The organism is Paenarthrobacter nicotinovorans (assembly GCF_021919345.1).
Classification (GTDB): Bacteria; Actinomycetota; Actinomycetes; order Actinomycetales; family Micrococcaceae; genus Arthrobacter; species Arthrobacter nicotinovorans.
The window spans coordinates 3,206,773-3,322,115 of record NZ_CP089293.1 but is presented as its reverse complement, the minus strand read 5'-3'; the positions used below and the strand labels follow the sequence as shown (position 1 = coordinate 3,322,115).

The window sequence follows — 115,343 nt, the reverse complement described above, 5'->3', positions numbered from 1 at the left end:
TTGGTGGTGGTCGAGTCTTCATTCGAGGTGGTGGGCTGGTTGTCGGGGTCGGTTCCAGTGGCCGTGGCCACGTTGTGGACCTTGCCCGCATCCACATCAGCCTGGGTGAGCACATAGGGTGCAGTTGCCCTGCAGTGAGTGGATGCACCCACAGCGAGATCGGCGGCTTCGCAGGTCACCGCACCGGCCAGGGGATCGTTGACCGTGATCCGGCGAACCGGCACATTGCCATCGTTGGTGACCACGAAGGTGTAGTCGATGGTGTCTCCGGCGTCGATGATGCCCGAGGCGTTGGCGTCCTTGATGGCCCCTGCTGATTTCTCAAGGGTCAGGGCCGGGGCCTGCTCGGTGACTGGAGTGTTGGTGGTATCCGGGTCGGAGACAACCTTGTCAGTGTCGGGGTCCATGCCCTCGGCGTGGGCGGTGTTACGCACTACGTGTGCTGCTTCATCGGCTGACGTCACAACGTACGGTGCATCGGCGGCACAGTTGGTTGTTGCGCCGGGAGCAAGCTCCGTGACTTTGCACGTGACGGCGCCCGCAAGCGGATCCACCACTTCAACGGCGGTTACCGGGACGTTGCCGGTGTTGGTGACCGTGAACGTGTACGCGATGGTGTCTCCGGCGTCAGTGATCCCGGAATTGTTCACATCCACCGGAGCGGCGGCGAACTTCTCCAAGGACAGGGACGGGGCGGGAACCGTGACCTTGGTGGTGGTGGTGTCCGGAGGGGATGTGACGGGGTCGCCGTCGGGATCCGTGCCGGTAGACGTGGCGGTGTTGTCCACCGAACCGTGAAGCTCATCCATGTCGGTTACAACGTACGGGGCATCGCCCGTGCAGCTGATGCTCTCGCCAGGTGAAAGAGCGTTCTTTTCGCAGGTGACGGAACCGATTTTTGCATCGTTGACCTTCACGTCATGCAACGGGATATTGCCGGTGTTGGTGACCACGAAGGTGTAGGCAATGGTGTCGCCGGCGTCCGTGATACCCGAGTTGTTCTTGTCCACCGGTGTGCCGGCAGTCTTCTCGATGGACAGCGACGGCGCGGGAGCGCTGACCGGGGTTTCGGTGCTGTCTTCGTTGGAAACTACAGGCTGGTTGCGGGGATCGGTGCCCTGGGCCGTGGCAGTATTGAGCACCTTGCCGGCTGTCTCGTCTGCTTCGGTGATGGTGTAGGGCTGATCAGCTTTGCAGTTCGTGGAGGCGCCAGGGGCAAGTGATGTGGCCTCGCAGCTTACTGCAATTGCCGGGTTCTGGCCGCTCAGCAGCTTGTCATTGATGACGACGCCGGAGACGGGCAAGTTGCCGCTGTTGGTCACCAGGAACGTGTACGCGATGGTGTCCCCGGCGTCGGTAAGACCCGAATTGTTGACATCAACCGGCGTTCCGGCGCTCTTCTTCAGGGTTAGCGCCGGTGAGGACGCAATCGGCGTCGTGGTGGAATCGTCGTCCGTAGCGTCAGGCAATCCGGCTACTGTCCCGGTGGCTGTGGCCTTGTTGATCACTTGGCCCGCAGTGACATCGTCCTGGGTGAGTTTGTAGGGCGGAGCCGTGCAGGTGACGGTCGCTCCGACGGCCAGGGGACCGGGAGGGCATGTGACTGCTCCCACCAGGGGATCGTTTACGCTGACTGTTTCCAGCGGGACGGTTCCGGTGTTGGTGACGTCAAAGGTGTAAGGGACAGTTGAGCCGGCTGTGTTCCCGCTGGGGGCACCGGCCTTCTTGTCGAGGACCAGATCCGTGATTCGTGCGGCGTTCGTGAACGTGCAGAGCACAGCAATTCCATCGGATCCAGCTGCCGGCATGGTGAAGCTGCCGCTGGTTCCTGTGCCGCTGGAGATCGGAGCACCGTTGTTTTCATTGATGCACGACCAGCTCGAGGCGTATCCCACGCCCGTGCTGCCGGACTCGGAAATGGCATACGTGGTGCCTGTGCGGCCGAAGACCGGGCCTACTACCTCGCCGGGCTGGTCCTGGAGTCCGTTCTCTGTGCCGGCGGTGGTGGCTTGAACGCCGGTTACCGGTAGACCGTCACCCTTCAGGGTGAGCGTGGCCTGGTCGGCAGGGGTGACGCGGCCGTGCGGGAAGTCCTTCTTGACCGTGATGGTGTTGGGGGTCGCACAGGAGCCCAGGTCCACGGAACCGGCCTGGGAGAAGGGCTTGGAACTCAGGACTTCGCCGGAGATGGGGTCCACTTGGCGGAGCGTGTCCGAGCTGCCCAGGTAGACCAGGCCGTCACCACCAAACGCGATGCCGTTGATGGGCTGCGGGGTGGCGATGGAGACCAGCTGGTTGGCCGTCACGGCAACGGGTGCGCCGGCGGCCGTGGGTATCTCCTGCTGGATGACAGAGAGGATGCTGTGGGTTGACCCACCGCCCATCACATACAAGCGGCCCTGTTTGTCGAAAGCCCAGTCGCCGTTGGCTCCGGCGTTGGGGATGTCACCGCTGGCCACCAGGCCGATTGAGACATTGTTGACGGTGTCGAACCCGTAAACGCGGATCGTATTTCCGGTGAATCCGCCGTAGTAGTAGAAGCCGTTGTCAGGATTGATGGCGCCGTGGGTGACGGGAGTTCCTGCTTCGCCCGCGCCCAGTACCGAGGTGGTGTTGGACGCCCGGTCGTGGCGGTAGATGGTCCGGCCGGTGTCGTTGCTGTTGGGCAGGACGCCGATGGCAGCACTGCCATCGGCTGCGATGCCCAGACCATTGAGGTTTTGGTTGGACCCGGCAATGGTGAAGTTCCCGACGCTGGTCTGCGTCCCTGTCGCGGTGTTGACGAGCCACAAGTTGCGGTTGCCGCTGCCCTGGACCGAGTACACGGCCCCACAGCTCAAAGCATCTGCCGCTGTGGCCGGGCCTGCCGACAATGTCAGCGCACCTCCGGTAAACAAACCGGCGACGACGGCGCTGCTCGCCAGGAGCGCCAAAGCCTGCCTGCCGCCGCGCCTGCCTTTACCGGTCCGTGGCCGGCGTTGGGCGGGAAGCCCGGCCGGCCTGTGTATATGTCGTTGATCTGCACCGACGGCGGGACCTGTCGTCCCGCCGCTGAGTCGGTTAGTGCCGTCAGCCAATTACTGCACCCCTTTTAAGGTGTCCGGTGGGAGCAGAGCCTTCCGCTCCCAGAGATTCGGGCGCTCCGTAGCCGTTAGATCCTGCACGCAAGAGCCACCCCCCATGACCCGGCGATGGGCATCACCGGGCCGTAAACTTCTACTTCCGTAGCCCGCGTCTGGGCGCGCGCCATCAACAATTCGGTCTGGTTTGCCTCCCAAAGCCTCTTTGATGCCGTTTCGGCACAACTGTGATGCGTCCGGCTAACCGGCAGGCACACAGGAGTCAGCGCCGTTACGATGAACGGTTCGCCGATGAAACGGAGTCAGGGCACAAGCCCTTCAAGATGTATACGGCTGTCACTTAAAAACGTGACGCGGGAATTCGAAAGTTTTTTTATTCAGTCCTTGTCCGGGGACCACGGGCAGTTTCGGAGTGGAAGCTACGGAGTGCAGAACCACCACCACCAGGGGCAGGGTTCCCCTGGTGTGACGGTAGGAGTGGGCGTGGGTGTTGGCACACTTGTGCTGGTCGGCGTGGGGGTGGGTGCCACAGTGGGTGTTTGCGTTGGCGTTGCCGTGGGGCTTGGCTGGTGCGTTTCGCTGGGGCTCGGCCCAGGAGTGGCGTTTGTAGGCAGGGGTGTGCTCGTCGGCAGGGATGTCGGGGAGAAGCCCGGCGTGGGACCGGCGATGGTCGGCGCTGCCGTGGTGCCTTGTTGTGGGAACCTGGGTTCCTCCCTGGGGGTGGTCTCCGGCGTCGAACCGGCGGGGGAGTCCGTTGGAATCGGGCGGATGGATACAGGCAGCGGGACTTGGAGTGCTTCGGCACGTGGCTGGTCCAGTGAGATCACGGCGTAATCCGGACTGACCCCTGCCGGCGGCACCCCGGCGCTGCCCGGACCCGGGCCGCCGTCCGCTGGGGTGCCTCCTGCCGGCGGCGCGCCAAGGGGTCCCGCTTCGGCCGGAGAATTCGCCGCATCCGTAGCTGACGGGGTTGAACCCAAGCCTGTCGCGACGGCGATAGCGCCGGTTGCCACGCAGGCAACCACGGCGATGGCGGCGGCCCACGCTCCGATTCCCATTCCAGCGGAGTGCGCTGCGGAACCGGTGGTGGCTTGGGCTCCGGGAAGTTGTGTGCCTGTCGTGGCGGGCAAGGCTACGGCTCCGGAACCAATCATCACGGGCACGGCGGCCGGTCCCACCAGCCAGGGCGCGACAGCCCGCCGCATCGTGGACCGAACATCCATCAGGGCCGTGGCAGCTGAGGTGCAGGCGAGGCATTTTGCGAGGTGCTTCTGCAGCCGCACGTCTTCAAACGGAGACAATCCGTCGACTACCGACTTGGCCAGCAGCGGCACATACGGCTTGCACGTCTCATCGAGGGAGGAATCCACGTAGGCCTCCAGATAAGCCAACCGGAGTCCCTTTCGGGCCCGGGCTGCAATGGCTGAAACGGCGTTGGGTTCGAGGCCCAGCAGCGGCCCTACCTGGCGGGGCCGTTCGCCTTCGACGTCCACATGCCACAACACGGTCTGCCAACGGGCCGGCAAGGACGCGAAAGCAGCGCCGGCCAGTTCCCGGTCCTTCTCGTGCAGGATGTCCTCGTAGCCGTCCTCGTCGTGGGGCAACTCCATCGGCTCCTCCACGAGTTCGTGGCGTGAGCGTGCTGTCCAATGATCCGCAGCTGAGGTCTTGATGGCCCGCAGGAGATAGGGACGGAAGGGGCCATCCGGTCCGTTTCCCCGCTGGATGGCATGAATGACCTTGAGGAAGGCCTCGGAGCTGACGTCATCGGCGTCGAAGCCGTTGCCCAATAGCTTCTTGGCGTAGGAAAGCCCGGCAGCGGCATGGCGCCGGTAAAGCTCTTCGATGGCCGCGGCGTCCTGGCCCTGGACGGAAGAGATCAGTTCTTCGTCCGATGGGTTCTCCGGTGTTTTCCCGGTATGCCCGGTCATGGCTTTTTACCGGTGAAAGCCTGGCTGGGCCTGCCCGAAGGCACTAAAAGGTGCTTGCGTGTGTTTTTCATCGTTCTGTATCGCCCCCATAGCGTTTTCAAAACCGGCTTTAGCGGAAACGGCAATTGCGCCTGTTTCCGGACACGACAGCGCGTTTCCCATCAATGGGATTCCTGGCATGGTTATTGGCGAGCCGTTTGGACCCCTCCAGGCTCTTCTGCCCGCTGACGCGTAGCCGTTCTTCCTGCATCCTATACGAGAAGCATGAATGCGAAATTGGGCCGAATTACGCAACGGACCGGACTCCGGGGAGATGGTGATGTCCGGACGGTCGGCGTGGTGACCCGCACCACATCCGGGGCTTGCCCGGTCTACACTGGGAAGGCGGCGCACGCTCCTGGAACGTGGTCCGGGCAATTCGATGGTGAATTGGAGGAAACTGCATGCCAAGTGTCACTGCCGCTGCAGCGCGCATGGATGGTCTGAGGCTTTCCGCGCCGTCGGAGTACGCCCGCATCCTTCGCAAAGCCCACGAAGCCACGATTTCCGGGCGTCCTGATCCCCGCATCCCGCAGTCCCTCCTGGAGTCCTGGCAGCGCTCCTTGGCGTTGGGGATCAATCCTGAGCGGCACAGTCCGCTCCGTCGCCACGAGGTGGAGGATGCCCGCAAGCTCGGCGCCGGCCATCCCTTGGCCCCTGTCATGCCGGCGCTCACGCAACTTCTTGCGGACGAATCCGCTGACGGCCGGCACCTCCTGATCGTCACGGACCAGCTGGGTGAGGTGCTGTGGCGGGTGGGCAGCAGCCATGCGCTTCGACAGGCCGATTCATTGGAGTTCGTTGAAGGGGCGGACTGGTCAGAGTCCGGGATCGGCACCAATGCCATCAGTGAGGCCCTGATTACAGGGGCACCGGCCCAGCTCCTTTCAGCCGAGCACCTCGTGCGTTCCCATCACGAGTGGGCCTGCACCGCGTCTCCCATCCGTGACCCGCACAGCAACCGGATCCTCGGAATCCTGGATGTATCCGGGCCCATCGACTCGGTAACTCCGGACAGCCTGCGCATGGTGCGTTGCGCCGTCCGGCTGGCCGAGGAGCTTTTGCGTACCGCCGGTCCGCGCACACCTCATGCGGCTCCCACCCGTGCAGACAAAAGAACACCCGCAACGCTGAAACTGAACTTGTTGGGGGACGCCCCGACAGCAGAGGTCGACGGCGGTGTGCGGCTGCCGCTGACGCTCCGGCGTGCTGAAATCCTGGCTTTGCTTGCCTCACGTTCGGGTGGTTGGAGCGCTGACGAGTTGGCCTACCAGGTGCATGGCGAGGATGGTGCCGCAGCTTCCGTCCGCACCGAGATGCACCGGATCCGCGCCGTCCTGGGAAAGGTCCTGGAGGCCAACCCCTATCGCTTTGCGGCCGGACTGACGGTGATAACCGACGTCTCCACCGTGACCGAACATCTGCGGAAGGCCCGCATCGCCGAAGCTCTCCAGGCTTACAACGCTCCGCTCCTTGCCCGCTCAGGAAACCTCGCCATCGAGCTCCTCCGCGACGAACTCAACGCAGCGATCAGCGCATCGGTGCGGGCCACCGGCGACCAGGACCTCATCCTGCAATGGGGCTCCAGCGACATGGGGGCCGATGATTTCGAAGCGTTGGCGGCCGCGCAGGCAGCGGCCGGCAATGATCCCCGCCTTGGAATGCTGCAGGCGAGGATGGCCAGGCGCGACCGCGAATTCCGGGCGTAGCGGGACCCTGAAAATGCACGACGACGCCGCCCGCCGGGTGAGGCGGGCAGCGCCGTCGTCGATGTGTTCCTGTCAGCGGCGCCTGCGCGCCCGGGGTGTGAGTTCGTGCGCGCCGTAGCTGTTGTCGTCCGGGTTGACCGTGACGCCGGGTTCCACGATCTCGTCGATGCGGTCCAGGACGTCTGCGGTGAGAGCGACTGAGGCCGCCGGAAGATAGGACTCCAGCTGTGCCATGGTCCGCGGGCCAACAATCGCGGAGGTGATGCCGGGATGATTGATGACAAAGGCAATGGCGAGCTCTATGAGGCTAAGCCCGGACTCTTCGGCCAGTTGCGCCAGGTCTTCAACGAGATCGAGTTTGCGCTGGTTCGCGAACCTCGTCATGTCGAACCTGGCGCTCGGACGCGCACTTGATGTGGGCGAAGATGCTGAATCTTTCCGCCATCGACCCGAAAGCCAACCGCCGGCAAGGGGACTGTAGCTGAGGGTGCCCATCCCATGGCGCTGGACGGTGGGAAGGACGTCTTCTTCTATCCCGCGCGCAAGAATCGAGTAAGGCGGTTGCTCGGTGACGAAGCGCTCCAGGTTCCGTTCCCGCGCCGCCCATTGTGCCTCCACGATTTGGGATCCTGAGTAGGACGAGGAGCCGATGTAACGGACCTTGCCCTGGCGGACCAGGTCCGTGAGGGCACCCAGCGTTTCCTCCACATCGGTGTCGGGACTGGGGCGATGGACCTGGTACAGGTCGATGTAATCGGTGTTGAGGCGGCGCAGGGAGTTCTCCACCTCACGGATGATCCACCGGCGGGAACCGCCACTCTGGTTGGGATCGTCAGGGTTCATGGGCATGAAGAACTTGGTGGCGAGAAAAACGTCGTCCCGCCTGCCCTCGATTGCCTTCCCCACGATTTCTTCAGAGGTGCCACCGGAATAGACGTCAGCGGTGTCGATGAAGTTGATGCCGGCGTCCAAGGCCCGGTGAATGATGCGGGTGGCGTCGGCGTGGTCATTGTTGCCCCAGGGACCGAACATCATGGCACCCAGGCACAGGGGGCTGACCCTGACGCCGGTGCGTCCCAGAAGACGGTATTCCATAGCGGTTCCTTTGCTCGGTTCTAGGCTTCGGGGATGACCATGGCGAAGCGCTCTTCGCGGGCTACGTCAGGGTCCGGTCCATTGCGGACGCCCGTGTCCAGGGCATCGATGGCGGCAAGTTCTTCCGGGCTGAGTTCGAAGTCGAAGACGTCGAAGTTCTCGGCGATGCGTGCAGGGTTGGTCGATTTCGGAATGGCTGACCGGCCCTGCTGCAGGTGCCAGCGAAGCATGACCTGGGCAGGACTCTTGCCATGCTTGCGGGCAACATCGGCAATGGTGGGGTCTTCCATGACGTTCCGGCGGGCTTCGCCCCAGCCGGGGTAGAACGTGATCCCACCGATCGGTGACCAGGCCTGGGTGAGTATGCCGTGCTCCGCGTCCGCTTCCTGGACGTCCCTTTGGATGAAGTACGGGTGCAGCTCCACCTGGTTGAGTGCGGGGACGATGTCCGTTGCGGCCAGGAGCTGCTTCAGGTGGTGGGGCATGAAGTTGCTGACGCCGATGGCACGCACCTTTCCTTCGGCGAGCAGGCTCTCCAGTGCTTTGTAGGCGGCGATGACCTTGTCGAAGCGGTCCGGAGCGGGCTGGTGCAGGATCAGCAGGTCCAGGTGATCAACGCCCAGTTTGGCCGCAGCCTTCTCCCAGGCGTGCCGTGTCTGCTCGTAGCCGTAGTCGCTGACCCAGACCTTGGTTTCGATGAACACCTCGGACCGGTCCAGGCCGCTGTTGCGGATGCCTTCGCCGACTTCCCGCTCGTTGCCGTAGGCAGCGGCCGTGTCGATGTGCCGGTAGCCGGTGGCCAGTGCAGCTTCCACCGCCGCTGTTGTCTGCTCAGGGGGACTTTGGAAGACACCCAGGCCCAGGGCGGGCATCGTGACGCCGTTGTTGAGAGTAAGTTCGGTATTCATGTTTCCCATGGAACAGCACTTCCAAGCACTCCGGGAGTAACTCTTGTTCAGGGTAATGTCAGTGCCTCCCACCCCGGGCTGGCCCCGCGTAGCGTAGAGCCATGACACTCAGCGACGACGTTCGCAAATTCCTGACCTCCCGCCGTGCACGGATCACGCCGGAAGAGGCCGGCCTGCCCGCATACGGAGGCAAGCGCCGGGTGACCGGACTGCGCCGCGAAGAGGTGGCGATGCTCGCCGGCATGAGCGTTGACTACTACATCAGGCTTGAGCGCGGTAATCTCTCGGGCGCCTCGGACAACGTCCTGGAGGCGCTCGCCCGGGCCTTGAAGCTTGACGACGCCGAGACGGCCCACCTTTTTGACCTGGCCCGCTCCACCGCGGCGTCGCCGCGGGTTCGCCGCAAGAGCAGTCCCCGGACGGTGCGTCCCAGCGTGCAGCGCGTCATTGATGCCATCAGTTCGGCACCGGCTTGGGTCCGCAATGATCGCGGTGATGTCCTTGCGTCCAACGAACTGGGCCGCGCTCTCTACATGGACATGATGGCTGAGCGTCCCGGTCCGCCGAACAGTGCCCGGTTTACGTTCCTCAATCCGAAGGCCCGTGAGTTCTTCATCGATTGGGAGCGCAGTGCTGACGACATCGTCGCGGCACTGCGCTCGGCCGCGGGCAGGAACCCCTACGACAAAGACCTCAGCGATCTCGTCGGTGAGCTTTCGACCCGCAGTGAGGAGTTCGGCACGCGGTGGGCCCGGCACGATGTGAAGTACCACCGGACCGGACGCAAGCGTCTTCACCATCCCATCGTGGGCGATCTGGACCTCAGCTACGAGGCCCTGGAACTGGCGGCAGATCCAGGGCTGCGGATCAATGTCTACACCGCCGAGGAAGACACGCCCTCCGCCGATGCGCTGAAAGTACTTGCCAGCTGGGTCGCCACCCAGCGTGAAACGACCAAGGCGGCTGTCAACGAGGAGCAGTAATCCGCCGGCGCTCCTGGCGCCGGCGGATATGCCCAAGGATGGAGGTTCCTAGGGATGGACCTACCTAGGGGTGGACCTACCTAGGGATGGACGAGGATCTTCACCGCGGTGTCATTGTGGTGGATGAGCGTATTGAAGCCTTGCTCCACCAGGTCTTCCAACGCAATCCTCGCCGTGATGAAGGGCTCCAGATTTACCTTTCCCTCCTGGACCAGCTTGATGGCCTCGGCATGGTCCCGGACGTAGGCTATGGTGCCGCGCAGATCGATCTCCTTCAGCACGATCTTCTGCATGTCCACTGTCGCCGGCCGGCCCCAAATGGAAACGTTCACCACCACACCTGCGGGTTTCACCGCCGTCAGGAGCGTATCCAGCACCGCGTTGACTCCGGCGCACTCGAAAGCCACGTCCGCGCCCACGCCGTCTGTCAGCTCCAACAGCCGTGCCTGCAGATCCTCCTGGCCGGGGTCGATGACATAGTCGGCCACCCCGCTGGAGATGGCTTTGTCTTTCCGGGCCGCACTGAGTTCGCTGATCACCGTGGTGACCCCCTGGCTCTTCAATACAGCGGCCGTCAGCAGCCCGATGGGTCCTGAGCCACCCACCAAGGCAACGTCTCCGGGCTTGGCACCGCTGCGGGCGACCGCATGGTGGGCCACGGACAGGGGCTCGATCAAGGCGGCTTGATCCAGCGGGATGTTGCCGACTTTGTGGACCCACCTGGTGTCCACAACCACCATGCCGCCCAGGCCTCCACCTCCGCCGGAGAGCCCAATGAAGCCCATTTTGGTGCAGAGGTGATAGTTCCCCGCCTTGCAGGGCGGACACTCGTCGCACACGAAATAGGGTTCCACGACTACGTTGTCGCCCACCGAGAGCGCCTGGACACCCTCGCCAACGTCCACGATTGTTCCGGAGAATTCGTGGCCCATGGTCACCGGGGCTTCTTCCCCCGAGAGGGGATGAGGGTGTCCGGGGGCCGGGACAAAGATGGGCCCTTCCAAGTACTCGTGGAGATCGGTTCCGCAGATGCCGCACCACGCCACCTGGATCTTGACGGTGCCGGGTCGTACCTCCGGCTCCGGGACGTCGTCGATCCTGATGTCGTTGCGTCCGTGGAATCTTGCTGCTTTCACAATCGGCTCCTTCAGCGGGTGTGGTGGGATGGCTGCAGGCTGTACACGGGGGTGGGGAGCCCTTCCATCCGGGCCTTGAGCTGCAGGGCGAGGTACTTGGAGTAGTGCCGGCTTTGGTGCAGGTTTCCGCCGTGGATCCAGAGGTTCTCCACGTTGGTGGGTTTCCACATATTGCGCAGTTCTCCTTCCCAGGGCCCGGGGTCTTTGGGGGTGTCGGAGCCGTACCCCCAGCACTTGCCCACTTGGTCTGCCACTTCGGGTGAGACGAGGTCGGCGAGCCAGCCGTTCATGGAGCCGTAACCGGTTGCGTAGATGATCACGTCGGCTTCGAGTTCGTCGCCGTTGTCCATGATCACGGCGTTGCCGGTAATTTTGCTGACCTGGCCGTTGGCGAGCTTCACGCGGCCGTCGATGATCAGCTGCGATGCGCCGACGTCGATGTAGTAGCCGGAGCCGCGCCTGAGGTACTTGAGGAACAGGCCGGAACCGTCCACTCCGAAGTCCAGCTCAAATCCGGCGGCTTCGAGCTGGGAGTAGAACCCGGCGTCGCGCTTTGCCATCTTCTGGTACACCGGCACCTGGGCCTCCGGAAGGATGCGGTAGGGCAGGGAAGCGAAGAGGAGGTCGGCCTTTTCGGTGGTCACTCCGTTGGCCAGTGCCTTTTCGGAATAGAGATCGCCGAGGGCCAGGTCCATCAGGGATTCGCTCCGGGCGATGTGGGTGGATGAACGTTGGACCATGGTCACGTCCGCTCCGTGCTCCCAGAGGTCCGCGCAGATATCGTGGGCGGAATTGTTGGAGCCGATCACTACTGCTTTCTTGCCGGTCCAGTCCCCACCGCCGGGGTGCTTGGAGGAGTGGTATTGCTCCCCAAGGAAGGAGTCGGCGCCGTCAAAGACCGGGATGTTGGGGTAGCCGGAAACGCCCAAGGCGAAGACAAGCTGCCGGGGACGCAAGGTGACCCGTTCGCCGTCGCGGATGACGGTGACCTCCCACGTACCGCTTTCCTCATCCCACCGAGCTTTGGTGCATTCGGTATTGGACCAGTAGTTGAGCTCCATGATGCTGGTGTAGTGCTCGAGCCAGTCGCCGATCTTGTCCTTGGCTGCGAAGACCGGCCAGTCGTCGGGGAAGTTCAGATACGGCAGGTGGTCGTACCAGACGGGGTCGTGCAGGTGGAGGGACTTGTACCGGTTGCGCCAGGCGTCACCGGGACGGGCGTTCTTGTCCACAATGATGGTGGGCACGCCCAGTCTCCGGAGCCGTGCACCGAGGCCGATGCCGCCCTGCCCGCCGCCAATGACCAGGGCGTAGGGCTGGTCCTCATAGCCGAGCCTGGCAGCTTCTTCCTCTTTGCGTTCCAGCCAGGACTTCCGGCCTTTTTCGATACTGTGGGCCACTCCTTGTTCGCGGTGGGGACCCTTCCTTTCTTCGTATCCTTTGAGCTCCTGCATGGTTGTCAGCAGTGTCCAGCACTTTCCGTTGCGGAGCCGCAGGTGTGCGTAGCCCTTTCCTTGCAGGGTCTCGAAATTGACCCAGGATTCGGGGTTCATGGCGTCGCCCGCGGCGTCCTCGGCCAAGGCCCAGTTGGATGGCTGGACATCGCCGAGCACGGCCTCCAGCATGTCCTTGATCCCGGCCTTGCCCTCAAGGGTCTTGAGGTTCCAGGTGAAGGAGACGAAGTCGCGCCAATACGATTCGTCATCAAACAGCGCCAGTGCTGCTTCGATGTCCCGGCTGCGCAGGGCTGCGTCGAACTGCGCCAGCCAGGTTTCCATAGCACCGTTGGGTGTGTCAGGCATGATTCCTCTTTCCGTTGCTTGCGAGTGGACACCATCCGGCACATCATTCGTTGGAAAGTGGCCCACGTCACAAGTAAAGGGCGGAGGGGGTTACAAGAGGGTTACACGGGACGTTGGGGGTGAAAACTACCCTCCAACAACGGAGTATTCGCTCTTCAGCTTCGTGGTCAGGCGCTCGACGTTCCAGGGGACTGGCGGGGGAGCGATCGATGGTGGCGATGTACGACGGCGGACGCGTCACCGTCCGCTGGTGCCCGCCCAGGGTTAGGCTGGGGTTTCATAAGTTTTGGGGGGAATGAATGAGACGTGGCTGGACGCTTTGCTGCGCAATGGTCATCCTGTTGGCCTTGTCCTCATGTGCCCGGCCCGGCATCGAGGAACTGGGACGAAGCGCCATCCGGGACCGCGCTGCAGAGGGTATGGACTGGTTCATCGGGTTTACCGCGGCCACGGATACGTCCGACAGGGACGCCGTGCGCTCAAAGTTGCAGGGAACCAGCGTCACTTACTCGTTCGGTTGGGAGGCCGACGGCAACTTCCATGCCGACCGGTACTTCCGCGAACACCTAACCACCAGTGGGGGTTGGTGGGCTGAACAGCGAACCGTCAGCGCGTGTGTGCGATACACAGCAAAACCCGGAGGGCCGGTGATGGCATCCGTGGTCTGTCCGGACAGGCTCCCGTTCACGGAGCGGGTCGACGAGCATGTCACCATTCCTTGAGCCGGACCTGGCGGGTGTTAATCCCTGTTGGCTAGCTCTTTCAGCCGTAAAGGCCGGAAAAGAGGGGAATGCGCCCCGCCTAAATGTTGAACGGCTTGAGCACTACCATGACCACGATCGCCAGGACGATATCAAGGACAGCCAGCACGATCCCAGCAGTGGCCTTGACGCCTTGGGTCTCGGCTTTGCGGGCAAAGATAAAGGCCGCGATGCCCAAGGGAATTCCCAGGATGAACATGCCGATGACGCCCAGGATGATTGAGGTCTTCTTATACGACTGGCCGAGCCTTCGTTGAATCTCGGTCTCGGTGGTGTCGGTTGTAGTAGTCACGGTTTGAAGGATAACCTGCGGACACCCTGAGTCTTGCAGTCCGCGTCCCTCAGCATCCTTACCACCCCCGCCCAAAACCGCCCTATCCTTAATTGATGAGCCACTCCGCCGAATCGACCATTGCCTTCGAGGGCCACTTCGCCCGCGACTTCCCCGAGCTGGCTGTTCCGTGGCGGGCGGAGGAGGCCCCGGATCCGCAGCTTCTGCTGGTCAATGAACCACTCGCCGTCGAACTTGGCTTTGACCCTGGTTTCCTGCGGAGCCCGGAGGGCGTGCGGCTGCTGATCGGCAACGCCCTGCCGGAGGATGCAACCCCGGTGGCACAGGGCTATTCCGGGCACCAGTTCGGTTTTTATTCGCCGCGGTTGGGGGACGGGCGCGCGCTGCTTTTGGGTGAGGTCGCCGACGCTGACGGGAAGCTACGCGACATCCATTTGAAGGGTTCCGGCCGGACGCCATTCGCGCGGAACGGCGATGGCCGGGCCGTCGTCGGACCCATGCTGCGCGAGTACATCGTCAGCGAAGCGATGCACGCCCTGAATATTCCGACCACCAGGTCCTTGGCGGTCGTCGCCACGGGCCTATCGGTCCAGCGCGAGACGGTCCTCCCGGGCGCGGTCCTCACCCGCGTGGCGAGCAGCCACATCCGGGTGGGCAGCTTCCAGTACGCGAGGGCCGGCAACGACATCGAACTGTTGCGCCGCCTGGCCGACCATGCAATCGAACGCCACCACCCGTCGTCGAGCACTGAAGACAATCCGTACCTCGCCCTGCTCAAGGGCGTCATAGCGGTCCAGGCGCGGCTTGTAGCCCAGTGGATGCTGGTGGGCTTCGTCCACGGCGTCATGAACACGGACAACATGACGGTGTCCGGCGAAACCATCGACTACGGTCCATGCGCCTTCATGGACGGGTTCGATCCCGGTGCGGTGTACAGCTCCATCGATGAGCAGGGCCGGTACGCCTACCGCAACCAGCCGGTGGTGGCCGAGTGGAACCTGGCCCGGTTCGCGGAATCGCTGGCGCCCTTGATCCATGATGACGAGGAGCAGGCGGTGGCGCTCGCCGTCGAAGCACTGGGCGGTTTCCGGCAGCAGTACAGCGCTGCCTGGTTCAGTGGCCTGCAAGCCAAGCTGGGGCTTCCGGAGGGAATCGACGACGCCGTTGCCTCGCCTTTGGTGGATGACCTCCTTGGGCTGGTCCAGGAGGCGCGCGCCGATTACACCTCGTTCTTCCGCAACCTCGGCGAAGCTGCCCGCGGGAATGCCGAACTCGTCCGCGGCGTGCTTCTCGACCTCCCGGCGTTTGACGACTGGCTGGAGCGGTGGCGGGCCCAGAAGCCCGACGCTGATGCCATGGACAGGGTCAACCCGATCTACATCCCGCGGAACCATCTTGTGGAAGAGGCACTCGCGGCTGCGACGAACGGGGACACCGGCCCGACGGCGGAACTGCTGGAGGCGCTCGGTTCGCCTTATTCGGAACGCCCCGGGCTGGAGAAGTTCGCGGTTCCGGCGCCTGAGAGTTTCGGCCCGTACCGGACTTTCTGCGGCACGTAGGTTAAATGCCAAGGGGAAGCGACCCGGCTGGGTCGCTTCCCCTTGGCATTGTCCTTTGCCTTTAGCTCCAGACGGCCCTGACTACCATGTCTGCACCGGCAGCCAGGTGGTTGCCGGTGTGCCCTGCATCCAGAACACAGACATCCTCTGATTCAGGCGCGCCTGTTGATACAAGGCATTCTGCTGCCCTGAAGCTAAGAAGGTCTACGGGGAGGCTGTCGCCTATTCGAAGTTCACTCATGATGCCCTTTTGCTTGGTCCGGGCATCGCAGTACGTCACGCTGGCCCGGGGTGTGGAGATACGACTTTTGGAGCGCCGGACTTCATCAGCGGTACCTCCATACTGCCTTGCCGCGGAGGGTTCCGTCTACGCAGGCCCCTGAGAGCTAGTGGAAGGGGGTGTCCCGCACGATGGCCATGAGTTCGTCGCGCAGGCCCTCGGAGTCCAGATTGATGGTGGAGAGCACCGAGTTTTCCTGGCCGTGGGACTGTTCCAACAGGTCAAGGCCCAATGGGGTGATCGACACCAGTTGGCTGCGTCGGTCAAAGCGGTTGGGTTCTTTGAGGATGTATCCGCGGGCTTCGAGTCTGTTGAGGAGCGGGCCCATGGTCTGCGCCTGCACACGGACGTTCTGGGCCAGTTTTCCAGGGGTGATGGGCCCACCCGTTGCCACGGCATCGAGGGTGAGCACTGCCGGATAGGTGAGGCCAAGTGGGCGCAGTTTTTCGTTCCATGCCAGCTCCACCAGTCTCGCTGCCGTAGACAGCAACCGGCTGGTTGGCCAACGGTCCATATCAGGCATTCAGGCACCCCCGGCCTATCGCAAATAGTCAGCTTGCTTACTATGCTACATCAGCCGTTGGACGTAAGGGCGGTGGTCAACCGGCGACCCTGAATTGTTCAAGTACAACAAGTGATGAGTCGGTGATGGTGAAATCCTCGCCAAGCTCCGCCTTCATTGGCTCTGATGACCAGAATTCGGTGTGGCCGACCAGCCAATCTGTGACCGTAACGTACCCCTCTCCTTCGGCCAGCACGTGATCCAACGGAACATCGCGGAGTGGGACGATCCGGACCGCGGTAGTGTGAATCACCGCCACCCTCTGTCCATCCGAATCGATGACCGCACCCCTGTTTCCGACAACGGGCAGCGGTTCGTTGCCGACCTCGTATTCGTGGAGAAGGGAAGTTGTAGCAGTCTTGCGGCCAGCCAGGATCGCACTGACCAAGCGATCGCGAAGTGGCCCGGGGAAGGCGAATTCAACGATGGGGAGCTGTTCATGCATACGAACAGCTAATCACTAAGTCAGGAGAGCTCGAACGCCGGACGTCCGCCGCTTCGCTCGTCGCTGTGCACTTGCAAGGCCCGGCGCATGGCCTGGCGGTTTTCTTCCACCGCTTCGAGGTTGCCGGCCACCCGGTAGAGGTCCGCGGCCCACTGGAACTCGTCTGCAGCGGCACGGAAACGGGCTTCGTCGAACAGGCGGCGGCCAATGTGGTGGCGGACGTAGGCTTCCTCGTCGGGTGTCCGAACGGTCCGGAGCGCCTTTTCGTGAAGAACTGCGGCATCGTGCCAGCGGTATTGCCGTTGGTAGACCTGGGCGAGAATCAGCAGCAACTCGCGGCGGTCGGGGGAGTCGGGTAGAAGCTTGAAGCCTTCGTCCAGGGCTTCAGTGTCCCGGCGGAGCAAGCCCAGGTACCTTACGCGCTCCGTGGGCGGACAATCGCCGGCCAGTGCAGCTTCCACCACTGCGGCGCGGTCGATCACCACGTCGCGGAATGTCGAAGGGTCAGTACGCCAAAGACTTGCAGTATCTTCCACCGTGATGTGCCCCCCATAGGACTGTTACGGAGCCGACTGTGTTGCAGCCGCCGTCGATGGCAAGCTGCGGAAGTCTCCATAATCTCATGAAGTGACCACCCCGCAAGCCAATCGTCAGTGGAGCTGGCTGTCAGGGGGAGTAACCCGCCAGGAGTGGAACGGAACGGTGAGTCCGGCGCGGGTGGGGGCGCAGGTGAATGGGCCGGCGAAGGCGGCAAGCTCCGGGGAGAAAGGAACCACGCGCACCAGCTGCAGCGGGCCGGTCCCTGCCGCGGCCCGGATGGTCAGTGCGTCGCCCGAGCGGCTGATGCGCACACGGACCCGGCCGCCGTTCCATTCCGGGACCGGTGCCAAAGACCAGTCCGAGAAACGGTCGGTGACCACTGCGCCCAGTTGAGCGGCGCCGTCGGCGAATTCGACGCCCGCCTTGACCCAATGCCCGGCGCTGACGCGGACGAAAATCCCCGCCTGGTCGAACTGCTGCGAGAACGCGGCGGTGAACTCAACCTCCATGGCGCTGTCCAGCGGAAACGGGGCAAGCAGCGCGTGTTCGGTGTCGTGCACGAAACCGTAGGAGGTGACGCGCCAGGCGTCGCTGCCTTCGGCTGCGGTGACCAGCAGGTCGGTTCCATGCTCGACGACGGCGGCCGGCTGGTTGGTCCACTCGCCGCGGCTCCACGCTAGTTCCGTACTCACAGTGCTCCTTGTTTCCCGCGATCAGTGACTCCACTCTGACACATGGCACGACAGTGCCAATTGCGCGCGTACGGGTAGGTATCTCCTAGTGTCGACGGAGGCAAAAGGCAAGTACCGATTACTCGGGCGCAGGGCAGATAATTGTTCTTTACTAAGTCCAGCGGATCACCGCAGGGGCAGGAGACGGTTACGTAGGAGGTGCAGGATGGAACAGATTGAGTTGGACGACAGCGTCCTCCGTCTGGAAAAGGGTGTCCTGCATCTGGTGTGGAACCACGGCGTGCGCATCGAAGCGGGGAACGCCCGTGCGGCCGTGGATGCCGTCAATAGACTTGCGGACGGTCGGAAACTCCCGCTGCTGGTGGACATGGCTGCCACTGGGTTCCTGAGCCGTCGGGCGCGGGAAGTCTTCGAGGAACCGTGCGCCGCGTCCAGGATCGCGTTACTGGGAGAGAGCCCGGTGGACCGCACCGTGGTCCAGTACCAGCTTCACACCAGCAAGGTTCCATGCCCCACGATGTTTTTCACGTCGCGACTGGAGGCGTTGGGATGGCTGGCTGAAGCTTCCACTGCTGAGGGTGCGTCTGTTTCTGCCGGGCGGCCTACCGGCTTTCGATAGAGATCCCCGGGAGCGGGGTTGCCGAAGGTGCACACCCGGCACAGCAGGAATCTGTTGCTTCCGTTTCCTTGGTGCCGATAGTGACCGATTCACCCGTGCCTTTCGGGCGCTGCACCACAGGTGCGCAACAGCTGTCCCCCTGCCAGGCGTTGATGCCTTCCCTGACGGCGATACCGGCTATGACCAGTGCGGCGCCGGCGTCCGCCCACCACCACCCCAGGGTGCTGTTGAGCACCAGTCCGATCAGCAGGACAGCAGAAAGGTACGTGCACAGGAGCGTCTGTTTCGAATCGGCGACGGCGGTCCTTGAGCCGAGCTCCCGGCCCGCGGTGCGCTGTGCCCAGGACAGTACCGGCATGATGGCCAGGCTAAGGGCGGCAATGATGATGCCTGCGGTGGAGTGCCGGGCTTCTCCGGCCCCTGTCAGCGAGCGGACGGCGTCGAGGGCCACGAACGCGGCCAAGGCAAAGAAGGAAAGCGCGATCACCCGGAGGGTGAGATGTTCACGCCGTTCCGGATCCTTGCTGGAGAACTGCCAGGACAATGCCAAGGCGGACGTGACTTCGATGATTGAGTCGAGACCGAAGCCGACCAGCGCCGAGGAATCCGCTACGCCGCCGGCCCACAGCGCCACGGCGGCCTCGATGACGTTGTAGCTGATGGTGGCTGCAGCGAAAATCCGAATGCGGCGCATCAAGGTGAGCCGGCGCGCGGGGTGCATTGTTCCTTGGAATGTGCTCATGCGATGCAGCTCCCGTCGGGTGCGCAGCAGGCGGGATCGACGGAGAGGACGACGCTCATCAGGTCCTTGATGGCATGGCCCAGCCGGGGATCGGCGAGTTCATAGCGGGTACGGCGGCCGTCGGGGATCGCGACCACCAGTCCGCACCCTCTCAAGCACGTCAGGTGATTGGACATGCTTTGCCGTGATACGCCAATCGCGTCTGCCAAGTCGGACGGGAAGGACGGAGCCTCGGCAAGGGCCAACAGAACCTTGGCTCGGGTGGCGTCCGAGATCGCGTAGCCAAATCTGGCGAGGACCGGTGCGTTGGAGAGAACCTGCATAATTTTAGAGTACATCGATGAGTGTATTCATCCAATGATGTACATAAGGCCGTTACGCGGCTCTTTCGGGTTACTGCAACTAGTCCTCGAAGTTGAGCTTTCCGTCGCTGCTCCCGGTTACTCTTTCAACAATCTCTTCGGCCACGACGCGGAGTTTCTGGTTTCGGTGGCTGGAGGCGGTGGTCAACAGCTGGAACGCCTCGTCGTGTCCACAGCGGTTCTGGGCCATGATCACGCCGCAGGCAAGGTCAATCACTGTTCTGCTGGCCATGGCGGCCTTCAGGTCCGTGTTCAGCTGCTCTGTGGCTTCGATCCGGATAGCAAGGCGCAACGTGCTTCCGGCAACGTCCGCGAAATCGGTGGCCTCCCTGATGACGTCCTCGGTGAAGAGTCCCGGCGCCGGCGCGAAGAAGTTCAGAACTGCCTCCGAGGTTTCGCCCAGCATCATAGGCACCCCGAGGGCGCTGTGGACGCCTTCTGCTGCAAGGAGCCGGCTGTACTCGGGCCAGTCGATGTCAGTTTCGACGTCGGCCAGCAGCACCGGGCGCCCCTTGTCCAGGGCTTCCAGGCAGGGACCCTCCTTGAGGGTTTGTTCAATATGGTCCAGGTGCACAGCCTTCTCACTGCTGCCCGCAACGGTGGCTGTGCGTTTGCGCCGGCGAAGTGTCACGGCACAATCGATACGGGCTCCGCTGGCTTGGCTGATGGCAGTTGATGCGAACCGGGTCAGGCCATCGAGGATAGCCTTGATGTCCGCGGAGCCAGCCACCAGCTCGTGGAGCCCGCGGATGTGCTCGGTAGGGTCAAAGGTCTCCATGCGCCTAATGGTAGGCCACTCCAGCCGCGCCTGCTCCCTGCCGCAGCCCCCTATCTCCCTGCTCTGGCCCCCTAATGCTGGTGTGCGCGCAGGGGCTCAGGATGGTGCGTCTCCGGCGGGCGAACATGCTGCGGGAGCGTCGGCGAAGGTGAACCAGTCCGGGAGGGCCGCCGTGTACGCCTCGCGCACCTGGGGATTTTTGGTTGCCGTCCAGTCCACGGTGGCCTTCACCTCAACCTCGTTCTTGTCCCATTCGAACCAGTTGATCATTTTCAGTGCGGGGTAGTCCGTGGGGATGGCCGGATCGAAGAGCTGACCCCACCAGGCCTCTTTAATGGCCAAAGCGTCGGCACCCTCGCCTGATGCGACCGTGAGGGCCGCAGTCTCAGGAATGGCCACGGGTTTGTTCCGGGCGGTCCCGTACTCGGTATAGAAGTCCGGGACGGCGAGATCGTCGCCGCCGGCACCGTTGTAGTTGCCGGTCAGTTGCTGAAGGAATTTGCCCTGTTCGGGAATGACGTTGGCACCCCAAGGGTAGGTATTGCCCCAGTGGTAGAGGGACATGCCCACCCAATCCACTGCATCATCCCCGGGGTAGTAGGGGGCGTAGGGATCGTCAACGCCGGTGACTTCGCCATCTTTGTTGGTGTCCAACGCAGCGAACTCCGGTGTTCCGGCTACGGCTTGATACTTACCGCCGCTAAAGGGGTATCCGCCGCCATAGTTCGGCGCCCACATCATGGCGCTTCCTGCCGCCTTTGCATGAATCGCTGTGGCCACGCGCTGATAGGCGGCCACGTAGGCCGTGGGTTGCTGGCCCCAGGCATACCAGGACCCATTCATCTCGTGGGCGAACCGGACGATCACGGGAACGCCCGCGTTGTTGAAGCGGGCCAGCATGGTTGACAAATCGACGGCAACCTCCGGTGTGACGGAAGCCAACCCTTGCTTGGGCTCGAGGGTGAGCAGCATCGTCCCGCCGTTGGCACGGATCTGCTCGAACGCGGCTTCAACGTTGCCTCTATCTGTCCCCGACATGGGAAAGTCGGTGAACGTCACCGTGACAGCGGGCCGTTGCCCAAGGTTCGCCGCGTATTGCTCAAGGGTTTCGTGCTCCCAGTCCAGATTCACGCCCGCCAGGATGCCTTCAGGTGGTGCCGAAGGAAAGGCGGCCCGGCACGTGGGGAGCGGCGAAGTGGTGGAGCCTGGCTGTGGTCCAACGCAAGCGCTCAGGGAACTCCCCAGCAGGGCCGCGCCAGTGACAGCAGCAAATAATTTACGGGCTCCCCAAATCATGGCTTTCAATGTAGCAGCGCACCTGTAGCATCATCATCATCACCGCATTCCCGCGTAGAGGAGCCGGAAGCCATGTCTGAGATATCCGATGGAACTGCCACCACTACCAGCAAGACATTCAGTCGTGAGACGCGGGTAGCCACTCTCATCGACGCGCCTCCCTCCAAGGTGTGGCGGCTGTTGACCGACGCCGGGAATTACCCCACGTGGAATTCCACGGTGGTGTCAGTGGACGGTGAGATTGCCCCGGGATCGAAGATCGCCTTGGTGTCCACGTTGGACCCCAGCCGCACGTTCAAACTCAAAGTCAAGGAATTCCAAGCGCCTGCCAAGCTCGCCTGGGGTGACGCTCTGGGAACCCGGACTTACACCATCACCGAGACCAACGACGGCCGGTCCCGCTTCGAGATGGCGGAGAAGATAGGCGGGCCCGTCTTCCCGCTCTTCGCCAATAAGATTCCGTCCTTCGACGCCAGTTTCACCCAGTTCGCCGCAGACCTGAAAGCGGCTGCCGAAAAAGCTTGAGAATGACGACGGCGGTGCGGGGCACCTGCCGGACTCAGGGGACAAACCTGTAGCCCATCCCTGGCTCGGTGATCAGGTGCCGGGGGCTCCCCGGTTCCTTTTCGAGTTTTCGGCGGAGCTGGGCCATGTAGACGCGGAGGTAGTTGGCTTCCTTGGCGTAGGCAGGGCCCCAGACTTCCGTGAGGAGTTGCTGCTGGGTGATGAGCTTGTCCGGGTTCCTGACCAGGATGTCCAGGATGTTCCATTCCGTGGGTGTCATACGGACGTCCTGGCCGGCCTTGGTGATTTGCCTCTTGCCCAGGTCCACTGTGAAGGAGCTGGTCTCAACCCTGGTGATCTCTTCGCTGGGTTCGGTGCTTCGGCGCAACAACGCCCGCAGCCTTGCCAGGAGTTCCTCCAACCCGAAGGGCTTGGTGATGTAATCGTCAGCCCCTGCGTCCAGGGCTTCCACTTTGTCGTTGGAGCCGTGCCGGGCGGAGAGCACCAGAATCGGTACAGCACTCCATTCACGCACTGCAGCGATGACGGCGTTCCCGTCCATGTCGGGCAGGCCGAGGTCCAGGATCATCACCGCGATGGGCCGTTGGGCGGCGGCGCGAAGGGCGGACTCTCCATCGGTGGCGGTCACCACCGTGTATCCCTGGCCTTTCAAGGTGATGGCGAGCGCCCTGACAATGTGGGGGTCGTCGTCCACGACCAGAATGTTCACTAGGGGCCTTTCGGGGCAGGCAGTGCGGTAACAGGGGGAGCCGCGGGGCGTTGCGGCAGGTCCGGGGCGGGGCCTGTGGAGAGGGGGAGCCTGATGAGCATGGTGAGTCCGCCTCCGGGTGTTTCTTCGGCGGTGAGTGTGCCACCCATGGCCTCGGTGAATCCTTGGGCTACGGCAAGGCCCAGGCCCACTCCCGTGGTCGCAGGAACATCGTCCAGCCGTTGGAAGGGCTGGAACATTTTCAGGACGTTGCTGGCCGGGACGCCTTGGCCGTGGTCAATGATGCGCAGTTCGCCGGCGGGCCTGCCGTCCAAGGTTGTGGTGCTGAACCCTCCCGCGGCGCCGGCGATGACCACCTCGGAGTCAGGGGCGTATTTCACGGCATTTTCCACGATGTTCGCGATGACCCGTTCCAGCATGCCGGCGTCCACTTCGGGCATGTTGGGTGGCAGGTCCACCCGGACCCGTCCAGGTGCGATGCCATGCAGGGCTGCGGGGATCACGTCGTACCAGCGCAGGGGCTTGATGAGGGCATTGACGGAATCTGAAGTGATGCGGGACATGTCCAGCAGATTGCCGACCAACCCGTCCAAGCGGTCCGAGCATTCGTCGATGGTTGCCAGCAGTTCCTGCTCTTCGTCCTCGGTGTACTGCACGCCAGGCTGGCGCAGCCCTCCAACAGCGAGCTTGATGCCCGCCAGGGGTGTGCGGAGGTCATGCGAAACGGCCCTGAGGATGGAGGTCCGCATGGTGTTGCTTTCGGCCAGCCGCGTCACTTCCCGGCGGGTGGCGGCGAGCTGGCCACGTTCGAGCAAAGCGGACAGATGCGCGCCGAAGGCTCCGAGGAGCCGACGGTCGCTGGCGGGCAGTATCCTGCCGCTGAGGACCAGCCTGGTGGTGCTGTCCACCTGTTCAATGTTGTCGACGTCGTCCTGGTCACCTTGGGTGCTGCCCGCTGCTGCGATGCGGCGCCATTCCGGCTCTGCTGGGGACGGCCGGAGCTGCCGGTTGTCCCCGGCAGAGGAAACGTACAGTGCCGCGCCGTGGACCTGGAAGACTTCCAGTGCTTGTTCCAGGAGATCCTGCACGGGGTCTTCTGCGGTGGTTGCCCCGCGGGTGAGGTCTGCCAGGGTGGCTGCTTCAGAGCGTGCGCGTGCTGCCTCCTTCGAGCGCCGAGCGGAGAGGTCCACCACCACAGCCACCGCGGAAGAAACTCCGGCGAACACCAGGAGGGCCAGGAGGTTCTGTGGGTCACTGATGGTCAGTGTCCCCATCGGCGGGATGGAGAAGTAGTTCACCAGGACGCTGCTCCAGAGCGCACCCAGAAGGGCGGGCCACAAGCCACCCACCAGGGCAACGGCTACCGAGCCGCTGAGCTGGATCAGCACTGCCGTGGCAATGTTGTGGGTTGGGGCCGCAGCAAGCACCAGCTGCAGCAGCACCGGAACGATCACGGCCATGGCAAAACCGACGGCTACACGCACACGCCCGAGGTCGCGTTTGCGGGTGCGCTCCAGGCCGCGGCCTCCCAGGGGGTGGGAGACCATGTGGACGTCGATGTCGCCGGATCCTCTGACGACTCGGCTTCCCACGCCACCGCTGAGGAGGTTCGCGGGGAATTTGCGGCGTGATACTCCCACCACGATCTGGGTGGCGTTCACACTCCGGGCGAAGTCCAGCAGTGCCTTGGCAGGGTCTTCTCCGGAGACGGTGTGGTAGCTGCCGCCGAGGTCCTTGATCAGGGTGCGTTGGGCTTCCAGGTCCTGGGGGGACTCGGCGGCCACACCGTCAGCGGCCCGGACGTGGACGGCCAGGAGGTCACCGCCGTTTACCCTCTTGAGGATCCGCGCGGCACGCCGGATCAGTACTTCGCCTTCGGCGCCCCCGGTCAGTCCAATGACGATGCGCTCGCGGGCAGGCCAACTTTCCTCGATCTGGTTCTCTGCCCGGTAGCGCGCCAATCCTTCGTCCACACGGTCAGCGAGCCAGAGCAGCGCCAATTCCCGCAGTGCTGTCAGGTTGCCCACCCGGAAGTAATTGGACAGGGCAGCGTCGATCTTGTCGGCATCGTAGATCTTGCCATCGCCCAGGCGCTGCCGGAGCAGCTCGGGCGAAATGTCCACCAGATGGATCTGGTCAGCGCGGCGCACGACGTCGTCCGGGACGGTTTCGGCCTGCTTGACGTCGGTGATGGCGCTGACAACATCGCCCAAGGAGGCCAGGTGTTGCACGTTCACCGTGGACAGGACATTGATGCCGGCGTCCAGCAATTCCTCAATGTCCTGCCAGCGCTTCTGGTTCCGGCTCCCGGGAATGTTGGTGTGGGCATACTCGTCCACGACCGCGGTGTGTGGGCGCCGGGCCAGGACCGCGTCCAGGTCCATCTCTTCGAAGGTGCTTCCCCGGTACTCGATGGACCGGGTCGGCACGATCTCCAGCCCCTGGGTGAGCGCTTGGGTATCGGCGCGTCCGTGGTGCATGGCGAAGGCCACCACCACGTCTTCGCCGCGGCCCAGCAGTCTGTGGGCTTCTTCGAGCATTGCGTAAGTTTTGCCGACGCCCGGTGCTGCTCCCAGAAAAATCCTCAGTGTTGCCCGCGCCATGTCCTCATTCTTCCACTCGGGAACCGAAGCTACTCACGGGTTCGCGGCCAGCCGGGCGACGTCCAGATTCAGCAGGGTCACGTTGACCGACGGCTGGCTGAGGAAGGCCTCGAGCCCGCTGCTGGTCTGCTGGTCCACCAAGGTCTGAACGTCGCCGGCTTCGAGTCCGTGGGCTTTGGCAACCCGCTGGACCTGGAGATCCGCGTAGGCCTTTGAAATGTGCGGGTCCAGCCCTGATCCGCTGGCCGTGAGGGCATCCGCCGGAATGTCGGCTGGGTTGGCGCCCTCCGCTGCCGCGATAGCTGCACGGTTGCTGTTCACGGCGTCCAGGAGTTTGGGATCGTTGGGTCCAAGGTTGCTGGCCGAGGACGACGCCGGGTCCCACATGACGGCGGACGGCCGGGCGTGGAACCACTGGGGGCTCTGCGTTCCTGACTCGTCCGCCATGGTCTGGGCTATGAGCGCTGATGCTGCCGGCCGCCCGGCGGAGTCTTTCACGATGGATCCGTTGGCCTGGAACGGCGCAACCAGCTGCCCTGCGCCGAAGACCGCCAGGGGGTAGAGCAAACCCAGCACGATGGTTGCCAGCAGCAGGAACCTGGCTGCGGTGCCTGCTTGGCGAAGGTATCCGGAAATGGTATTCATGGGTGGCTCCTAGCCGATGCCTGGGATGAGGGACAAGACCAGGTCAATGAGTTTGATTCCGAGGAACGGGGCAACCAGACCGCCCAATCCGTAGAGCAGCAGATTCCGGCCCAGGGCCTGGTTGGCTGACACTGCCCTGTACTTCACGCCCCGCAATGCCAAGGGGACCAGGACAATGATGATGAGGGCGTTGAAGATCACGGCTGACAGAATCGCCGACGCCGGACTGGCCAGCCCCATGATGTTCAGCAGTCCGAGCCCGGGGAAGGCTGCCGTGAACAGCGCCGGGACAATGGCGAAGTACTTGGCAACATCATTGGCCACGGAGAACGTTGTCAAAGCTCCCCGGGTAATGAGCAGCTGCTTGCCGATGCCCACAATGTTGATCAGTTTGGTGGGGTCCGAGTCGAGGTCCACCATGTTGGCTGCTTCTTTGGCCGCCGGTGTACCGGAATTCATGGCGACCCCCACATCCGCTGCCGCCAGCGCCGGAGCATCGTTGGTGCCGTCTCCGGTCATGGCCACCAGGCGTCCTTCACTTTGCTCCCGGCGGATGACGTCGAGTTTGTCCTCGGGCGTGGCTTCGGCAACGAAGTCGTCGACGCCGGCCTCCGCCGCGATCGCTTTGGCCGTCACCGGGTTGTCGCCGGTGATCATCACCGTTCGGATTCCCATGGCGCGCAGCTCGGCGAAGCGGGCTCTCATGCCCGGCTTGACCACATCGGCAAGGTGAACTGTTCCCAGAACCCGTGCGCCGCCGTCGTGCGTGCTTTCGGCTACCAGCAGCGGTGTGCCGCCTTGGGCGGAAATCTCCTGGACGCGGCGCTGGACTTCAGCCGGGAGGCGACCGCCGGCGTCGGTGACAAAATGCCCGACGGCGGACGCGGCGCCTTTGCGGATGAGGCGACCGTCCAGGTCCAGCCCGCTCATCCGGGTGCTGGCGGTGAACTCCACAACCGTGATGTCCGAGTAGGCGGTGCGCAGTCCGGCGAGGTCGGGACCGCCGATACCGCGGGCATCGGCAAGCTCCACGATGGACCGGCCTTCCGGTGTTTCGTCGGCCAGGCTGGAGAGCCGGGCGGCGGCGGTGAGTTCATCGAGTTCGACGTCGTTGGCCGGGAAGAAGTTCACGGCACGCCGGTTCCCGTAGGTGATGGTGCCGGTCTTGTCGAGCAGCAGCGTGGTGATGTCGCCGGCTGTTTCCACTGCTCGGCCGGATGTTGCCAGTACGTTGTGCTGCACCAGCCGGTCCATGCCCGCGATGCCGATGGCCGGAACCAACGCACCAATGGTGGTGGGGATGAGGCAGACCAGCAGCGCAACCAGCACGATGGGAGACGGAGTGGCGTTCGCCAGTGATGCGAAGGGCGCCAGGGCCATGGTCACTACCAGGAACACGATGGTCAGTGAGACGAGCAGGACGTGAAGGGCGATCTCGTTGGGGGTCTTTTGCCGGACGGCGCCCTCCACCAGCTTGATCATTCTGTCGATGAACGTCTCTCCGGGCTCGGCGGTGATGCGCACGACGATCCTGTCGGAGAGGACCTTGGTCCCGCCGGTCACCGAAGACCTGTCGCCGCCGGACTCCCTGATGACCGGTGCTGATTCGCCGGTGATGGTGGACTCGTCCACGCTGGCCAGGCCTTCGATGATTTCGCCGTCGGAGGGGATGACGTCCCCGGCTTCGCAGATGACGACGTCGTTGAGCTTCAGGTCAGTGCCGGCCACCACTTTGGTGCTTCCATCGTCCTGGCGCAGCCGTGCCGTGACACCCTGGCGGCTTGCCCGGAGGCTGTCCGCCTGGGCCTTTCCGCGGCCTTCGGCGATGGCTTCGGAGAGTGTTCCGAACAGCACCGTCAACCACAGCCACGCGGTGACTGCGATGCCGAAAATGTCCGGCTTCACGGCGCTGATCACGGTACAGGCCGCTGCTCCCACCAGCACGACGAACATGACGGGGGAGTGGATCATCTGCCGGGGATCGAGCTTCTTGAACGCGACCGGGAGGGCAGCCCGAAGCGCGGCGGCATTGAGCTTGGCCGGCGCCTTGGTGTGGTGCTTATGTTCCGGTGGAACGGGCGGAGCGTCAACGGGGTGGCCGGGTTTTTCGGTCTCCGCGGCCGGAGCCGTGCTGGAGTTGGTCATTTGATAAGTCCTTCTGCGAGGGGGCCCAGAGCCAGGGCGGGGAAGTAGCTGAGCGCGGTGAGGATCACGGTCACGCCCAGCAGCAGGGAGCCGAACAGCGGGCCGTGGGTTGGTACCGTGCCGGAGGAGACCGGGATTTTCCTTTGCCGTGCCAGGGAACCTGCGAGCGCAAGGACCAAGGCGATGGGAAGGAACCGGCCCAACAGCATGGCGAGCCCCAACAGGGTGGAGAGGTAGGGGCCGGAGCTGGTGATGCCGCCGAAGGCTGAACCATTGTTGTTGGCACCGGAGGTGAAGGCGTAAAGCAGTTCACTGAACTGGTGCGGTCCTGATGCCGGGGCATTGGCCATCACCTCCGGCAGGAGTGCCGAGACAGCAGCGAGTACCAGCACCAGGGTGGGGGTTACCAGGATGTAGAGGGCCGCGATTTTCATTTCGCGGGGGCTGATCTTCTTGCCCAGGAATTCCGGGGTCCGCCCCACCATCAGCCCTGCGATGAAGACAGCGATGATGGCCAGGACCAGCATGCCGTAGAGCCCGGATCCTGTTCCGCCGGGTGCCACTTCGCCGAGCATCATGTTCAGCATCGCGACGCCGCCGGCCAAGGGAGGCAGCGAGTCGTGGGCGACGTTCACCGCTCCGGTGGAGGTCAGGGTTGTGGACGCGGCGAAGATGGAACTGGCCGCCGGACCCAGGCGCTGTTCGAAGCCTTCACCCAGGCCGCCGGCTGCCGCCGTCGCCGTTCCTTGTGCGGAGGAGACGGCCCAAGCCATCAGGCACGTCGAGGTCAACCAGAGGGCACCCATGACGGCGGCGACGGTGTAGCCCTGGCGCTGGTCTCCCACCATCCGCCCGTACATGTACGGCAGTGCGGAAGGGATGAGGAGAATGAGGAAAACCTGGAACAGACTGGTGAAGACGCTCGGGTTTTCAAAGGGGTGGGCTGAGTTGGCGTTGAAGTAGCCGCCTCCGTTGGTGCCCAGGACTTTGATGGCTTCCTGTGAGGCCACGGGACCGCCGGGAATGGTCTGCGCGGCGCCGGTGGCGGCGTTCGTGACGTCGGTGGACCAGAAGTTCTGCACGACGCCGCCAATCACCAAGGCGATGGCCGCTACGGTCGCGATGGGCAACAGGATGCGGAACGAAGCGCGGGCGAGGTCCACCCAGAAGTTGCCCAACCGGTCTGTTGTGGTCCTGACGATGCCGCGGATCAGGGCCACGACCACCACGATTCCCACCGCGGCAGAGAGGAAGTTCTGTACGGCGAGCAGGCACATCTGGACGAAGATGCCCACGGTGGCCTCGGGAACGTATGTTTGCCAGTTGGTGTTGGTGACGAACGAGATCGCCGTGTTCATGGCAACCCAAGGGTCCACGCCCGGCAGGGAATTGCTGCCCGGCAGCACGCCTTGGAGACGCTGCAACGCGAAGATCACAAGAATGGAGATCAACGAGAAGAGCAGAACGCTGCGCAGATATACAGACCAGCTCTGTTCAGTCCCGGCGTCCACTCCGGCCAGGCGGTAGAGGACCTTTTCAGGCTTTGAGTGTTTGGTACCTGTGAAGACCCGGGCCATGTACACACCCAAAGGCTTGTGAAGGAGAAGCAGTACCAGAACCAGGACGGCTATCTGGGTGATGAAGGATGCAGTACTGAAGACCACCCGGGGTCACCACTTTTCCGGGTTGAGGAGCACAGCCAGCAGGTACCCTGCAAGGGCCAGGCCAAGGATGAACAGACTGACCCACATGATCGCGTCCGCGTTCATCGCCCACTCACCGGGCCTTCGCCGTCCACCATCATGCCCAACAGGTGGGCCACCCACATCACGATTCCCATGCTCACCACAAGAATCACCACAACAGCCACGTCGGCCACTGGAACGTCCTTTCATCAGTGCCCCGATTGCGGGGCTGATGACAGTCAACTCCCGCAAAAGTGCTGAAAAGACGTTCCTTACGGTTCCTTAATGCGGACGTGGGAAATCTTGATGCGCTCTTAACGCGGGGGCGTTAAGGATTCGTCAAGATCTGCCCGCTTCCCGCCAATCCATAGCTGATCGGTGCTAGCTTCGGCACGGAAGCCTACCCATTAGGAAGATCGGGCATGACTGAACGCTCCCTCATCCGCCGCAGCCCGCTGCAACTGGCTGTTGCTGACCAAGGGCAGCGCTTGGTGTCGGGGCTGCTGCATCCGGTCCGTCTGGTGCCTCTGGCTTTCCTGGCGGTGATCATCGTCGGCGCGGGCGTGCTGATGCTGCCGATATCGAGGACAGGCGACAGCGGCGATATCGTCACCACAGCGTTCTTCACCGCGGTGTCGTCTGTGTGCGTCACCGGTCTGATCACCGTTGACACTGCTACGTACTGGACGCCTTTCGGGCATGGGGTGATCCTGGCACTGATTCAGGTGGGTGGCTTCGGGATCATGTCCCTGGCAACCCTGTTGGCATTGTTTGTGCGGAAGACCATTGGCCTGCGTGGCCAGCTGGTGGCCCAGTCCGAGACCCACACCCTGAACTTCGGCGACGTGAAGTCCGTCCTTTTCAAGGTCCTCAAAATTATGGCCGTTTTCGAGGCGTGCACGGCGCTCATCCTGACAGTACGTTTCTGGATCGCTTATGACGACAACCCCGGCACGGCCCTCTGGCATGGGGTCTTCCATGCGATTTCCGCCTTTAATAACGCAGGCTTTGCCCTGTACAGCGACAACCTCATCGGATTCGCTGAAGACCCCTGGATCATCGTCCCCATTTGTGCCGCCATCGTTGCTGGAGGACTGGGTTTCCCGGTGATCATCCAGCTGTTCAGGACCGGCCTCAAGTTCAAGAACTGGACCGTGCATCTCCGGCTGACCGTCTACGGTTCTTTGCTGCTGCTGGGCGCGGGCATAGTGCTGTTCGCGGCCTTCGAATGGAACCGCCCGGAGACGCTGGGGCCGCTAAGTTTCACCGGCAAATTGTTGGGTTCCCTGGCAGGGGGCGTGTTTCCCAGGACGGCCGGTTTCAACAGCATTGACTACGGCGTAGCCACCCCGGAAACGCTGATGGTCACCAACATTCTGATGTTCATCGGCGGCGGGAGCGCAGGAACCGCCGGCGGTATCAAGATCACCACGTTCCTGGTCCTGGGCTTCGCCATCTGGAACGAGGTTCGCGGACGCGAGCAGGTCACCATCGCGCACCGCTCCATCAGCTCATCCACCCAACGGCAAGCGCTCACCGTGGCCTTGCTGGGTGTAGGAGCCGTTGTCCTGGGGACACTGCTGCTCCTCATGGTTACCGACTACAGCCTGGAGAAAGTGCTCTTCGAAACCATCTCCGCGTTCGGCACGGTGGGCCTAAGTACAGGAATCACCTACCACCTGCCGCCCACCGCAGAATGGGTGCTGATGGCCTTGATGTTCACCGGCCGCATCGGCTCCGTCACCGTTGCCTCAGCCATCGCGCTGGCATCCCGGCCGAGGTTGTTCATGCTCCCCGAGGAACGGCCGATCATCGGTTAGGCACCGGGGATCACGACGGCGTTGCTACCGCCGGCTTTTGCGTGGGGTCTGCGCCGGGTGTCATCCCAAGGAGGAAGTCCTCGTACCCCGAACGGACTACCCAAGTGAGCACCCTGGGGTGACGCGCTCGCCGCCGGGACAAGCGAGGCTGGATACAGGGCGCACGGCGCGCACTGGGAAGGCATGTTTGAAGAGGGCAGTAAAGAAACTACTCGTGACAGTCTCTGCGATTGGAGCCGTGGTGGCGCTGGGGTTGGCGACCACCAGCGTGGTGAACGTAGTGGCGAGCAATTCCGAGAGCAGCAGGATTGAATCCTATGGTCAGCGGGTGGAGGTGGACGGCAGGAAGATCAACGTCCTGGTGACCGGCAGCGGCATCAAGGACGTCGTCCTGTTACCGGGCTTTGGGACGTCGTCGCCGGTGCTGGACTTCGCACCTCTGGTCCGCGATCTTTCCAAGGACCACCGGGTGATTGTGGTGGAGCCGTTGGGCTACGGATTGAGTGATGGCACTGACCGGGACCGGACTACCGAAAACATCGTGCAGGAAGTTCATGGGGCCCTCCAGGCTCTCAACGTCAATCGCTACATCCTGATGGGGCACTCCATCGCCGGTCTCTACGGCATCGACTACGCCAACCGTTACCCGGAGGAAGTCAGCGCCTTTGTCGGCATTGACACTTCCGTCCCGGGGCAACCAGGCATGGATACAGAGTTCCCTACAGGCCTGATGTCTGTCGCGAAAAACCTTGGCCTGCTCCGGCTCATCACAGCTGTGACCAGCTCCGACGACAACCCCGTTTATACCGAATACGCGCGTGAGCAGATGCAGATGCTCACCAACCGGAATTCGATGTCGCCCACGTACCTCAACGAGATGGAGCACATAGGCTCGAACTTCCAGCGCGCCCTGGGAACCGGCTTCCCGAAGGATCTGCCGCTGCTGCTGTTCGCGGTTGCGGAGAACAAACAGAACCCGGAGTGGCTCGAGCTGCACCGGCGCCAGGCCGCCAGCGTCACCGACGGCACCGTGGTGCCCATCCCCGGCGAGCACTACCTCCACCACACGCACGCGGGAGAGCTCGCGGATGGAATGCGGGCCTGGGAGGTCGGGCGGGGTTAGGCTCAGTCGCGAAAGCGATCAGAAACGCACGACGGCGGTGCTGGCGCAGCCTCGTGCACTGGCGGATCGTTAGGTTTCGCGAGGACAGGTCCCCGATTGTAACTAGGTGCAATCCGTCTCAGCCGGGCGCCACGGCGCTTAATGCCACTTATGCCAGCGCTGCTGCCCTCGCGGGGAAGGCTGATACTTCCTCGGTCACAGCCAAGCTGGACAAGACCGAGGCGGTGGCGAAGTACGGCCCGACCACCTCCGCGCTCCAGGATGCATTGGGTCGCATCTACACGGGTGCCAGCGATGTCAATATCCTGATCATCTCGGATTCAACCGTGGCCCAAGGCGCAACCACGACGTGGGGCATGGGCCTACCAGCAGAGTTGGCGGCGCTGTTTCCTACGCACAACATCGTGACGCGCTGGTACCGCGACGGGAGCGTTGCCTACAACAACCCTGTCACCATCACCGGTACAGGTGCGCGCAACATCAACCTGTGGATGGGTTCTGTTGCTGGCAAGGATTCTGCCTACCCGGTTACCGGCTACGCCACGCTGGTCACCCCGGCAAACGCGGACGTCATCATCTTTTCCCACGGCCACAACGAGCTCTCGACAGACACGTTACGGCAGATGCGGGACCGGTACGTCCAGAACCTCGAAACCATCCGAACTTGGGCTCCGTCCGCGTCAGTCGTCCTTATGTCTCAGAACCCGGGCAGCAGCGCATCCGCGCAGAAGTCCGGCGTCCGTGTAGACATGTACCGCAGGATCGCCGCCGAACGCGGCTACGCGTTCATTGATGCGCACATGGTGGTCCTCCGCGATGGGCGGGACGTCAACACCGTTCTTGTTCAGGGTGACGGCTTGCACCCCACGGCGGCTGGCCATCTCGTGTGGCTTGCCGAGGTTATGCGGCACTTCCAGAACACCACAGTGGGGCAGCCAGCCACCTCCACGACACCTAGCCTCTACACGTCCCGTCGCAACATGCTCACCAATGGGGACTTGACGGACACCAGCGTGCCAGGCGGGTTCGTCCTGGCCGGATGGTACGGAAAGAACGTGACCCACTCGCAGTCCACGGCCATAAAGAAATCCAAGAGATACAGCTACAAGGTGGCAAAGACGGCTGCCCACGCTTCCGCGAAGCTGTTCCAGACCATCCCGCCCGCGCTCGTCGCTGGCAAGGACGTGACGGTGGCGGTCCGCATGGACATCCCATCAGGCAAGCCAGCAACAGCAGGGCGGGTGTCCGTGGTTGACACCGTCTCGGCCCTGATGAACTCGACAGAGTACCGGCCGATTTATGATCAGTGGCATTGGAAGATCGTCACGACCACTGTTGCCGCAGCATCAACAGGGCTCACCGTGAACCCGTTCACCGACCCCAACGGAACCGCGAGCCTGGAAGAGGTCGACGTCGACAGGATCGTGGTCACACAGGGAAGCTTCCCCAATGACGTCTACTAAGCCGTAAGGCCGTACCAGTCAGTGGCGGGGGTGGTGTGGAAAGGGTGTTCACAGGCGCAATCTTGGCTACCCAAGGCGGTGGCTTCCCGCTCCATCGACAGGTCCGCGCACCTAGCGGGGCGGGCGGGGGAAGCCCCACCACGCTCCGTCTCAGGGCGTTGCCGGTCTCGGGCTCTGAGTATTCATGCTGGCACTGGGGCACTGAGTGGCCGGCGATGGCATCTTTTCTGAGGACTCCCGCACGATGATCACGACAACACCAGCAACGAAGGCACCAACGACAGACAGCGTCCAGACCATTTCCGCGTGCATGAGTCCCCCAAAAGTCGAAACCAATTGAGCTTCAGTGCACGGGTACCTAGCTGTTTCCTCGACCCGCGTCACGCCGAATGAAACGCGAGGACCGGGTCTTTTGATATCCGCTACGCCTGGGCTTTACTGAGGTGCATGGTGACGCGAAAGATTCCTAGCAAGGTGCTCGATATCCTCAGGGAGGAGGTGGGGTTTCACTGTCCCATCGATGTAGATGGGGATGTCTGCGGAAGCCCATATTTGACGTGGCATCACTTTGATCCTCCGTTCAGAGTGGAAAAGCGCCATCGTCCTGAAGGGATGATTGCACTCTGCCGGGAGCATGCAGATAAGGCAGACAACGGAAGCTACACCGATGACCAACTGAGGCGCTATAAGGCCGAAGGTAAAGGCCGCGGACTCTCAGTGTCCGGTCGCTTTGATTGGATGCGAAGGTCGATCCTCGCGGTCGTAGGCGGTAATGCTTTTCTCGACACTGACGTGCTTATTCAGGCCGGGGACCGCAAGATAGTGTGGTTCTCCAAAAACGCGCACGGTGAGCTCCAATTGAACTTTGAGATGCCGACCACGTCGGGCAGGCCGCGTGCTTCCATTATCGACAATTGCTGGGTAATCGAACCGGACGCTGACTGCAAGGTGGAATGTCCGCCGATGGGCCGGCTGGTTAGCGTCACATACGGAAACGGCGACATGTTTAGGGCGGAATTCCTCACAATCAGAGACGAAGCTGAACTGGTACAGCGTGTTCCGGTAGTTCGACTGGATCCGGAGTTTCCGTTCGAATATCCCCTGACAGTGGTACAGCTGGCGCAGGTGGCCTCCAACACCGAGCTGCAGTTCCACCCGAACAAGACCACGACAGGACCACTCTCTCTTTCGGGGGGGGCTGACAATTGGAGGGCCCCTAGGCATCGCCTTCGACAACTTGGCTCCCGATTTTGTCAGATCCTCGCCGCTCTCTGGCTTCGGCGTGCTCTTCGAGAGCGATTAGGTGGTGAACTTCGGTGCTACCTGACAAAGGCCCTGCGGCCCCTGGACGGTCGCACTGCTCCACGTCCAGCCCAATGCCTAATCTGCTTCTCTACCGGGCGCTCGAACCACTCATGCAAAGCTGCTGATCCAAGAACCGCAGCAATGAGCACCACGCCAGAGGCGAGGATTCCTGCAACGTTCGGAAGCCTATTGATTGCAGGAGCTGCGCTGAGAATGAACAGCTCGTGGACCAGATAGAGCGCGAATGACCACTCGCCAAGCTTGACTATGGGGCGGGCCGCGAAGTGACCGCCTGTGGCTCGTATATCGCGCGAAGCAGCAGCAGCGATGATAGCCGCAAACCCGGGCAGCATCCAAAGGTCCGCAACCACGTACGGCATACGTTCCGGATCCTTCAAGGCCACGTCTGTTGCCAGCATGATCATGGCGTAAAGCCCCGCTGAGAAGAGCAGGGCATGACTGAGGGTGAACTTAGGAGTCCAGCCATTTTTGATCAAGGTAGCCAAGCAGATGCCAATGATGAACTCACCCAGTCGAAACGCGGGAAGGGTGTAGAGCAGGTACCCCAACTGGCTTGTAGGAAACACCAGTACGCAGATCCCTGCGACGCCAACCATTGATACAGCAGTTATGACCATGACTCGCGCCGGACGCAGGAACCGCAGAGCTTGGAACGCGAATGGGAACACCAGGTAAAAGAACATCTCGCAGGACAAGGACCACGAGACTCCGTTGAAGGCGTACCTTATGTCGCCCGCCGGGAACCATCCTTGCGTGAGCGTCAGGACAGCAGGGAGAGCAGCCCAGTTGATGGTTGCGCCGGTGATGAATAGGGCTGTGACCATAGCGAAAATGGTCGTAAGGGCATGCAGCGGCCACACCCTAGCGAACCGCCGCCAGTAGAACTGAGAATTGGGCAGTCCTGGCTTTCTCGACCAGGCAAGGACGAAACCGGACAACACAAAGAAGAAACTCACCCCGGTATAGCCGAGGCCGACGACCTTAGAAGCTGGCCCTGCCGGTTCCAAGTATTTTGCAGTGTGGAAGAGCACCACGATCAAGGCCGCGTAAAAACGAAGGCCCGTAAGGCTGTCCAGGCGCACGTTGGCAGCGGTGACGTTATGCAAGTAGTTCCCCCAATGCGAATGTTGTCAAGTCAAAGAACATTCTAGAGGCAACATAAGACCGGTCATGCTCCTCCTCCGGTACATGCTCTCACTCTTCTGGGTCCGGCTGTTGCTAAGGATGTTTGAAGAGGTCAGTTAAAAAGTTGCTCGTGACAGTCTCCGCCATCGGAGCCGTGGTGGCGCTGGCATTGGCGACGACCACTGTGGCAACCGGGCACCGATACGCAATTCCCCACGGGCCTGATGTCAGCGGCGAAGAACCTTGGCCTGCTCCGGGTACTCACTGCTATCGCGTTCGCGGACGACAACAACCCCGCCTACTCGGACTATGCAAATGATCAAATGCAGATGCTCACCAACCGGAATTCGATGTCGCCCACGTACCTCAACGAGATGGAGCACATAGGCTCGAACTTCCAGCGCGCCCTGGGAACCGGCTTCCCGAAGGATCTGCCGCTGCTGCTGTTCGCGGTTGCGGAGAACAAACAGAACCCGGAGTGGCTCGAGCTGCACCGGCGCCAGGCCGCCAGCGTCACCGACGGCACCGTGGTGCCCATCCCCGGCGAGCACTACCTCCACCACACCCATGCAGGGGAGATCGCGGATGGAATGCGGGCTTGGGAGGTTGGGCGGGGTTAGCACATCCTTCCTGCCAGCGGCCGGGCGAGCGTACGCTGAGGCAATGGAGTCCGAAGTCAGGACCTTATCCCTGAACACCGGGATCAGCGTGCCTTGTTTTGTGCAAGGGAACCTTGAACAAACAGCCGACGACGGCGGCGCACCACTGCTGCTCCTACACGCCTGGGGCGAATCCTGGCGGAGTTTCGATCGCCTCATTGCGGCCCTCCCGGGGTTGGTGATTGTGGCACCTGGCTTGCGGGGTCATGGCGCGGCCGACAAACCCAGCAGCGGCTACTCGCTTCCTAACGTTGTTGAGGACGTCGTCGGCATGCTGGAGGTGCTCGGCGCCAAACAGGCACATGTCCTGGGTTCATCCAGCGGTGGTTACGTAGCCCAGCAACTCGCTGTCTCTCATCCGGACCGTGTCGCATCCTTGACGTTGGTAGGCGCACCCCTGACGCTCCACGGAAGGCCACCATTTGCGGCCGAGGTGGAGCGGCTTACTGACCCGATCTCAGAGAACTGGGTTCGTGAGTCTTTGGCCTGGTACAGAATGCTGCACGCCGTGCCGACCTCATACATTGAGGACCGAGTACAGGACGGTCTAGCCATGCCAGCCTCGATTTGGAAGGCTTCACTGCGAGGATTCTGCGAGGCCGTTCCCCCAACGGAGACCGGCGAGATTTCCGTCCCGACGCTGATGCTTTGGGGCGCCCACGATCACCTTGTGCCGCGACAGCATCAGGAAACCCTGGTTGGCCGCATCAAGGGCGCACGAGTCCAGATCTACGAGGCGACCGGTCATCTGGTGCTCTGGGAGTGTCCGGAGAGAGTCGCCGAGGATTTGACGCGCTTCCTCGGAGGGCTGTTCGAACGCCCGTAGCTTCGCCGACAGTGGCTCGAGCCGTTCCGGCATCAGGCCGCCAGCGTCGCCGACGGCACCGTGGTGCCACTACCTGGCGAGCCATACGTCCACCACAATCATGTAGGCGGGAGATCGTTGATGGAGTGCGGGCGCGGGAGGTTGGGTGGGGTTAGTGATGTGTCAGCACATAGGACACGACTGCGATAGTTGCAACGAGGAGGGCTGTGAGCCCAGCGTAGGCAGGCCACTTCGGCTTTGACTTCTGAGGATTGATGTCGATGTATGGCAAGCGATGTCCTTTCTACAGCAGCAATGCTGGTTCTCTTTGCAGACGTCCTTGGTTCTGCACTCAGGTACCCAAGTTCACGAGGGAGCGGCACGCCCCTGTTTGGGCAACATTGAGTTGGAGCGTGCCGCCCGCATAATCATAAGGCTACTTTTCAAAATTATTGAATGCTTGGCGTGGATTTCGACTAGACGCACAATCTGGCCCGTTTCGCGGCTACTTATTACAAGGTCCAGGACTGGTAATAAGTAGCCTTCGAATTGGTCCCGTAGGATATACCTAGTCTCAGATCCAACAGCGGGGGAAACATGGCGCAATCGACGCTGACCAAATCCAGCCTCTCAAGTCAACGCGCGAGGAAGCCATCCAGTAAACGACTTGATATCCATGGGCTCCGCGCTGTCGCGGTATTGGCTGTCGTCGCGAACCACCTAACCGGCTTGCCGGGAGGAGGATTCGTTGGTGTGGACGTCTTCTTCGTCATCTCGGGCTTTGTCATAACGCTTGGCCTGATGCGGGAACACGAGATGAAGGGCACGATTTCGTTTAGGGACTTCTACGTCCGGCGGGTGGCTCGAATTCTCCCCGCCAGCACCGCGACCATAGTCATTACGGTCACAGCTAGCTACTTCGTTTTCTTCGCCGCGCGAGCCAGTGGCGTGCTTCAGGACGGCGTATGGGCGCTTCTATTCTCGGCCAACTGGCGCTTTGCCTCGAGCGGCACGGACTATTGGGCCGAAGACAGCCCGATCTCTTCCTTGCAGCACTACTGGTCTCTTGGCGTTGAAGAGCAGTTCTACTTTGTTTGGCCTTGGGTCCTCGTCCTGGTCTTGGGTATCGCTGCCAAGTTCGGTGCGTCGGCGCTTCGACGAAGATACGCCCCTAGCGACCGTTCTCTTCGGTCTCGCGCTTGTTTCGTTTCTTTGGGCGATGGCCGAGATCGCAACCCACGCACCTTGGGCCTATTTTTCGACGGCTTCCCGCGCATGGGAGCTTGGCGTTGGAGCGCTACTTGCCGTCATTGCGCCCATGTTCAATACCATTGGGCAAACGCTTCGATCTGTCCTGGGGTGGACTGGCGTGGCAGGCGTGGCGCTGAGCCTCGTTATTATCGCTAAATCCTTTACGTTCCCCGCGCCTTGGGCAGGGCTTCCCGTGCTTTCAACGGCTTTGATCATCGTGGCTGGAACGGGTGGCAATGTACCTGGATTCACGCTCGACCAACAAGGTCTCCGCTTACATCGGAAATGCTTCGTACTCGCTATACCTTTGGCACTTCCCCGTGATCATCTTGATTGGCGCGTTGTGGCCGAAAGATGACCTTATGTACTACCCCGTGGTGCTAGTACTGATCGCATTCTTGGCGTGGACGTCATATGAATTCATCGAACTACCAGCCCAAAGGTATCTAATGCGGGCGTACAGGGGTGGAGGGTGGAGACCGCGGCGTAGCGGGAAAGCCGTCCACGGGACTTCACGGTCGGCGCTCTTCGTGCTGGGAGCGCTTGCGGTGGGCGTCGTGGTCGTCGTGCCACTGTCCCTACGTCACACAGCGCCAGCTATCGTGGCCGGGGTGCCGGCTCCTGCATCTCCCACGAAAGCCTCATCTGATCGTCCCGCAACGAACACTAATGCGGCCCGGCTGCAGGTTGAGATTAACTCTGCGTTGGCTGCAACGTCGTGGCCGACGTTGAGCCCCTCATTCGATAACATAATGGACGCTGGCAGACCGGACGAAGATCGCGACGGCTAGGGTAATACTGACCTGTCCAAGGCCACCTGCATTTACGACACAGGGAAGCCTAAGACAGCTGTCGTATTCGGGGATTCCACCGGAATAACCCTGCTGCCCACCCTCCGTGAGGCACTGGCAGACGAGTACAACATTCGTGGCATGACCAAAGCTGGTTGCGTCATGCTGGATCTGGAAGTGAAGGACGACCGTGAGGGTTTCACGGAGCAATGCAGCGCATTCAGGTCGGCCGCCATAGCTGAGATCAACACAATCAAACCCTCAATCATTTTCTTGACCAATACGTCTGGAGTTCTCGGGCGCCTGGCATCCGGGACGGCCGAGGCAAGTGCAGGCCCCGAATGGCGTAACGCGACGACAAGTATCCATTCAGCGTTGAAGCCGAGCGGTGCGCAACTTGTCGTAATAACGGCCCCGCCGTCCGGCAAAGCACCTGCCGAATGCGCCACACGAACGAGTACTCCACGGGATTGTATGTACCAGATCCCCCAAAATTTCTACATCACCGCCGCGGCGATGTCTGAAGCGGCGATGGCAGCGGGAGCCAAGTTTATTGATACGCGCGGCTGGTTCTGTGGTTCGACCGACTATTGCCCGGCGTTCGTTCAGAACGTTCCGGTAAAGCGGGACACCGTACACACCACTAAGCAGTACGCCGTAGCCCTGGTCCCGGTGCTCAAGGAGGCTCTGGCCGCACCGTAAGCTCGTTATGGCGCGCTGGAGGCGGTTGGCGTACGTCTAGGGCTAGAGGCTGTTCTGAGGGCAAACGTTGCAGCGGCACGTCCGGGAGAAGGGCTTCAGTCCCGTGGGGAAGTCTGCCGCTCACAACAGGGCGCCTGCATGCTTTACGTTCTAGCCTTTGTGGGAGTTGTGCCCACAGGGAACCTCCGGGCGCCGCTGCAGGGCTCATACCCGGTTTGGTGGAGTCGCGCTGACAGAAACAAGTTCTAGTGAGGTTGCTGTCGCCCGGCCCTGCTGGCGCATACTGGGTGCCTGTCGCAAAGAGCGGAAAGCTGATGCCTACTTCACGATAGTTTTCACCTTGGAGCAGTCGCTTGGGTCGGGGGAGAGGCCCGATGCATGCCATCTAGTCCCCCGGATTGGGGGGGGGGGGGCAAGAAACCCTAAAGTTTGAGTGAAGCGTTGTGGGTGCCGTTAGGAAGCCAACCTACCTGGGCTGTGCCGTGCAATCCGGCATTTTAGGCAGTGCTAGCGCGATAAGGCGGACTAATGAAATGCCAATGACGGCTCCGACTGTATTTGTGACAACGTCGATGAAGCTTGAAAAGCGGCCCGCTATGAAGAGCAGTTGTACCCCTTCCATGCAAACGGAGACAAGCAGGCCGAACACGGAGAGTTGCCACCACGATCTTGCTGGGAGTGCCATTGCAGACAGAATTCCAAATGGAATAAACAAGGCTACGTTGGCGGAGGCCTCGACGAAGTGATAGTCAAACCAGCCGGGCACCCCGTTACTGTGGAGGAATTTCAGAAGAGCGGCGAGATTTCCTTGGACTGGTTTATCTACAGGTGTCGGCCAGAAGCCGACCGCAGCGAGGGCAATCAGGTAGCTTGCCAGTCCTGCTCGCCAGAACAATGAGTTTTTCAATCGGGCCTTCAGGTAGTTCGAGCGAGAGACCAGATGCTGGCGCTAAAAGCCGCAACGGCCAGGAGGCCGAGCAGGACATACTTCGGAAAGGTGACGAGTCCCAGAGATGGCAGCAAAGAAGGGTTACGCAGGGCGACACTCCACCTACGTCTTTGCCAATGCCGCCCCATGGTTCCTATGGATACCACAGCGCCGCGGGATGAGTAAACACAAACTAAGGGTGGGCTGCCAACAATGAACTTGTCAGCAACCCACCCTAGAGTGGTTCAGGTGTTACTAGGCAGAAACTTCAGTGCCCTTTGCGCGGCGGCGAGCCACTACGACGGATGCCGTACCAGCTGCCAATGCACCTGCGCCCACGAGGGACCACAGGATGAGGCTGGAGTCAGCACCAGTGTTAGCCAGCGGAACCCCGCCTGTGTTAGCCAGACCGGTGCCAGTGCCGGTTCCGGTGCTCCCACCAGTGTTGGAAAGTGCGGCACCGCCGACGACAACAGTTACCGGGCCTACAGTTACACCGGATGAGTTGCCGGTAGCAGTAACCGAGTACGCGCCAGGTTCGTTGATGACGATCGGAGCTGAGAATGCGCCGTTACCGTCCGCCGTAGCCGAGAGGGTAGACGGAGCCAGCGGGATACGCGCAGCTACCGAAAGGCTTCCGGCAGAAACGCTGCTGCCACTGGCAGCCGGCGTGCCCGTCGGCGTCACGGTGATCGTGATGCCCTCACCCGGAGTAAAACCCGTGCCGCTGAAGACAAATGCTTCACCCGGAGCTACGGAGGCGTCGGAAACGGCGACGCTGGTGTTAGGTGCCGGGTAATTGGCGTTGTTTGCTACGGCCGGAACTGCGCCGAGAAGTGCGATGGAGCCTGCAAGCGTAAGCGCTGCAAGAGATTTCCTCATGTGTGTCCCCCCTGAGACCTTAAGTGGTACGACGTGGTGTTTGGAGATTTCCGAGACCCTACGTGACCGTAAGCGAAATCTCAGTGTGCTGCCCAAATAGAACTTACCATTTGATGGCTCCTAGCAGCAAAGAAAATCCATACCCGTTACAAAGGATTAACGTGCCGGTCCCTGGCTATTCACAAGTGGACTTAGATGTGGCTTGGATCACATCCTCGACTGGCTGTGTCGTCGGTGTAACAACTACCTTCGGCTCCGAGTCCTGGACGATGTGGCCGAAATTGAAGTCAAGGGTCGTGCTTTGACCGGGAGCAAGCCTGATTGTGGATGTGCCGACCGCGCGTTGACTGTGCCTCTGCGCTGCGAACGGTACTTTTTCACCATCTTTGACAACCGTGTCAATATTCGACTGGACGGGGCCATAAGCTACGACATTGGTTTGTACTGACCCAGCCGGGATGCCGAAGGCTCCGCCGCCTGTGACGTACGCTGGCAGGGACTTGGCAGCGTCGATCGGGGCCGAGTTCGTACTGGTGACCCTGACGGTGACCTCCCGGTAGCCATCCCGCGTGCAGTCCTTCACTATCTGAACTGAGCGTTTGACCCAGTAATCCATCTTGGCGCCAGTCCCATCGTTGAAGTAAACCCCAAACTGGGCTGGTGAAATGGAAGCACCCGAGACCATACCGCCGAGAGCGTACTGACCTATAGTGCTCTCTTCTTCGACTGCAGCGGACCACAAGAGTATGCGTCGTTCCTCGGCGCCTCTTGAGAGGGCCTCCATAAGCTTCTTGGGGTCGGTCTTTCCCGAAGAAAGAGCCCCGAAAATCTCCTTTGCCGCGCCCGCGAAGTAGACATCCTGAAGCTTGGGCTCATCGATTTTGGCGTAAGCATCTGACAGCAGTGTCTGCACGACGTTCTTACCAGTCAGTTGCGCGGGTAGATCACGGCCAATCTGCTGAACAACGGGATCCTTGATCTGCACCGGGCCCGTAGCGTCGAGTATGAAGCTCAGCGCGACTGGATCCAGCGACAGCACGCCGTCAAGACGCTCGCCGGTGCTCTTTTCCCACATGGCCTGGGCTGTGCGGGCACTTGTGGCAAAGTCTGGCGTTAAGTTGACGTCTTGCATGAATTTGCCAATCCGCCCTGAATAGATTGCTTGCTGTTCAGCATCAACGGCAATTGGAGGCACAAAAGATCCGAGGGCCGCTGCGCTCGTTTGCGACTCAAGTTTTAGGCTTCCCTTGTCAACGTCGAGAACTGCCACGGCTCCAGGGATTCCACCCGTCGCTCGTATCTCCGCGTTGTTTTGCATAAGCAAGAGGTACCGCCGTGGCGAGTTGGCGCCAAGCATGTTGGGAGCAAGTTTGGCTGCGTCGGCGGCAGAATCGAGCTCGCCTTGAAGGTCCGTCAACTTCTCGCGGGCATCAATGAGTGGTGCCGAAACCTCTGCCATCAAGCTATCTGTCGGAATGTGGTTGAGCCGCTGAACCGATTCGCGGACCGCGTAAGCTGCCGAATCGACCATTGGCGCAGCCGCTTCCAACGGGGCAAGGTCCATGGGACCGTTGGTGGGAGTGAGAGCCTTCCAGTCGAGCGATTGAAACGCTTTGACAAGTGGCGTTGCTCCGAGTCGAGCAACATCGTCGGCAGACGTGGCAACTTCACTGGCCGCCTGAAGATTCGGGCCGATCCAGGGTAGGACAGCGGCCGCCTTCCAGAGGGGGTCACTTGCTGCGTCACGCGCCTTTCCGGTGTGTTGGACAAGTGTCTCGACTGTTTCCGTCGCTGCTACCGCATCATTTTCGGCTACTGCGGTCTTGAGGTTCGGAAGTAACTGAGTGGCGGCATGCAGTTCTGTTTTTACGATCGCCGCCCTTGAGCCAAGCCAAGCAGATGCGGCAATCAGGACTATCGCTATGGCTGCTGACCAGATGCCTGCAATTTTGAGGCGCTGTCGAATCTTGCGCTTGGAACGAGTGACGTTACTGCCAGAATTCGGGGACATGCAGCCATAACCTCTTTTGGATTGAGTCAGATCAGAACACGCTTAGTACGCGCCGGTGCTGTGGAAGACGGCCCTCACCGTTCGCAGGATGATCACTAGATCGCCAGCCAACGACCAATTCTCCACATAGTAGAGGTCTAGTCGCACAGAGTCCTGCCATGAGAGATTTGACCGGCCGCTAACCTGCCATAGGCCCGTTAGGCCGGGCTTGACCAAGAGTCTCCGGCGTACATCACTCTCGTACGCCTCCACTTCACGGGGAAGCGGGGGGCGGGGTCCGACCAGACTCATAGATCCGGCAAAAATGTTGAACAGTTGGGGGAGTTCATCCAGGCTGTACTTCCGTAGCGTAAGGCCTACGCGAGTGATTCGAGGGTCGTTCTTTATCTTGAAAAGGACTCCTTGGCCCTCATTGCGATGCTGGAGTTCGGAAAGACGCGACTCAGCATCGACAACCATGGAGCGGAACTTAACCATCTGAAAGTGGCGCCCTTCCATTCCGACGCGATCTTGTTTGAACAACACCGGACCCTTGCTATCAGCCCGAACGAGGACGGCAATGAATCCCATCAAAGGTGCTGTAACCAAGATCAGGAGACCGGAAACTACGACGTCGAACAGACGTTTGGCAACACGCTGGCCCCCTTCCAGCGTTGGCGTTGTTACGTGAATTAGGGGCAGACCTGCTACTTGCTGCGTATGAATTCGAGGGCCGGCGATATCAGTTAGTGCGGGGGCCATGATCAAGCCAATATTGCGAGCTGCAAGTTCCCATCCGAGGTGCCGGATCGTTTGAGGGTGCAACTGAACGCCGGCTGACACCGCCACGGCGTCGGCTTTGCATTCGTCAATAGCTTCCAACACTGAGGCCGTATCGGTTGCGTGTCCGAGTATGGGAAGGTTTGAGCCGGGTTCGACGGAAATGCTCTCCGGACCGCCGGGAATGTATGCAGCTACGGGGAGGTATCCCGCGTGCTTCTCACGATGAAGTGAGGAGGCCAAATGTGCTACCGCGCTGGGGCCTCCAAGCAGGAGGAGACGCGACATGCTCCCCCCACGTTGCCTAGCGACACTGAGATGCTGGCGCAACAGCCAGCGAGCAAGGAGTAGACCTGCGAGTCCGACTGGCAGCGCGATTGCCACGTAGCCACGTGCCGTGTCCACTCGGAGAACGTACGAAACAATTGCAACGAGACCGAACAGCCAAAGAGTGGCGGCCGCGACACGTTTATATTCGTCGGGGCCGGCTCCGAGTATCCGGCTATGTCGACTGCTCCAAGCACCCAACATGAACCACCATGCGATGGCGAGCCCAATAGAGAGTAGAACGTAGGCAAACTCGTGATCCGACGGAAGAGGATCCGTCGTGTAGCCGAACCTACCGATGTATGCACCTATCACAGCCCACGTGACTACGAACCCATCTACAAGCGCGAGCCGCCGTGAGTGGCGGATTCTCCAGTCGTTTTCCCCCAAAGGAAGCAGCCTTTCATCAATTATGGAGCCGCCAATGGTCACAAGCATCCAACGAGGATGTTAGCTCAATTAACCTGCTTGTTAACCCCAGGACGTTGGTGGCATCTAGAGGGATGTTCTGCAGCGTAGACTGTCTCAAGCCTTCCATATCCGAGTGGTCGCTGCTCCATCGCCTCTCAAGATTTCGTCATTACGACTGTGGGTTGGCGCGCTGAAGCTGCAACCCATAGCATTTTCTGGGCGAGCCCGAGACTCTCCCAAGGGTGTGACCCAAGCGTAGGGCTGATTTTTTGGGCAGGCCGGCCTACGGCTTACCGAGCTTAGGTCAACCAGCTACTTGCGTAATGCACGCGTTGTCGGGAAACTACGAACATCATCCGTACCAAACCAAAGGACTGAGAGTCTGGGGCTCTCGTGGGGGACATGGCCAAGATTTTGCACGTGACGGAGTGTCATTATGGTGGGGTGAGCCGAGCCATAAGAAAGCTCGTCGATCTGACCAGCGAACATCAGCACTACTTGCTAGTTGACGGCCAGGATCAAGATTTTTCGGCTGGTGTTTTGGAAGCCCGTCGATTTCAGTCGAGCGGCACGATTGGTCGAACCCTAGAGGTTCGCAAGGCTGTCGCAGAATTTCGACCGGACTATGTCCACTTGCATTCAAGCTGGGCCGGCGCCTATGGCCGCCTCACGCGTCTTAGGGCAAAGATCATTTATCAGCCGCACTGCTATAAGTTTGACGATGTCACCTTAGAGCCTGCTAAGAAGTGGCTGTTTAGGTTCGCCGAGAAAATGCTGAGTTTCCGTTCTCATGCAACGGTTGTACTGTCCCCCCACGAACGAACTTTGACGATGCAGCTCAATTCCAATGCCGAATGCGTTTATGTTCCAAATGCACCCAGCTGCGACCTGCTCGAGAGCCTAGACGGTCGAGACGAGGTGACCAACAGGGTCAAGCGTGTGGTCATGGTTGGGCGGATTTGCAAACAGAAGGATCCGAGCTTCTTTGGGGAGATCGCGAGACTTGCTGCCTCCAGTTCTACGCTTTCTGATTGGGAATTTCGGTGGATCGGAGACGGGGAACCTGACCTCAGGCAGTCATTAGCGTCCCAAGGAGTGCAGATAGCCGGATGGAAGGAAAGCGATGAGTTGATCGCTGAGCTTGACGCCGGTGACTACTACGTTCACACCGCTGCTTACGAGGGCTTTCCGATCAGCATTCTTGACGCTGCGGCTCGAGGACTGCCAATTGTCGCCCGGGAGATAGACGCCCTTGCGGAATCCGGAGCTTACCAGGTAACTACCCCTGAGGATGTCGTCGCAGCCCTGGAGAAGTCTCATCTTGATCCCGAATTTCGCGCCATGCTAGTTGAAAAGTCTGTTCATCTCCTCGATGCAATGAATGAGTCGAGTCAGGAAAAAGCTTGGCACGGCCTCTACTCAGGACATGCGGGTGTTGCGCCGTGAGGGTCGTTATGCCAAGTCGAATCCTAGATCGGAATGTCGGGGGCAACACGACGTACGCCAGGGAAATTGCAACCAGGCTTCCGGAGCACGGTGTTGAGATAGATCGTCTCCGATCGGGCAGTAACCCGATTTCAACCATGGTCACGGAGTCGATCGACTCTAGGAAGTACGCACCTGAATCGGTCGTACATTTTGTGGCAGATACTGGCCCACTTCTTTCTCCGCGGATGCCTTCGGTCGTGACCGTTCATGGCGTGGCAAGCCGTTGGATATCGACTGCTAGGAGCTCACAGCAGGACTTCATTTGGCGGGCCAGAGTGGGCGCGGCTATCCGCAACTGCGATCACGTCATAACGGTCTCAGAATCTAGTGCAGACGATGTCTCAACGGTTTTCAAGTTGGATAGAGCACTAATCTCGGTGATACCCCATGGCATCAGTCAATCCATGTTCGCGCATAACGAAGAATACTCGGACTCCATTGCTGGCCTCGTCCCGGAAGAGTTTCTCCTTTACGTCGGAAATATTGAGCCAAGAAAGAATCTCATCGAGCTGATCCAAGCTGTAGAAACCAACCGCGATCTCCCACGCCTCGTCCTCGCTGGCAAGCCGGCTTGGAACTTCTCGGAGTCGATGGATGCAATTACTAAAGCCACTCGCACTATCTATTTAGGCTTTGTCAGCAACGAGGATCGCGCGGCACTCATGAGTCGCTGCGCAGCCTTTGTGTTTCCTAGTCTCTACGAAGGTTTCGGATTCCCGGTATTGGAAGCCATGGCATCGGGTGCGCCCGTGATCACAACTGACCGCGGGTCTCTCAAGGAAGTAGCCGGACCGGCCTGGATACTTCAGGGGACCGACAGGCAAGCTATCGGCGACGGCATCGTGGCAGCCCTTGACGACACAGCTTGGCGGCGGGACGTCCGTGAACAGGGAAGAAGCTGGGCATCCAAGTTTTCGTGGGATGAGAGCGTAAGCAGGCACGTCGCTATATACAGGAGTCTATTGACATGAGTGCGACGCGAATTCTGCTTCTTCACGGCTACAGTTCAATCAACAGAGGGGACGGTCTTCTCGTAGACGAGTCCTTGCAAATGATTCGCGAGGTGCACGGTGAGGAGGCACGGATTGACCTGGTCACCTCGTATCCGGAGTCTTTTCGCTACACAGGGCTCAAGTCATACTGCTCGAAACCCTCCTATTTGGGGTACGACACCAAATATCTACGTCTACTTCTGAGTAGATTCCGGGACTACGACCTCGTTGTCGGAGTGGGTGGTGGATACCTCAGGTTTGGCACACCAGTCGAGTGTCTCAAGACCTTGCTCGTCATGGGCCCGCAACTCCTGGCGGCTGCTGCCAGCATCCCGCCGACTGTCTATTTGCCGCAGAGCATTGGCCCAGCACGCTTTGGGTTCGGACGGCCGTTGCGGTTCCTGCTCGCTAAGCTGAACAGAGTCTGGGTACGGGACAACCGAAGCCTTGAGCAATTCGGGGTGGGACAAGTTGCTCGGGCCTCGGATCTGGCACTGCTTGCGATGAAGCGGAAGGTCCATCCAGACGTCAACGTTCTTACGCCCGTAATCAGCGTGCGTGAACACAGGGGCGGTGTACCTGAAGGAGCCGTCGTCTTGGCCGGCCAAATCGGTGACTTCGATGGGTATGTCCAAAGTGCAGTGGCTGGCAATAACGACGAATTAGCAGTTCGAAGCCTAAAACCATCCAAGATCTGCACTTACGACGAGTTCATCGGATCGCCGACATCTGCCCGAGTGGTCGTCGCCGTTCGTCTGCACGCTGCTTTGATGGCCATTCAGGCCGGCCACTACGTGGTGCACCTGGCCTACGAACGGAAAGGATTCGGAGCCTTCGAGGATCTGGGACTGGGCGACTTTGTCTTCAACGTGCACAGCTTTTCAACCAGTGATGTTGAGGACATCGTACGGCGATTGATGACAGATCCCGTAGCCCGGGAGGCATACGATGCTCGCATCTTCGCGGCGAGTGAATCCATTAGAGCAAGCAGAGTACGAGTCTTGGAGTCATTGTTGAACAGCACCGCCCGATCGAGTGTAGAGGCTCCGTGATGGCATCGGAAGCACCTTCACGCCCTGAGCCGGTTTCTGTTTCGGTCGTGATTCCAAGTTTGCGCCCAAGCGAGGGGATTCTGCGACTTGTGGGGTCGCTCGAACTGCAGCGCTTTGAATACTTGCAGATTGTCGTCGTAGACCAAGGCCCGGGGCTTGAATCGCAGAAATTATTGGAGCGCTATGACGGACCTCTTCGTTCAAAGATAGAGGTTGTTGCATCGCCGCCGGGATTGGCCAAGGCTCGCAACGCGGGTTTGAGGGCGCTTCGTGACGGATGGGATGTCGTTCTCCTGCCTGACGATGACGTGTGGCTTGATGGTGACGTCAGCGATTCCGTAACGCAAGCAATCCGGGAAGGTGCCGCCGCCGGAAGCGGACGACTGCTTCCCGAAGAGGTCGATGGCGAACACCGCATTGACTTCCCGGACCGCCAAATAGACCTAACACCACGAAACGTCTGGCGAAGCTCGATAGAAGCGTGCTATTTTCTCACCCCTGAATTTCTCCGCGGAGTGGGCGGCTATGACGAATCTCTGGGGCTCGGTGCGGATACACCCTGGCAGTCTGGAGAGGGTACGGATCTGTTGCTTCGCGGGCTTCAGCAAGGTCATTCAGTTGTTTACGTCCCGGGGTACGCGCTTGTTGAGGCCACTATGCCGACTCTGTCGGCAGAGAATAGCCGTCGCAGGCTACGTAACTACGCACGTGGCACTGGCAGGGTGTTCGCCAGAAACTACTCGTTGAGGGGGCGATGCACACTGCTCATCCGCTCGCTTGGAAGATTAATACTGCAAGTCCGGCTGGGTCGCGAGACCTTCCAAGACAATTGGCAGATCTTGCTCGGCCGGGCTGAGGGCATAATAGGCAAGTCACTGTGAGACTCATACAGAACCAAACTGAGGCTGGAGCCGCGACAATTCGTGCCCCGTATTCTGCGGCAATTACCAGCCTCATTGGCGTTGGGATAGTCGTCGCGGCATACCTTCTTTGGAATGAGTCGAAGTCGGTTGGGATGGTCCTAGCGCCCGTGATAACGATCGTCACCGCGCTGGCGGTCCGCAATGCCCGGGCCGTTGCCATTGCAACTCTGCTGAACTACCCTTACGCTTTAGGGGCATATATTGGCGCATTAAATGGGGTGACGTTCTTTCCCCGCCCACCACTTTCTAGCTACGAAGCTGTTGCACATGAACAGACGCTTACGTTGCTCACAGCACTTGGACTCACTCTGGTTCTCGGTATTGCCCAAAAGTTTCAAAACGCCCTCGCGGATGGATGGAGAGTGTTTTCCGCCGTCGGGCGTAACAGTGTCAATTCAGTTCACAAGCGTATCGAGATCGTTCTCTGGGCTGGCCTCCTCGTTGGTCTTCATGACGCTGCGTTCCTAGCCGCTAACCTGGGTGCTGTTCTAAGCAGTGGTCGTCACAGTTTCAAGCAAGAGTTCTGGGTGGGGAATGGGCTTTTTGGTATCGTATTGGCCTTGGTGATCGGAATCATCTTGGTCAGCGTGTCAATGACAGTCAAGAGGTATCGCTTCAGGGCTTTGGCTATTCTAGGAATATTTTGGGGCCCTAGTCTTATCGCGGGATCCCGGAATTACTTCAGCGTGCTCATGGTGGCTGCCCTGTGCGCCGCCTTCTTCGCAATTAAATCGGGCCGTCATAAGCTCTGGCTAACGGTGGCCGCGATATTAGGAATCTCTGCATTTACCTGGCTTCCAACCTTGTGGTCTACGAACGATTTGGTTGGTTTCAATGAGTGGATACTGCCAACCAGTTCATTGCTTCCGTTGAGTCTGGGCCTCTATACCGCAGAGTCCCTGGGGGCGACTTCCATACTCCAACAGTGGGTTCTATTGTTACCTTCTCCACTGCGACCTTACCCCGTCACCCTGTACGCCGATGAGTTCGCCGAACGTAAGTTCACGAATGTTGGTGTAGCCGGAAACCCTTGGGCCGACGCGTATGATCCCGACCTTTTCGTAAGGGTCTTGATTTTTGCTATTGCGTTCGCGTGTGTTTTTCTAATCGCCGGGCTTCTGCGAAGAATCCATGTCTTCGTGCCATTTATTGCTTTCGGAATGATGGCATTTCTGGGGCGATCTATATTCTGGAATATTATTGTGGTACTTCTCTATTCTGCGATACTGCTTCGTTTGCTTATTCCAGTCAAATCAGTTGAGGGCCAAGTTACTTGAGGCTCCTTAGATACTCCCTGGGCTTTATAGATCAAGGTGTGCTCAGCCTAGCTAGTATTCTTTTCCTTGTCTTAGCCGCTCAATTTCTCTCTCCGGAGCAGTTGGGAACCTTTGTCCTTGGGCTGTCGACAGCAGTACTGATTCAAAGTCTCGTGAGGGCTCTGAGCGGCGAAACGCTTTTGGTTCGTTCAACACGGGAGAATTTTGCGGCGGACGAAAGAGGGAATTCTCTTGGTCTGTCCCTGGTAGTTGCCATTGCTATTGGGGCCGTCATGATAGCCCTGGCCTTTACCATTCCACAGAGTGCCGATTTCTACTTATCTCTTGCCGTGGCCCAATTTGGTCTTCTGATCCAAGACAGCGTGCGCTTTGCCGCTATCTCGACTGGGCGGACTGCGGGTCTTCTCGCCCTCGACGCGACATATACGGTGGCCAGTTGCTCGGGTATTTTCGTCGCGGGGACGCTTGGCCTGGACGGTAGCGGCATGCTCTTATTCCTGGGCGCGTCGGCTACCCTGCTGGGCGCGGTCGCAATGTTTGCTTTTCGTTTGCTGCCCAGATTCGGAGCAGGCATTCAATGGCTGGCGAGACACTGGAGGCTGAATTCCTCGTTCGTTTCCGAAGCTGTCTTGGGGGCCGTCCTCGGGTATTCCATTACTCTGATTCTCAATTTCTACGCAAGTGGTCCTGAGCTTGCCGCTTATCGGTCGGCATTGTCCATCTTCGGCATGACAAGCCTCGCCATTAATTTCCTTCGGACTATGGTTTTGCGGGATCTTCGCCCTAATCATCTGCTGAGAAGGAGATCCTACTGGCGCAGGATGGCTGCGATGTCGTTGTTGGTGGCGGTAACAGTGGGTGCAACGTACCTTGTTCTAGCCAACCTACCTGCGCGACTTGGTGCTGGTTTATTCGGCGAGACATGGGTCATTATGGTGGGGCTGTTTGGGGCGACAGCCCTCAACAGATTTTTTGCAGGCTTATCAGTGGTTCCCACAGTTTTTTTGCGCGTCCAAGGCGTTACGTGGCGGGCGACGATAGTAAGAATCGTCGTGACTATCTTGGGTTTTGGGCTGGGGCCGGTGGGCGCATTTCTTGCAGGTGCTCAAGGCGCATTACTGGCAGAAGCTGCCCTGTACCTCATGCTTGCAGTTTCACTCACGGTGTTGTCGCGCAGGTCGACCGGGAGGCCGCTGCACCGACGTTCCGGCCCGAATGCGCGTTTACTGCGTAGAGAGGGAGCTAGCGTTTCCGGGGGCCCGAACGTCTAACTGGAATAGCCGGCGTTGTTGCGACCTACAGCCCATGCCCGTTACTTGGAGGATAGGCACTTCGGCGGCTTAGGGCGGATAATCCGTTCCTCTTGCCTGACACTCAGTGGCGGCTTGCAGTTCGAAGTAGGCAAAAGGAATTCCCCTGAGTAGAACCGTGACAGTGCCTGTCAGGGTCTTTGCGTCTTGGTCTCTTTGTCTCTAAAAGAAGAACTGCGAGCTGGGATGCGTGAAGGTACAGCGGCGCCAACTCGACCGAGTGACGCGAGCTTCTGCGAGTGGCTGGCAACTCGGCATCTTCGCTGCAACTGTCCAATTTTTGGTCCGGAGCAGCAAGATAATAGGGGCTGCGGGTCTGGAGGACTACGGCTGTCGTTCAGCGCACCTAGTACCAATGAGCGGAGTTGACAAGAGAATTGGCCAATCTGTCCCGTTAGATATATCGAACCCGACCAGGATCCCAAGCGCTAGAGAGCTGAACCCTTAGCTAACCCCGGATGTCGTCCATATGCGAGGCAGGGAACCGCTGGGCTGCTCTGGCGGGTGGCTCCGGGGTCGAATCGTCCAGCCGGGCGGGAACTTCAGAGCGTTGAGCCCGACGAGTTTTGGCAGTGCTTTCAATGCTTCCGTAGTAGCCGTATCCATAAGCATCCGGACCCTTGATTGGAAGGCGGTTCAAAACAATGCCAAGAAGATTCGCGTTGACCATGCTCAGCGCGGCCATGGATTTCTGGACTTCCTGTTGAGTCGTTTTCTGGACACTGACAACGAGAACTACGCCACCGACGTTCCGTCCAAGAACGGCGGCGTCTGTAACAGGAAGCAGAGGAGGCGCATCTATGATTACGGCATCGAAAACAGTTTCCAGACGTTCGAGCAGGTTGCTCATTTCCGTAGAGCCAAGAAGCTCGCTTGGGTTTGGTGGAATTTGGCCGGAGGTGAGGACGAATAGATTGTCCTCACCCCAAGGTTGGAGCAAGTCATTGATGTCCGCGTTGCCAATGAGCGCGGTGGTCAAACCCGCGCTTCTGTCCAAACCGAGATACTCGTTGACCATCGGGCGGCGTAGGTCACCATCAATGAGACATACGCTCTGGCCAGCTTCAGCCATCGCGATTGCGAGGTTTGTTGCGGTTGTGCTCTTACCCTCGCCAGGAAGTGATGACGTAACGAGCACAGTCTTGGCATTGCCTGTGACATTAGTGAATTGCAGGTTCGTGCGGAGCTGTCGAAATGACTCAGCTCGGGGGCTTTGAGAGCCGGTCTGCGTCAGAAGCGGCTGTTTAGTCGCTGCAGGGTCGAAAGATATCCCGCCTAGCAGTGGGGCATCCGTTGCATGGCGGAGGTCCGCTTCACCGCGAATGCGGCTATCCAGCAGGCTTCGTGTGATGCTGGCAGCGATGCCGAGAGCGAGGCCGACTACAAGGCCAAGGAGCAGGTTGGTCCTGGCATTTGGCGCGGAGGGGCTCGTGGGAGCCTGCGCCGGTGTGATTATGGAAAGTCCCACTGGCGAGGTGCCACCAGTTTTTGGGCGTTCCAGAGACTCGACAGCGGTCACGAGGCTGTTAGCGACGGCTTGAGCAATTGCGGCCGCTTGGACCGGAGACTTATCGGAGGCGGTAATGCTTATCAATACCGTGTTTAGGTCAGCACTCGCTTTGACTCGCTTGGATAGATCTTCCGCAGATTCGTTCAGACCCAGCGCATCGATCGCGGGTTGCAGAACAACTGGCGTGGACACAGTCTTAACATAAGACTGTACTCGTGCTTGGCTGAACGTGTTTCCTTGCTGGAGTTCCTGGACTGACCCTGAATTCTGAATGGAGACGAAGAGCTCTGCCTCGGACGTATACGTAGGAGCGGTCAGCGCTGTCGCCGTCCCACCCACCAGAAGCCCAGCTAAAGTCAACGATGTAATCAGAATCCAATTTCGCCGCACCATTCGCAGGTAGTCGCGTAGATCCAAACCGGGGTCCCCCTGATAATTTTTGTTGCGCTGACGTGCCAACAGCTGAGCTGCGGATCGAGTCTATTCTAGCTGCCCCCTTCACGTAGCTAGCACATCACTACGCCGAACTGTCCCGCGGTAGCGGCTTTGCATAGCAGCTAGGTGTTGTAGCGGCAGGGTAGGCTTCTCGGTTGAACCTACCTTGCGCGGATGCACTCCGCATGCGGTGGCCCCGACCCGCTTGCCGGTCGGCGATTTCGCCGATGCCTGAGGCGGCTGCTTCGGGGGATGCGGACAGTTGACGAGCCAGAGCCCTCGAGGTCGACTGTAGCCAAGAGTTCATCGAACAAAAAAGTAACCGAACTGTTCAGGCCGCTGCCTCGCAATAGAATCGAAATATGAAGGTACTGGTCACCGGCGGCGCCGGATACATTGGGTCGCACACCGTCCTTTGCTTGCTCCAACAGGGCCACGAAGTGGTTGTGCTGGACAATCTTTCCAACTCAAGCCAAGAGTCCTTGAAAAGAGTTGAACGTCTGACCGGGGGGACCATACTCTTCGAATGTGTCGAGCTATTGGATGCCGGCGCTGTCGAGTCTGTCCTCAATCGGGGTGATTTTGACGCCGTAGTTCACTTTGCAGGGCTGAAAGCTGTAGGAGAATCGGTTGCTGATCCCCTCACTTACTACGAGACAAACATCGTTGGAACAATCAACCTTCTTCGAGGAATGCAGAAGGCTGGTGTCCGTAGGCTCGTCTTCAGTTCGTCGGCGACTGTTTATGGAAATTCTGAGAATGTTCCACTTACTGAGAAATTGCCCTTGGATGCGACCAATCCATATGGCCGCACCAAGGAACAGATTGAGGACATCTTAAGCGATCTGTGCGCAGCAGATCCCAGCTGGGGCGTGGCACTTCTTCGCTATTTCAATCCTGTCGGAGCCCACGAGTCGGGACTCATCGGAGAATCGCCACGAGGAGTGCCCAATAACCTCTTGCCCTACGTTGCTCAAGTTGCAGTGGGGCTGCGGGAGAAAGTGTTCGTTTTCGGCGCCGACTATCCAACTCATGATGGCACTGGTGTCCGTGACTACATACACGTGATGGATCTCGCCGAGGGGCATCTTGCCGCTCTGAACCACGTATCCAACAATTGCGGTGCTTTCAAGTGGAACTTGGGAACGGGGCGAGGCTCTTCTGTGCTGGACGTAATCAAAGCGTTCAGCACGGCAGCTGAACGGACTATCCGGTACGAAGTAGTAGCGCGGAGGCCCGGTGATGCCGCTATCAGCTATGCGGATGCTTCAGCAGCCTTAGCTGACCTTGGGTGGTCGGCACGGCGTGATTTGGCGCAGATGTGCGAGGATCACTGGCGCTGGCAGTCGTCTAACCCGAACGGGTACTCCCAGTAGACCCCGTTGGGCGCCGATGCCTGCCATCGAAGCTTCTTCCACGGGCAGGAGCTGCGCCTAACCCACCCGCTCCATCCCGAACTCCTCCACGCGCCGACCCACTCCCAGCAGCTCAGCGATAGCGGCAATAGTCCGCTCGGCAGCGAGCCCATCCCCATACGGGTTCACCGCGTTCGCCATGGCGTCGAAGTGCAACTCATCGTGGAGCAGCCGGCCCACCTCAGCCTCGATCCGCTCTTCATCCGTGCCGATCAGTGCCACCGTCCCGGCTTCAACGGCCTCGGGGCGCTCTGTGTTGTCGCGCATCACCAGTACAGGCTTGCCGAGGCTCGGTGCTTCCTCCTGGACTCCGCCCGAGTCGGTCAGGACAACGTGGGCCAGGGAGAGCATGCGGGTGAACTCGCCGTAGGCCAAGGGCTCGGTAACCAGAACGTTCGGCTTCCCTTCCAACGCAGGTAACACGGCTTCACGGACCACGGGGTTCTTGTGCGCAGGCAGAACGATCGTCAGTTCGGGCTCGGCGTCGGCGATCCGGGCAAGGGCCCGGCCCACTCCGCGCATGGCATCACCTTGGTTCTCGCGGCGGTGCGTGGTGACCAGAAGAATGCGGCGGCCACTCACAGCAAGCGACTCCAACGCAGGGTCAGAGAACGGCACTTGCTTGTCCACGGTGGTCAGCAATGCGTCGATCACCGAGTTGCCAGTCACCACGATGTCAGCTGCAGCAACACCCTCGGCCAGCAGGTTCGCCCGGCTGGTGGTGGTTGGTGCCAGGTGCAGGGATGCGATCTGGCTGGTGATCTTCCGGTTTGCCTCCTCCGGGAACGGGGAGAGCAGGTTACCGCTGCGAAGGCCGGCCTCCACGTGGACCACGGGAATGCCGTGATAGAACGCTGCGATGGCGCCGGCGGTGGAGGTAGTGGTGTCGCCCTGGACGATCACCGCATCCGGCTTTCCAGCAGCAAACAGGGAGTCGAGTCCACTCATGGTGCGGGTCATGATGTCCGTGAGGGACTGGCCCGGCTGAAGAATGTTGAGGTCGTGGTCCGGGGTGATCCCAAAAAGCTCGTTGACCTGATCCAGCATTTCCCGGTGCTGGCCCGTGACCGTCACTACGCACTCGAAGAGCTCCGACTCCATCAGTGCACGGACAATTGGAGCCATCTTGATGGCTTCCGGCCGGGTCCCAAAGATAGGCATGATGGTGTGCACGTTTTCCCCCAAAAAGACCGGCCCGAAGGCGCCCGAAACTAGTGCAATCCTAGCCGTTCACAAGCAAGCAGAATTCACCAGACACCCTTAGCATTCAGGGCGTAGCCAGACATCGAACAGCCCACCTGTTTCCACCACGAAGCGCCACAGCCAACCGGCGTGGGAGAGCCGGGGTTTGGTGCCCACCATGTGCACGTCAGCGGCTATGCATTGCTTCATCAAGGTGCCTGCCCGGAGCAGGTGATAGTCGGACGTCACCACAGTCACCGACTTCCAGCCGCGCTCCGCGGCAAGGTCCCGCAGATGGGCGGCTTCACCCCTGGTGTTCAGCGGATCCGGGCGGAAGCAGTCAAGGTGAGCATCGCCGTCGTGCGCTTCACAAAACTGATCCGAACCGGCGTTGGCGGGCAATCCCGTGGTGACCACCACCAGGTCCGGAATGTCCAACTGCTCCCGCAAAGCCAAGCCCTCCGGGAGGCGTTCGCTGCTCATGCCGCCCAACACCACAATCGCGTCGGTCCGCTGGGGAGTGGCGTGGGGCGGGTTGTGGAAGAGCTGGTAGGCAGCCATCAGCCACAACAGCCCTGCGAGCATGGCAGCAACAACCGTCCAGATGACTTTTCGCTGGAACGTCACCGGGTATCGACGTCTTCGAACACCAGGAAAGTCTGGGTATCCAGGATGCCCTCCATGGACTGCAGCTGATCGAAGATCACGCGGCGGAGGTGGATGTTGTCGGTGGCGCGGACCAGGAGGATGACGTCGAAGTCGCCGCCCACCAAGGCAATGTGGTGGATCTCCGGGATGGCCCGCAGCTGTTCCTTCAACTCCCGCCAGGAATGCTGCTGCACCTTCAACGTCACATACGCGGACGATCGCAAGCCGGCTTTGATCGGATCCACCAGGGCCGTGAACTTGGTCAGCACGCCCTCGCCAGTGAGCCGCGCAATGCGGGAATACGCGTGGGCGCGGCTGATGTGCACGTTCTCGGCCACCTGCGTGATGGACATGCGCCCGTCCGTGGTGAGCTCGCGGATGATGTCGCGGTCCACACTGTCCAGCGGCACGGCGGTCTGCTCCGCCTCGGCCTCGCTCATGGGCTCTCCAATTCGTCTACAGCACAGGCGCGTAACCCAGCTCACAATTGCAATTCGTCTTTCAGAATACCCAGTTTAGGCAAGGTCTTCCATGATTCAGCGGAAAGCTGGATACGAAACTTCACCGGGGAACATACTGGAAGCACATAGTGGCTAGAGAAGGACGGACCAATGACGATCCACGCAGACCACTCTGCGCCGGAAACGGTTGTAGAGGACCAGGCTGCTGACGTTCGGACAAAATTCGGCATCAGCGTTGAGGACTACATGCTTCCCGCCCGGCACCAGATCCAAATGGTGAACCCGGACGGCACCCTCCGCCCCCATGACGAACAAGGCACCGAACCCGGCCACGAGTACCCCACGCCCGGCGACTCTGAACTGATGGCCGCCTACGAGCAGCTCGTCGTCGGACGCCGCGTCAACGACCAGAACTCGGCGCTCGTCCGGCAGGGCCGCATGGCCGTCTACCCCTCAAGCCACGGCCAGGAAGCCTGCCAGGTGGCAGCTGCCATGTGCCTCAGCGAAGGTGACTGGCTGTTCCCCACCTACCGCGACGCCGTCGCCGTCATGACCCGCGGGGTAGACCCCGTAGAGGTGATGACCATCTTCCGCGGCGACTGGCACGGTGGATACGACCCCAAAGAGCACAACGTCGGCATCCAGTGCACCCCGCTGACCACCCAGCTGCTGCACGCCGTGGGCGTTGCCCATGCCGCCAAGCTGCGCGGTGAAAACACGGTAGTGATGGCCATGTGCGGCGACGGCGCCACCAGCGAAGGTGACTTCCACGAGGCACTGAACTTCGCCGCTGTCTTCCACCTGCCCGTCATCTTCTTCGTGCAAAACAACAAGTACGCCATCTCCGTACCGCTCAGCCACCAGTCCGTGGCGCCGTCGCTGGCCCACAAGGCTGTCGGCTACGGCATGGCAGGTGAGCGCGTTGACGGCAACGACCTCGTCGCGCTGCTCGCCGTGATGGACCGGGCGGTGAAGCTGGCCCGCGAAGGTTCCGGCCCGCTGCTGATAGAGGCTCACACGTACCGCATGCAGGCCCACACCAACGCCGACGACGCCACCCGCTACCGTCCCGACAGCGAAGTCGCCGAATGGCAGGCCAAGGATCCGTTGACCCGCATGAAGTCCTACCTGACGGACAAGGGCCTGTTGGACGACGCCGCCAGCAACCGCATCGCCGAGCACGCGGAAGCCGTCGCCACCCAGCTCCGCGAAGGCCTGGGCGAGGACATCCCGGTGCAGCCCCTGGACCTCTTCAAGTACGTCTTCGCCAAGCCCACGCCGCAGTTGAAGGAGCAGTCAGACATGCTCGCCAGTGAACTTGCCCGCGAGGAGGGCGCAAAATGACCGTCACCACCGCCACCGCCAACGTCAGCGCAGCCACCGCCAGCGCCGCCGCTTCCGCTGCGGCCACCGCCGAGGCAACCGGGCCGCAGAGCCTCACCATGGCCAAGGCTCTCAACACCGCCATGGCCGACGCCATGCGTGCGGACTCCTCAGTGCTGGTCTTCGGCGAGGACGTCGGCATGCTCGGTGGCGTCTTCCGCATCACCGACGGCCTCATGGCCGAATTCGGCGAACAGCGCTGCTTCGACACCCCGCTCGCAGAATCAGGCATCGTCGGCATGGCTGTGGGCATGGCCATCAACGGCATGCGCCCCGTCATCGAGATGCAGTTCGACGCCTTCGCCTACCCGGCCTTCGAACAGATCGTCAGCCACGTCGCCAAGATGCACAACCGCACCAAGGGCAAGCTCAAAATGCCCATGGTCATCCGTGTTCCCTACGCCGGCGGTATTGGGGGAGTGGAGCACCACTGCGACTCCTCCGAGTCCTACTACGCCCACACCGCAGGCCTGAAGGTCTACACCCCGGCCACCGTCGCCGACGGCTACCGCATGCTCCGCGAAGCCATCGACTCCGATGACCCCGTCATGTTCATGGAACCCAAGAAGCTCTACTGGTCCAAGGACCAGGTGGACCTGGGTGCCCTGCGCGCAGAGCACGACGCCGGGACCTCCACCGAGGGCCGCGCGGCTGTCGCCCGTCCCGGCACGGACGCCACGCTCATCGCTTATGGACCGTCCGTTCCCACCGCACTCGCCGCCGCGGCCGCTGCCGCCGAAGAGGGACGTTCGCTCGAAGTCATCGACGTCCGCACCCTCGTCCCCTTCGACGACGAGACCGTCTGTGCGTCCGTACGCAAGACGGGACGCGCCGTCGTCATCGCCGAAGCCCACGGCTTCGCCTCCGTGTCCTCCGAGATCGTGGCCCGCGTCCAGGAACGCGCGTTCCATTACCTGGCCGCGCCGATCCTCCGCGTGACCGGTTTCGATGTCCCGTTCCCGTCTCCCAAGCTGGAGCACTATTACCTGCCAAGCGTCGACCGCATCCTCGACGCCGTCGACGACCTTCAGTGGGAGGACTAACCATGAGTTCAGATATGCAGGTCTTCAAACTGCCCGACCTCGGAGAAGGACTCACCGAAGCCGAACTGGTGAACTGGCTCGTCGCCGTCGGTGACGAGATCGTGGTCGACCAGCCCATCGCCGAGGTTGAAACCGCCAAGTCCATGGTTGAGGTGCCCTCGCCTTACGCCGGTACCGTCGCCGAGCTGCACGGGGAAGCCGGCCAAACGCTCGACGTCGGCAAGCCGCTGATCTCGATCGCCCGTGCTGGTGCGGGGTCGGGTTCGCCCGCTGCCGCGGCTCCGGCTGCCCTGTCCTCCGGGATTGAGGCGTCGCCCGCCGTGGAAGCCGCAGCTGAGACGTACCGGACCGAGGAAAAGGCCGGCTCCGGGAATGTACTGATCGGCTACGGCACGCCCGGGGGAGCGACCGGCGGCCGGACGCGCCCGCGCAAGGCGAGTGTCGCCGTCGTCGACCGGGCAGCCGAGCGTGTGGCTGAGCCGGCTGCAGTAGCTGAACCGGTTCTTGAGCCGGCTGTGGCCGGGACGCGCATCCCGGGCAAACTCAGCGCTGTCATCTCGCCGCTGGTACGGAAGATGGCACGGGATCACGGTGTTTCGCTTGACGCGATTGAGGGTTCGGGCGCGAGCGGGCTGATCATGCGCAGGGACGTTGAAGCTGCGATTTCTGCACCGGAGGCTCCGGTTGCTGCTGCGCCTCCTGCTGAGGCTCCTGCTGTTGCTTCTGCTGTTGCGGGGGCCGTTGATGGCCGCACCGGTTTGGCTGTGTCTGCCCGGACGCCTGTCCGTGGAGTCCGCAAGGCAGTGGCTGCAAACATGACGAAGAGCCGCTCGGAGATCCCCGAAGCCACGGTATGGGTGGATGTGGACGCAACCGCGCTCCTGGAGATGCGGGCCGAGCTCAAGAAGCGCGCTCCGCACGACACTCCTGGCCTGCTGGCCTTCATCGCTCGTTTTGTCACGGCTGGGTTAAAAAAGTATCCGGCCCTGAACACGCGCTTTGAAACCGCAGCCGACGGCTCCCAGGAAATCGTGGGCTTCGATGGAATCAACCTCGGTTTCGCCGCCCAGACCGACCGCGGACTCGTGGTCCCGTCGGTGCGCAACGCCCACGGGATGAGCGCCCGCGAACTCGACGCAGAGATCCGGCGACTCACCGCCGTCGCACGTGACGGAAAGGGGACCCCTACGGAACTGGGCTCCGGCACCTTCACGCTGAACAACTACGGTGTGTTCGGCGTGGACGGCTCGGCCGCGATCATCAACTACCCGGAAGTTGCGATGCTCGGCGTCGGCCGCATCATCGACAAGCCCTGGGTGGTCAACGGAGAGCTGGCCGTCCGCAAGGTCACCGAACTGACCCTGGCTTTCGACCACCGGGTGTGCGACGGCGAAACCGCCGCAGGCTTCCTGCGCTACGTGGCCGACGCGATCGAAAACCCGGGCGGCGCGCTCGCAGACATGTAACCCCTCGACGCTTGCTCACGTTCCCCGCCCTTGGGTCGGACGCTTGCTCACGTCCCGCGCCCTTGGGCCGGACGCTTGCTCACGTCCCGCGCCCTTGGGCCGGACGCTTGCTCACGTTCCGCGCCCTTGGGCCGGACGCTCGCTCACTGTCCAAGGGCTATGGGACGTTGGAGAATCTCTTGATTTACCGTAGGCGCCGAACCCGGCCACTCGCCGTATCGGGCCACGAGATCGGCCCCCGTCGCCGGGCACTGTGCATCCGGCGAGCAACGCTGCGCAGAGCAACATGACGGCCATGCCCGCTCCTGGGTGTTGACCCCTCATTTGCCGGGCGGATCAATGTCGGCGCGCTCGGCGATCACGATGTCCTTAACATCGGTGACGTCTGAAGGCTCCGGCGCTGGGGCGAACAATGACACGGGAAGCATGGCATCGGCGCAGTCCAAAGCCGGGACGCTCGCTGAGGATTCCACCCGCATGGTGCCGTCAGCCAGCCGTTCCATCCGGTACTCGACGCCGTGGCCCTTCAGCTGGGAAGGCACTTCTCCCTTTTCCGAAGACCACGCAGTTGCTCTGCACCCCCTGACAGCTGCCCGGTTCGGGTCGCCCCGGAAGTTGGGCGTCACAGAGAGGGGCAAGAACGGCGTTGGCCCGGGAAGGATGTCCGGGCGCCGTCTCTGTTTCACGTCGTCGAATGCCGGTCTCGCTGCACGGCTCCGCATATCCCTGCCGGCCGTTCGGACGAGCTCAGGTATCGAGAAATCGTTGATGTTGCGGGCCACGGCTTCTGCTTCGAGGAAGTCCCTTGTGGCCTGTACCCACGGGTCGGACTCCAACGGTCCTGTGGGTGCAGCCCCCTGCCATTCGACGGTCGGGTACGGCGGCGCCGGCCGCTTTTCAACCCTGCATCCTGCCAGCCCGCCGGCCGTAACTGCGGTGAGCACAACGATTGCCGTAGCCGAAAGCAGACGGCGATGCCGCCGTCGTGAATTTGTATTGCGCATATCTTCCCCCAAAGTGCCCAAGGTTCCCGGGCACCTTCCACCCTAGGCGGACCGGGCCGATGCCGCGATGGGCACCCCAGCCCATGCGTGTCGTCAGCCCGCTGAGCGGAGCGACGGCGGAAGCGACGGCGGGGACGCGGGCCAGGTGCCGTATCGCTCGTCAAGGTCCTGGTTGGCGAGCTCCAGCGAGGATCCGCCACCGTATTGCTCCGAATTGATCCTCAAGGACACCAGTAGTGTCTTTGTTTTCTCCGGCGTCTGCCCCGTCCCATCAAAGGTCAGGCGCACAAACTGTCCCCGATCCACCTCGTCCTGGGAGGCCAGTTGTGCCAGCGAGTAGTCAAGAAGCGCCGCCGGATCGCCGGCGAAGGCGTCCGTTACGGACAGCGTCGCGTTGACGTAGGCCGTCGTACCGTTCCGCGCACGGTCCGCTTGGAACGTCGCGCCGGGGATTTCCGAAACGGCTGCTTCAGCTGCCGCCATTGGGCGCGACGGTGCGGCGGGTGTGGTGCAACCGCTCAGCAGGACACCAACGACGGCGGCTGCGGCACCTTTCCGGAGGGTGCTAATGATCCGCATCGTTTGCATCCTGGTTGTCGTCGCGCAGGGAGTGGACCATGCTTCGCAGGATCCTGAGCGCTGTTGATTGGTCCTCTTTTGTCATGCCGGCCAGCATCCTGAGCTCAACCTCCCTGACCGCAGTGGTCGCCTTCTCCAGCTTTCGCCGGCCAAGGGGGGTGAGCTGCGTAGGCAGGACTTTTCCAACCCGGGCTTCTGCCGGTCGCGTTACGTAACCGTCCCGCTCCAGTGCTTGGAGCAGGACATTCATGGATTGCCGTGTCACGAACGCCCCACGGGCCAGTTCGGAGTTCGACAAACCGGGGCGTTGCGCAAGAAGCTCCAGGCACGAGTAGTGGGTCACGGTCATCCCGAGCGGCCGAAGTGCTGCCTCCATGGCGACGCGGAGGGCGCTCGAGGCTTCCTTCAGCAGATAGCCCAGTGACGTGGTGAGGTCGATCCCGCGTTGACTCATGTCAGTATTCTGACATACGTTGATGCGTGTCAGATAACTGACATAGAACTAAGGAGTTCCACCATGCCTGTCACCGGCCCCGACTTCATCTCCCTCCAAGTCCGTGATCTCGACGCCTCGCGGGCGTTCTACGAGAACTACCTCGGCCTCATCCGCTCGCAGGCCGGCCCGCCCCACGCCGTCGTCTTCGAAACCAGGCCCATAGCCTTCGCGCTGAGGAGCATCGTCCCGGGTACTGATTTGGAATCCGTCGACCAACCCGGCATCGGCGCCGCTATCTGGTTGCACGCCACCGATGTCCAGGAAATCCACGACGCCCTGGCACGTGACGGCCACCCAATCGTCACGGCTCCGATCGACGGGCCGTTCGGTCGCACCGTCACCTTTGCCGACCCCGATGGATACCACGTCACGCTTCACGACCGGACCTAGGCAAAGAATGCGGGTGAGCTGTGGTGGTTCGCTCACCCGCAAATAAGAGACGTTGATCACTCTTCCGCATCTCGACATCACAAAACGCGGCCTGAAAACACGAACTTGCTGAGGGACCCCCTGCGCTGGATGCGCGGGCCGCCGTCCTTTGTTCTCGTTTAGTTCAAGTTGAAGGAAATAATGCTGAAACGTCTCGCCGCGGGTTTGGCCGCGTCAACTCTGTTGGTTGCGGGGGTATTTGCTGCGCAGTTAGGCATGCCAACTCCCGCAACCGCAGTGGCACCCCCAAACGCAAGCACCTCCTTTGAGGCTCCACCTTGCCCGGGTACCACCGCACATGTGACCGACCCGTCCACCACCGTCGAGGGAGTCAGCCTCGCCAACTACAACCGCGGGCTCGTCGTTCCCCTGTACACCGCCAACGGTGTCGCTCCTAACGGCGGCGATGCCACTGTTCCTCTGTGCGGCGTGCGGTACGCAACCGAAGCTGAAGGAGGACCCGCAAACGGCGGTCCAGTGAGCGCCTGGATGTACTGCACGGACCCGGAACTGCAGTCGTGCATCGATGGCCGCCCGCTTCATGACGACGTTGACAAGAACTCTGGCATGACCGACTTCCAACGTCGCGCCTTCGCCTATATCGTTCAGAACGGGTTCCAGTACACCAGCGGAACCGAAAGCGTATTCGTCACCTCTGATACGGACTCCGAGTCGCGCTACCGGGTTCAGCAGCTGGCCTGGTGCGTCGCGGATTACAACAACTTGCGGGAATACGCCCAGTCCATCTGTGATGAAAGCAAGCTGGGCCCGAACGATATCGAGGAGACACTCGACTTCCTGGCCGTGCCGTACGTTCCCGAGCTGGGCATTTCGCCGGCAACCCAGGGCCCCCTTTCTGTCGGCGACGAAGCGCGGGTAACGCTGAAAACCAACGTTGCAGGTACTCCCATCAACCTCTCGGCCTCCACGGGAAACGTAACCCTGTGCCCGGATGAAACAGACGCCACGCTGCGAGGCAACCTCCTGACTGTGGACACGCAGCCCGTCGTTGGCGATTCCGTTGACGTCGATCTCTGTGTCACGGTTGACCAGCCCGGCACCCTGAAGCTGTCCGCCTCCGTGGTTCCGGCTACCGATGACAGCCTCAACTGGTTCCACAACGGCGACACTGACTGCCAGGTTTTCGCGGTCTTCAACCACGTTGACTCCAAGGTCATCAACGCTTCAGCCACGGTCACTGTGGACGAGATCCCGGTAACGCCGACGCCGACTCCGACTCCGACGCCTTCGGAGACGAAGCCGGTTGAGACGCCGACGCCGACTCCGACGCCTTCGGAGACGAAGCCGGTTGAGACGCCGACTCCGACGCCTTCGGAGACGAAGCCGGTTGAGACGCCGACGCCGACTCCGACGCCTTCGGAGACGAAGCCGGTTGAGACGCCGACGCCGACCCCGTCGCCTTCGGAGACGAAGCCGGTTGAGACGCCGACGCCGACCCCGTCGCCTTCGGAGACGAAGCCGGTTGAGACGCCGACCCCGACGCCGTCTGAGACGAAGCCGGTTGAGACGCCTCCGGCGACGTCGACCCCCTCGGAGACGACCCCGCCGTCGTCAACTCCCTCGGAGACGACTCCGGCCGTGGCACCGAGTGAGGACAGCTGCGAGGAAATCCCGGGCGTCGCAGGTAATGGAACCTCGAATTCGGGTGTTTGCGCGGACAGGTCCGTGAACGAGGGCTCGGATGAGAACCTGGCCTCCACTGGTGCCCAGGCGACTCCCTACGTAGCGATCGCTGCGGTTCTTGTCCTCTTCGGGCTGGTCCTGATGTTGGTCACCCGCAGGAAGGCAGCTTCCCGTCACAGCTAATCGTCACTAGCGGTAGGCACCAGCCCATTACGGCATCCCGTCGGATGCTGTAGTGGGCTGGTCCTGCTTTATCCGGCACCGTTACCGTCACAAATGTGACGGTGTGCACGGAGAGTCGAGAGTCAGCTTACAATTTCCTGGGGGTCAGCTGGTGGTCTCCAGTTGCCCGCGATCAGCCGTTCAAGGCTGCCGCGATTTTTCCCTAGGATGCCCAGTGAATAATCCCCGACTCCGTTCTCTAAGAACTATTGGCTTAGCCATGACCACGCTTCTGATCACCGGAGGACTGGCCGTCCAGCCAGCCGCTGCTGACCAGATCAACATCATCCCGAGCACCCCCAAGGTCCTCAAGGCCGCGGCAGAGACCCCCACTGACCAGTTCATCGTGGGTATTCGCGACAGCGCAGCCCAGGCTGCTGCGGTGAAGGCCGAGAACGCGGCGGACAAAGCAGCCACCAAGCTGGGTGTGCAGGCCAAGAGCTCCCGTGAAAATGCCACCGGGGGTCACGTCATCAAGCTCGATGAGGCACTTTCGGCAACGGAGGCCCAGGCTTTCGTGGAAACCCTTCGCGCGGATCCCAACGTGGCCTACGCAGAGGCTGACGACATCATGCGTCCCACCTCGCACTCACAGGACTACGGCTACTTGGAGCAGTGGAACCTGTGGGACAACCTGTCCGGCGTCCGCACCCCGGGTGCCTGGGACTACAACCACGGCGAAGGCGTAGTTGTTGCCGTGGTGGACACTGGCATCACCAACCACCCTGAACTCAACGCCAATGTGTTGCCCGGCTACGACATGATTTCCAGCGCCGCCGATGCGCGGGATGGCAACGGCCGCGATCCCGACCCCACGGACCAGGGCGACTGGGTGCCGGCGGAAGAGTGTGAATCCGGCAGCCCCGCCGAGAACTCCTCATGGCACGGAACCCATGTGGCCGGAATCGTGGCGGCCCTCGGAAACAACAGCATCGGCATCTCCGGCGTTGCGCCGGGTGCCAGGATTCTCCCCGTCCGGGCGCTTGGCGTCTGTGGCGGCTACAGCTCCGATATCGCCGATTCGATCATCTGGGCTGCAGGTGGCGTAGTGGCTGATGCTCCCGTGAACCCCAACCCGGCCAAGGTCATTAACCTCAGCCTGGGCGGCATCAAAGAGTGCTCCACCACTTACCAGAACGCCATCAACTTTGCGTACAACGCCGGCGCCGTGGTTGTTGCCTCGGCAGGTAACTCCAACCGCCCTGCGGCTGATGCCAGCCCTGCCAACTGCCAGAACGTCGTCGCCGTAGCTGCCAGCGACAAAGCCGGAGCCCGGGCCGTGTACTCCAACTACGGTCCCACCGTGGACGTCACGGCACCCGGTGGCGACATGTCGGTTGACGTGAGCCGCGGAATTTTGTCCACCCTGAACTACGGAACCACCACGCCCGGCGAGCCCGCTTTCGCCTGGATGGAGGGAACGTCCATGGCCGCTCCCCACGTGGCGGGCGTTGCAGCTCTTCTTATGTCCGCCGAGGGCAGCACCGTCACTCCTGCACAGGTGGAGCAGCAGCTCAAAGAGTCTGCCAGGCCGCTGCCGGGTGGCTGCTCGGCCGGATGCGGCGCAGGCCTGGTGGATGCCACCGCAGCATTGAAGAAGTTCGGTGGCACCGCCCCCGCTGCAGCACTGAACAAGAAGCTCACCGACTTCAACGGAGACGGCACCAGCGACGTCATTGCCCGCGATGGCAGCGGTGCCCTGTGGCTTTACCGGGGCAACGGCTACGGAGGCTGGAAGGGCGGCCGCACCCAGATCGGTGTGGGCTGGAACGGCATGACCTCCATCGAGGCACCGGGCGACTTCAACGGCGACGGCTACGCAGATGTCATTGCCCGCGACGGCAACGGCGTGCTTTGGCTTTACCCGGGCAACGGTTGGGGCGGCCTGCTGGGCGCCCGTCAGATCGGTGCCGGCTGGAACGTGATGACCTCCATCAAGGCATCAGGTGACTTCAACGGCGACGCAACTGCTGACATCATTGCCCGCGACGGCAACGGCGTGCTCTGGCTTTACCCGGGCAACGGCACCGGCGGCTGGCTGCAGCCTCGCCAGATCGGCGCCGGCTGGAACATCATGACGGCCATCGACGGCGTAGGTGACTTCAACGGCGACGGCAAAGCAGACATCATTGCCCGCAACGGGTCCGGAGCACTCCTGCTCTACCCGGGGAACGGCACGGGCGGGTGGCTGGCCACCAGCCAAATCGGCTCCGGCTGGAACATCTTCAACGCCATTGAGGCGCCCGGTGATTTCGACGGCGACGGCAAGGTGGACGTCCTTGGGCGCAACACAGCCGGAGATCTGCTGCTCTACACCGGCGATGGCTCCGGATGGTGGCTGCGCTTCGGCCAGGTCGGCGCCGGCTGGAACGTCATGACCGCCATTCTCTAAATCCCCGCACCGGCGGCCGGTTCATTCCGCTCCCTCCCAGCTTTCCGTGGGTAGAGTAGAGGCCTGAACATCGCCGGATTGCAGTGGATACGGAGAACGCATTGTCAGCTTGGCTGGAACTTGGACCGGACAACTACGTCTTGGAAACCGAGGGATCGTTACTCAACACCGGGCTGGTGGTGGGCTCTGAGCTCGCCATGGTCATCGATACCGGCTGCGGCCCGCGCCAAGGCCGGGAGATCCTTGCTGCGGTTCGTGAAAAGACCCAGCTGCCGCTGGTGGTGGTGAACACCCATGCGCACTACGACCACTTCTTCGGTAACGCCGTTTTCGCTGACGACGGCGTTACCGAGTTTTGGGCGCACGCCAACTGTGCGGCCACCATCGAACGCGACGCCGACAACCAGCGACGCTTCGTGGCCACCAACGAACCCGAGATGGCAGCGGGGGAGGGCGACGCCGTCGAAATTGTTGTCCCGAACGCGCTGGTCCACGACCAGCCTGTGCTGGTGGACCTCGGAGGGATCACCGCCACGCTGTTCTACCTGGGCCGCGCCCACACGGACGGCGACCTGCTGGTAGGAACCAGCTCCACCCTGTACGTGGGTGACCTGGTGGAACAGGGCGCGCACCCGTCGTTCGAGGACTCCTATCCCGAAGAGTGGGCGGATGCGCTGCGGCACATCTCGGCGCTGAGGCACCGTTACGAATTCCTGGTCCCGGGCCACGGAAAACATGTCAGTGACGAGTTCGTCAAGACAATGGCGGACACCATGGGCACGGCGGTGCGCCAGGCAACCCAGTCCATCCGCGACATGCCCTCAGACGCCACCAAGGCCATTCCAGTGCTGCCTTACGGCCCGGAACAGTCGCGCTGGTTCATCAAGCGGCTGCAGGAAACCAACGCCCAAGGACGCACCTCGCTGGGCACGGCAGACTTTGGTCCGGGGAAAACAGGCTCCTACCCGTCATAAACAAGGTTCCTTACAAATTTCTCATCTTCTTTACTCCTGACTATGGACTATTCCAATAGTCCTTCCTAGGATGAAGGCGACCAATGGTTCGCGACTACCTGGGGGTGTCGAGATGAGGGGTTCGCGCGTTTTTCCGCGTGCTGCCAGCATTCTCCGCTCCGTCATGGTCGCGGGTGCCGGTACCGCAATCTGGATGGCGCTCTCAGCCACCGCTGCAAATGCGGACGCGGGTCCTGCCGAAAAGAACCTCTTGGAGAGCACGACCTCATCGAGCTCCATCAGCATTCCGCTTCCCGACGTAGCCCTGCCGGCCGCCGTCAAGGGCTTGCTGCCGGCCGATCACCTCAACGTCCCCGTACCTGCCGTCACGCCCGTGGTGCAGCACGCGGGCGGCACAGTGGATCAGGCAGTAAGCGCCGTGCCGGTGGTCAACCAGGTCCTCCCAGGGGACACTGCGGGAACAGTCGTGAACACAGTGCTCGTTCCGGCTACAGATACCGTGGACCGCACGGTTGACGTCGTTGTCCCGCCGGTGAACTCAGCCCTGGAACCCGTGCGCCTGGAACCTGTGACCGATGTGCTCAACCCCGTGGTGGAGCCGGTGGTGGGCGTGGTCGATGCTGTTCTGCCACCCCTCGATTCCGTGGTTCCACCGGTGACCCTTCCACCCGTGGTTGTGCCTCCGGTTGCCGTTCCTGCGGAAGAGGTCCCGGCTGCACCCGTTACCAGTGGGTCAGTACCTCCGGCCGGACCGGACGCCGGCACCTCGCCGGGGACCGACGTCGTAATTCCAGCTGACCCGGCCACAAGTGCCCCGGCTGAACAAAGCCAACTTTCGGAACCGTCCGCGGCTGCGGGGGCCGCACTCGATGCATCTCCATGGGTGATGTCCACCCGTAGCTTCGGCCCCACGGGAATCACTGCGGTGCTTGGCGCCTCGTCTTCGTCCGCTGATCCGGCAACGCAGCCCGGTCTGCCGGGTGACCGCGACGCGGTCCCATCAGGCCTCGCCGGCGGCGGTTCAGCCGGGTCTTCCAACGGTCCGCCAAACCCGGCGGCAGCGTTCCTTGCCGCCGCCCTGATCATCCCTGCCGACGCACTTCCTGGCCTCGCAACGGCCAGCGACGAACAACATCCCAAGCCGGTTTCATTCGATCCCGGCTCCTCTCCTGACTAGGTCCCCAGCCTTGCTGCACCGACTTTCGCGGCAGACGGCACTACAGACGATCCGTCATCGGACGTCTCCGGGAACAAGACCTTCAGGAGAAAAAGACCATGAACACGACCATTCGCAAGTGCCTGATCGGCACCTGCTTTGCCGGGGGCATGATTGTCCTCAGCGCCACCGCAGCAAACGCCGCGGATACCACCAGCGGCAAAGACGGACTTCTGTCCGGCACGCAAGTGGTGGCGCCAGTAACAGCGCCCATCAACCTCGGCGCAACCTCTTTGGGCCTGGTGGGGGACTCGGCAGCAACCAGTTCTGCCACACCTGCTGCAACTTCGGGTTCAGCACCCGCAGCCACCACCAACGGTTCCAACGGCATCGGATCCGGGACGCAAGTCGTAGCCCCGGTAACGGTGCCCGTAAACCTGGGCTCGTCGTCAGTGGGTCTGCTGGGGGGCTCCACTGCGGCGAGCTCAGCCACACCTGCCGCCCCGGCCGGGGCAACAAGTTCGACGCCGGCAGCAACCACCGGCGGTGCCGACGGTATCGCCTCGGGAACCCAGGTTGTCGCACCGGTGACGGTCCCCATCACGGTGGGGTCGACGTCGGCCGGCGTACTCGGTGACTCGGCAGCAACTTCAGGATCAGCAGCTCCTGCACAGGCCCAAGCGCCCGCGCAGGCAACAACGTCGGGGGGAGAGGGTGTCGCGTCCGGCGCTCAGGTAGTGGCTCCGATTTCGGTCCCTGTTAACATCGGAGCCACTGCCGTGGGTGTGGCTGGGGATTCTGCGGCTACGTCCAGCGGTGGAGGTTCAGCTGCTTCTCCGGCCGGCACTGGTTCGGGTGCTTCGACGTCCGGGTCCGAGGGTATTGGTTCGGGGACGCAGGTTGTTGCTCCGATTACGGCTCCGATCAGCCTCGGTGCTACCTCGGCCGGGCTGTTGGGTGATTCCTCGGCCACGTCAGGTTCCAACGGCTCCACGGGTGGTTCGGCTCCTGCCGCTTCGGGTGCCTCCACGTCAGGATCTGATGGTATTGGTTCGGGGACGCAGGTTGTTGCTCCGATTACTGCTCCGGTGAGCGTTGGTTCAACCTCGGCCGGGCTGTTGGGTGATTCGTCAGCCACGTCCGGTTCCAACGGCTCCGCCGGCGGCACGACCGGCACCACGCCGGGTGCCTCCACATCGGGATCTGACGGAATCCTTGCAGGTACGCAGGTGATCGTTCCGATCACCGCTCCCGTAACCATTGGCTCGACTTCGGTAGGCATCGGTGGCGGTTCTGCCGGTAACGTAACACCTCCCGTTGTTACCCCGCCGGTTGTCACTCCGCCGGTAGTCACTCCTCCGGTCGTCACTCCGCCGGTTGTTACCCCTCCGGTTGTTACCCCTCCAGTAGTCACTCCTCCGGTTGTGACTCCGCCGGCCGAGTCCCCGATCACCGGAAGCCCCTCGACGGGCGGAGAACGTGGCGTTGACGAGCCCGTTGGCGGCGCCGTGACCGGAAGCGTCACTGGCGGAAGTATCGTGACCGCAGGCAGCGTCCACTCGGCTGTTGGCACCAAAGGGTCGGTGACTGCGGCAGCTTCCACCGCCGTCGGAAATGCCAAAACCCTGGCCGCTACGGGACTGGACGGCAGCTTCGCACTCTGGGCAGGAGCGTTGCTCGTGATGGGCCTGGTCCTGACCGCCCTTGGTCGTCGGAAGGCAGCAGCCATCCGCAGCTAGGGCCGAGTGGTAATTCCGCTTCGCATGTAGTTGTTGCGGCTCCGGTCTTCGGAGCCGCAACAACTGCGCGCCGCACCCAAGGCAGGGTGCGCGGTCAGTGAGGCTCTTGACGAGTTCTAGGATGAAAGGGATGACCACCACCCAAGCAGACAAGAACTTCAGCCTTCGCAGCATTGCGCTTCCGGCCTTCGGGCCCGCTCTGCTGTTCTGTATAGGCGAGGGGGCGGTCCTGCCGGTCATTGCGCTCTCGGCCCGGGAGCTGGGCGCTTCGGTGGCTGTGTCGGCGTTGATCGTGACGCTGATTGGGCTCGGCTCGTGGATCTTCAACATTCCGGCGTCGATCATCACCGAGAAGTTTGGTGAACGGTGGTCAATCGTTGGCGCCGGTGCCTTGGGAGCCATGGCCTTGGGCGCTGCGGCTTTTGCCCCGCAGGTGGAGCACGGACTCTGGTTGCTCGCGGCGTCCATGACGTTGGTGGGCATGTCCGCAAGTGTCTTCAACCTTGCCCGGCAGAAGTACCTCACCGAGGCCGTGCCGGTCATCTTCCGGGCCCGGGCGCTGTCCACTCTGGGCGGTGTCACCAGGATCGGCATCTTCATTGGACCGTTCATTGGTGCCGGCGTGATGCAGTTCGCGGGCATCAGTGGTGCGTACTGGGTGGGGTTCGCGGGAATGATGGCGGCGGCTGCCTTGTCGCTCACCATCCCGGATTTGGTCGCCCCCGACACGTCCGACGGCGGTCCGCGCCCTCCGGCGTCGACGCTGCGGAGCGTAGCGGTGTCGCACGCGGGGGTGTTCCTGAGCGTGGGTTTCGGCATCCTGCTGCTGAGCGCACTGCGGGCTTCGCGCCAGGTAGTCATCCCACTGTGGGCCGATCATCTGGGCCTCGACGCCACCCATGCTTCACTGCTGTTCGGCTTGTCCGGAGTGATCGACATGCTGGTCTTCTACCCGGCGGGGAAGCTCATGGACAGGAAGGGCCGGCAATGGGTGGCGATACCGTCCACGGTGATCATGGGGTCGGCACTGATCCTGATCCCGTTCACGGCTGGTTTTGTCCCGTTGCTCTTGGTCGCACTGCTGATCGGCTTCGGCAATGGCATCAGTTCCGGATTGATCATGACGCTGGGCGCAGACTTCTCGCCGGACAACGGGCGGAGCCATTTCCTGGGAATCTGGCGTTTCATCGCGGATTCCGGCGCCACCGGGGGACCTGTGCTGTTATCGGGGCTGACTGCTGCGGTCTCGCTCTCGGCCGGCATCTGGGCCACAGGAATACTGGGTTTCGCAGCGGCAGCGGTGTTCGCCGTCGCAATTCCGCGGCTGAAGCACCGCCGCAACTACTGAAGCGCGAGCCTTCGCTACCAACTTTTATCGTGTCCTCGCCTCAAAACAACCCCATTAGGTTGTTTCAGCGCCGATCCCGCCCCAAAGTAGGTCAGGAAGCCACGCGTCCCGCAAGCGGACGCTTCCACGCCCGGTCCGGAACCTTGCCCGTCACCAATGCCACAGCGATCACCAGCAGCACCAGCCCCCACGTCGCGTTCGCTGTGTCGAGGGCCGTCCGCATCACCACAAAGGGCGGAATGACAGCCAGAACAGTGGCAGTGATGATCCGCCACATCGCCGGCCTCGACGCACCCGGGGCCAGGGCAGTGCTTGCAAGTTCCAGCCGGACCAGCGGCATGGAGGCCAGCAGCACCAGGGCCCACGCTGCCACATAGAAGAGGGGACGGCTGAGCCACCAATCCAAGCCCGCAGGCTCAGGGAACGGAAGCCGCAGCAGCAATGCGATCCCGAACATGGCAATGATCAACGGCAGGTGCCACAGGTAGATGGTCATGGCCCGGCTGCCCACAACGAACATCACTTTCTGCACCCAGCCACGATGCACGCAGCGCTGCAGGGCCGGGTACGCAGCCTTGACCAGCAGCACATGCGCCAGGCCCACAAGGATCAGCGGAAACATCGGCGGGTTCTGGTTGGTCAGCATGTCCACGGGATACGGGCCCGAGTGAGTGAGCAGAACCATCGCCGCGTAGCAACCGACCGCAGCCAGAACCAGCTGCCAGCGCGCAAAGCGGTCGAAAAACCCGTCGGCGTAGAAGAATCCAAGCTGCTGCAGCAGTCCCCAAACGAACACCATGTTCAGCAGCCCGATCGGGTTGGAGTCGAAACCCCAGGGATTGTGCTCCAGGCCCAGGCGGAGGACATCGACGACGACGGCGCCAGCGGCCAACGCGGCGATGGTCCGGTAGGGCGCGGCTTCGTGGAGCTTGGCCATGGTGGGGACCATGGCCTGGCAGATCAGGTAGGCGGCAAGGAACCACAGCTGTACTCCTGCTCCTGCGGCGATCACGGTGAGCAGATCGCCCGGGACGCCGGCCGCCGTCGCAATCCAGAGCGCAATGGCGAGGAACGCGTACAACGCAACCGTAGGACGAACCAGGCGCAGCACACGGTTCCTTAGGTAGTCGCCGGCATCGCCTCCCTTGCGGCGCAGGCTCCGCCACGAGGTCAAGGAGGCGAAACCGCCGACGATGAAGAAGAGCGGCATGACCTGGCCGAACCATGTGCCTTGAGCAAACCAGCTCAGGGAAGTCAGCGGATTGCCGACGCCGATGCCGGATTCGTCCACGCTGATGCCCATCATGAGCAGGTGCACGGCCACCACGGCGAACATGCAGGCAACCCGGATGAAGTCGACCACCAGGTCGCGTGAGGCAGGGGCGGCCGGGTTGAGACCGCGAGGGCCGTGCTTAAGAGTGGAAGACATGGGAGCTCCTGGAGTTAACCGCTGTTTGTCCATCGAATGGAGTAACTCTAGCGCATGCGATCACATCCGTCGACGTCATTCGCGGAAACGTTGCGTCTTACCGGGTCAGGATTGCCGCTGCCGGGCGTAGCCTTGATGGGAGGGCCCGGCCAATTTCCCGAGTTTGAGGCAGTGCATTGAGGGTCCCGCCACATCCCACCAATCAAGAATGGCAGCGCTGATCACTATGCACATCAGGGAATTTTGGAATCAGCTTTCTTCCGAAACGCAGCAATGGCTCATCAATAATCCCGGCAGTGTCATCGTGCCGCGGACAGTCACGGCAATCATCAAGGGGCAGACGGGTGAGGGCGGTGCCGTAGATGGCCACGGGGGCACGGTGCTTACGGATGAGGACCGCGCCTTCATCCGGGAACAGGCCCACCGGACCCGCAGCGAAGCTGTCGAGGGCTGAGCCGTTCGGTGGGCGGGCGCCGTCGTCGGGTTTTAAGCCTTACGGGGGTCAGGCCTTGCGGGCCGCCAAACCGAACAGCCATGTACCGCCGAGCGCTGAAAGATATCCGGCGATCACGATGAAGGCCGTGCCCGCCCAGAAGTAGTCGATGGTGCTGTCCGCGCTGAGTCCGGGCATCACCTGGAGCAATGAATAGGCGGCCACCATCAAGGCGGCCAGCAATGCGGCGACGGTGAGCCAGACCCAGATCCGGGAGGCGGCCCAATGCTCGCCGTAGCCCTTCCACACGTTCCATGCGCTGCCTGTCCGCAGGACCAGCCATCCCGCCGGCAGCATCACGGCGCCCACCACCAGGAACGCGGCGATGACGTCGGCGGGGCGGTGCCATTGGTTGATGAGGGTGGAGACGCCGGTGGCCACCGCGAAGGTACTTCCGAGGAAACCGGCCAGCGGACGCCAGCGTGGGGACACCATGAGGAAGACGGCTGCCGCGGCGGAGGCGGCCAGGGTGGTGTGCCCTGACGGGAGCGAGTTCAGTTCCAGTGTCTGTACGCCGCGGTCGGGCCGGTCGGGGATGAAGAATTTGAGGATTTGGGTGGCCAGGTTGGCGGCGACGCATGCAGCCACGGCGATCCCCGCGGCCTTCCAGCGGCGGCGCGCCACCGTTACGAACAGCACCATGATGGTGGCTATTGCCAGCGAGAGCATGGGGAGCATGTCCAGGAATTCCGTGGAGGCACGGCCGGCGGTTCCGCTGAGGGCTGTCGCTTCGACCAGTGCCGACTCGTCGATGAACTGTCCAGGCGTGGTGCGCACAAAGAAGTAGTACGTCGCGACGAGGCCCACGATGCTTGCGGCCGTGGCCAGGCAGAAGAGGAAGCCTGTGCCTGCGCCTGCGTCGCGTGCTGGAAGCGGCCGTTTGCTCGACCTCCCGCTGGTGCGGAATTGCTGGGAACTCATTCTGACTAGACTGCCACAATTCGCTGGGCGCCTCATGTGAGCTCCTCCCGCGCGTTGCGGGGTTAGTGAGACACAAGCAACATTCCTGTGACACTTGACACGTGTTAGGCGCTCGTCATACGCTTCCTAACACGTGTTAGGGAAGGAAATCTACATGTCGGGAACCAATGGGGCTTTGCGCGAATTCACACGTAGAAGTGCCCTCACAGCCCTCGGCGCCGGGATCGTTGGGGTCACTGCGGCATCGTGGCCGCGCCTGACCGGGGCCGATATCCCAGGCCGGGGCGACAACAGCCTCAGCATCGCCATCATGGGCACCGCCGCGGACGCCGCAGCCCGCCAGAAGGTCATCGACGCCTTCGCAAAGGTCCACCCGGAAATCAAGGTCAAGGTCCAGGCCATCCAGGCAGTGGACTGGAAGGACTTCTTCACCAAGATCCTCACCATGGTGGCAGCAGGCACTCCGCCGGACGTCGTCTACGTCGCAACCGAAGGCGCCCAGCTGTTCGCCGAGAAGTTGGCACACCCGCTTGACGAGTACCTTCGCCGGGATGCCGACCACATGAAGGAGTACTTCGCGGACGTCCACCCCAGCCTGGTGGAAGCGTTCATGTACAAAGGCAGCCTGTTCCAGCTTCCCATCGACTGGAACGCGGCCAACATGTACTACAACACCACCGCGCTCCGGCAGGCCGGGCTGGACAGGCCGGCCGACGACTGGACCCACACCGACTTCCGGGCCACCCTCGCGGCCATGAAGAAGGCCAACCCCAAGGACTTCACACCGTACTACTGGACCAACCGCCTGTTCGGCGGCGTGGTCCCGTGGCTCTACGCCAACGACACCAGCTTCCTCAAGGAAACCAAATCCGCGGGCGGCGAATGGCTGTGGGACGGCTTCTACGCCAACGACCCCTCACGCGGCCTCCGCTCCGGCGGCTACCAATGGCTGGAACCCAACGCCGACGATCCCCGGGTCTTCGAATCCTTCGACTACCTCCGTGGACTGGTCAAGGACGGCCTTGGCGTCCGGCCCGAGGAAGGCGGCGGAAGCGCACTGATCGGCCTCTTCGCCTCCAACAGGATAGGTACGACGCCGGCAGGCGGCTATTGGGTCCAAGGCCTCCATGAAGCGGGGATGACAGAGGACGAATTCGATGTCCAGTTCTTCCCGAAATGGCGGACACAGCGGCACCAGTTCGGCACGGCAGGCTACGCGATCATGAAGACCGCCAAGGACAAGGACGCAGCCTGGGAATGGGTGAAGTTCAGCTCCAGCCTGGAGGCCATGCGGATCGTGTTCCCCACGCCGAACACCACCCCCGCCCGCCGCTCCATGGTCAATGAGCAGCTCTATGCAGGAACCGGTCCACGGAACTGGAAGGTCTTCTACGACACCTTGGACAAGTTCCCCACCACAGGTCCCATTCCGGCGCCACCCCAGCAGGCCGCCGTCGAGACCGCCCTGATGAAAAACGTAAGCCTGGCTGTCAGCGGCGACGAGCGCCAACTCAAGGACGCTCTCAACTCCATGCAGCGCGACCTTGAACTGGCCCTGAGGAGGCAGCCATGAGTACCGCAACCAGTACCTCCACGGGGACGGGAAGTGAGCCGGGCCGCCGGCAAGCGGCCCGTAAGAACGCACAGGGGACCAAGCGCGGCCGTGTGCAGCAGCGCTGGCTGCCGTGGGCATTCCTGGCCCCGACCATCGCGGGCATGGGCATCTTCACCCTGCTCCCGATCGTCGCTTCGATCGCGCTGGCCTTCTTCCGCTGGGACATCATCTCCGCGCCGACGTTCGTTGGCTTCGACAACTTTGCCGAGGTAGTCCAGGACCCCACCGTCCGGGTCTCGTTCCTGAACACCATCGTGTTCGTGGTGGTGGCGGTGGCGCTCCAGCTGGGACTGGCGCTCGGCCTGGCGATCATGGTGCAGGAGAAGCTCCCGGCCTGGCTCCGGGTGTTCTTCCGCTCTGCATTCTTCTTCCCGCTGATCCTGTCCGCGGCCTCGGTGTCGATCTTCATGCGCTACCTCTTCAACGAGCAGTTCGGCGTCGTGAACTGGTTGCTGTCCATCGTCGGCATCCCTGCGGTGCCTTGGCTGACGACGCCAGGCGGGTCGGCCGCCGTCGTGATCCTTGTGTACGTGTGGCAGAACTTCGGGTTCTCGTTCCTGCTGTTCATCGGCGGTCTGGCTTCCATTCCCGTGGAGACGTACGAGGCCGCCTCCATTGACGGCGCGACGGGTTGGCGCAAGCACTGGTTCGTCACCCTGCCCCTGCTGAGCCCCACCACCCTGGTGGCCTCGGTCATGGCCATCATCAACGCACTCCAAGTGTTCGACCAGCCCTACGTCCTCACCCGCGGCGGGCCCGGCGACTCAACGCGCACAGCCGTGATGGTGATCTTCGAGTCCGCGTTCCAACGCCTCGAGTTCGGCCAGGCTTCGGCGATCGGCGTGATCCTCACGCTCATCATCATGGCCATCACCGCCGCGCAGTTCCGGCTCAGCAAACGATTCGTCTTCTACCAGTAAGGCCCGCCATGACAACCATTCAAGAACGTGTCACCACCACGGAGCCTGTCGTCACGCGGAAGAAGCGCGATTGGTCAGTGGCCGTACGCGTCGTCGTCTTGCTGATCGCGTCCGTCTTTGTCCTGGGCCCCGTGCTGTGGACGCTGTCCACCTCGCTGCGGCCGCCGTCGGAATCCTTCAAGCTGCCGCCCGCATTCCTGCCGCTGAACCCGGACCTGACCTCCTACGAGCAAGTGTTCAAACAGCTCAACATCGTGGCCCTGGTAGTGAACAGTGCCCTGGTGACCGGGCTGATCGCCGTCGGGCAGATGATCACAGCCGCCCTGGCAGGCTACGCGTTCGCACACCTGAAATTCCGGGGACGCGGCGCGCTCTTCTCCATCGTGCTGGCCACCATGATGGTGCCCGCGCAGGTGACGATCGTGCCGGTCTTCATGCTGATCCGTGGAGTAGGTCTCTCCGACACCTTGCTGGCGCTGATTATTCCGGCCATCCCGACGGCGTTCGGCACCTTCCTGATGCGCCAATACTTCATGGGGTTGCCGGGTGAGCTCGCTGAAGCTGCTGCCATCGACGGAGCCTCGCCATGGCGGACCTTCCGCTCTGTCTACGCGCCGCTGGCCATGCCCGGCCTGGCGATCGTGGGCATCCTGGCGTTCAACTTCCACTGGAACGAGTTCTTCCGGCCCCTCATCATGACCATCTCCGAGCAGAACTTCACCCTGCCGCTGGGACTGGTGTCGCTCCAAGGCAACCTCGGCACCGGAAGCATTTCGGTGGTCCTTGCCGGTGTTGTCCTCTCCATGATTCCCGCGCTGGTGGTGTTCATGTTCGGCCAGCGCGCGCTGCAGGACGGGCTCACCGCAGGCACGGGCAAGTAGTTTCCCACTCACTCTGAAAGGTGTTCCGTTGACGGACCTTGCCCTTGACTCTCTCTCCTCAGCTACGACACATCCGGATGCGGCGTTCCCGCGCTTCCACCCGCGGCCGGCGCAGGGCTGGATCAACGACCCCAACGGCGTCAGCTACATCAACGGCCGCTACCACGTGTTCTTCCAGTACAACCCGGACTCCGCCCGGCACCAGCAGATCCAGTGGGGACATGTCAGCTCCCCGGACCTAATCCGCTGGGAAGAGCACCCGGTTGCACTCGTTCCCCAGGCCGGTGGACCGGACTCCGCCGGGTGCTGGACCGGCGTGGTGACGTCCGACGAAGGAGTGCCCACCGCAGCCTACTCGGGCGTTCAGGACCACGGAGGGCATTCGCAAGTTGTGATCGCGCGCGGCTCCTCGGATCTGGTCACGTGGGAGCAGGACGGGCACGTTGCCGTGTCCATGCCTTCCGACCCGCTGGTTACCGCCGTCCGCGACCCGTTTATCTTCCACTTCAACGGTGCCCGCTACGCCATGCAGGGAGCCGGACTGGCAGACGGTCGGGCCGCCTTGCTGCTCTACACGGTGGAGTCCCTGGACGACTGGAAGTACCAGGGGATTTGGCTGACCACGGCTGACCCCGTAGCGGCTGTCCACACACCGGCTGAGATCTGGGAATGCCCGCAGCTGGTGCAGGTACCCGCATCTTCGGGTGGCTCCGCATGGGTCATGATGTTCTCGTTGTGGCTCTCCGGGGACGACCACGAGCACGCGAACGGCGTGGGCCACCTGATCGGTTCCATGACCTCGGATCCCGACACCGATTTGCCCGTTTTCGCACCCGTGTCCGGCGGCAAGTCCGATCTCGGCCGGGACTTCTACGCTCCGCAGATCATGCAGCTCCAGTACGGTTCCGCTGATTCTGCGCCTGCGGCTCTCTTGTGGGGATGGGCCAACGAAGGCCCCGGACGCGACGGCCGGCGTGGCCGCACCCAGGAAGAAATCGACGACGCCGGGTGGTCGGGTGTCCTGACGCATCCTCGCGTCGTGTCGGTGGTTGACGGCGCGCTGGCAATCACTCCTGCGCCCGAGGTTGAGGCTTACCGGGGCACTGCCGTGGCTTCCGGTGCTGGCGGACCCGTGGCGCTTCCGGGGTTCGCCGAGGTGCTGGTTCGAGGTGCTGTGTCTGATTCCGGGTCTTCGGTGGCTGGGTCTTCGGTGGCCGGGGCCGGGTCTTTGGGGGCTGGTTCTTTGGGGGAGGTGCAGTTGGTCCTTGGTTCAGGGGATAACGCACAGGTGGTCTACTCAGGTCCCTTGGCCGGGGAGCTGCGGATCTTCATCGATGCATCCCTGGTGGAGGTGTACCAGTCCGGGACCGTGGCCACCACCCTCCGGGCCTACCCGGCTCCAGGGGAAGGCTGGACCCTCAACTTCCCCGACGGCGCGACTGCCGAGGTCTGGGAGCTGGCGCTGCCCGCCAAGTAATCCTTCACATTGCGGGGCCCGGTCTGCGGTCTATCCCTGTCTTTTGGGGCGCAGATCGGGCCCCGCATTGTTGGGCCTCGCAATGCACGGGCCTCATTGTTCAGCTCAGTGTGGTGCCGGGCCGGTCGACTCACGCACCACCAAGCGGCAGGGGACCATCGTCTCCATGGTGCGTGCCGCCGTCGTGCCTTCACCGCCCTCGATGGTGTCCAGCAGGGTGGTCATGGCCGCGCGGCCGATTTCACGCAACGGCAGGGCCATGGTGGTGAGGGCCGGGACCATGGTGTCCGCGATGCGGGCTTCGTCGTCGTAGCCCATGATGGACAAGTCCCGGGGGACACTTAGGCCCAAACGGGCCGCGGCGAGGGCGACGCCGACAGCCAAGCGGTCATTTGCGCACATGATGGCCGTCGGGCGATCAGCCGGGGACACGCCGTCGAGCAGTTTCATTGCGCCGTGGTAACCGGCATCGATGTCCCATCCCGCCATGAAGACCCGCTCGTCGCGGAACGGAACTCCGGCCAAGGCGTGGGCATCCCGGTATCCCTGGACGCGGAGCGGTGCTGCGGGAGAATCCTCGGAGCCGGCGAGCAGCGCGATGTCCCGGTGCCCCCATTGCAGCAGATGCTCCGTGGCCTCCCTGCCGCCGGTGATCTCGTCGGGAATGACGTGGTGGAGCTGCGGTTGCGGATGTTCGTCATAGCAATTGGCCAGCACGGACGGTATGCGGAGCATCCCCTGCGGGATCTCGATCGGTTTCAGGCCGACAGTGACGTACATGAGGCCGTCCACCTGCCGGTCCAGAAGCGTCTCGATTGCGCTCGCATCCCGGGCAGTATCGCGCTCGGTGTCCATGACGAGAGTTACGAATCCACGGCTGCGGGCGATGTCGTCCGCCCCGCCGATGATGTTGCCGTCGAACGGGCTCACCACTACTTCGTCGGACAGGATGCCGATAACCCTGGACCGCTGGTTCCGGAGGCTCAGCGCGATGGCGTTGGGGGAGTAGTTCAGCTCCTTGGCGGCCTGTCGGATGCGGTCCTGGCTCTCCTTGGCCACGTTCCCGTCACCGCGCCCGTTGAGCACCAGCGAGACCGCGCTCCTGGAAACCCCCGCCCTCTTGGCGACGTCCAGTGCGGTGGCCTTGCGGTTCATGGGCTTCCTCTCCTGCCGGTTACTCAGCAGTCTACCTAACGCGTGTGAGGGTGCGGTCTGTCAGGTTGGGTAGCCCAGTTCTGAGAAAACAGCCTGCATGAAAGAGAGCGATTTGAGGGCACCTGCAACCAAGTAGAGACCCCACGCTGCAACGATGACTGCGATTGGCCAGCGTCCACGGCGTGGGCCCACCTTGTGGAGGATCACCGCCCTGCCGATGACATAGGGCACTCCGCCAAGAAACGACCACGCCCAAGGGAAAGGGCGCACGACGCCGCGGCGGGCAAGCCATCTGTAGTCAAAGGCAGCGAGCAGCACGGTTGCACAGTAGGTAACGGCCAGCGCGATCAGGATCAGGAAGTAGGTCGTTGAGAAGACGTAGCCGGGATCGATGGAGGCATAGCCGCTGCTGTTAATGTACGGACGGACCTCCACACTCCACGACAGCATCAAGGCGCCCAGGCCGAAAGGCAGGCAGGCGATGAGCCAGACGAAAGGGTTCTCAACGCCCTGGTCTTTGCCAAGCAACGGGCGTTGGGCGGGCGTCGGTTGGAAAGCGGGCGGTCCCACGCGGTCCGTCCAACCGGTGCCGTTCCACCACCGCAAACAGCGGGGATCAGCCGGGTCGGGATACCATCCCGGCGCCGCCGTCACGTGGTGACCGAGTATCCGAACTGCGAGTACATCGACTGCATGAAGTTGGACATCCAGATGCCCGATACCACCAAGCTGATCACGAACACGGCAATGGTTGCCCAGATCGGCCACAAGCCTCTCTTGGGGGCGACCTTATTGACGATGACCGAACGGCCAATCACGTAAACAACGGAATTGAGGAACGCCCAAGCCCAATGGAAAGGACGCTCGACGCCGGACTTCAGCAGGCGCTGACGGTCCAGGTACGCGAAGAACACCGACAGTCCGTAGGAGACGAAGCCCGACCCCATGAGCAGGAAGTACGCCGGGGTGTAAATGGAGAAGGGATCAACGGTAGTGACGCCCTGCCGGGTGGTGATCATCCTGAATTCCGGCTGCCAGGTCAGCATGAAAATGACCGAGACAAGCGGCAGGAACGTGATGACCCAAATGAAAGGGTTGTACACAGGAGTTTGCGCACTTATCTGCGGACGTGGCTGAGGAACCGGCGCCTGGTACTGCATGGTGCGCGGAGCCTGCTGGGCAGTCCACGCAGTGCCGTCCCACCAGCGCACGAACCTCGGGTCCGAAGGGTCGGGGTACCAGCCGGCAGGAGTTGTGGAACCGGGCATTGATTGAGTCATGTTTCCCCCACGTTGTGTTGTGACTTCGAGAATATCGCGGTTGCCGTCTCTCGGTTATCAGGCGACCTTCCCCAGAGGTTATGTGGCGGTGTAAGCATGAATAATGAGCTTCTTTGACGACCTCCCCGAGCCCCCTGTCCGGCAACCCCTGACACAGCCGGCTCAGCCGGAATGGTCGGGGCCGCCGTCGGGCGAACTGCCCGGTGTAGTGTCCCCCGGCGGCTTTGTACTCCGCGGTGCCAACGCGGTGGTGGCCCTGAAAATGGTGGAAGTCTTCTCTACGGGATGCCTCTTGGACCTCGTATGGTGTGTTCGGCGCTCAAACGAATCCGACCAGGAGTGGCGGGACGTCATGGAACGGAGCTTCCAGCGGCCCGGGCTGCCGGGAATCATGATCGGGGCAGGGCTCCCGGACGGGCGCAAGGCGTTTGCCGGGGCAACAAGGCCATCCATGTTCGAAGGTTCCGAAGAGGTTACGGGGCCGGTTCTCGTGGAATGGGGAGGTGCCGGCGGCAGTGCCGGGGATCAGCAGGCAGAAGGCTCTGCACGGTATTGGCTGTGGCCGTTGCCTGCAGAGGGGGAGCTGAAAATCGTTGCAAAGTGGGATAACCAAGGGTTGGCCGAAAGCACCTTGACAGTTCCCGGTGAACGGTTGGCAACGGCACGGGAAGAAGTGCGCGGGTACTGGTCGGAGTAGTTGTCCACATAGCCCGTTCGGCTTGTCCTGGGCCGAAAAGGCCGCCGGTACAGTGGCACTATGCCTGTTCGCCTTCCTGATCTCCAAGAACTTCTCGATTCCGCCTACGTCGTCTCGTTGCCCATGCGCGTGAAGTTCCGCGGCATCATGGAGCGCGAGACCCTCCTGTTGCGCGGACCGCTCGGCTGGGGAGAGTTCTGCCCTTTCCCGGAATACGACGACGACGAATCCTCCCGCTGGTTGGCGGCCGCCTTGGAAGCGGGCTGGCTTGGGTTCCCGGAAGCGTTGCGGGACGCAATACCGGTGAACGCGACGGTCCCCGCGGTTTCGGCTGACCGCGTCCCGGAGGTACTCGCCCGGTTCGGTCGCGTAGATGCAGTCAAGATCAAAGTCGCTGAAAAAGGACAGCAACTCGCCGATGACCTGGCGCGGGTAGTTGCCGTGCGCGAGGCCCTTCCCGATGCCGCCATCCGGGTGGACGCCAACGGGGGCTGGGACGTGGACCAGGCAGTGGACGCGCTGGGGAAGCTATCAGCTGTCGGCTTGGAGTATGCAGAACAACCCGTGCCGACCATTGACGGCCTGGCGGAAGTCCGCCGCAGGCTTTCTTCGGCGGGAACACCGGTCCTCATCGCCGCGGACGAGAGTGTTCGCAAGGAAGATGATCCCCTGCGCGTGGCACGGGCCGGCGCCGCCGACCTCATCGTGGTCAAGGTTGCCCCACTCGGAGGAGTACGCCGCGCCTTGGACATTGTCCAGCAAGCCGGGCTGCCCGCCGTCGTCAGTTCCGCAATCGACACCTCCGTAGGTATCCGGGCGGGCCTTGCCCTCGCGGCTGCCCTTCCGTCGCTGCCGTACGCCTGCGGTTTGGGCACCGTTTCGCTGTTCGCGTCGGACATCACCGTGGATCCCCTGGTGGCCGACGACGGCGCCATCCGCTTGCGGGACACGGCCGCGGATACCGGGCTGCTTGAGCAGTACGCAGCTTCGGCGGAGCGCCGGGACTGGTGGCTGGACCGCCTGCGACGCGTCCACTCCGTCCTTGCCGGGAACCAGCACCGTTTGTTCACCGAGTCTTAACCGGAGGGACCTCTCAGCTTTGGATTCCGCTGAAAGGCTCAGCGGGAACCTCGTACACACTCTGGAAGGTCCCCCATGTCTGAAACCACCGGACGCACGTTTCCGCTGCTCCCCATGCTCGGCCACACCAAAGGCAAGCGCAGCGCCGTAACCTGCGCACTCAAGTGTGACAATGCCTGTGCCGGCGATGTCTGCAACACCAGCGCCAACGGCTACTTCCGGGACATCGCCTCCACGGCCATGTCCCGCCGCGCCGCCCTGGGCCTCGGCGCGGCAGGTGCGCTCGCCGTCGTTCTTGGTGGTGCCGTAACCGGTGCTGACTCTGCAGTCGCCGATTCGGGCAACGGACTGTCCAACGCGGCCAAGAAGGGCTTCGAGAAGTCCAAGCTTCAGTTCACGGCCATCAAGCCGGTCGACGCCGCCGTCGACGCTTTCACCGTTCCCGAGGGCTTCGGCTGGAACCCCATCATCCGATGGGGAGACCCGCTGTTCGCCGACTCACCGGCTTTCGATATCACCAAACAGACAGCTGCCGCCCAGGCCCGTCAGTTTGGTTACAACAACGACTACACGGACATCCTGCCGATCCCTGGCTCCAAGGACCGCCGTGCCGTTCTCTTCACCAACCACGAGTACACGAACGAGAACATCATGCTGCCGGTCGGCTTCGACGCAGCAGAAGCCCGTGCCATCGGCCGGGCCGCCCACGGCCTGGCCGTCGTGGAGCTCGAGCGCAACAACAAGAACAAGCCGTGGAGCTACGTCCAGGGTGCTGCCCTGAACCGGCGCTTCCTCACCGAAACTGTGTACGAACTGACCGGTCCCGCCGCCGGTACCAACCTCGTCAAGACCATTGATGATCCCGCGGGCCGCTGGATCAAGGGCACCCTGGGCAACTGCTCCGGTGGCACCACGCCGTGGGGCACCATCCTCTCCGGCGAGGAAAACTTCAACGGCTACTTTGCGACACCTGGAACCAGCGACGCGGACAAGCGCTACGGCCTGTCCTCGAAGCCAACCACCCGCCAGTGGGAGCTCGACGAGCCGCGTTTCGACACCCGCAATTCCGGCTACGCCAACGAAAGCAACCGCTTCGGCTGGATCGTGGAAGTTGATCCGTTCGACCCCACCTCCACACCGAGGAAGCACTCCGCCATGGGCCGCTTCAAGCACGAGGGCGCCAACGTCATTCTTGCTCCGGACGGCCGCGTTGTTGCCTACATGGGCGACGACGAGCGCTTCGACTACCTCTACAAGTTTGTCTCCAAGGGCAAGTACCAAGCGGGTGACTCCAAGGCAGCACGCAAGAACAACATGAGCCTGCTCTCCGAAGGCGACCTGTATGTCGCCCGCTTCACGGGCGACTCGCCTGCGGCCGAGATTGATGGCACCGGCAAGGTCCCCGCCGACGGAGCCTTCGATGGTTCGGGCGAATGGTTGCCCTTGGTTGTCGGCGGCGCCTCAGCAGTTCCCGGTATGTCCGTGGCAGAAGTTTTGGTGTACACGCGACCGGCAGCTGACAAAGTCGGCCCCACCAAAATGGACCGTTGCGAAGACGTTCAGCCCAACCTGCGCACCGGCAAGGTCTACGTGGCCTGCACCAACAACTCGGACCGCGGCAAGGCAGGCAAGGAAGGGGCGACCGAGGTCAACCCGCGCACCCTCAACCGGGATGGCCACATCGTCGAGATCACCGAGGGCAAGGAGCAGACCGGCACCAAGTTCAACTGGACCCTGCTGCTGGTGGCCGGTGATCCCGCCAAGAACAACTCCACGTACTTCTCCGGATTCCCGGCCAACAAGGTGTCGCCGATTTCTTGCCCGGATAACGTAGCGTTCGACTCCGTCGGCAACCTTTGGATTTCCACCGACGGCGCCCCGTCCACCATCGGCTACAACGATGGTTTGTTCAAGGTCACCTTGGAAGGTCCGGAGCGCGGCAAGGTAGAGCAGTTCCTGGCCGTTCCCCGCGACGCCGAAACGTGTGGCCCGATCGTCCACGACGAAGAGCGCACCGTGTTTGTCGCGGTCCAGCACCCGGGTGAGGAAGGCACGTTCGACGCGCCCCACTCATACTTCCCGGACTACGTTCCGGCCGGAGCCACCCCGGCCGCCGGCGCGGTTCGGGCACCCCGCCCTTCGATCGTGCAGGTGTTCCGCAAGTAACTGAAACCCCGAAACGCTCCCTTACCTCCTGGAGGTAGGGGAGCGTTTCTGCACCCCCCAACGCTTGCTCACGTCCCGGGTGTTTGGTCCCGACGCTTGCTCACATCCCTCGGGTTTGATTCGATCGGTCGCTCACATCCCTCGGGTTTGGTTCGGACGCTTGCTCACATCCCTTGGGTTTGGTTCGGACGCTTGCTCACATCCCTTGGGTTTGATCCCGACGCTCGGTCATGTTCCTCGGGTTTGGTTCGGACGCTTGTTCACATCCCTTGGGTTTGGTTCGGACGCTTGCTCTTGGTTCCCGATAACCACGGATCCACCGCTATTCCGACAGCCCCATTGGGACGTCAACGAAGGTCCCGCCAAACACCCGGGGCGTGAGCAAGCGTTTGGTGGGAAGGGCACGGGGAGTGAGCAAGCGTTTGGGGGAAACGCACGGGTTGTGAGTGAGGGAGAGGGGGAAGCGCACGGGTTGTGAGTGAGGGTTGGTGGGAAGGGCGCGGGGCGTGAGCAAGCGTTTGGTGGGAAGCGTCTGGAATGTGAGTGAGGGTTGGTGGGAAGGGCGCGGGGCGTGAGCAAGCGTTTGGTAGGAAGGGCGCGGGGAGTGAGCAAGCGTTTGGTGGGAAGCACCTGGAATGCGAGTGAGGGCTGGTGGGAAGGGCGCGTGGCGTGAGTGAGGGTGTGGGTGAAGGGGCCGGGTTGTGAGTGAGGGTGTGGGTGAAGGGGCCGGGTTGTGAGTGGGGGGTGGGGGAAGCGCCCGGGATGTGAGTGCGCGTTGGGGGGACTGCAGCCCCCAATAGACTGGAGCGGTGACTTCACAGGACTCTCTGACTTCCATCGCCGCCGCCCGGATCGCCGTTACTGCATTGCTCGACGGCGGCGTGCGGCACGCGGTGGTGGCCCCCGGTTCGCGGTCGGCGCCCATGGCCTACGCCCTCGCCGAGGCAGAAGCCGCGGGGCGGGTCCGCCTTCATGTCAGGATCGACGAGCGGGACGCCGGCTTCACCGCCCTGGGCCTGGCGCTCTCCACGGAAGCCCCGGTCGCGGTCCTGACTACCTCGGGCACAGCCGTGGGGAACCTCCTTCCCTCTGTGATGGAGGCCAACCACTCGGCCGTTCCCGTGGTGGTCATTTCCGCCGACCGTCCCGAGGAACTGCACGGTACCGGGGCGAACCAAACCACCATCCAACTGGACCTTTTCGGCGATCACGTGCGCTTCGCCGTCGACGTCGCCGCGGGGGACAACCCGCAGAAGGCAGTTGCCACTGCACTGTATGCAGCCACCGGTGCGCTGGAGGACACGCCGCCAGGTCCGGTCCAGGTGAACATCGCCTTCCGCGATCCGCTGACGCCCGAGACCGGGGATGCCCTGCCGGATACGCAGGGACACGGCGTGTTCCATTACGACGCCGGACCGCGGGCTTTGGAGCTTCCGGCAGCATCCAGCGAACTTGCCGAGCGACGGACCGTGGTCCTCGCTGGCCATGATGCCGGACCGGTGGCGGAGGCCTTCGCCCGGGCTCACGGCCTTCCCTTGCTGGCAGAGCCGTCCTCGAACGCCCGCTTCGGCCCCAATGCCGTTGGTCCGTATCGCGTGCTGCTGGAGCACTTTGGTCCCGGTTCACCCGCTCCCATCGAGCGCGTTGTCCTTTTCGGCCGGGCCACCCTGTCCCGCCCCGTTGCAGCACTCCTGGCCCGCGAATCGGTGTCATCTGCGATCTACCAGCCTGTCCCGGTCGCTTGGTACGACGCTGGCCGACGCCGCGAAACGCCCATCGAAACCCTCCCGGAACTGGCCGCTTTCGCCGGCCGCGGCCCGACTGAATGGCTCGATACCTGGCTTCTCGCCGGCGCCGCGGCCCAACATGCACTGGATGGCGTGCTCGCGGCGGAGAGCCTTGCCAACGGCCCGTCCGTAGGAGCCGCCGTTTGGGAACACTCCCGCGGCCAACTCGTCCTCGGCTCCTCCAACGGCATCCGCGACGTGGACCTCGCAGGCCAACCGCATCAGGGCCCGATCGCCACCGTGTACGCCAACCGTGGCCTCGCCGGCATCGACGGCACCATCGCCACAGCTACCGGAATCGCACTTGGCAGTGGACGCGAAACCACCGTCCTCCTGGGCGATGTCACCTTCCTGCACGACGCCGGGGGCCTGCTCCTGGGCCACGGTGAGCCGGTGCCCGACCTCCGCATCGTGGTGCTCAACGACTCCGGTGGCGCCATCTTCGCCCTCCTCGAACACGGCGCCGTGGAAGACTCAGGCGCCTACGGCACCGCCGTCGAACGCCTCTTCGGTACCCCGCACTCAGTGGACATCGCGGCACTCGCGGCGGCGTACGGCGTCGGGCACCAAGCAGTAAGTACGACGGCGGAACTCGCCGACGCACTCAAGTCGCCCTTGAAGGGTCGCACCATCGTGGAGGTACGCGTGGACAGGGCGGGTCTGCGCGGACTCCATGCCCGGATCAAGGAAGCCATCAACGCCGCCGTGGGCCACGGAAACTGAGGCAGGCCACAGACACTGACGGGGGCCACCCAAATTTGGGTGTCGTCAGTCCGTTTTCCGGGCACTCAGCAGTTTGCGTGGCGAGCGGTGGGTTGTCCACATAGGCCAACTCTGCCCTCGTACCGCAGAAGCGTCCCACGAAGACTGTTGGAATGCGAAGGCTCCCCAAACTCATTCTCGCCAAGGACCTGTCCATCCTCGGAGGCAATTCCAGGCCATTGTCCATGGATGCAAAGGCCGGGAAGCTCGTGCGCATCAGGCACGGTGTCTACGTCGATGCCCCTCAATGGCAGAAGCTGGAGAGCTGGGAGCGGTACGCCCTGAGCGTGGAAGCGGCAGCCGAGTGCTTAGCGGCTTCGACCATCTTCTCGCACCACTCGGCGGCGTCGATTCACGGAATCCCCACTATCCTGCGCCACCAGCCTGTTCATGCCCTGACGACTTACACCGGAGGAGGCCGTTCGCGTGCGGGGGTGAGACGCCACTTGGTAGCCGCAGGAAGCGAGCGGGCCCAGGAAGTCAACGGCTTCCTGGTCACAGACAGGATTCGGACCGTACTGGACATCGCCGCGTCGGTTCCGTTTGCCGAGGCCGTTGTCCCGGTGGATTTCCTGCTGAACAGAAAGCGAAACGCCCAGCCTGTGACCAAGGAGCAACTCTTGGACGGCATCAGCGGGACTTACTCCAAAGCAGCGGCCAAGCGAATCACAGCGGCGGTAAAGTTTGGTGCCGGAAACTCCGGTTCACCCGGCGAATCCTATGCCCGCGGCTTGATGCACGTCCTCGGATTCGAGACTCCTTTGCTGCAGTATGCGGTGAACACCTCAAGGGGAACCGTGTACACGGACTACTACTGGGAGGGGCTTGGGTTGGTTGGAGAATTCGACGGCCGCGAAAAGTACATGAAGCCGGAGTACTTGCAGGGACGTACGCCTTCGCAGGTCGTGATCGAAGAGAAGGCCCGCGAAGACGCCATACGCGCCGCCGGCCGAAGAGTGTTCCGGCTGGTGTGGAGCGACCTGACGGTGAGCAAGCTGGAACGCGTGCTTGAGTCAGCCGGGGTTCCCCGCCGTCGTCGTGCTTCTGCAGGCCACCCAAATTCGTAGGCGAACCGGAAACGGGAGGGCGACACCCAAATGTGGGTGTCGCCCTCCCGTTCTTGTGGCGCCAATCAATATGCGCGGCGCCAGCGGCGTCAGCGGCGCCGGCGGCGCCAGCGAAAAGCTACGCTTCCTCGACGCCGATGTGCGTCGGGTCAAGGACGCGGCGCAGGAATTCCTTGGTACGCGGCTGGGTGGGGGCGCTGATGACGTGCTCCGCCGGCCCTTCCTCCACGACAACGCCGGCGTCCATGAAGACCACGCGGTCGGCCACTTCGCGGGCAAAGCCCATCTCGTGGGTGACCACCAGCATGGTCATGCCTTCCTGGGCCAGCTTCCGCATGACCGCAAGGACGTCGCCCACGGTTTCAGGATCCAGTGCAGAGGTGGGCTCATCAAAGAGCATGAGCTTCGGGTCCATGGACAAAGCGCGTGCGATGGCCACGCGCTGCTGCTGGCCACCGGACAGCTGGTCCGGGAAACGGTCGGCCAAGTGTCCCAGGCCAACGCGCTCAAGGTTGTGCCGCGCAACGTCGGCGGCTTCGGACTTGGAGCGCTTGAGCACTTTCATCTGCGAGATTGTGCAGTTCTCCAGCACGCTGAGGTGCGGGAACAGGTTGAAGTGCTGGAAGACCATGCCCACGCTTTGGCGCATCTTGTTGAGGTCCACGTCGGGGTCGGTCGCTTCGAACTCGCCCACGTTGATGGTGCCGGCGTTGGGGTGTTCCAGCAGGTTGACGCAGCGAAGAAGGGTGGACTTGCCCGAACCCGACGGTCCGATCAGGCACACAACCTGGCCGGGTTCCACGGTCAGTGAGATGCCCTTGAGGACCTCGTTGCTGCCGTAGGACTTGCGCAGGTCTTTGATGTTGACGCCGGCGGCGCGAACGGTGGCCGTGCTCCCAGTGGAGTTATTCATGACTGTCCTGCCTATCGCTTGGTCCGCGCGGAGCGGCTTTCGAACTTCCTGGCAAGGAGGCTCAAGGGGATGGTGATGACCAAGTAGAAAGCACCTGCCGCGAGCAGGGGGGTGAGGCCCGCGCCGAGGCTGGAGATGCCGTCGCGGCCGAACTTGGTGAGCTCGTACTGGGACGCTGTGAGGCCCAGGACGTAGATCAGCGAGGAGTCCTTGGTGAGCAGGATGATCTCGTTGGTCAGCGGGGGGAGGACGATCTTGAAGGCCTGGGGAATGACGATCGAGACCATCGCACGCCAGTGCGGCATACCCAGTGAACGCGCTGCTTCCATCTGGCCCTTGGGCACGGCCTGCAGACCGGCGCGCAGGGTTTCAGCGATGTACGCAGACGCCACCATGCCCAGGGAAACCATGACCACGATGTTGACGTCCCACTGCACACCGAAAGCCAGGGGAACACCGTAGCCGAAAGCGATGAAGACCAGCAGGGCAGGGACGCCGCGGAAGAACTCGATGTACCCGGTGGCGATCCAGCGGTACAGGGGGAAGGAAGAGAGCTTCATGAGGGCCAGCAGGAGGCCGCCCGACAAGCCCACCACGAAGGCCAGCGCCGTGTAGATAAGGGTGTTCTTGAGGCCAACCAGGAAGATATCCGGGAACATCGGCCCGATTTTGGCGAAGTTGAAGACGCTGGTGCCGATCGTCTTCCAGTCCACAGCAAGGATTACTGCGGCCAGGACCACAACGAATATCCCGGCCTGGACGTACAAACTGACTTTGGCTCGTTGACGTGCAGTCATTGCCATGGTGTTCTCACATTCATGTTGCGCAGCCGGGCCCCGAAACAACGTATCGTTTCGGGGCCCGCCTGCGTGGATCTCGGGAGAGCCGGGGCTCGGACTACTTGGTGGCTTCGCCAAACCAGGTGGTCTGGAACTTCTTCAGGGAGCCGTCATCAGTGATGCGCTTCAGGGTGCCGTTCACGGCGTCAGCCATGGCGGTGTTGCCCTTCTTGATGGCGATGCCCAGCTTCTCGCCCGTCGCGTAGTCCTCGACGCGCTTGAGGTTGGAATCGTCCTTGATGGCGTAGCCCAGCACGGACTGGTTGCCGATGGCTGCGTCGATGGTGCCGGCCTTGAGGGCCTGGACCAGGAGGCCGGAGTCCTCGAACTGCTGCGCGTCGATGCCCTTGTCCTTGGCGTACTGGGCGCCGGTGGTTGCCTGCTGGACACCCACCTTCTTGCCCTTGGCGCCGTCAATGTTGTTAATGCCCGAGGACGAGGTGGCCACCAGGGTCAGGTCGTCATCGAGGTAGGGGTTGGAGAAGTCCATGACGTTCTTGCGGACGTCAGTGATGGAGATCGAGGAGATGGAGACGTCGCACCCAGTCAGTGCAGTGCCGGTCTCGATGGCTTCGAAGGAGCTGTCCACCACGTTGAGTTCTGCCTTGATGTCCTTTGCGATCTCGGCAGCGATGTCCATGTCGAAGCCGACAATCTTGCCGTCCTTCTGGAATTCGAAGGGCTCGTAGGGCACATCCGAGCAGACAGTCAGCTTGCCGGCATTGATGAGTTTCAAGCCCGAGCCATCCGAGGCTGCGGGAGTGGAGGAACCACCGCAGGCGGTGAGGGCCAGTGCGCCGGCTGCGAGCACGGCGGCAATCTTGGTGCCGGACAGAACCGAACGGGAGATCTGCATGTTGTTTACCTTTTGTTGCGGTGGATGCTGAACTGAGTCGGTTTTAGTGTAGCGCCGAACATGAGATGTGCATCACAGGAAACGAAGTTTCACTATTAGATAACTAGTTTACGCACTTATCAACCACCGGAACCGAGGTCCTGTCTGGAATCCCAGATTCAGCGCTTGATTCCCAATGCCTCAAGCATCGGCCGGAACTTTGCCCACGTCTCGGCCAGTTCAGCCTCCGGTTGCGAACCCTCCACGATGCCGCACCCGGCATAAAGCCGCACGGTGTTGGCGTCCTCGATCACGGCTCCGCGCAACGCAATTCCCCACTCGCCGTTGCCGGCAGCGTCCAGCCATCCGACCGGTCCGGCATAGGGGCCGCGGTCCAGATGTTCGAGTTTCCGGATCAACGCACCGGCCACCAGGGTGGGGGTTCCGCACACCGCAGCGGTTGGGTGCAACGCGTTGATCAAGGCCAGGCACGTCGGCACGTGACCTTCGATATCGGCCAGTTCCGCCTTCACATCCGACGCCAGGTGCCACACGTTGGGCAGCTCAAGGATGAAAGGCTCGCTATGGGAGTTCATCGCCTCGGAGAACGGTGCCAACTGTCGGGTCAGCGAATCAATGGCGATCTCGTGTTCGTGGCGCTGCTTTTCCGAACCGGCCAGGACCCGCTCCGCATATTCCATGGGGGAGCCGTCCATGCCGTCCGCATCCCGGCGATCCAGCGTCCCGGCCAGGACCCGCGCTTGCGCAGTGCGGCCCTCCACCTGGATGAGCATCTCGGGGGTCGCGCCCACCAGGCCATCAACACCGTACGTCCAGCATTCGCGGTACCTTGCGGCAAGTTGGCGAAGTACCTCCGCAGCGTTGACGCCCGCGGGAAGGGTGGCAACGACGTCGCGCGCCAAAACCAGCTTCTCCAGCTTGCCGGCGCGGATCTCCTCGACGCCGTCGGCAACCGCCTTCATCCAGTTCGCCTCGCTGAGGGAACCATGGCTAAGGTAACCAGCCGAACCGTTGGCGGCAACAGCCTCAGGTGGGAGTTCGACGTCGGACCCTCCTGTCGCTGAGCCGTCGCCGTTGGGTTCGGTCAGCCAGCGTTCCACGGCGGCGAGCACGCCGGCCTCGGTGAGGGGGCCGTCGTCGAACGTCAATTGAGTGGCCCAGCCGCGGCCGTCGCGGATACCGACCACCAATTCCGGGAGGATCAGGCGGGACACGTGCGGGGATGTTTTGGAGAAGGCAAACGAGCCGAAAGCCACGGGACCCGTGCCCGGGAGCTCAACGTGGTCCGTGATCTCTGCCTCAAGAATCAGGTGCCGCCACCAGATATCAGCCTCAAGGAAGCGCTCCGGGCCGGTGGCGTTGAAACGGGTCAGCTCGCCGTAGCCCACCAGGCCGGCCTCGCGCCGGGACCAGCAAAGGACGTCGTCCCGCACCAGAAACGACGGCAGCCCCCCTGGGGATGATTCAACATCGAGGGGGACTGTCAAGGTGCGGAGCGTGCTCGTCATGATGGAACAACAGTACTCCCGCGCGCAACCAGAACCTGAGCCGACTTCTACAGCGAAGCAAAGTCTGCTGAATGTCTGAGACAATTACTGGGTGAACCGAGCATCCTTGGAAAAGCGTCCGGACGAAGTTGCGACGATGTTTGATGATGTCGCCCCAAAATACGACGTCGTCAATGACGTCCTGTCCATGGGACAGACCCGGCGCTGGCGCCGGATCGTGGTGGACGCCATGGATGTGAAAGCGGGCCAGAAGGTCCTTGACCTCGCCGCCGGAACGGGCACTTCCAGCGAACCCTACGCCGACGCCGGCGTGGACGTGGTGGCCTGCGACTTCTCCCTGGGCATGCTCAAAGTGGGCAAGCGCCGCCGCCCGGACATCGACTTCATCGCCGGTGACGCCACCAACCTGCCCTTCGCGGACAACAGCTTTGACGCGTCCACCATTTCCTTCGGCCTGCGCAATGTCGTAGAACCCCGCAAGGCCCTGGAGGAAATGCTGCGCGTCACCAAGCCCGGCGGCCGCCTGGTCATTGCCGAGTTCTCGCACCCCGTGGTTCCACTGTGGCGCAACCTCTACACCGAATACCTGATGCGCGCCCTGCCGGCCATCGCCACCAAGGTGTCGTCAAACCCGGATGCCTACGTGTACCTCGCTGAGTCCATCCGCGCCTGGCCGGACCAGGACCACCTGGCCCAGTGGCTCGCCGATGCCGGCTGGACCGACATCACCTACCGCAACCTCAGCGGTGGCATTGTTGCCGTGCACCGTGCGCAGAAGCCCGCAGAGCACCGCGAGAGTGTTCCCGTTGCCAAGCTGCGACGCCAAATCAAGCCGCGCCACCAGGCCGGCTAGCTCCGTACTGCCTGCTGACTTAGGACGACGTGAAAGTACTGATTGTTGGCGCGGGCCCGGCCGGGTCCACAGCCGCGTATTACCTCGCCCAAGCGGGCATCGACGTCACGGTGCTGGAAAAGACGTCGTTCCCCCGCGAGAAGGTCTGCGGAGATGGCCTCACCCCGCGGGCTGTTCGCGAGATCCAGAAGCTCGGCCTGCCCCACGCTGTTGAGGAAGGGTGGCGCCGCAACAAGGGCCTTCGCCTCATTGCCGGTGGTCGCACCATCGAGTTGCCCTGGCCCGAAGTTGCGGATTTCCCCACCTACGGACTGATCCGCACCCGCCTTGGCTTCGACGAGGACCTTGCGCGCCACGCAGAGTCGGCCGGTGCGGTGGTGCTGGAACGCCACAGCGTCACGTCCGCACTGACCGCAGATGACGGACGTGTCATCGGAGTCCGCGCTTCAATCCTGGACGAGTCCGGACGCAAGACGGGCGAAACGCGCGACTTCCACGCCGACGTCGTTCTCGCCGCCGACGGAAACTCGACGCGAACCGCCGTGTCGCTGGGTATGCACAAGCGTGACGACCGCCCGCTGGGCGTCGCCGTGCGTACTTACTTCACGTCCCCCCGCCATGAAGACGACTGGATGGAAGGCTGGCTGGAACTCCCCGGCAAGTCCGGCAAGCCACTGCCCGGCTACGGTTGGGTGTTCGGCGTCGGCGACGGCACGTCCAACGTCGGCCTGGGCATCCTGAATTCGTCCAAGGAATTCGGCAAGCTCGACTACAAGCAGGTCCTGCGCGAATGGACCGCCGGTATGCCCTCGGAGTGGGGTTTCACCCCTGAAAACCAGGTGGGGGAAATCCGCGGCGCGGCGCTGCCGATGGGCTTCAACCGCACGCCGCACTACTCGCCCGGGCTGCTTCTACTGGGCGACGCCGGCGGCATGGTGTCCCCGTTCAACGGCGAAGGCATTTCCTACGCAATGGAGTCGGCCCGGTTTGCCGCTGAGTTCATCATCGACGCCTCCTCCCGTTCGGCTTCAGCCGGGTGGACCGTCGACGACGCCGACGCGCACCTTTCCCGGTACGCGGACTATGTGCGGGACCAGTGGGGATCGCACTTCACGCTGGGAAGGCTCTTTGCTTCCTTGATTGGCAAGCCCGCGGTGATGAAGCTCGCACTGCGCACCGGTATGCCGATTCCCGTGCTGATGCGTTTTGTAGTGCGCATGCTCGCGAACCTGACCGACCCGTCCGCGAAGGGCTTCGAAGACCGCGTGATCCGGGTCCTTGAGATGCTGGTTCCGGCAACGTCCAACAGTTCCTCTGCCCGCGCTGTGACGCCGGCAGGCTCCGACACCGCGGTTTCCGCAACAACTAGTTAGGGTTAACCCGTGACGAACTCTGCCGAACACAGCTGGACGCATGCCGGGCACGGCTTGCCGGACTCCACCGAGCCTTCCTTGAACACCACGGCAATTGCGACGGGCCTCCAGCTGCCCGCAGGTTTTGCTGCCATTGCAGGCGACGCCGAGCTTGGCCCTGCCATCACCAACAACCTTGCCCGGGTGGAGAAGAAGCTTCGCGAAGCCATCTCCAACTCGGATCCCCTGGCTGACGCGACGTCACGGCACTTGGTGGAAGCCGGTGGCAAGCGGATCCGTCCGCTGCTCACCCTGCTGTGCGCACACCTGGGCGATGCTTCCCGGCCCGAGGTTGTCCAGGCAGCCGTGGTTGTTGAGCTCACGCACCTCGCGACGCTCTACCACGACGACGTGATGGACTCCGCCCCGTTCCGCCGTGGAGCTCCCACCGCCCACGAGGTCTGGGGCAACTCAGTGGCCATCCTCACCGGTGACCTCATCTTCGCCCGCGCCTCCATCCTGGTCTCCGAGCTCGGCTCCCGTGCACTCGGCATCCAGGCGCGCACCTTCGAACGCCTCTGCCTTGGCCAGCTGCACGAAACCGTGGGGCCCCGCGAGGACGAAGATCCCGTAGAGCACTACTTGTCCGTCATCGCCGACAAGACCGGTTCACTCGTAGCGGCGTCCGGCCAGCTGGGTGCGATCTTCGCCGGCGCTGATGAGGCATTTGAAGACCTGTTGGTGGAGTACGGCGAAAAGGTGGGCGTCGCCTTCCAGCTGGCTGACGACGTCATCGATGTCACCGGGGTGAAGGTCAAGTCCGGAAAGTCCCCGGGCACCGACCTCCGCGAGGGCGTACCCACTCTGCCCGTCCTGTTGCTGCGACGCGATGCTGCCGCAGGGGATACCTCCGCTGCCGAACTCCTTGAACTGATCGACGGCGACCTCTCCTCCGATTCGGCACTGGCTGAGGCCGTGGCCGGCCTGCGCGAGCACCCCGTGACCAACGAGTCCTGGAAGATCGCCCGCCAGTGGTCCGCCGAGGCCGTTGCTGCCCTGGCTCCGCTGCCGGAGGGTGTGGTGAAGGATTCCCTGACCAACTTCGCCCACGCAGTGGTGGACCGCAGCAGCTAAGTCTTCCTGGGCGTGGCTTCCTGACCCGCTTTAGGCGCTTGACGGCGGCTTTGCACCCTTTTCGGGTTGCAAAGCGGCCGTTTTCGTTCCAAAGTAGCTCGGGTCGCCACGGCGGACGGTCGAATCACGACGCCGGCACCCACTTTGGCGTCCACCGCGACGGTCCGAAGTGCCCGGCTTCCCTGTTACCCAGCACGATGAGCACTTCAGCCACCATCTTCCCTGGATGGTGGACGACGTCGGAGTAGTAATAGCGAAGAGCCAGCAGCCCGCCACGCATGCTGGCGTTGTTCCGGTACTGGTCCTTCTTAACCTGCCTGCCTTCCAAGTGGGTACCTCCGTCCAGCTCGATCACCAGGCAATCGTTGATCAGGCAGTCGACTTCACCAACCCCGGGTAGCTGCACGTGCATCTTCACCCTGAGTCCTGCCCTGGTGAAGTGGACATGTGCCAGGACTTCCAGCAAAGAATCTGCCCTGGGAAGGACCAACCCCACAACAGCCCGCGCCCGGCCATTGCGGGAACCCGCCAGTTTGGACCTTAGGTAATCCGGGCTGAGCAGCGCCTGGCTCACAGCACTCTGGACCATGACCAGGGACTCCAGCTTCGGCCGGCAACGAAGGGCGTGAATGAGAACGTCAGCCACGCCTGCAACAGGTAGATAGGGATGCGGGGGATGGGTCACGCCGGCGTGGTCAACAACCTGCGGGTTGGGCAGGCTGTTGCCGCAGCTTAAGTGCCAAGTTTCTGGTTCGCGAAGTACCCAAAGGCCGTAGAACCTCGCTGCCGAGATACAGGTCAGGCGGCCATTCGCGCGAAAGGCGGCTACGACGTCGGGGTCTGCTCCTTTGGTGACGTAGACGCCTCGCTGCAATCGGGTGATCACCCCGTTGCTCAACGCCGATGCCAGTGTTCGTTCAGAGAACCCGGCCCGCTCAAGTCTGCGGTTCTGGCCGCGCCGAGTCTGGATCGGAGGAATTGGGTGAGGTCCATCAGGCTATGGTTGCGGCGTTGGAGACTTCCCAGAGCCTGCTTTTCGGCCTATGTGGATAACTACACCGGGCCGTAAAAATGCAACGGCGTCTTTGAATTTACGTTGACGCTAAGAGTTGCGCTTGTGACAGGATTGTCATAAGCTATTCACGGATCCACTAAATGCCTCCGGTGGGTCTGATGCGAACGGAGATTGTGGTCCCGGTTCGGTGCAGCGTATGACTCGTAACGTTGCAGCGAGCCGGGGCCATTCCGTTTAAGCCCGGAAACCCGTGGCTTTGTGACCTTCTTTCAACGCAAAACAGCCCCTATGCAATCAATCAAGGTTGCATAGGGGCTGCGCGTCGTTCAAACAAGGTCAGGAAGCCACGGGGGCGCCCTGAAAAAGGACCTAGTCCTCGTCGTCGTTGAAGGCCCACTCGAACATGTCGAAGACGAACTCGGAGAACGTGCCTTCCTCGCTCTTCCACTGGCCGCGGGCGTTGTTGCGGCGCCAGACGATGGGGTCCGGGATGCTGAGGTCCGCGGTGCGGAAGCCCCAGGTGAACTGTTCGTCCTCGTCCTCAAGGAACATGAGGAAGCCTTCGTCATCGACTTCCAGTTCCTCGGGGTCCCAGAAGTAGTGGTAGGCCTCCATGAGGTCCTCGCAACCGCCGATGGCAAGGTAGAACTCGCGAAGGACCAGTGGGATGGTGAAGGAGTGTTCAGCGAGGGCGTCGTCCAGTTCGTCGGGCGTGAGGCCGTCTTCTTCCTGCCATTCATCCTCGAGATACTTTGGGACCAGCGCGCGGAACTTCTCGAGGAACATGTCAGTCATGCTCTTATCCTAGCTAATCCCGGGGACCCGAAATTGCGCCCCCACCAGTACCGGCACGGTGCCATCCCCGGACAGCCAACGGCACGTACCAGCTGCGTCGCCAGGCCGTCACCCGGAACGCGAAAACAACACCGGCAATGACACAAGCAGTGAGCCCGCTGAAGAGCCCCAGATGCCACATCAACGTGGTCAAGCCAGCACCTACGAAGGCAGGCAGTGCATAGATGTCGCGGTTGTTGAACAGGGTGGGGATCTCGTTGGCGGTGATGTCGCGAAGCAAACCACCGCCAACGCCCGTGGCCACACCCAGCAAGATCGCAGCCACGGGGTTCATGCCGGCACTGATGGCTTTGAGCGTTCCGGTAATGCAGAACAAGGCGAGTCCGCCGGCGTCGAACAACGTCAAAAGCGAGGTGAATCGCTGGACGGAGGAGAACAGGTAGTAGACCAGCATGGCTGCGAGCAGCGGCGGCGCCAGATAGGCGGGATTCGTGAAGGCGATGGGAGGCCCGGCATTGATGACGATGTCGCGGATCACGCCGCCGCCCAAGGCAGCGATGGAGGCAAGCAGTATGGAGCCAACAAAGTCGAACTGCTTCCGGGCGGCCAACAGCGACCCGGAAACCGCGAAAAAGAACACGCCGATGAGGTCAAGCCAGAGAAGAACAATGTCAATGGAAATCAAGTGGACTGGTTCTTTCTTAACGTGCTTCACAACAGGTGCTGGCTCAACGTTACGCTAGCTCCCATGAACAGCCCCGTTTTGATCGCTTGCGCCCACGGAACCCGCAACGCTGAGGGCCAGGCGGCCATTCGCCGGGTGATGGCCGAGATCGAGGAACTCCGTCCCGGACTCCAGGTCCTGGAGGCCTACGTCGACGTCCAGGAACCCGAGTTGTCCGGCGTGGTGGAGGGCCTGCCCGAGGGGACTGCCGCCGTCGTCGTGCCGCTCCTGCTGTCCACCGGCTTCCACATCAAGGTCGACGTGCCCAAGGCGATCAAGAGCCGGCCCGAAGTCGTGGCCGCCAGGCCGCTGGGCCCGGATCCGCGGCTTGCCGAACTGCTGGCCACTCATCTGCGCGCCTCGGGACTGGAAGAGAACGACGGCGTCCTGCTGGCTGCCGCGGGCTCGTCGCTGCCGGACGGATCGGTGGACTCGGAGGAGCAGGCTCGCCTGCTGGGGGAGCTGCTGCCGAACAAGGTGCGGGTCGCCTATGGTGCCAGCGCCCAGCCCAACGTGCCCGACGGCGTCGCCTCCTTGCGTGCCGAACTCGCCAATGATCCGAGCGGCTCCCACGGCAGGGTCTTCATAGCCTCCTACCTGCTGGCCACCGGCTACTTCCATGACCAATTGGCGAAGGCCGGTGCCGACGTTGTTGCGGCTCCGCTGCTGCCGTCGAAGGTTCTGGCCGAGATTGCCCTGGAACGCTACGACGCGGTGTTGGAAAGCCTCTCCTAACCTTTGTTTGCAAGGAAAACCGCCCTTCGGGGACCTGCATATCAGGCTGTCCGGAACAAGGCCGCTGGCGTGTTCGTGACGAAATGTTTCCCTAGGTGACTCAACATTTCCGGACCTTTGCTGGCGAAATCTGGCCAGACCTACAGTCGATGTATGACAGATACAGCTGTAGCCGGTGCGTCCGCTGACGCCGCAGTCCCTTCGCGCCCAGCACGCACCCGCCCGGCGGCCAAGCCCCATGGCCAGTGGAAGGTTGACGGCACCGCGCCGCTCAACGCCAACGAGACCTGGAAGCAGGAAGACAACGGCCTGAACGTCCGCGAGCGGATTGAGTCTGTCTACTCCAAGGAAGGCTTCGATTCGATCGACGGAACCGACCTGCATGGCCGTTTCCGCTGGTGGGGCCTCTACACACAGCGCAAGCCCGGGATCGACGGCGGCAAGACCGCCACCCTGGAGCCGCACGAGCTCGAAGACAAGTACTTCATGCTGCGCGTCCGCATCGATGGCGGTGCGCTCACCACCGAGCAGTTGCGCGTTATCGGCCAGATCTCCGTGGACTTCGCCCGAGGCTCCGCCGACCTCACGGACCGCCAGAACATCCAGCTGCACTGGATCCGCGTGGAGGATGTGCCGGAAATCTGGCGCCGCCTGGAGGGCATCGGCCTGTCCACTACGGAAGCCTGCGGCGACGTCCCGCGTGTCATCCTCGGCTCCCCGGTTGCGGGTATCGCCAAGGACGAGATCATCGATCCCACGCCGCTCATCCACGAACTCGCGGAGCGCTTCATCGGCGACCCCGAGCTCGCCAACCTGCCGCGTAAATACAAGACCGCCATCACGGGCCACCCGTCCCAGGACGTCGTGCACGAGATCAACGACTTCGCCCTGGTGGGCGTCGTCCACCCTGAGCTTGGCGCCGGCTACGACCTCTGGGTTGGCGGCGGCCTGTCCACCAACCCCCGCCTGGCCGAACGCCTGGGTGTGTTCGTTTCCGCCGACGTCGCCGCTGAAGTGTGGCTGGGCGTCACCAGTATCTTCCGTGACTACGGCTACCGCCGGATGCGCACCAAGGCCCGCCTGAAGTTCCTCATGAACGACTGGGGCCCGGCCAAGTTCCGCCAGATCCTCGAAGACGAATACCTTGGCTTCAAGCTTCCGGACGGCCCTGCCGCGCCCAAGCCCAGCGCCCCGGGTGACCACATCGGCGTGCACGAGCAGAAGGACGGCAAGTTCTTCATCGGCGTGACCCCCACCGTGGGACGCACGTCCGGCGAGGCACTGGTGACGCTGGCCGACACCCTGGAAAAGCACGGTTCCTACCGCCTGCGCACAACTCCCCACCAGAAGCTCGTCATCCTGGACGTGGCCAAGGAGCAGGTGGAGCCGCTCATCGCTGAACTGGACACCTTGGGCCTGTCGGCCCGCCCGTCCGTGTTCCGTCGCGGCACCATTGCCTGCACGGGCATTGAGTTCTGCAAGCTGGCCATCGTCGAAACCAAGGTCACGGCAGCTACCGCTATCGCCGAGCTGGAACGCCGCTTGGCCGACCTCGTGGAGACCAAGCAGCTGCCCTCGGCACTGTCCCTCCACATCAACGGCTGCCCGAACTCCTGCGCACGTATCCAGACGGCCGACATCGGCCTGAAGGGCATGATGCTGCCAACGCCCGACGGCGACCCCACCCCGGGTTTCCAGGTCCACCTCGGTGGCGGGCTGGCGAACAACGAGCGCGAGGAAGCCGGTTTGGGACGCACCGTCCGCGGCCTCAAGGTCACGGTGGAAGACCTGCCCGATTACGTGGAGCGCGTGGTCCGCAAGTTCGTCGCCGTCGGCGCCGAGGGGCAGACCTTCGCCGAGTGGGCACACTCCGCAGATGAAGGAGACCTCCAATGACAGATCCACAAACGCTTCCGGCCGTGCGTACCCTGCGGTCTCCGGAAGAGCTCAAGGCACTGGCCGAAGCCGGTGCCGCGGAGCTTGGCTGGAACGCCACGGCCCAGGAGGCAATCGCCTGGGTGGCACGGAACTTCGAACTGCCGGCCATCACCGTGGCGTGCTCCATGGCCGACGCCGTCCTGCCGGCCATGGTCGCGGACCAGCTTCCCGGCGTCGACGTTTTGTTCCTCGAAACCGGCTACCACTTCAAGGAAACCTACGAGACCCGCGACGAAGTAGCTGCCAACCTGCGCGTCAACGTCGTGGACGTCCTGCCGGAGAACACCGTGGAACAGCAGGACCGCCTGCTGGGCAAGGATCTGTTCGCCCGGGACGCCGCACAGTGCTGCGCGCTGCGCAAGGTCCAGCCGCTGCGCCGCTCGCTGTCCGGCTATGAGGTGTGGTTCACCGGCGTCCGTCGCGATGAAGCCCCCACCCGCACCAACACACCGGTGGTCACCTGGGACGAAGGTTTCGGCCTGGTCAAGGTGAACCCGATGGTGGACTGGTCCTTCGATCAGTTGCTGGAGTACTCCGAGGACAACATCCTCCCCGTCAACCCCCTCCTGAGCCAGGGCTACCCGTCCATCGGCTGCCAGCCCTGCACCCGCAAAGTGGCCCCGGGCGAAGACCCCCGAGCCGGCCGCTGGGCAGGTTCCGACAAGACAGAATGCGGACTACACACATGAGCACTCAAACAACCAGCGAGGACCTCGAGTTGAACCAGTTGCAGAGCGAAGCTGAAGGGGCCGCCGCGGCGTGGCGGGCATCGCGAAGCGGGCACGGCGGCCCTTTAGCTGAGCGCCTGAGCTCACTGGACACCCTCGAGTCCGAAGCAATTCACATCATCCGTGAGGTAGTTGCCGAATTCGAGAAGCCTGCGCTGCTGTTCTCCGGCGGCAAGGACTCCGTGGTTATGCTGCACCTGGCCACCAAGGCATTCTGGCCCGGCAAGGTCCCTTTCCCGGTGCTGCACGTCGATACCGGCCACAACTTTCCGGAGGTCATCGACTTCCGCGACCGCACCGTTGAGCGCCTCGGTTTGAAGCTGGTTGTCGGTTCGGTGCAGGAGTTCATCGACCGCGGCGAACTGGCTGAGCGTGCCGATGGCACCCGCAACCCGCTGCAGACCGTCCCGCTGCTGGACGCGATCCAGCGCAACAAGTTCGACGCCGTTTTCGGTGGTGGCCGTCGCGACGAGGACAAGGCCCGCGCCAAGGAGCGCATCCTGAGCCTCCGTGACGAATTCGGCCAGTGGGATCCGCGCAACCAGCGTCCCGAACTCTGGAACCTGTACAACGGCCGCCACACGGTGGGCCAGCACGTCCGTGCGTTCCCCATCAGCAACTGGACCGAGCTGGACATCTGGCGCTACATCGAGCGCGAGAACATCGAGCTTCCCAGCCTGTACTACGCCCACGAGCGTGAAGTCTTCGCCCGCGACGGCATGTGGCGTGCAGTGGGCGAAGTTTCCCAGCCGCTGCCCCACGAGGACGTCATCACCAAACTGGTCCGCTACCGGACCGTGGGCGACATGTCCTGCACAGGTGCGGTCGAGTCCGAAGCACGCACCGTGGCCGACGTCGTAGTTGAAGTCGCTGCCTCCACCCTGACAGAACGTGGCGCCACCCGGGCAGATGACCGCATCTCCGAGGCCGCCATGGAAGACCGCAAGAAGGACGGCTACTTCTAAATGAGCACCGAAACATTGGCTGCCGGGCTGGAAACAGCCCTGCCCACAACCCTGTTCCGTTTCGCCACTGCCGGATCGGTCGACGACGGCAAGTCCACTCTGGTGGGACGCCTCCTTCACGATTCCAAGGCGATCCTTGCCGACACGCTCGACGCCGTCGCCCGCACCTCTGCCGACCGCGGCTTCGGTGGTGAGAAGGGCGGAATCGACCTCGCCCTCCTGACAGACGGCCTGCGCGCCGAGCGTGAGCAGGGCATCACCATCGATGTGGCCTACCGGTACTTCGCAACGGACCGCCGCAGCTTTATCCTTGCCGACTGCCCCGGCCACGTTCAGTACACCAAGAACACGGTGACCGGCGCGTCCACTGCGGATGCCGTCGTCGTACTCATTGACGCCCGCAAGGGTGTGCTGGAGCAGACCCGCCGGCACCTCTCCGTGCTGCAGTTGCTGCGCGTTGCCCACGTCATTGTGGCGGTCAACAAGATCGACCTGGTGGACTTCAGCGAGCAGGTGTTCCGCGACATCGAGGCTGATGTGCAGAAGGTCGGCCGTGAGCTTGGCCTTGGTCGTGACGATTCAAATGCGGGCGGGGTGACCGATCTTTTCGTGGTTCCGGTGTCCGCCCTGGATGGCGACAACGTAGTGGACCGCTCGGACCGTACCCCCTGGTACACCGGCCCTGCGCTGCTGGAGGTCCTCGAAACCCTTCCGGCCGCCGATGAGCTCGAAGCCGAACTGGAGAGCTTCCGCTTCCCGGTACAACTGGTCATCCGTCCGCAGGGGGCCTTGGCTCCTGATGCTGTGGCCGGCGGGCTCGACGTAGAGGCCTACCGCGATTACCGGGCCTACGCAGGCCAGATCACGGAAGGCTCCGTGAAGGTAGGCGACGAAGTGTCCGTCATCAGCCCCGGCCACGAACCGCGCGTCACCACGGTGGTCGGCATCGACTTCGCCGGCCAGTCGCTGGAGGAAGCTGCGGCACCGCAGTCCGTGGCCGTCCGTTTGGCTGACGAGATCGACATTGCCCGGGGTGACACCATCGCCGCTGCCGGGACTGTCCGCGAAAGCTCCGCCGACCTCTACGCATCGTTGGCCTGGCTGTCACCGAAGCCGCTGCGCGAAGGCCAGAAGGTCCTGGTGAAGCACGGTACGCGCACGGTCCAGGCCCTGGTTCGCAACGTCACCGGCAAGCTGGACCTGGCTACCTTCACCGTAGAGCCCACCAGCACCTTGGAACTCAACGACATCGGGCATGCCCAACTCCGGCTCGCCGCTGCTTTGCCGTTGGAAAATTACCTGCACCACCGCCGCACCGGCGCATTCCTGGTGATCGACCCAATCGACGGCAACACGCTGGCCGCCGGTCTGGTCAAGGACCACCCGGGCGACCACGAAGACGAACGTTACGTCATTTAGGGTCATACGTAGTCACAAACCGCAGCTTGTTCGCGACCCTCACGTTTTAAGGCGTGACCGACGAACAAGCTGCGGTTTTCTTTTACCGGGGAAGGACCCATGCCACAGAACACCACGCTCAGCACCCTCCTTGAGGCAGGCACAGACCTGGTCCTGGACGGAGCGCTGGCCACCGAACTGGAAGCCCACGGCTGCGATCTGGAAGATGCCCTGTGGTCTGCCAAGGTCCTGCTGGAACAGCCGCACCTGATCAAACAGGTCCACCGCGACTACTTCGACGCCGGCGCGTCCGTGGCGATCACAGCCAGCTACCAGGCGACCCCACAGGGCTTCGCGCGGCGCGGGCTTTCCGTTCCGGAGTCCTTGGAACTGGTGGCATTGAGCGTCCGCTTGGCCGATGAGGCACGACAGGAAGCCTTGGCGGAGAGTTCTGCGAATGGGCCATTGCTGGTAGCCGGATCCGTTGGACCGTACGGCGCCTACCTTGCCGACGGCTCCGAGTACCGGGGCGATTACACGCTTTCCGCCGCGGAATTCCAGGATTTCCACCGGCCACGGATCGCGGCGCTGGTAGAGGCCGGCGCGGATTTCCTGGCGTGTGAGACGCTGCCGTCGTACGCCGAAGCAGAGGCGCTGTTGGCGCTCGTGGCGGAGTTCGACGTCGAAGCCTGGTTTACGTTTACGCTGCGGGACAGCGGCCACATCAGTGACGGAACGCCGCTGGAGCAGGTGGCTGCGCTGCTCAGCGCGGAACCGCGCGTGGCCGCCGTCGGCATTAACTGCGTGCCGCTGGAACTGGTGTCGGAGGCGCTGGCCAACCTTCAGCAGGCCTCCGGCAAACCACTCGTGGCGTACCCGAATTCGGGTGAGACCTACGATGCCGTGACGAAAACGTGGGGACCGTCCCAGGGTGTCCAGGGCGGCGCCACGCTGGCGGGTAACGCTGCGGACTGGCGGGATCGTGGAGCCCATCTCATAGGTGGCTGCTGCCGCACAACTCCGCGCGACATTGAAGAGCTTGTAGCGAATATGACGCCACGTGAACCTTCGTGAACCTTGGTTTCTGCGGGATTGAAGCGGAAATATGACAGTCCCTACTGTGAAGGCATGACCTCTCCGGAATGGTCCTTCCTTGCCCAACACGGGCGATGTCACGGGGCCTGATCTTCGCCCCATTCGCATCCCACTTCTCATAAGGACCCCCCCATGGCAAACACACCCGAGTCACAGAAACCCGATTCCGGTACCACCCGCATCGTCGCCGGTGAGACCGCACCCAAGCCCAAGCGCCGCCGCACCATCGAGATCGCCCTGGCCGTCGGCCTCGTGCTGCTGATCGGTGCAGGCGCGGCAGTGGCCTCCGCAGTTTCCAACAGCAACCAGGCTGCGCCGGCCCCCGCCACCACACCGGCGGCGGAGCTCAAGCTCGGCTACTTCAGCAACGTCACGCACGGTCCGGCCCTGGTCGGTACCAGCAAGGGCATCTTCGCCAAGAACCTCGGCGACACCAAGCTCACCACCCAGATCTTCAACGCCGGTCCCGCCGCCATCGAAGCCCTGAACGCCGGAGCCATCGACGCCACCTACATCGGCCCGAACCCGGCCATCAACTCCTTCGTCAAGAGCAACGGCGAGTCCATCAGCATCATCGCCGGCGCAGCATCCGGCGGTGCCCAGCTCGTGGTCAAGCCGGAGATCAACTCCGCAGCCGACCTCAAGGGCAAGGTCCTCAGCACGCCCCAGCTGGGCGGTACCCAGGACGTTGCACTGCGCGCCTGGTTGGGTCACCAGGGATTCAAGACCAACACGGACGGCAGCGGCGACGTCAACATCAACCCGACCGAAAACGCCCAGTCGCTGAAGCTCTTCCAGGACGGAAAGCTCGACGGCGCGTGGTTGCCTGAGCCGTGGGCCTCCCGTTTGGTCCTCGAAGCCGGAGCGAAGGTCCTGGTTGACGAGAAGGACCTCTGGGAGAACGGTGACTTCACCACCACCATCCTGATCGTGAACAAGAAGTTCGCCGCCGAACACCCGGAAACCGTCAAGGCACTCCTCAAGGGCCACGTGGAATCCGTGAACTGGCTCAACTCGGCCTCGGCTGAAGAGAAGGCCACCACCATCAACGCAGTCCTCAAGGACACGGCAGGCAAGCCACTTCCGGCGAATGTCATTGAGCGTGCTTTGCAGAACATCAAGTTCACCACTGACCCGCTCGCCGGGACGTACAAGAAGCTGCTCCAGGACGGCGTGGACGCGGGTACCACCAAGACCGCCGACATCAACGGCATCTTCGACCTCCGCACCTTGAACGAGGTTGAAGGCAAGAAGACCTCCGCCGCGGGTCTTGGCCAGGACTAAGCAGTAACGGGCTGGTCCGCTTCCCCATGCGATTCTCATGGGGGAGCGGACCGGCCCTTAGGCACATCAGCTCTACCAATCAACACGAAGGACGGGACCATGCCAGTCGTACTCGAGAACCTGGGCAAACGCTTCGGCGACGGCGCCCCGGTGCTGGACGACGTCAACGCCACCATCGCGCAGGGCGAGTTTGTCGCCCTCCTCGGCGCGTCCGGCTGCGGCAAGTCCACCCTGCTGAACATCATGGCGGGACTGGAGAAGCCGACGTCGGGCGCTCTTGAAGTACCCAGCGATGGTGCCGCCTTCATGTTCCAGGACGCGTCCTTGTTCCCGTGGTTGACCGCGCGGGGAAACATTGAGCTTGCGCTGCAGTTGGCCGACAAGTCCAGCACCAAGGCGGGACGTCGGGAACGTGCCAACGAACTGCTGGAACTCGTGCACTTGGGCGGCGCGGGGGACAAGCGTCCCCACGAGCTCTCCGGCGGCATGCGGCAGCGCGTGGCCTTGGCGCGTTCACTGGCACAGGACCGGCAACTGCTGCTGATGGACGAGCCTTTTGCCGCCTTGGACGCCATTACCCGGGACCTCCTCCACGATGAGCTTGAGCGCATCTGGAAGGAAACCGGCCGGACCATCGTGTTCGTGACCCACAACGTCCGTGAAGCCGTTCGCCTGGGCCAGCGCGTGCTGTTGCTTTCGTCGCGTCCGGGTCGTGTGGTGGCCGAATGGGAAGTCACCGAGGAACACCGGACCGACGCCGGCCGTGCCGGGGAGTTGACCGGTGTCATTACCCGACGCCTTCGCGAGGAGATCCGCCGCCATGCCAAGTAACCCCATCACCACCGAAGAGCGGACCCTTCCCGTGACCGAATCCAAAGAACACATCACGTCGCCGTCGCTGAAGGGCAATGCCTCGGATCTCCGCGACCTCGAAGCAGGTTTGGACAACCTCCAGTCAGACGTCGGGGGCAAGCGAGGCATCGACTGGAAGCGTGTCCTCCTTCCCGTCGTGGCGCTGGTGGTCCTCATCCTCGCCTGGCAGTTCTACGTGTCGCTGGGCCTCAAGCGCCGAGACCAGGTTCCCGGTCCTCTTGATGTGCTCAACCAGCTTGTGGTCCTGTGGAGTGAGGGCAAGGTCCAGGAATCCGTGTGGACTTCGTTGCAGCGCGGCTTGGTTGGCTTCCTGATCTCGGTCGTCGTCGCCACGCCCGTGGGCTTGCTGCTTGCCCAGGTTGCGCCTCTGCGGCGTGCCTTCGGTCCGCTGATTTCCGGTCTTCAGGTGTTGCCGTCAGTGGCCTGGGTTCCCGCCGCCATCATCTGGTTCGGTTTGACGGACGCAACCGTGTACTTTGTGGTCCTCATGGGTGCCATCCCGTCCATCATCAACGGGCTCATCTCCGGCGTCGACCAGATCCCGCCGCAGTACCGCAGCGTTGGAACCGTCCTTGGTGCGAACCGGCTCCAGATGGCGCTGCAGATCGTCCTTCCCGCGGCCCTTCCCGGGTACATCGGTGGCTTGAAGCAAGGGTGGGCCTTCTCCTGGCGCTCACTGATGGCGGCTGAAATCATTGCTGTGGGTGGCACCATCGGCTTCGGCCTGGGCTCGCTCCTTGACCAGGGCCGCGCGTTGTCCGATATGGCTATCGTCATGGCCGCGATCCTGTTGATCCTGTTCGTGGGCATCCTGATCGAGCTCCTGGTGTTCGGGCCGATCGAGAAGCGCCTCCTGCAGCGCAGGGGTCTGCTGGCAGGCAGCTCGCGCTAACTCCGAGAGCATTGTTGTTCGGAACGCCCGACGGCGGCCTCCCGCCGTCGGGCGTTGACGGTTCCGTGCGTTAGAGACCGGCCAGCAGCCCCTTCATGTCCTGGATCTCCCGCTCCTGCGACGTCACGATGTCGCGTCCCAGCTGGATTGCCTCCGGATATTTGCCCTGAGCGATCTCGGTCTTGGCCATGGCCACCGCACCTTCATGATGAGTGATCATCTGGGTCAGGTAGAGCTTGGCCGCTTCCGTACCTTGGGCGTCCTTGAGCTTCTGGAGTTCGGCCTCGCTCAGCATGCCGTCCATACCGTGTCCTGCGTGCCCGGAGGACGCCATGACGGGCATGTTCCAGCCCTCCAGCCAGGCCGTCATCTTCTGGATTTCGGGTGCTTGGGCCGCCTTGATCTGAACGGCCAACTGCGTCACCGACGCAGGAATATCCTTCTTGGCCAGGATCGCGTCCGACATTTCCACGGCCTGTGCGTGGTGCGGAATCATCATCTGGGCGAACATGACATCCGCCGCGTTGTGGGCTGTATCAGAGCTGCCCGCGGAGCCGTTGCCTGGTGAAGGGCTGGCCGAGGGGCCCGACATCCCGTGATCCATGCCGGGCATCGAATCGGAGCCGGGGGTCGATGCGCAGCCGGCCAGCGCGATCAGGGCCGCAAGGGCAGTCCCCGTGACAGTAAAGCGTGTTTTATTCATCAGTGAATGGTCCTTTGCCAATTCAGGCGGCTCATTGATGCCGCCAAGGGTAAGCAGATGAGTGCCCCGAGGCTTTGGGGCGTCGGGGGTACGGCAGGGTTGCCAGTCGGCGACCCTGTCCAGTGCTTACGTCCTGCTGATGCTGAGTTGCCCCGGGGTGGGGCCTGCAGGTTGATAGGACCAGGATGGCTGGGGCTCGTCATGTCCCCGGTCAGGGGAATCGGCGGCGACGGCGTCGCCGGGAGCCGATGCAGCGAGGGAACCCGTCTTCAGGGAAGGGGTGCACGTGGCGCCGGCGGCCTGGGAGCAGGCGCAGCTTCCCGACGTGCATTCGTCTGCTTCGGCAAGCGGAGTCTGCGAAAGGTGCTGCGCAGAGCCATGAGTGTGGTGGGCCGCAGCGGCCGTCGGCAGCGTTGCGGCTGCGGTGGATGCGTGCGTGCTATGGGATCCGTTGACCACGTGCATCCCGAAGATGCCGGCGATTACCGCGGCGACCAGCAGCAGGAGTGAGGCCCGCCGTCGAAAAGCCGCAAAAGTCCGGTAGGACAGGCGATTGGACACGTTTACCTGTGCTCCTTCCCTTTGCTCCGGACATGGCCAGTATACCCCTGGAGGGTATATGCGTCGAGTCATTCAAAGTGTGCAGCGCCTCAACCGGAACACTGCCTGACCCGGCGAATCAGGTAATCCAGAAAAGGAACACCTCGACCCTGCTGCGTCGATCTGCCGGTGGCCCTAGAATCGGCAAATGGGCCTTCTAACGTTCAGCATCAACGTCACCTTGGACGGTTGCGTCGACCATCGGGAGGGCATCGCCGATGACGAAACGCACGCCCTTTTCACCCGGCTCCTGGACCAGAGCGGCGCGATGCTCTGGGGCCGCACCACGTACGAGATGATGGAAAGCTACTGGCCGCTGGTAGCCAGCGGGGAAATCGATGCCCCGCCGGCGCTGCGCGAGTGGGCCCTGACATTGGAAACCAAACCGAAGTATGTCGTGTCGGCTACCCGAAGTGAATTCCCGTGGACCAACAGCCACCACGTCACGGGCGACCTCCGAGCGGCGGTCCAGGAGCTCAAGGACAGGACTCCTGCGGGGGCGCTGGTCGGCAGCGGGAAGCTTGCCACCGAGTTGGACCGGCTGAACCTGATCGACGAGTACAAGTTCCTGCTCCATCCCTTCATCGCCGGTCATGGCCCCACCTTGTATCACGAGGGACTGCCCGCCACCCGGCGCCTGGAGCTGGTCTCGGCGGAGCCTTTGAGCAACGGCACGGTCGCCATGCATTACCGGCGTGCTGATTGAGGAATGAGCAGGCGCCGGCCAGCGTTGTTCCGGACATGCACAACAAACGGATCGGTTTCCTGTCCTTTGGCCATTGGGCCCGCGTCCCCGGCTCCTTGGTTCCCACTGCCGGCGAGGCCCTGAAGCAAGCGATCGAACTGGCCGTCGCCGCGGAGGAATCGGGCATCGACGGTGCGTTCTTCCGTGTGCACCACTTTGCGCGCCAGCAGGCCTCGCCGTTCCCCCTTCTTGCAGCCATCGCAGCTCGGACCAGCCGTATCGAGATGGGCACCGGCGTGATCGACATGCGCTACGAAAACCCGCTCTACATGGCCGAAGAAGCTGCCGCCACGGACCTCATCAGCGACGGCAGGCTGCAGCTCGGCGTGAGCCGTGGTTCACCCGAGCCTGCCCGGAACGGTGCCGCGAACTTCGGCTATGTCCCCGCCGATGGTGAAGACGGCGGTGACATGGCCCGGCGTCACACAGCATTGTTCCGCAAAGCAATCGCCGGTCACGGCGTGGCCGAAGCCGATCCGCACTACTCCGGAGGTGCGACGGGTTTGCTTCCCATCCAGCCCCTGTCGCCGGGCCTTCCGCAGCGGATCTGGTGGGGAGCCGGCACCCGAAAAACAGCCGTGTGGGCTGCCGAGCAGGGCATGAACCTGATGAGCTCGACACTCCTCACTGAAGACACCGGCGTGCCCTTCGATGAATTGCAGGCAGAACAGATCCGGATGTTCCGCGAAGCCTGGGCCGCTGCAGGTCATGATTTTGAGCCCAGGGTCTCGGTGAGCCGCAGTGTTATCCCGATCGTCGATGCTGAGGACAACCGCTACTTCGGCCTCCGCGCC

The 115,343-nt window shown here is 62.3% G+C and carries 103 protein-coding genes and 1 pseudogene (2 of these 104 only partly in view); 56 read left to right on the top strand and 48 right to left on the bottom strand.

Translation table 11 applies throughout. The features are described 5' to 3' along the window. Nucleotides 1-3,077 carry the 5' portion of a DUF7507 domain-containing protein gene (locus tag JMY29_RS15415; protein ID WP_189075364.1) on the bottom strand. 487 nt of this gene lie to the left of the window's left edge, so the window shows 3,077 of its 3,564 coding nt (coding positions 1-3,077); the start codon lies at nucleotides 3,075-3,077; the stop codon falls past the left edge of the window. 422 nt (nucleotides 3,078-3,499) lie between these two features. Beyond that, nucleotides 3,500-5,011, bottom strand: coding sequence for a sigma-70 family RNA polymerase sigma factor (locus JMY29_RS15410; RefSeq protein ID WP_189075363.1), 1,512 nt, complete (start codon nucleotides 5,009-5,011; stop codon nucleotides 3,500-3,502). A 443-nt stretch (nucleotides 5,012-5,454) separates the two neighbouring features. Here JMY29_RS15410 and JMY29_RS15405 point away from each other — a divergent pair, with 443 nt between their 5' ends. Next, nucleotides 5,455-6,759 carry a GAF domain-containing protein gene (locus JMY29_RS15405; protein ID WP_018776915.1) on the top strand — a complete coding sequence of 435 codons (1,305 nt, stop codon included), beginning with the start codon at nucleotides 5,455-5,457 and terminating at the stop codon, nucleotides 6,757-6,759. 72 nt (nucleotides 6,760-6,831) lie between these two features. Here the strand turns inward: JMY29_RS15405 and JMY29_RS15400 are convergent, their stop codons facing one another. After that, entirely contained in the window at nucleotides 6,832-7,854 is a 1,023-nt protein-coding gene (locus JMY29_RS15400; RefSeq protein WP_189075362.1) for an aldo/keto reductase, read from the bottom strand. 20 nt (nucleotides 7,855-7,874) lie between these two features. Continuing rightward, nucleotides 7,875-8,771, bottom strand: a complete 897-nt coding sequence (locus JMY29_RS15395; RefSeq protein WP_189075361.1) for an aldo/keto reductase — start codon at nucleotides 8,769-8,771, stop codon at nucleotides 7,875-7,877. Nucleotides 8,772-8,863: 92 nt separating this feature from the next. On the opposite strand from JMY29_RS15395, the gene JMY29_RS15390 reads away from it, so the two are divergent. Then, complete coding sequence (locus JMY29_RS15390; RefSeq protein ID WP_018776912.1) at nucleotides 8,864-9,745, top strand: helix-turn-helix transcriptional regulator; 882 nt, start codon at nucleotides 8,864-8,866, stop codon at nucleotides 9,743-9,745. Between the two features lie 80 nt (nucleotides 9,746-9,825). Here the strand turns inward: JMY29_RS15390 and JMY29_RS15385 are convergent, their stop codons facing one another. Beyond that, complete coding sequence (locus tag JMY29_RS15385) at nucleotides 9,826-10,881, bottom strand: 2,3-butanediol dehydrogenase (RefSeq protein ID WP_018776911.1); 1,056 nt, start codon at nucleotides 10,879-10,881, stop codon at nucleotides 9,826-9,828. A gap of 11 nt (nucleotides 10,882-10,892) precedes the next feature. After that, nucleotides 10,893-12,683, bottom strand: a complete 1,791-nt coding sequence (locus JMY29_RS15380) for an NAD(P)/FAD-dependent oxidoreductase (RefSeq protein WP_189075360.1) — start codon at nucleotides 12,681-12,683, stop codon at nucleotides 10,893-10,895. A gap of 329 nt (nucleotides 12,684-13,012) precedes the next feature. Here JMY29_RS15380 and JMY29_RS15375 point away from each other — a divergent pair, with 329 nt between their 5' ends. After that, nucleotides 13,013-13,405, top strand: coding sequence for a hypothetical protein (locus JMY29_RS15375; RefSeq protein ID WP_189075359.1), 393 nt, complete (start codon nucleotides 13,013-13,015; stop codon nucleotides 13,403-13,405). A 79-nt stretch (nucleotides 13,406-13,484) separates the two neighbouring features. On the opposite strand, the gene JMY29_RS15370 is transcribed toward JMY29_RS15375, so the two are convergent. Further along, nucleotides 13,485-13,736, bottom strand: coding sequence for a hypothetical protein (locus JMY29_RS15370; protein WP_055971322.1), 252 nt, complete (start codon nucleotides 13,734-13,736; stop codon nucleotides 13,485-13,487). Between the two features lie 95 nt (nucleotides 13,737-13,831). Between JMY29_RS15370 and JMY29_RS15365 the strand changes: the two genes are divergently transcribed. Beyond that, complete coding sequence (locus tag JMY29_RS15365; RefSeq protein ID WP_189075358.1) at nucleotides 13,832-15,295, top strand: protein adenylyltransferase SelO; 1,464 nt, start codon at nucleotides 13,832-13,834, stop codon at nucleotides 15,293-15,295. Nucleotides 15,296-15,681: 386 nt separating this feature from the next. Here JMY29_RS15365 and JMY29_RS15360 read toward each other — a convergent pair whose 3' ends face one another. From JMY29_RS15360 to JMY29_RS15345, 4 genes are all read right to left on the bottom strand, one after another. Then, a complete protein-coding gene (locus JMY29_RS15360; RefSeq protein ID WP_018776907.1) occupies nucleotides 15,682-16,089 on the bottom strand; it encodes a MarR family winged helix-turn-helix transcriptional regulator in 408 nt (135 codons plus the stop codon). An 85-nt stretch (nucleotides 16,090-16,174) separates the two neighbouring features. Continuing rightward, entirely contained in the window at nucleotides 16,175-16,582 is a 408-nt protein-coding gene (locus JMY29_RS15355) for an ASCH domain-containing protein (RefSeq protein ID WP_079580906.1), read from the bottom strand. Between the two features lie 20 nt (nucleotides 16,583-16,602). Beyond that, entirely contained in the window at nucleotides 16,603-17,067 is a 465-nt protein-coding gene (locus JMY29_RS15350) for a hypothetical protein (RefSeq protein WP_189075357.1), read from the bottom strand. Between the two features lie 165 nt (nucleotides 17,068-17,232). Then, a complete protein-coding gene (locus JMY29_RS15345) occupies nucleotides 17,233-17,814 on the bottom strand; it encodes a DUF1349 domain-containing protein (protein WP_018776904.1) in 582 nt (193 codons plus the stop codon). Between the two features lie 205 nt (nucleotides 17,815-18,019). Between JMY29_RS15345 and JMY29_RS15340 the strand changes: the two genes are divergently transcribed. Further along, nucleotides 18,020-18,433 carry a DUF7793 family protein gene (locus JMY29_RS15340; protein ID WP_039242673.1) on the top strand — a complete coding sequence of 138 codons (414 nt, stop codon included), beginning with the start codon at nucleotides 18,020-18,022 and terminating at the stop codon, nucleotides 18,431-18,433. Here JMY29_RS15340 and JMY29_RS15335 read toward each other — a convergent pair. The 4 genes from JMY29_RS15335 to JMY29_RS15320 form a co-directional block, all read right to left on the bottom strand. Continuing rightward, nucleotides 18,417-19,175 carry a cation diffusion facilitator family transporter gene (locus tag JMY29_RS15335; protein ID WP_189075356.1) on the bottom strand — a complete coding sequence of 253 codons (759 nt, stop codon included), beginning with the start codon at nucleotides 19,173-19,175 and terminating at the stop codon, nucleotides 18,417-18,419. The two genes, JMY29_RS15340 and JMY29_RS15335, sit on opposite strands and share 17 nt — an antisense overlap. Continuing rightward, nucleotides 19,172-19,498 (bottom strand): ArsR/SmtB family transcription factor, encoded by a 327-nt coding sequence (locus tag JMY29_RS15330; RefSeq protein WP_110503748.1) that lies wholly within the window; start codon nucleotides 19,496-19,498, stop codon nucleotides 19,172-19,174. Before JMY29_RS15330 ends, JMY29_RS15335 begins: the two co-directional genes overlap by 4 nt. A gap of 79 nt (nucleotides 19,499-19,577) precedes the next feature. Further along, nucleotides 19,578-20,315 carry a GAF and ANTAR domain-containing protein gene (locus JMY29_RS15325; protein WP_018776902.1) on the bottom strand — a complete coding sequence of 246 codons (738 nt, stop codon included), beginning with the start codon at nucleotides 20,313-20,315 and terminating at the stop codon, nucleotides 19,578-19,580. A 96-nt stretch (nucleotides 20,316-20,411) separates the two neighbouring features. Next, the gene (locus JMY29_RS15320; RefSeq protein WP_189075355.1) at nucleotides 20,412-21,446 is read right to left on the bottom strand and encodes a glycoside hydrolase family 26 protein; all 1,035 of its coding nucleotides are present in this window, start codon (nucleotides 21,444-21,446) and stop codon (nucleotides 20,412-20,414) included. 237 nt (nucleotides 21,447-21,683) lie between these two features. Here JMY29_RS15320 and JMY29_RS15315 point away from each other — a divergent pair, with 237 nt between their 5' ends. Beyond that, a complete protein-coding gene (locus JMY29_RS15315) occupies nucleotides 21,684-22,136 on the top strand; it encodes an SRPBCC domain-containing protein (protein ID WP_064721482.1) in 453 nt (150 codons plus the stop codon). 34 nt (nucleotides 22,137-22,170) lie between these two features. On the opposite strand, the gene JMY29_RS15310 is transcribed toward JMY29_RS15315, so the two are convergent. The 6 genes from JMY29_RS15310 to kdpF are packed head-to-tail and all read right to left on the bottom strand — an operon-like array spanning nucleotide 22,171 to nucleotide 30,007. Next, nucleotides 22,171-22,845, bottom strand: a complete 675-nt coding sequence (locus JMY29_RS15310) for a response regulator (protein ID WP_079580903.1) — start codon at nucleotides 22,843-22,845, stop codon at nucleotides 22,171-22,173. Then, nucleotides 22,845-25,448, bottom strand: a complete 2,604-nt coding sequence (locus tag JMY29_RS15305) for a DUF4118 domain-containing protein (RefSeq protein ID WP_189075354.1) — start codon at nucleotides 25,446-25,448, stop codon at nucleotides 22,845-22,847. Before JMY29_RS15305 ends, JMY29_RS15310 begins: the two co-directional genes overlap by 1 nt. Nucleotides 25,449-25,481: 33 nt before the next feature. Next, entirely contained in the window at nucleotides 25,482-26,093 is a 612-nt protein-coding gene (locus tag JMY29_RS15300) for a potassium-transporting ATPase subunit C (protein ID WP_189075353.1), read from the bottom strand. 9 nt (nucleotides 26,094-26,102) lie between these two features. Continuing rightward, entirely contained in the window at nucleotides 26,103-28,238 is a 2,136-nt protein-coding gene (kdpB, locus tag JMY29_RS15295) for a potassium-transporting ATPase subunit KdpB (RefSeq protein ID WP_189075352.1), read from the bottom strand. Further along, nucleotides 28,235-29,902, bottom strand: coding sequence for a potassium-transporting ATPase subunit KdpA (gene kdpA / locus JMY29_RS15290; RefSeq protein WP_189075351.1), 1,668 nt, complete (start codon nucleotides 29,900-29,902; stop codon nucleotides 28,235-28,237). Before kdpA ends, kdpB begins: the two co-directional genes overlap by 4 nt. A gap of 6 nt (nucleotides 29,903-29,908) precedes the next feature. Then, nucleotides 29,909-30,007, bottom strand: a complete 99-nt coding sequence (gene kdpF / locus JMY29_RS15285) for a K(+)-transporting ATPase subunit F (protein WP_110503754.1) — start codon at nucleotides 30,005-30,007, stop codon at nucleotides 29,909-29,911. A 338-nt stretch (nucleotides 30,008-30,345) separates the two neighbouring features. On the opposite strand from kdpF, the gene JMY29_RS15280 reads away from it, so the two are divergent. The 3 genes from JMY29_RS15280 (at nucleotide 30,346) to JMY29_RS15270 (ending at nucleotide 34,329) form a co-directional block, all read left to right on the top strand. Then, nucleotides 30,346-31,743 (top strand): TrkH family potassium uptake protein, encoded by a 1,398-nt coding sequence (locus JMY29_RS15280; RefSeq protein ID WP_189075350.1) that lies wholly within the window; start codon nucleotides 30,346-30,348, stop codon nucleotides 31,741-31,743. Between the two features lie 214 nt (nucleotides 31,744-31,957). Further along, the gene (locus tag JMY29_RS15275; RefSeq protein WP_189075349.1) at nucleotides 31,958-32,866 is read left to right on the top strand and encodes an alpha/beta hydrolase; all 909 of its coding nucleotides are present in this window, start codon (nucleotides 31,958-31,960) and stop codon (nucleotides 32,864-32,866) included. 224 nt (nucleotides 32,867-33,090) lie between these two features. Next, complete coding sequence (locus JMY29_RS15270) at nucleotides 33,091-34,329, top strand: SGNH/GDSL hydrolase family protein (RefSeq protein ID WP_189075348.1); 1,239 nt, start codon at nucleotides 33,091-33,093, stop codon at nucleotides 34,327-34,329. Between the two features lie 714 nt (nucleotides 34,330-35,043). On the opposite strand, the gene JMY29_RS15265 is transcribed toward JMY29_RS15270, so the two are convergent. Both JMY29_RS15265 and JMY29_RS15260 read right to left on the bottom strand, forming a co-directional pair. Further along, nucleotides 35,044-35,484 (bottom strand): hypothetical protein, encoded by a 441-nt coding sequence (locus tag JMY29_RS15265; RefSeq protein WP_189075347.1) that lies wholly within the window; start codon nucleotides 35,482-35,484, stop codon nucleotides 35,044-35,046. Nucleotides 35,485-35,648: 164 nt separating this feature from the next. Continuing rightward, nucleotides 35,649-36,761 carry an acyltransferase family protein gene (locus JMY29_RS15260; protein ID WP_193589909.1) on the bottom strand — a complete coding sequence of 371 codons (1,113 nt, stop codon included), beginning with the start codon at nucleotides 36,759-36,761 and terminating at the stop codon, nucleotides 35,649-35,651. Between the two features lie 243 nt (nucleotides 36,762-37,004). Here JMY29_RS15260 and JMY29_RS15255 point away from each other — a divergent pair, with 243 nt between their 5' ends. The 5 genes from JMY29_RS15255 (at nucleotide 37,005) to JMY29_RS15240 (ending at nucleotide 40,988) form a co-directional block, all read left to right on the top strand. Further along, a complete protein-coding gene (locus tag JMY29_RS15255) occupies nucleotides 37,005-37,400 on the top strand; it encodes a hypothetical protein (protein ID WP_227453552.1) in 396 nt (131 codons plus the stop codon). Nucleotides 37,401-37,443: 43 nt separating this feature from the next. Next, on the top strand, nucleotides 37,444-38,265 hold the full coding sequence (locus JMY29_RS15250) for an alpha/beta fold hydrolase (RefSeq protein ID WP_189075345.1): 822 nt from the start codon (nucleotides 37,444-37,446) through the stop codon (nucleotides 38,263-38,265). A gap of 576 nt (nucleotides 38,266-38,841) precedes the next feature. Continuing rightward, complete coding sequence (locus tag JMY29_RS15245) at nucleotides 38,842-39,651, top strand: acyltransferase family protein (RefSeq protein WP_189075344.1); 810 nt, start codon at nucleotides 38,842-38,844, stop codon at nucleotides 39,649-39,651. 80 nt (nucleotides 39,652-39,731) lie between these two features. Further along, the gene (locus JMY29_RS20990; RefSeq protein ID WP_370584031.1) at nucleotides 39,732-40,286 is read left to right on the top strand and encodes an acyltransferase family protein; all 555 of its coding nucleotides are present in this window, start codon (nucleotides 39,732-39,734) and stop codon (nucleotides 40,284-40,286) included. A gap of 12 nt (nucleotides 40,287-40,298) precedes the next feature. Continuing rightward, complete coding sequence (locus JMY29_RS15240) at nucleotides 40,299-40,988, top strand: SGNH hydrolase domain-containing protein (RefSeq protein ID WP_227453731.1); 690 nt, start codon at nucleotides 40,299-40,301, stop codon at nucleotides 40,986-40,988. Nucleotides 40,989-41,454: 466 nt separating this feature from the next. Here JMY29_RS15240 and JMY29_RS15235 read toward each other — a convergent pair whose 3' ends face one another. The 4 genes from JMY29_RS15235 to JMY29_RS15220 all read right to left on the bottom strand — a co-directional run bounded on the left by JMY29_RS15235 (nucleotide 41,455) and on the right by JMY29_RS15220 (nucleotide 46,333). Beyond that, nucleotides 41,455-41,895: a VanZ family protein gene (locus tag JMY29_RS15235; RefSeq protein WP_189075342.1), complete on the bottom strand. Its 441-nt coding sequence runs from the start codon at nucleotides 41,893-41,895 to the stop codon at nucleotides 41,455-41,457. Nucleotides 41,896-42,171: 276 nt separating this feature from the next. After that, nucleotides 42,172-42,798 carry an LPXTG cell wall anchor domain-containing protein gene (locus JMY29_RS15230; RefSeq protein WP_189075341.1) on the bottom strand — a complete coding sequence of 209 codons (627 nt, stop codon included), beginning with the start codon at nucleotides 42,796-42,798 and terminating at the stop codon, nucleotides 42,172-42,174. 175 nt (nucleotides 42,799-42,973) lie between these two features. Then, nucleotides 42,974-44,809, bottom strand: a complete 1,836-nt coding sequence (locus JMY29_RS15225) for a DUF4012 domain-containing protein (protein WP_189075340.1) — start codon at nucleotides 44,807-44,809, stop codon at nucleotides 42,974-42,976. A gap of 42 nt (nucleotides 44,810-44,851) precedes the next feature. Further along, entirely contained in the window at nucleotides 44,852-46,333 is a 1,482-nt protein-coding gene (locus tag JMY29_RS15220; protein WP_189075339.1) for a sugar transferase, read from the bottom strand. Between the two features lie 375 nt (nucleotides 46,334-46,708). On the opposite strand from JMY29_RS15220, the gene JMY29_RS15215 reads away from it, so the two are divergent. From JMY29_RS15215 to JMY29_RS15190, 7 genes and pseudogenes are all read left to right on the top strand, one after another. Next, on the top strand, nucleotides 46,709-47,752 hold the full coding sequence (locus JMY29_RS15215) for a glycosyltransferase (RefSeq protein WP_189075338.1): 1,044 nt from the start codon (nucleotides 46,709-46,711) through the stop codon (nucleotides 47,750-47,752). An 8-nt stretch (nucleotides 47,753-47,760) separates the two neighbouring features. After that, a pseudogene (locus JMY29_RS20985) lies at nucleotides 47,761-48,129 on the top strand (hypothetical protein); the annotation flags it as partial. A 69-nt stretch (nucleotides 48,130-48,198) separates the two neighbouring features. After that, the gene (locus JMY29_RS15210) at nucleotides 48,199-48,765 is read left to right on the top strand and encodes a glycosyltransferase family 4 protein (protein WP_229778565.1); all 567 of its coding nucleotides are present in this window, start codon (nucleotides 48,199-48,201) and stop codon (nucleotides 48,763-48,765) included. Further along, entirely contained in the window at nucleotides 48,762-49,838 is a 1,077-nt protein-coding gene (locus tag JMY29_RS15205; protein ID WP_189075336.1) for a polysaccharide pyruvyl transferase family protein, read from the top strand. The genes JMY29_RS15210 and JMY29_RS15205 overlap by 4 nt, the downstream gene beginning before the upstream one ends. Further along, on the top strand, nucleotides 49,838-50,719 hold the full coding sequence (locus JMY29_RS15200; protein WP_189075335.1) for a glycosyltransferase family 2 protein: 882 nt from the start codon (nucleotides 49,838-49,840) through the stop codon (nucleotides 50,717-50,719). Before JMY29_RS15205 ends, JMY29_RS15200 begins: the two co-directional genes overlap by 1 nt. A gap of 149 nt (nucleotides 50,720-50,868) precedes the next feature. Next, the gene (locus JMY29_RS15195; protein ID WP_189075334.1) at nucleotides 50,869-52,038 is read left to right on the top strand and encodes a hypothetical protein; all 1,170 of its coding nucleotides are present in this window, start codon (nucleotides 50,869-50,871) and stop codon (nucleotides 52,036-52,038) included. A gap of 38 nt (nucleotides 52,039-52,076) precedes the next feature. Beyond that, entirely contained in the window at nucleotides 52,077-53,309 is a 1,233-nt protein-coding gene (locus tag JMY29_RS15190) for an MATE family efflux transporter (RefSeq protein ID WP_189075333.1), read from the top strand. 487 nt (nucleotides 53,310-53,796) lie between these two features. Here the strand turns inward: JMY29_RS15190 and JMY29_RS15185 are convergent, their stop codons facing one another. Next, complete coding sequence (locus tag JMY29_RS15185) at nucleotides 53,797-55,275, bottom strand: polysaccharide biosynthesis tyrosine autokinase (protein WP_189075450.1); 1,479 nt, start codon at nucleotides 55,273-55,275, stop codon at nucleotides 53,797-53,799. A 380-nt stretch (nucleotides 55,276-55,655) separates the two neighbouring features. On the opposite strand from JMY29_RS15185, the gene galE reads away from it, so the two are divergent. Beyond that, on the top strand, nucleotides 55,656-56,669 hold the full coding sequence (galE, locus tag JMY29_RS15180) for a UDP-glucose 4-epimerase GalE (RefSeq protein WP_189075332.1): 1,014 nt from the start codon (nucleotides 55,656-55,658) through the stop codon (nucleotides 56,667-56,669). A 57-nt stretch (nucleotides 56,670-56,726) separates the two neighbouring features. Here the strand turns inward: galE and wecB are convergent, their stop codons facing one another. The 3 genes from wecB to JMY29_RS15165 form a co-directional block, all read right to left on the bottom strand. Continuing rightward, nucleotides 56,727-57,869, bottom strand: coding sequence for a non-hydrolyzing UDP-N-acetylglucosamine 2-epimerase (wecB, locus tag JMY29_RS15175; RefSeq protein ID WP_233460909.1), 1,143 nt, complete (start codon nucleotides 57,867-57,869; stop codon nucleotides 56,727-56,729). 99 nt (nucleotides 57,870-57,968) lie between these two features. Continuing rightward, nucleotides 57,969-58,517 (bottom strand): YdcF family protein, encoded by a 549-nt coding sequence (locus JMY29_RS15170; RefSeq protein WP_189075330.1) that lies wholly within the window; start codon nucleotides 58,515-58,517, stop codon nucleotides 57,969-57,971. Further along, nucleotides 58,514-58,978 (bottom strand): Lrp/AsnC family transcriptional regulator, encoded by a 465-nt coding sequence (locus tag JMY29_RS15165; protein WP_018776870.1) that lies wholly within the window; start codon nucleotides 58,976-58,978, stop codon nucleotides 58,514-58,516. The genes JMY29_RS15170 and JMY29_RS15165 overlap by 4 nt, the downstream gene beginning before the upstream one ends. Nucleotides 58,979-59,149: 171 nt before the next feature. On the opposite strand from JMY29_RS15165, the gene pdhA reads away from it, so the two are divergent. From pdhA to JMY29_RS15150, 3 genes are read left to right on the top strand one after another with little or no spacing between them, the layout of a single operon-like run. Then, entirely contained in the window at nucleotides 59,150-60,343 is a 1,194-nt protein-coding gene (pdhA, locus tag JMY29_RS15160; RefSeq protein ID WP_189075329.1) for a pyruvate dehydrogenase (acetyl-transferring) E1 component subunit alpha, read from the top strand. Continuing rightward, a complete protein-coding gene (locus JMY29_RS15155) occupies nucleotides 60,340-61,425 on the top strand; it encodes an alpha-ketoacid dehydrogenase subunit beta (protein ID WP_039242626.1) in 1,086 nt (361 codons plus the stop codon). The genes pdhA and JMY29_RS15155 overlap by 4 nt, the downstream gene beginning before the upstream one ends. 2 nt (nucleotides 61,426-61,427) lie before the next feature. Then, nucleotides 61,428-62,891, top strand: a complete 1,464-nt coding sequence (locus JMY29_RS15150) for a dihydrolipoamide acetyltransferase family protein (protein WP_189075328.1) — start codon at nucleotides 61,428-61,430, stop codon at nucleotides 62,889-62,891. A 320-nt stretch (nucleotides 62,892-63,211) separates the two neighbouring features. On the opposite strand, the gene JMY29_RS15145 is transcribed toward JMY29_RS15150, so the two are convergent. From JMY29_RS15145 to JMY29_RS15135, 3 genes are all read right to left on the bottom strand, one after another. After that, complete coding sequence (locus tag JMY29_RS15145; RefSeq protein ID WP_081623320.1) at nucleotides 63,212-63,895, bottom strand: hypothetical protein; 684 nt, start codon at nucleotides 63,893-63,895, stop codon at nucleotides 63,212-63,214. Between the two features lie 93 nt (nucleotides 63,896-63,988). Further along, entirely contained in the window at nucleotides 63,989-64,474 is a 486-nt protein-coding gene (locus JMY29_RS15140; protein ID WP_189075327.1) for a hypothetical protein, read from the bottom strand. Then, nucleotides 64,461-64,928: a MarR family winged helix-turn-helix transcriptional regulator gene (locus JMY29_RS15135; RefSeq protein WP_189075326.1), complete on the bottom strand. Its 468-nt coding sequence runs from the start codon at nucleotides 64,926-64,928 to the stop codon at nucleotides 64,461-64,463. Before JMY29_RS15135 ends, JMY29_RS15140 begins: the two co-directional genes overlap by 14 nt. 63 nt (nucleotides 64,929-64,991) lie before the next feature. On the opposite strand from JMY29_RS15135, the gene JMY29_RS15130 reads away from it, so the two are divergent. The 7 genes from JMY29_RS15130 (at nucleotide 64,992) to JMY29_RS15100 (ending at nucleotide 74,874) form a co-directional block, all read left to right on the top strand. Beyond that, nucleotides 64,992-65,360, top strand: coding sequence for a VOC family protein (locus JMY29_RS15130; RefSeq protein ID WP_018776863.1), 369 nt, complete (start codon nucleotides 64,992-64,994; stop codon nucleotides 65,358-65,360). A 339-nt stretch (nucleotides 65,361-65,699) separates the two neighbouring features. Continuing rightward, nucleotides 65,700-67,226 carry a superantigen-like protein SSL4 gene (locus tag JMY29_RS15125; protein WP_189075325.1) on the top strand — a complete coding sequence of 509 codons (1,527 nt, stop codon included), beginning with the start codon at nucleotides 65,700-65,702 and terminating at the stop codon, nucleotides 67,224-67,226. Between the two features lie 259 nt (nucleotides 67,227-67,485). Next, nucleotides 67,486-69,657 carry a S8 family serine peptidase gene (locus JMY29_RS15120; RefSeq protein ID WP_064721513.1) on the top strand — a complete coding sequence of 724 codons (2,172 nt, stop codon included), beginning with the start codon at nucleotides 67,486-67,488 and terminating at the stop codon, nucleotides 69,655-69,657. Nucleotides 69,658-69,758: 101 nt separating this feature from the next. Then, nucleotides 69,759-70,631 carry an MBL fold metallo-hydrolase gene (locus JMY29_RS15115; RefSeq protein WP_227453550.1) on the top strand — a complete coding sequence of 291 codons (873 nt, stop codon included), beginning with the start codon at nucleotides 69,759-69,761 and terminating at the stop codon, nucleotides 70,629-70,631. Nucleotides 70,632-70,743: 112 nt separating this feature from the next. Continuing rightward, the gene (locus JMY29_RS15110) at nucleotides 70,744-71,808 is read left to right on the top strand and encodes a hypothetical protein (protein ID WP_189075324.1); all 1,065 of its coding nucleotides are present in this window, start codon (nucleotides 70,744-70,746) and stop codon (nucleotides 71,806-71,808) included. A gap of 98 nt (nucleotides 71,809-71,906) precedes the next feature. Further along, nucleotides 71,907-73,526, top strand: a complete 1,620-nt coding sequence (locus JMY29_RS15105) for a beta strand repeat-containing protein (RefSeq protein WP_189075323.1) — start codon at nucleotides 71,907-71,909, stop codon at nucleotides 73,524-73,526. Nucleotides 73,527-73,656: 130 nt separating this feature from the next. Further along, nucleotides 73,657-74,874: an MFS transporter gene (locus JMY29_RS15100; protein WP_189075322.1), complete on the top strand. Its 1,218-nt coding sequence runs from the start codon at nucleotides 73,657-73,659 to the stop codon at nucleotides 74,872-74,874. A gap of 91 nt (nucleotides 74,875-74,965) precedes the next feature. Here the strand turns inward: JMY29_RS15100 and JMY29_RS15095 are convergent, their stop codons facing one another. Beyond that, nucleotides 74,966-76,303, bottom strand: coding sequence for an acyltransferase family protein (locus JMY29_RS15095; RefSeq protein ID WP_189075321.1), 1,338 nt, complete (start codon nucleotides 76,301-76,303; stop codon nucleotides 74,966-74,968). A 208-nt stretch (nucleotides 76,304-76,511) separates the two neighbouring features. On the opposite strand from JMY29_RS15095, the gene JMY29_RS15090 reads away from it, so the two are divergent. Further along, nucleotides 76,512-76,757: a hypothetical protein gene (locus JMY29_RS15090; protein ID WP_189075320.1), complete on the top strand. Its 246-nt coding sequence runs from the start codon at nucleotides 76,512-76,514 to the stop codon at nucleotides 76,755-76,757. Between the two features lie 48 nt (nucleotides 76,758-76,805). Here JMY29_RS15090 and JMY29_RS15085 read toward each other — a convergent pair whose 3' ends face one another. Continuing rightward, nucleotides 76,806-77,717, bottom strand: a complete 912-nt coding sequence (locus tag JMY29_RS15085; RefSeq protein ID WP_189075319.1) for a phosphatase PAP2 family protein — start codon at nucleotides 77,715-77,717, stop codon at nucleotides 76,806-76,808. A gap of 154 nt (nucleotides 77,718-77,871) precedes the next feature. Here JMY29_RS15085 and JMY29_RS15080 point away from each other — a divergent pair, with 154 nt between their 5' ends. The 4 genes from JMY29_RS15080 to JMY29_RS15065 are packed head-to-tail and all read left to right on the top strand — an operon-like array spanning nucleotide 77,872 to nucleotide 82,610. After that, nucleotides 77,872-79,290: an ABC transporter substrate-binding protein gene (locus JMY29_RS15080; RefSeq protein WP_018776853.1), complete on the top strand. Its 1,419-nt coding sequence runs from the start codon at nucleotides 77,872-77,874 to the stop codon at nucleotides 79,288-79,290. Continuing rightward, nucleotides 79,287-80,252, top strand: coding sequence for a carbohydrate ABC transporter permease (locus JMY29_RS15075; protein WP_082010223.1), 966 nt, complete (start codon nucleotides 79,287-79,289; stop codon nucleotides 80,250-80,252). Before JMY29_RS15080 ends, JMY29_RS15075 begins: the two co-directional genes overlap by 4 nt. A gap of 8 nt (nucleotides 80,253-80,260) precedes the next feature. Then, nucleotides 80,261-81,133 carry a carbohydrate ABC transporter permease gene (locus JMY29_RS15070; protein WP_018776851.1) on the top strand — a complete coding sequence of 291 codons (873 nt, stop codon included), beginning with the start codon at nucleotides 80,261-80,263 and terminating at the stop codon, nucleotides 81,131-81,133. 28 nt (nucleotides 81,134-81,161) lie between these two features. Then, the gene (locus JMY29_RS15065; protein WP_189075318.1) at nucleotides 81,162-82,610 is read left to right on the top strand and encodes a glycoside hydrolase family 32 protein; all 1,449 of its coding nucleotides are present in this window, start codon (nucleotides 81,162-81,164) and stop codon (nucleotides 82,608-82,610) included. 105 nt (nucleotides 82,611-82,715) lie between these two features. On the opposite strand, the gene JMY29_RS15060 is transcribed toward JMY29_RS15065, so the two are convergent. Genes JMY29_RS15060 through JMY29_RS15050 form a run of 3 tightly spaced genes read right to left on the bottom strand, consistent with a single transcriptional unit; the run spans nucleotide 82,716 to nucleotide 85,045 of the window. Further along, the gene (locus JMY29_RS15060; protein ID WP_055971451.1) at nucleotides 82,716-83,765 is read right to left on the bottom strand and encodes a LacI family DNA-binding transcriptional regulator; all 1,050 of its coding nucleotides are present in this window, start codon (nucleotides 83,763-83,765) and stop codon (nucleotides 82,716-82,718) included. 60 nt (nucleotides 83,766-83,825) lie between these two features. Beyond that, complete coding sequence (locus tag JMY29_RS15055; RefSeq protein WP_189075317.1) at nucleotides 83,826-84,419, bottom strand: DUF2510 domain-containing protein; 594 nt, start codon at nucleotides 84,417-84,419, stop codon at nucleotides 83,826-83,828. Then, a complete protein-coding gene (locus tag JMY29_RS15050; protein WP_026267033.1) occupies nucleotides 84,416-85,045 on the bottom strand; it encodes a DUF2510 domain-containing protein in 630 nt (209 codons plus the stop codon). Before JMY29_RS15050 ends, JMY29_RS15055 begins: the two co-directional genes overlap by 4 nt. Before the next feature lie 103 nt (nucleotides 85,046-85,148). On the opposite strand from JMY29_RS15050, the gene JMY29_RS15045 reads away from it, so the two are divergent. The 5 genes from JMY29_RS15045 (at nucleotide 85,149) to JMY29_RS15025 (ending at nucleotide 92,604) form a co-directional block, all read left to right on the top strand. Next, nucleotides 85,149-85,742, top strand: coding sequence for a hypothetical protein (locus JMY29_RS15045; RefSeq protein ID WP_055971462.1), 594 nt, complete (start codon nucleotides 85,149-85,151; stop codon nucleotides 85,740-85,742). 60 nt (nucleotides 85,743-85,802) lie between these two features. Then, a complete protein-coding gene (locus JMY29_RS15040; protein WP_189075316.1) occupies nucleotides 85,803-86,822 on the top strand; it encodes an o-succinylbenzoate synthase in 1,020 nt (339 codons plus the stop codon). Nucleotides 86,823-86,897: 75 nt separating this feature from the next. Next, nucleotides 86,898-88,988, top strand: coding sequence for a PhoX family protein (locus tag JMY29_RS15035; protein WP_189075315.1), 2,091 nt, complete (start codon nucleotides 86,898-86,900; stop codon nucleotides 88,986-88,988). A gap of 809 nt (nucleotides 88,989-89,797) precedes the next feature. Continuing rightward, nucleotides 89,798-91,498: a 2-succinyl-5-enolpyruvyl-6-hydroxy-3-cyclohexene-1-carboxylic-acid synthase gene (menD, locus tag JMY29_RS15030; protein ID WP_189075314.1), complete on the top strand. Its 1,701-nt coding sequence runs from the start codon at nucleotides 89,798-89,800 to the stop codon at nucleotides 91,496-91,498. A 152-nt stretch (nucleotides 91,499-91,650) separates the two neighbouring features. After that, on the top strand, nucleotides 91,651-92,604 hold the full coding sequence (locus JMY29_RS15025) for a hypothetical protein (protein ID WP_189075313.1): 954 nt from the start codon (nucleotides 91,651-91,653) through the stop codon (nucleotides 92,602-92,604). Nucleotides 92,605-92,722: 118 nt separating this feature from the next. On the opposite strand, the gene JMY29_RS15020 is transcribed toward JMY29_RS15025, so the two are convergent. The 4 genes from JMY29_RS15020 to JMY29_RS15005 form a co-directional block, all read right to left on the bottom strand. Then, complete coding sequence (locus tag JMY29_RS15020; RefSeq protein WP_018776842.1) at nucleotides 92,723-93,517, bottom strand: amino acid ABC transporter ATP-binding protein; 795 nt, start codon at nucleotides 93,515-93,517, stop codon at nucleotides 92,723-92,725. An 11-nt stretch (nucleotides 93,518-93,528) separates the two neighbouring features. Then, on the bottom strand, nucleotides 93,529-94,320 hold the full coding sequence (locus tag JMY29_RS15015; protein ID WP_189075312.1) for an amino acid ABC transporter permease: 792 nt from the start codon (nucleotides 94,318-94,320) through the stop codon (nucleotides 93,529-93,531). A 94-nt stretch (nucleotides 94,321-94,414) separates the two neighbouring features. Then, entirely contained in the window at nucleotides 94,415-95,212 is a 798-nt protein-coding gene (locus JMY29_RS15010) for an ABC transporter substrate-binding protein (RefSeq protein ID WP_018776840.1), read from the bottom strand. A 158-nt stretch (nucleotides 95,213-95,370) separates the two neighbouring features. Then, nucleotides 95,371-96,720 carry an isochorismate synthase gene (locus JMY29_RS15005; protein WP_026267032.1) on the bottom strand — a complete coding sequence of 450 codons (1,350 nt, stop codon included), beginning with the start codon at nucleotides 96,718-96,720 and terminating at the stop codon, nucleotides 95,371-95,373. Between the two features lie 91 nt (nucleotides 96,721-96,811). Between JMY29_RS15005 and JMY29_RS15000 the strand changes: the two genes are divergently transcribed. The 3 genes from JMY29_RS15000 to JMY29_RS14990 are packed head-to-tail and all read left to right on the top strand — an operon-like array spanning nucleotide 96,812 to nucleotide 100,059. Beyond that, nucleotides 96,812-97,573, top strand: a complete 762-nt coding sequence (locus JMY29_RS15000) for a demethylmenaquinone methyltransferase (RefSeq protein WP_026267031.1) — start codon at nucleotides 96,812-96,814, stop codon at nucleotides 97,571-97,573. A gap of 29 nt (nucleotides 97,574-97,602) precedes the next feature. Further along, nucleotides 97,603-98,946, top strand: a complete 1,344-nt coding sequence (locus JMY29_RS14995; RefSeq protein WP_189075311.1) for a geranylgeranyl reductase family protein — start codon at nucleotides 97,603-97,605, stop codon at nucleotides 98,944-98,946. 9 nt (nucleotides 98,947-98,955) lie between these two features. Beyond that, nucleotides 98,956-100,059 (top strand): polyprenyl synthetase family protein, encoded by a 1,104-nt coding sequence (locus JMY29_RS14990; RefSeq protein WP_018776836.1) that lies wholly within the window; start codon nucleotides 98,956-98,958, stop codon nucleotides 100,057-100,059. A 124-nt stretch (nucleotides 100,060-100,183) separates the two neighbouring features. Here the strand turns inward: JMY29_RS14990 and JMY29_RS14985 are convergent, their stop codons facing one another. From JMY29_RS14985 to JMY29_RS14975, 3 genes are all read right to left on the bottom strand, one after another. Continuing rightward, nucleotides 100,184-100,957, bottom strand: a complete 774-nt coding sequence (locus JMY29_RS14985) for a DUF559 domain-containing protein (protein ID WP_307730306.1) — start codon at nucleotides 100,955-100,957, stop codon at nucleotides 100,184-100,186. A gap of 486 nt (nucleotides 100,958-101,443) precedes the next feature. Beyond that, the gene (locus tag JMY29_RS14980) at nucleotides 101,444-101,869 is read right to left on the bottom strand and encodes a hypothetical protein (protein ID WP_018776834.1); all 426 of its coding nucleotides are present in this window, start codon (nucleotides 101,867-101,869) and stop codon (nucleotides 101,444-101,446) included. A 13-nt stretch (nucleotides 101,870-101,882) separates the two neighbouring features. Further along, the gene (locus JMY29_RS14975) at nucleotides 101,883-102,554 is read right to left on the bottom strand and encodes a trimeric intracellular cation channel family protein (RefSeq protein ID WP_189075310.1); all 672 of its coding nucleotides are present in this window, start codon (nucleotides 102,552-102,554) and stop codon (nucleotides 101,883-101,885) included. On the opposite strand from JMY29_RS14975, the gene JMY29_RS14970 reads away from it, so the two are divergent. From JMY29_RS14970 to JMY29_RS14930, 9 genes are all read left to right on the top strand, one after another. Beyond that, a complete protein-coding gene (locus JMY29_RS14970; protein ID WP_018776832.1) occupies nucleotides 102,555-103,328 on the top strand; it encodes a sirohydrochlorin chelatase in 774 nt (257 codons plus the stop codon). It begins immediately after the preceding gene. 153 nt (nucleotides 103,329-103,481) lie between these two features. Next, nucleotides 103,482-105,224, top strand: a complete 1,743-nt coding sequence (locus JMY29_RS14965; protein ID WP_189075309.1) for a nitrite/sulfite reductase — start codon at nucleotides 103,482-103,484, stop codon at nucleotides 105,222-105,224. Then, entirely contained in the window at nucleotides 105,221-105,955 is a 735-nt protein-coding gene (locus JMY29_RS14960; RefSeq protein ID WP_052247260.1) for a phosphoadenylyl-sulfate reductase, read from the top strand. Before JMY29_RS14965 ends, JMY29_RS14960 begins: the two co-directional genes overlap by 4 nt. Then, nucleotides 105,952-106,959 (top strand): sulfate adenylyltransferase subunit CysD, encoded by a 1,008-nt coding sequence (gene cysD / locus JMY29_RS14955; protein WP_189075308.1) that lies wholly within the window; start codon nucleotides 105,952-105,954, stop codon nucleotides 106,957-106,959. The genes JMY29_RS14960 and cysD overlap by 4 nt, the downstream gene beginning before the upstream one ends. Beyond that, nucleotides 106,960-108,378, top strand: a complete 1,419-nt coding sequence (locus JMY29_RS14950) for a sulfate adenylyltransferase subunit 1 (protein WP_064721527.1) — start codon at nucleotides 106,960-106,962, stop codon at nucleotides 108,376-108,378. A 99-nt stretch (nucleotides 108,379-108,477) separates the two neighbouring features. After that, nucleotides 108,478-109,431, top strand: a complete 954-nt coding sequence (mmuM, locus tag JMY29_RS14945) for a homocysteine S-methyltransferase (protein WP_189075307.1) — start codon at nucleotides 108,478-108,480, stop codon at nucleotides 109,429-109,431. A 153-nt stretch (nucleotides 109,432-109,584) separates the two neighbouring features. After that, on the top strand, nucleotides 109,585-110,736 hold the full coding sequence (locus JMY29_RS14940) for an ABC transporter substrate-binding protein (RefSeq protein WP_018776826.1): 1,152 nt from the start codon (nucleotides 109,585-109,587) through the stop codon (nucleotides 110,734-110,736). Between the two features lie 99 nt (nucleotides 110,737-110,835). Further along, nucleotides 110,836-111,567 (top strand): ABC transporter ATP-binding protein, encoded by a 732-nt coding sequence (locus tag JMY29_RS14935; protein WP_018776825.1) that lies wholly within the window; start codon nucleotides 110,836-110,838, stop codon nucleotides 111,565-111,567. Continuing rightward, nucleotides 111,557-112,501, top strand: a complete 945-nt coding sequence (locus JMY29_RS14930; RefSeq protein WP_018776824.1) for an ABC transporter permease — start codon at nucleotides 111,557-111,559, stop codon at nucleotides 112,499-112,501. The genes JMY29_RS14935 and JMY29_RS14930 overlap by 11 nt, the downstream gene beginning before the upstream one ends. A 70-nt stretch (nucleotides 112,502-112,571) precedes the next feature. Here the strand turns inward: JMY29_RS14930 and JMY29_RS14925 are convergent, their stop codons facing one another. Further along, nucleotides 112,572-113,204: a DUF305 domain-containing protein gene (locus JMY29_RS14925; RefSeq protein WP_110503785.1), complete on the bottom strand. Its 633-nt coding sequence runs from the start codon at nucleotides 113,202-113,204 to the stop codon at nucleotides 112,572-112,574. Nucleotides 113,205-113,330: 126 nt separating this feature from the next. After that, nucleotides 113,331-113,765, bottom strand: coding sequence for a hypothetical protein (locus tag JMY29_RS14920; protein WP_189075306.1), 435 nt, complete (start codon nucleotides 113,763-113,765; stop codon nucleotides 113,331-113,333). Between the two features lie 187 nt (nucleotides 113,766-113,952). Here JMY29_RS14920 and JMY29_RS14915 point away from each other — a divergent pair, with 187 nt between their 5' ends. Both JMY29_RS14915 and JMY29_RS14910 read left to right on the top strand, forming a co-directional pair. Then, nucleotides 113,953-114,510: a dihydrofolate reductase family protein gene (locus tag JMY29_RS14915; RefSeq protein WP_189075305.1), complete on the top strand. Its 558-nt coding sequence runs from the start codon at nucleotides 113,953-113,955 to the stop codon at nucleotides 114,508-114,510. A 35-nt stretch (nucleotides 114,511-114,545) separates the two neighbouring features. Further along, nucleotides 114,546-115,343 carry the 5' portion of an LLM class flavin-dependent oxidoreductase gene (locus JMY29_RS14910; RefSeq protein ID WP_189075304.1) on the top strand. It continues 246 nt past the right edge of the window, so 798 of the gene's 1,044 nt are visible here — the first part of the coding sequence; its start codon is at nucleotides 114,546-114,548; its stop codon lies off the right edge, out of view.

Coding starts and splice junctions, on each gene's coding strand:
- JMY29_RS15025 (WP_189075313.1), top strand. CDS start 91,651: ATGCGAAGGCTCCCCAAACTCATTCTCGCCAAGGACCTGTCCATCCTC.
- JMY29_RS15245 (WP_189075344.1), top strand. CDS start 38,842: ATGGCGCAATCGACGCTGACCAAATCCAGCCTCTCAAGTCAACGCGCG.
- JMY29_RS15105 (WP_189075323.1), top strand. CDS start 71,907: ATGAACACGACCATTCGCAAGTGCCTGATCGGCACCTGCTTTGCCGGG.
- JMY29_RS14980 (WP_018776834.1), bottom strand. CDS start 101,869: ATGACTGACATGTTCCTCGAGAAGTTCCGCGCGCTGGTCCCAAAGTAT.
- JMY29_RS15280 (WP_189075350.1), top strand. CDS start 30,346: ATGACTGAACGCTCCCTCATCCGCCGCAGCCCGCTGCAACTGGCTGTT.
- JMY29_RS15150 (WP_189075328.1), top strand. CDS start 61,428: ATGAGTTCAGATATGCAGGTCTTCAAACTGCCCGACCTCGGAGAAGGA.
- JMY29_RS14930 (WP_018776824.1), top strand. CDS start 111,557: ATGCCAAGTAACCCCATCACCACCGAAGAGCGGACCCTTCCCGTGACC.
- JMY29_RS15060 (WP_055971451.1), bottom strand. CDS start 83,765: ATGAACCGCAAGGCCACCGCACTGGACGTCGCCAAGAGGGCGGGGGTT.
- JMY29_RS15095 (WP_189075321.1), bottom strand. CDS start 76,303: ATGTCTTCCACTCTTAAGCACGGCCCTCGCGGTCTCAACCCGGCCGCC.
- JMY29_RS15140 (WP_189075327.1), bottom strand. CDS start 64,474: ATGCGGATCATTAGCACCCTCCGGAAAGGTGCCGCAGCCGCCGTCGTT.
- JMY29_RS15020 (WP_018776842.1), bottom strand. CDS start 93,517: ATGAATAACTCCACTGGGAGCACGGCCACCGTTCGCGCCGCCGGCGTC.
- JMY29_RS15130 (WP_018776863.1), top strand. CDS start 64,992: ATGCCTGTCACCGGCCCCGACTTCATCTCCCTCCAAGTCCGTGATCTC.
- JMY29_RS15255 (WP_227453552.1), top strand. CDS start 37,005: ATGTCAGCGGCGAAGAACCTTGGCCTGCTCCGGGTACTCACTGCTATC.
- wecB (WP_233460909.1), bottom strand. CDS start 57,869: ATGCCTATCTTTGGGACCCGGCCGGAAGCCATCAAGATGGCTCCAATT.
- JMY29_RS14950 (WP_064721527.1), top strand. CDS start 106,960: ATGAGCACCGAAACATTGGCTGCCGGGCTGGAAACAGCCCTGCCCACA.
- JMY29_RS15410 (WP_189075363.1), bottom strand. CDS start 5,011: ATGACCGGGCATACCGGGAAAACACCGGAGAACCCATCGGACGAAGAA.
- JMY29_RS15365 (WP_189075358.1), top strand. CDS start 13,832: ATGAGCCACTCCGCCGAATCGACCATTGCCTTCGAGGGCCACTTCGCC.
- JMY29_RS15375 (WP_189075359.1), top strand. CDS start 13,013: ATGGTCATCCTGTTGGCCTTGTCCTCATGTGCCCGGCCCGGCATCGAG.
- JMY29_RS15110 (WP_189075324.1), top strand. CDS start 70,744: ATGAGGGGTTCGCGCGTTTTTCCGCGTGCTGCCAGCATTCTCCGCTCC.
- kdpB (WP_189075352.1), bottom strand. CDS start 28,238: ATGACCAACTCCAGCACGGCTCCGGCCGCGGAGACCGAAAAACCCGGC.
- JMY29_RS15315 (WP_064721482.1), top strand. CDS start 21,684: ATGTCTGAGATATCCGATGGAACTGCCACCACTACCAGCAAGACATTC.
- JMY29_RS15335 (WP_189075356.1), bottom strand. CDS start 19,175: ATGAGCACATTCCAAGGAACAATGCACCCCGCGCGCCGGCTCACCTTG.
- JMY29_RS15075 (WP_082010223.1), top strand. CDS start 79,287: ATGAGTACCGCAACCAGTACCTCCACGGGGACGGGAAGTGAGCCGGGC.
- JMY29_RS15390 (WP_018776912.1), top strand. CDS start 8,864: ATGACACTCAGCGACGACGTTCGCAAATTCCTGACCTCCCGCCGTGCA.
- JMY29_RS15225 (WP_189075340.1), bottom strand. CDS start 44,809: ATGTCCCCGAATTCTGGCAGTAACGTCACTCGTTCCAAGCGCAAGATT.
- JMY29_RS15090 (WP_189075320.1), top strand. CDS start 76,512: ATGGCAGCGCTGATCACTATGCACATCAGGGAATTTTGGAATCAGCTT.
- JMY29_RS15015 (WP_189075312.1), bottom strand. CDS start 94,320: ATGGCAATGACTGCACGTCAACGAGCCAAAGTCAGTTTGTACGTCCAG.
- JMY29_RS15355 (WP_079580906.1), bottom strand. CDS start 16,582: ATGCATGAACAGCTCCCCATCGTTGAATTCGCCTTCCCCGGGCCACTT.
- JMY29_RS15395 (WP_189075361.1), bottom strand. CDS start 8,771: ATGGGAAACATGAATACCGAACTTACTCTCAACAACGGCGTCACGATG.
- JMY29_RS14915 (WP_189075305.1), top strand. CDS start 113,953: ATGGGCCTTCTAACGTTCAGCATCAACGTCACCTTGGACGGTTGCGTC.
- mmuM (WP_189075307.1), top strand. CDS start 108,478: ATGCCACAGAACACCACGCTCAGCACCCTCCTTGAGGCAGGCACAGAC.
- JMY29_RS15340 (WP_039242673.1), top strand. CDS start 18,020: ATGGAACAGATTGAGTTGGACGACAGCGTCCTCCGTCTGGAAAAGGGT.
- JMY29_RS14925 (WP_110503785.1), bottom strand. CDS start 113,204: ATGAATAAAACACGCTTTACTGTCACGGGGACTGCCCTTGCGGCCCTG.
- JMY29_RS15045 (WP_055971462.1), top strand. CDS start 85,149: ATGAGCTTCTTTGACGACCTCCCCGAGCCCCCTGTCCGGCAACCCCTG.
- JMY29_RS14940 (WP_018776826.1), top strand. CDS start 109,585: ATGGCAAACACACCCGAGTCACAGAAACCCGATTCCGGTACCACCCGC.
- JMY29_RS15220 (WP_189075339.1), bottom strand. CDS start 46,333: ATGCTTGTGACCATTGGCGGCTCCATAATTGATGAAAGGCTGCTTCCT.
- JMY29_RS15300 (WP_189075353.1), bottom strand. CDS start 26,093: ATGAATACCATTTCCGGATACCTTCGCCAAGCAGGCACCGCAGCCAGG.
- galE (WP_189075332.1), top strand. CDS start 55,656: ATGAAGGTACTGGTCACCGGCGGCGCCGGATACATTGGGTCGCACACC.
- JMY29_RS15080 (WP_018776853.1), top strand. CDS start 77,872: ATGTCGGGAACCAATGGGGCTTTGCGCGAATTCACACGTAGAAGTGCC.
- JMY29_RS15380 (WP_189075360.1), bottom strand. CDS start 12,683: ATGCCTGACACACCCAACGGTGCTATGGAAACCTGGCTGGCGCAGTTC.
- cysD (WP_189075308.1), top strand. CDS start 105,952: ATGAGCACTCAAACAACCAGCGAGGACCTCGAGTTGAACCAGTTGCAG.
- JMY29_RS15210 (WP_229778565.1), top strand. CDS start 48,199: ATGTTCGCGCATAACGAAGAATACTCGGACTCCATTGCTGGCCTCGTC.
- JMY29_RS14935 (WP_018776825.1), top strand. CDS start 110,836: ATGCCAGTCGTACTCGAGAACCTGGGCAAACGCTTCGGCGACGGCGCC.
- JMY29_RS15400 (WP_189075362.1), bottom strand. CDS start 7,854: ATGGAATACCGTCTTCTGGGACGCACCGGCGTCAGGGTCAGCCCCCTG.
- JMY29_RS15360 (WP_018776907.1), bottom strand. CDS start 16,089: ATGGACCGTTGGCCAACCAGCCGGTTGCTGTCTACGGCAGCGAGACTG.
- JMY29_RS20990 (WP_370584031.1), top strand. CDS start 39,732: ATGTACCTGGATTCACGCTCGACCAACAAGGTCTCCGCTTACATCGGA.
- JMY29_RS14965 (WP_189075309.1), top strand. CDS start 103,482: ATGACAGATACAGCTGTAGCCGGTGCGTCCGCTGACGCCGCAGTCCCT.
- JMY29_RS15305 (WP_189075354.1), bottom strand. CDS start 25,448: ATGGCGCGGGCAACACTGAGGATTTTTCTGGGAGCAGCACCGGGCGTC.
- JMY29_RS15205 (WP_189075336.1), top strand. CDS start 48,762: ATGAGTGCGACGCGAATTCTGCTTCTTCACGGCTACAGTTCAATCAAC.
- JMY29_RS15035 (WP_189075315.1), top strand. CDS start 86,898: ATGTCTGAAACCACCGGACGCACGTTTCCGCTGCTCCCCATGCTCGGC.
- JMY29_RS15330 (WP_110503748.1), bottom strand. CDS start 19,498: ATGCAGGTTCTCTCCAACGCACCGGTCCTCGCCAGATTTGGCTACGCG.
- JMY29_RS15070 (WP_018776851.1), top strand. CDS start 80,261: ATGACAACCATTCAAGAACGTGTCACCACCACGGAGCCTGTCGTCACG.
- JMY29_RS15010 (WP_018776840.1), bottom strand. CDS start 95,212: ATGCAGATCTCCCGTTCGGTTCTGTCCGGCACCAAGATTGCCGCCGTG.
- JMY29_RS15250 (WP_189075345.1), top strand. CDS start 37,444: ATGGAGTCCGAAGTCAGGACCTTATCCCTGAACACCGGGATCAGCGTG.
- JMY29_RS15120 (WP_064721513.1), top strand. CDS start 67,486: ATGACCACGCTTCTGATCACCGGAGGACTGGCCGTCCAGCCAGCCGCT.
- JMY29_RS15145 (WP_081623320.1), bottom strand. CDS start 63,895: ATGCGCAATACAAATTCACGACGGCGGCATCGCCGTCTGCTTTCGGCT.
- JMY29_RS14960 (WP_052247260.1), top strand. CDS start 105,221: ATGACAGATCCACAAACGCTTCCGGCCGTGCGTACCCTGCGGTCTCCG.
- JMY29_RS15135 (WP_189075326.1), bottom strand. CDS start 64,928: ATGAGTCAACGCGGGATCGACCTCACCACGTCACTGGGCTATCTGCTG.
- JMY29_RS15085 (WP_189075319.1), bottom strand. CDS start 77,717: ATGAGTTCCCAGCAATTCCGCACCAGCGGGAGGTCGAGCAAACGGCCG.
- JMY29_RS15005 (WP_026267032.1), bottom strand. CDS start 96,720: ATGACGAGCACGCTCCGCACCTTGACAGTCCCCCTCGATGTTGAATCA.
- JMY29_RS15200 (WP_189075335.1), top strand. CDS start 49,838: ATGGCATCGGAAGCACCTTCACGCCCTGAGCCGGTTTCTGTTTCGGTC.
- JMY29_RS15040 (WP_189075316.1), top strand. CDS start 85,803: ATGCCTGTTCGCCTTCCTGATCTCCAAGAACTTCTCGATTCCGCCTAC.
- pdhA (WP_189075329.1), top strand. CDS start 59,150: ATGACGATCCACGCAGACCACTCTGCGCCGGAAACGGTTGTAGAGGAC.
- JMY29_RS15100 (WP_189075322.1), top strand. CDS start 73,657: ATGACCACCACCCAAGCAGACAAGAACTTCAGCCTTCGCAGCATTGCG.
- JMY29_RS15325 (WP_018776902.1), bottom strand. CDS start 20,315: ATGGAGACCTTTGACCCTACCGAGCACATCCGCGGGCTCCACGAGCTG.
- kdpF (WP_110503754.1), bottom strand. CDS start 30,007: ATGAACGCGGACGCGATCATGTGGGTCAGTCTGTTCATCCTTGGCCTG.
- JMY29_RS15215 (WP_189075338.1), top strand. CDS start 46,709: ATGGCCAAGATTTTGCACGTGACGGAGTGTCATTATGGTGGGGTGAGC.
- JMY29_RS15230 (WP_189075341.1), bottom strand. CDS start 42,798: ATGAGGAAATCTCTTGCAGCGCTTACGCTTGCAGGCTCCATCGCACTT.
- JMY29_RS15405 (WP_018776915.1), top strand. CDS start 5,455: ATGCCAAGTGTCACTGCCGCTGCAGCGCGCATGGATGGTCTGAGGCTT.
- JMY29_RS15050 (WP_026267033.1), bottom strand. CDS start 85,045: ATGACTCAATCAATGCCCGGTTCCACAACTCCTGCCGGCTGGTACCCC.
- JMY29_RS15165 (WP_018776870.1), bottom strand. CDS start 58,978: ATGAGCGAGGCCGAGGCGGAGCAGACCGCCGTGCCGCTGGACAGTGTG.
- JMY29_RS15155 (WP_039242626.1), top strand. CDS start 60,340: ATGACCGTCACCACCGCCACCGCCAACGTCAGCGCAGCCACCGCCAGC.